Annotated in this window: 103 protein-coding genes, 2 tRNA genes and 1 pseudogene (2 of these 106 only partly in view); 67 read left to right on the top strand and 39 right to left on the bottom strand. The window is 72.5% G+C overall.

Going from position 1 to position 113384, the window contains the following annotated elements:
- The 4 genes from ABID81_RS04125 to ABID81_RS04110 form a co-directional block, all read left to right on the top strand.
- Positions 1-838, top strand: partial view of an ABC transporter permease gene (locus ABID81_RS04125; RefSeq protein WP_056262202.1) — the 3' portion only. 116 nt of this gene lie to the left of the window's left edge; the window shows 838 of its 954 coding nt (coding positions 117-954); its start codon lies beyond the left edge, outside the window; its stop codon occupies positions 836-838.
- Complete coding sequence (locus ABID81_RS04120) at positions 835-2592, top strand: dipeptide ABC transporter ATP-binding protein (RefSeq protein WP_354593547.1); 1758 nt, start codon at positions 835-837, stop codon at positions 2590-2592. Before ABID81_RS04125 ends, ABID81_RS04120 begins: the two co-directional genes overlap by 4 nt.
- Positions 2593-2738: 146 nt before the next feature.
- The gene (gene typA, locus ABID81_RS04115) at positions 2739-4649 is read left to right on the top strand and encodes a translational GTPase TypA (protein WP_354593546.1); all 1911 of its coding nucleotides are present in this window, start codon (positions 2739-2741) and stop codon (positions 4647-4649) included.
- A gap of 137 nt (positions 4650-4786) precedes the next feature.
- Positions 4787-5302 (top strand): hypothetical protein, encoded by a 516-nt coding sequence (locus ABID81_RS04110; RefSeq protein ID WP_354593545.1) that lies wholly within the window; start codon positions 4787-4789, stop codon positions 5300-5302.
- A gap of 28 nt (positions 5303-5330) precedes the next feature.
- Here the strand turns inward: ABID81_RS04110 and efeB are convergent, their stop codons facing one another.
- The 3 genes from efeB to efeU are packed head-to-tail and all read right to left on the bottom strand — an operon-like array spanning position 5331 to position 8748.
- Positions 5331-6620: an iron uptake transporter deferrochelatase/peroxidase subunit gene (gene efeB, locus ABID81_RS04105; RefSeq protein ID WP_502915179.1), complete on the bottom strand. Its 1290-nt coding sequence runs from the start codon at positions 6618-6620 to the stop codon at positions 5331-5333.
- Positions 6617-7813: an iron uptake system protein EfeO gene (gene efeO, locus ABID81_RS04100; RefSeq protein WP_354593543.1), complete on the bottom strand. Its 1197-nt coding sequence runs from the start codon at positions 7811-7813 to the stop codon at positions 6617-6619. Before efeO ends, efeB begins: the two co-directional genes overlap by 4 nt.
- On the bottom strand, positions 7810-8748 hold the full coding sequence (efeU, locus tag ABID81_RS04095; protein ID WP_354593542.1) for an iron uptake transporter permease EfeU: 939 nt from the start codon (positions 8746-8748) through the stop codon (positions 7810-7812). The genes efeO and efeU overlap by 4 nt, the downstream gene beginning before the upstream one ends.
- 179 nt (positions 8749-8927) lie before the next feature.
- Between efeU and ABID81_RS04090 the strand changes: the two genes are divergently transcribed.
- The 4 genes from ABID81_RS04090 to ABID81_RS04075 are packed head-to-tail and all read left to right on the top strand — an operon-like array spanning position 8928 to position 13020.
- Entirely contained in the window at positions 8928-10274 is a 1347-nt protein-coding gene (locus tag ABID81_RS04090; protein ID WP_354593541.1) for a PIG-L family deacetylase, read from the top strand.
- Positions 10271-10597: a ferredoxin gene (gene fdxA, locus ABID81_RS04085; protein ID WP_043595461.1), complete on the top strand. Its 327-nt coding sequence runs from the start codon at positions 10271-10273 to the stop codon at positions 10595-10597. Before ABID81_RS04090 ends, fdxA begins: the two co-directional genes overlap by 4 nt.
- Positions 10598-10607: 10 nt before the next feature.
- Entirely contained in the window at positions 10608-11708 is a 1101-nt protein-coding gene (gene dapC, locus ABID81_RS04080) for a succinyldiaminopimelate transaminase (RefSeq protein ID WP_354593540.1), read from the top strand.
- A 16-nt stretch (positions 11709-11724) separates the two neighbouring features.
- Positions 11725-13020 (top strand): citrate synthase, encoded by a 1296-nt coding sequence (locus ABID81_RS04075; protein ID WP_082486828.1) that lies wholly within the window; start codon positions 11725-11727, stop codon positions 13018-13020.
- 133 nt (positions 13021-13153) lie between these two features.
- Here ABID81_RS04075 and dapD read toward each other — a convergent pair whose 3' ends face one another.
- Positions 13154-14128, bottom strand: a complete 975-nt coding sequence (gene dapD, locus ABID81_RS04070; RefSeq protein WP_354593539.1) for a 2,3,4,5-tetrahydropyridine-2,6-dicarboxylate N-succinyltransferase — start codon at positions 14126-14128, stop codon at positions 13154-13156.
- Between the two features lie 75 nt (positions 14129-14203).
- Between dapD and dapE the strand changes: the two genes are divergently transcribed.
- The 3 genes from dapE to ABID81_RS04055 all read left to right on the top strand — a co-directional run bounded on the left by dapE (position 14204) and on the right by ABID81_RS04055 (position 16787).
- Positions 14204-15277: a succinyl-diaminopimelate desuccinylase gene (gene dapE / locus ABID81_RS04065; protein ID WP_354593538.1), complete on the top strand. Its 1074-nt coding sequence runs from the start codon at positions 14204-14206 to the stop codon at positions 15275-15277.
- Entirely contained in the window at positions 15262-16533 is a 1272-nt protein-coding gene (locus ABID81_RS04060; protein ID WP_354593537.1) for a hypothetical protein, read from the top strand. Before dapE ends, ABID81_RS04060 begins: the two co-directional genes overlap by 16 nt.
- Before the next feature lie 83 nt (positions 16534-16616).
- Positions 16617-16787, top strand: coding sequence for a DUF3117 domain-containing protein (locus tag ABID81_RS04055; protein WP_082486829.1), 171 nt, complete (start codon positions 16617-16619; stop codon positions 16785-16787).
- 131 nt (positions 16788-16918) lie between these two features.
- Here ABID81_RS04055 and ABID81_RS04050 read toward each other — a convergent pair whose 3' ends face one another.
- Entirely contained in the window at positions 16919-17545 is a 627-nt protein-coding gene (locus tag ABID81_RS04050; protein ID WP_354593536.1) for an O-methyltransferase, read from the bottom strand.
- 69 nt (positions 17546-17614) lie between these two features.
- Here ABID81_RS04050 and ABID81_RS04045 point away from each other — a divergent pair, with 69 nt between their 5' ends.
- On the top strand, positions 17615-18022 hold the full coding sequence (locus ABID81_RS04045; protein WP_354593819.1) for a twin-arginine translocase TatA/TatE family subunit: 408 nt from the start codon (positions 17615-17617) through the stop codon (positions 18020-18022).
- 102 nt (positions 18023-18124) lie between these two features.
- On the opposite strand, the gene ABID81_RS04040 is transcribed toward ABID81_RS04045, so the two are convergent.
- A complete protein-coding gene (locus tag ABID81_RS04040) occupies positions 18125-19039 on the bottom strand; it encodes a LysR family transcriptional regulator (RefSeq protein WP_354593535.1) in 915 nt (304 codons plus the stop codon).
- A gap of 189 nt (positions 19040-19228) precedes the next feature.
- On the opposite strand from ABID81_RS04040, the gene ABID81_RS04035 reads away from it, so the two are divergent.
- Positions 19229-19351, top strand: coding sequence for a hypothetical protein (locus tag ABID81_RS04035; protein WP_255349746.1), 123 nt, complete (start codon positions 19229-19231; stop codon positions 19349-19351).
- Positions 19352-19546: 195 nt separating this feature from the next.
- Here the strand turns inward: ABID81_RS04035 and ABID81_RS04030 are convergent, their stop codons facing one another.
- The 3 genes from ABID81_RS04030 to ABID81_RS04020 are packed head-to-tail and all read right to left on the bottom strand — an operon-like array spanning position 19547 to position 22602.
- Positions 19547-20719 (bottom strand): P-loop NTPase, encoded by a 1173-nt coding sequence (locus ABID81_RS04030; RefSeq protein ID WP_354593534.1) that lies wholly within the window; start codon positions 20717-20719, stop codon positions 19547-19549.
- Positions 20712-21293, bottom strand: a complete 582-nt coding sequence (locus tag ABID81_RS04025) for a DUF1003 domain-containing protein (protein ID WP_354593533.1) — start codon at positions 21291-21293, stop codon at positions 20712-20714. Before ABID81_RS04025 ends, ABID81_RS04030 begins: the two co-directional genes overlap by 8 nt.
- A complete protein-coding gene (locus tag ABID81_RS04020) occupies positions 21280-22602 on the bottom strand; it encodes a magnesium transporter MgtE N-terminal domain-containing protein (RefSeq protein WP_354593532.1) in 1323 nt (440 codons plus the stop codon). The genes ABID81_RS04025 and ABID81_RS04020 overlap by 14 nt, the downstream gene beginning before the upstream one ends.
- Before the next feature lie 71 nt (positions 22603-22673).
- Between ABID81_RS04020 and ABID81_RS04015 the strand changes: the two genes are divergently transcribed.
- The 4 genes from ABID81_RS04015 (at position 22674) to ABID81_RS04000 (ending at position 25581) form a co-directional block, all read left to right on the top strand.
- Positions 22674-23174 carry a YflT domain-containing protein gene (locus ABID81_RS04015; RefSeq protein WP_354593531.1) on the top strand — a complete coding sequence of 167 codons (501 nt, stop codon included), beginning with the start codon at positions 22674-22676 and terminating at the stop codon, positions 23172-23174.
- Positions 23175-23191: 17 nt separating this feature from the next.
- Entirely contained in the window at positions 23192-23830 is a 639-nt protein-coding gene (locus ABID81_RS04010; RefSeq protein ID WP_354593530.1) for a hypothetical protein, read from the top strand.
- Between the two features lie 114 nt (positions 23831-23944).
- Positions 23945-24766 carry a YcnI family copper-binding membrane protein gene (locus tag ABID81_RS04005; RefSeq protein WP_502915173.1) on the top strand — a complete coding sequence of 274 codons (822 nt, stop codon included), beginning with the start codon at positions 23945-23947 and terminating at the stop codon, positions 24764-24766.
- Positions 24763-25581 (top strand): copper resistance CopC family protein, encoded by an 819-nt coding sequence (locus tag ABID81_RS04000; RefSeq protein ID WP_354593529.1) that lies wholly within the window; start codon positions 24763-24765, stop codon positions 25579-25581. The genes ABID81_RS04005 and ABID81_RS04000 overlap by 4 nt, the downstream gene beginning before the upstream one ends.
- A 77-nt stretch (positions 25582-25658) precedes the next feature.
- On the opposite strand, the gene ABID81_RS03995 is transcribed toward ABID81_RS04000, so the two are convergent.
- Together ABID81_RS03995 and ABID81_RS03990 are read right to left on the bottom strand one after the other, a co-directional pair.
- Positions 25659-27179, bottom strand: coding sequence for an aminopeptidase P family protein (locus ABID81_RS03995; protein ID WP_354593528.1), 1521 nt, complete (start codon positions 27177-27179; stop codon positions 25659-25661).
- A gap of 44 nt (positions 27180-27223) precedes the next feature.
- Complete coding sequence (locus ABID81_RS03990; RefSeq protein WP_354593527.1) at positions 27224-28255, bottom strand: endonuclease/exonuclease/phosphatase family protein; 1032 nt, start codon at positions 28253-28255, stop codon at positions 27224-27226.
- Between the two features lie 81 nt (positions 28256-28336).
- Between ABID81_RS03990 and ABID81_RS03985 the strand changes: the two genes are divergently transcribed.
- Positions 28337-29191 carry a PHP domain-containing protein gene (locus ABID81_RS03985; RefSeq protein WP_354593526.1) on the top strand — a complete coding sequence of 285 codons (855 nt, stop codon included), beginning with the start codon at positions 28337-28339 and terminating at the stop codon, positions 29189-29191.
- A gap of 86 nt (positions 29192-29277) precedes the next feature.
- Here the strand turns inward: ABID81_RS03985 and ABID81_RS03980 are convergent, their stop codons facing one another.
- Entirely contained in the window at positions 29278-30729 is a 1452-nt protein-coding gene (locus tag ABID81_RS03980; RefSeq protein WP_354593525.1) for a DEAD/DEAH box helicase, read from the bottom strand.
- An 84-nt stretch (positions 30730-30813) separates the two neighbouring features.
- Here ABID81_RS03980 and ABID81_RS03975 point away from each other — a divergent pair, with 84 nt between their 5' ends.
- Complete coding sequence (locus tag ABID81_RS03975) at positions 30814-31533, top strand: ferritin-like fold-containing protein (RefSeq protein WP_354593524.1); 720 nt, start codon at positions 30814-30816, stop codon at positions 31531-31533.
- 53 nt (positions 31534-31586) lie between these two features.
- On the opposite strand, the gene ABID81_RS03970 is transcribed toward ABID81_RS03975, so the two are convergent.
- Complete coding sequence (locus ABID81_RS03970; protein WP_354593523.1) at positions 31587-31883, bottom strand: hypothetical protein; 297 nt, start codon at positions 31881-31883, stop codon at positions 31587-31589.
- A 2-nt stretch (positions 31884-31885) separates the two neighbouring features.
- Positions 31886-32110: a DUF3107 domain-containing protein gene (locus tag ABID81_RS03965; RefSeq protein ID WP_354593522.1), complete on the bottom strand. Its 225-nt coding sequence runs from the start codon at positions 32108-32110 to the stop codon at positions 31886-31888.
- Positions 32111-32239: 129 nt separating this feature from the next.
- Between ABID81_RS03965 and ABID81_RS03960 the strand changes: the two genes are divergently transcribed.
- Positions 32240-35461 carry a PD-(D/E)XK nuclease family protein gene (locus tag ABID81_RS03960; RefSeq protein WP_354593521.1) on the top strand — a complete coding sequence of 1074 codons (3222 nt, stop codon included), beginning with the start codon at positions 32240-32242 and terminating at the stop codon, positions 35459-35461.
- The gene (locus tag ABID81_RS03955; protein WP_502915172.1) at positions 35458-38865 is read left to right on the top strand and encodes an ATP-dependent helicase; all 3408 of its coding nucleotides are present in this window, start codon (positions 35458-35460) and stop codon (positions 38863-38865) included. The genes ABID81_RS03960 and ABID81_RS03955 overlap by 4 nt, the downstream gene beginning before the upstream one ends.
- A 46-nt stretch (positions 38866-38911) precedes the next feature.
- On the opposite strand, the gene ABID81_RS03950 is transcribed toward ABID81_RS03955, so the two are convergent.
- Entirely contained in the window at positions 38912-39913 is a 1002-nt protein-coding gene (locus tag ABID81_RS03950; RefSeq protein WP_354593520.1) for a phosphotransferase, read from the bottom strand.
- Positions 39914-39987: 74 nt separating this feature from the next.
- Here ABID81_RS03950 and nudC point away from each other — a divergent pair, with 74 nt between their 5' ends.
- Together nudC and ABID81_RS03940 are read left to right on the top strand one after the other, a co-directional pair.
- A complete protein-coding gene (gene nudC, locus ABID81_RS03945) occupies positions 39988-40920 on the top strand; it encodes an NAD(+) diphosphatase (RefSeq protein WP_354593519.1) in 933 nt (310 codons plus the stop codon).
- Positions 40917-42629 (top strand): ATP-dependent helicase, encoded by a 1713-nt coding sequence (locus ABID81_RS03940; RefSeq protein WP_354593518.1) that lies wholly within the window; start codon positions 40917-40919, stop codon positions 42627-42629. The genes nudC and ABID81_RS03940 overlap by 4 nt, the downstream gene beginning before the upstream one ends.
- On the opposite strand, the pseudogene ABID81_RS03935 reads toward ABID81_RS03940, so the two are convergent.
- Together ABID81_RS03935 and ABID81_RS03930 are read right to left on the bottom strand one after the other, a co-directional pair.
- Positions 42595-43365: pseudogene (locus ABID81_RS03935) on the bottom strand (TOMM precursor leader peptide-binding protein); the annotation flags it as partial. The gene ABID81_RS03940 and the pseudogene ABID81_RS03935 sit on opposite strands and share 35 nt — an antisense overlap.
- A 78-nt stretch (positions 43366-43443) precedes the next feature.
- Positions 43444-44838 carry a zinc-dependent metalloprotease gene (locus ABID81_RS03930; RefSeq protein ID WP_354593517.1) on the bottom strand — a complete coding sequence of 465 codons (1395 nt, stop codon included), beginning with the start codon at positions 44836-44838 and terminating at the stop codon, positions 43444-43446.
- Here ABID81_RS03930 and ABID81_RS03925 point away from each other — a divergent pair.
- From ABID81_RS03925 to ABID81_RS03905, 5 genes are all read left to right on the top strand, one after another.
- A complete protein-coding gene (locus ABID81_RS03925) occupies positions 44837-46072 on the top strand; it encodes a YlbL family protein (RefSeq protein ID WP_354593516.1) in 1236 nt (411 codons plus the stop codon). The two genes, ABID81_RS03930 and ABID81_RS03925, sit on opposite strands and share 2 nt — an antisense overlap.
- A gap of 100 nt (positions 46073-46172) precedes the next feature.
- Positions 46173-49127, top strand: a complete 2955-nt coding sequence (locus tag ABID81_RS03920; RefSeq protein ID WP_354593515.1) for a UPF0182 family membrane protein — start codon at positions 46173-46175, stop codon at positions 49125-49127.
- Between the two features lie 159 nt (positions 49128-49286).
- Positions 49287-49360 (top strand) — tRNA-Met (locus ABID81_RS03915).
- A gap of 80 nt (positions 49361-49440) precedes the next feature.
- Positions 49441-50535: a glycerate kinase gene (locus ABID81_RS03910; protein WP_354593514.1), complete on the top strand. Its 1095-nt coding sequence runs from the start codon at positions 49441-49443 to the stop codon at positions 50533-50535.
- Positions 50532-51413 (top strand): carbon-nitrogen hydrolase family protein, encoded by an 882-nt coding sequence (locus tag ABID81_RS03905; RefSeq protein ID WP_354593513.1) that lies wholly within the window; start codon positions 50532-50534, stop codon positions 51411-51413. The genes ABID81_RS03910 and ABID81_RS03905 overlap by 4 nt, the downstream gene beginning before the upstream one ends.
- On the opposite strand, the gene ABID81_RS03900 is transcribed toward ABID81_RS03905, so the two are convergent.
- Positions 51399-52598: an aminotransferase class I/II-fold pyridoxal phosphate-dependent enzyme gene (locus ABID81_RS03900; RefSeq protein ID WP_354593512.1), complete on the bottom strand. Its 1200-nt coding sequence runs from the start codon at positions 52596-52598 to the stop codon at positions 51399-51401. The two genes, ABID81_RS03905 and ABID81_RS03900, sit on opposite strands and share 15 nt — an antisense overlap.
- Positions 52599-52742: 144 nt before the next feature.
- Between ABID81_RS03900 and ABID81_RS03895 the strand changes: the two genes are divergently transcribed.
- From ABID81_RS03895 to ABID81_RS03870, 6 genes are all read left to right on the top strand, one after another.
- Positions 52743-54491, top strand: coding sequence for a trypsin-like peptidase domain-containing protein (locus tag ABID81_RS03895; protein WP_354593511.1), 1749 nt, complete (start codon positions 52743-52745; stop codon positions 54489-54491).
- A 150-nt stretch (positions 54492-54641) separates the two neighbouring features.
- Complete coding sequence (locus ABID81_RS03890; RefSeq protein WP_354593510.1) at positions 54642-55685, top strand: glycosyltransferase family 2 protein; 1044 nt, start codon at positions 54642-54644, stop codon at positions 55683-55685.
- Between the two features lie 6 nt (positions 55686-55691).
- Positions 55692-56498: a CDP-alcohol phosphatidyltransferase family protein gene (locus ABID81_RS03885; protein ID WP_354593509.1), complete on the top strand. Its 807-nt coding sequence runs from the start codon at positions 55692-55694 to the stop codon at positions 56496-56498.
- 8 nt (positions 56499-56506) lie between these two features.
- A complete protein-coding gene (locus tag ABID81_RS03880; protein ID WP_502915171.1) occupies positions 56507-57382 on the top strand; it encodes a glycosyltransferase family 2 protein in 876 nt (291 codons plus the stop codon).
- Positions 57383-57436: 54 nt separating this feature from the next.
- Positions 57437-58741: a CDP-glycerol glycerophosphotransferase family protein gene (locus ABID81_RS03875; protein ID WP_354593508.1), complete on the top strand. Its 1305-nt coding sequence runs from the start codon at positions 57437-57439 to the stop codon at positions 58739-58741.
- A 115-nt stretch (positions 58742-58856) separates the two neighbouring features.
- The gene (locus ABID81_RS03870) at positions 58857-59162 is read left to right on the top strand and encodes a helix-turn-helix domain-containing protein (RefSeq protein WP_354593507.1); all 306 of its coding nucleotides are present in this window, start codon (positions 58857-58859) and stop codon (positions 59160-59162) included.
- Positions 59163-59188: 26 nt separating this feature from the next.
- Here ABID81_RS03870 and ABID81_RS03865 read toward each other — a convergent pair whose 3' ends face one another.
- The 5 genes from ABID81_RS03865 to ABID81_RS03845 all read right to left on the bottom strand — a co-directional run bounded on the left by ABID81_RS03865 (position 59189) and on the right by ABID81_RS03845 (position 62774).
- Complete coding sequence (locus tag ABID81_RS03865; RefSeq protein WP_354593506.1) at positions 59189-59470, bottom strand: PilZ domain-containing protein; 282 nt, start codon at positions 59468-59470, stop codon at positions 59189-59191.
- Between the two features lie 149 nt (positions 59471-59619).
- On the bottom strand, positions 59620-60432 hold the full coding sequence (locus ABID81_RS03860) for a hypothetical protein (protein ID WP_354593505.1): 813 nt from the start codon (positions 60430-60432) through the stop codon (positions 59620-59622).
- Positions 60433-60441: 9 nt separating this feature from the next.
- On the bottom strand, positions 60442-61203 hold the full coding sequence (locus ABID81_RS03855; RefSeq protein ID WP_354593504.1) for an ABC transporter ATP-binding protein: 762 nt from the start codon (positions 61201-61203) through the stop codon (positions 60442-60444).
- Positions 61203-62000 carry an ABC transporter permease gene (locus ABID81_RS03850; protein WP_354593503.1) on the bottom strand — a complete coding sequence of 266 codons (798 nt, stop codon included), beginning with the start codon at positions 61998-62000 and terminating at the stop codon, positions 61203-61205. The genes ABID81_RS03855 and ABID81_RS03850 overlap by 1 nt, the downstream gene beginning before the upstream one ends.
- 60 nt (positions 62001-62060) lie before the next feature.
- Entirely contained in the window at positions 62061-62774 is a 714-nt protein-coding gene (locus ABID81_RS03845) for a phosphocholine cytidylyltransferase family protein (RefSeq protein ID WP_354593502.1), read from the bottom strand.
- 264 nt (positions 62775-63038) lie between these two features.
- On the opposite strand from ABID81_RS03845, the gene ABID81_RS03840 reads away from it, so the two are divergent.
- The 3 genes from ABID81_RS03840 to ABID81_RS03830 are packed head-to-tail and all read left to right on the top strand — an operon-like array spanning position 63039 to position 66311.
- Entirely contained in the window at positions 63039-64484 is a 1446-nt protein-coding gene (locus ABID81_RS03840; RefSeq protein WP_354593501.1) for an ABC transporter ATP-binding protein, read from the top strand.
- Positions 64460-66025, top strand: coding sequence for an ABC transporter permease (locus ABID81_RS03835; RefSeq protein WP_354593500.1), 1566 nt, complete (start codon positions 64460-64462; stop codon positions 66023-66025). The genes ABID81_RS03840 and ABID81_RS03835 overlap by 25 nt, the downstream gene beginning before the upstream one ends.
- Before the next feature lie 25 nt (positions 66026-66050).
- Positions 66051-66311 carry a DUF3039 domain-containing protein gene (locus ABID81_RS03830; protein ID WP_056262309.1) on the top strand — a complete coding sequence of 87 codons (261 nt, stop codon included), beginning with the start codon at positions 66051-66053 and terminating at the stop codon, positions 66309-66311.
- Positions 66312-66324: 13 nt separating this feature from the next.
- Here the strand turns inward: ABID81_RS03830 and ABID81_RS03825 are convergent, their stop codons facing one another.
- Positions 66325-67575 (bottom strand): nicotinate phosphoribosyltransferase, encoded by a 1251-nt coding sequence (locus tag ABID81_RS03825; RefSeq protein ID WP_502915178.1) that lies wholly within the window; start codon positions 67573-67575, stop codon positions 66325-66327.
- 105 nt (positions 67576-67680) lie between these two features.
- Here ABID81_RS03825 and murI point away from each other — a divergent pair, with 105 nt between their 5' ends.
- The 3 genes from murI (at position 67681) to ABID81_RS03810 (ending at position 69977) form a co-directional block, all read left to right on the top strand.
- Positions 67681-68535 (top strand): glutamate racemase, encoded by an 855-nt coding sequence (gene murI, locus ABID81_RS03820; RefSeq protein WP_354593498.1) that lies wholly within the window; start codon positions 67681-67683, stop codon positions 68533-68535.
- A gap of 72 nt (positions 68536-68607) precedes the next feature.
- Positions 68608-69354 (top strand): ribonuclease PH, encoded by a 747-nt coding sequence (gene rph, locus ABID81_RS03815; protein ID WP_354593497.1) that lies wholly within the window; start codon positions 68608-68610, stop codon positions 69352-69354.
- Positions 69351-69977 (top strand): non-canonical purine NTP pyrophosphatase, encoded by a 627-nt coding sequence (locus tag ABID81_RS03810; protein WP_354593496.1) that lies wholly within the window; start codon positions 69351-69353, stop codon positions 69975-69977. The genes rph and ABID81_RS03810 overlap by 4 nt, the downstream gene beginning before the upstream one ends.
- 63 nt (positions 69978-70040) lie before the next feature.
- On the opposite strand, the gene ABID81_RS03805 is transcribed toward ABID81_RS03810, so the two are convergent.
- The 3 genes from ABID81_RS03805 to ABID81_RS03795 all read right to left on the bottom strand — a co-directional run bounded on the left by ABID81_RS03805 (position 70041) and on the right by ABID81_RS03795 (position 72189).
- A complete protein-coding gene (locus ABID81_RS03805) occupies positions 70041-70748 on the bottom strand; it encodes a DedA family protein (protein WP_354593495.1) in 708 nt (235 codons plus the stop codon).
- A 52-nt stretch (positions 70749-70800) separates the two neighbouring features.
- A tRNA-Leu gene (locus tag ABID81_RS03800) sits at positions 70801-70882 on the bottom strand.
- A gap of 56 nt (positions 70883-70938) precedes the next feature.
- Entirely contained in the window at positions 70939-72189 is a 1251-nt protein-coding gene (locus ABID81_RS03795) for an MFS transporter (protein ID WP_354593494.1), read from the bottom strand.
- 39 nt (positions 72190-72228) lie between these two features.
- Between ABID81_RS03795 and mnmA the strand changes: the two genes are divergently transcribed.
- The 10 genes from mnmA (at position 72229) to ABID81_RS03745 (ending at position 83909) form a co-directional block, all read left to right on the top strand.
- Positions 72229-73374 carry a tRNA 2-thiouridine(34) synthase MnmA gene (gene mnmA, locus ABID81_RS03790; protein WP_354593493.1) on the top strand — a complete coding sequence of 382 codons (1146 nt, stop codon included), beginning with the start codon at positions 72229-72231 and terminating at the stop codon, positions 73372-73374.
- Positions 73375-73385: 11 nt separating this feature from the next.
- Positions 73386-75734: an NAD-dependent DNA ligase LigA gene (gene ligA, locus ABID81_RS03785; RefSeq protein ID WP_354593492.1), complete on the top strand. Its 2349-nt coding sequence runs from the start codon at positions 73386-73388 to the stop codon at positions 75732-75734.
- A 105-nt stretch (positions 75735-75839) separates the two neighbouring features.
- Positions 75840-77297, top strand: coding sequence for an alpha/beta hydrolase (locus ABID81_RS03780; RefSeq protein ID WP_354593491.1), 1458 nt, complete (start codon positions 75840-75842; stop codon positions 77295-77297).
- 122 nt (positions 77298-77419) lie between these two features.
- Complete coding sequence (gatC, locus tag ABID81_RS03775) at positions 77420-77719, top strand: Asp-tRNA(Asn)/Glu-tRNA(Gln) amidotransferase subunit GatC (RefSeq protein ID WP_354593490.1); 300 nt, start codon at positions 77420-77422, stop codon at positions 77717-77719.
- A gap of 2 nt (positions 77720-77721) precedes the next feature.
- On the top strand, positions 77722-79272 hold the full coding sequence (gene gatA, locus ABID81_RS03770) for an Asp-tRNA(Asn)/Glu-tRNA(Gln) amidotransferase subunit GatA (protein WP_354593489.1): 1551 nt from the start codon (positions 77722-77724) through the stop codon (positions 79270-79272).
- Positions 79272-80771, top strand: a complete 1500-nt coding sequence (gene gatB / locus ABID81_RS03765; RefSeq protein WP_354593488.1) for an Asp-tRNA(Asn)/Glu-tRNA(Gln) amidotransferase subunit GatB — start codon at positions 79272-79274, stop codon at positions 80769-80771. The genes gatA and gatB overlap by 1 nt, the downstream gene beginning before the upstream one ends.
- A gap of 37 nt (positions 80772-80808) precedes the next feature.
- Positions 80809-81582 (top strand): hypothetical protein, encoded by a 774-nt coding sequence (locus tag ABID81_RS03760; RefSeq protein ID WP_354593487.1) that lies wholly within the window; start codon positions 80809-80811, stop codon positions 81580-81582.
- Positions 81575-82411: a DUF3097 domain-containing protein gene (locus ABID81_RS03755; RefSeq protein WP_354593486.1), complete on the top strand. Its 837-nt coding sequence runs from the start codon at positions 81575-81577 to the stop codon at positions 82409-82411. The genes ABID81_RS03760 and ABID81_RS03755 overlap by 8 nt, the downstream gene beginning before the upstream one ends.
- Before the next feature lie 132 nt (positions 82412-82543).
- Complete coding sequence (locus ABID81_RS03750; RefSeq protein ID WP_354593485.1) at positions 82544-83431, top strand: hypothetical protein; 888 nt, start codon at positions 82544-82546, stop codon at positions 83429-83431.
- Between the two features lie 52 nt (positions 83432-83483).
- Positions 83484-83909, top strand: coding sequence for a DUF3054 domain-containing protein (locus tag ABID81_RS03745; protein ID WP_354593484.1), 426 nt, complete (start codon positions 83484-83486; stop codon positions 83907-83909).
- Between the two features lie 22 nt (positions 83910-83931).
- Here ABID81_RS03745 and ABID81_RS03740 read toward each other — a convergent pair whose 3' ends face one another.
- From ABID81_RS03740 to ABID81_RS03710, 7 genes are all read right to left on the bottom strand, one after another.
- Positions 83932-84255, bottom strand: coding sequence for a DUF7882 family protein (locus tag ABID81_RS03740; protein ID WP_354593483.1), 324 nt, complete (start codon positions 84253-84255; stop codon positions 83932-83934).
- Between the two features lie 68 nt (positions 84256-84323).
- Positions 84324-85826: an AMP-binding protein gene (locus ABID81_RS03735; protein ID WP_354593482.1), complete on the bottom strand. Its 1503-nt coding sequence runs from the start codon at positions 85824-85826 to the stop codon at positions 84324-84326.
- Positions 85783-86931, bottom strand: coding sequence for an MSMEG_0565 family glycosyltransferase (locus ABID81_RS03730; protein ID WP_354593481.1), 1149 nt, complete (start codon positions 86929-86931; stop codon positions 85783-85785). The genes ABID81_RS03735 and ABID81_RS03730 overlap by 44 nt, the downstream gene beginning before the upstream one ends.
- A 26-nt stretch (positions 86932-86957) precedes the next feature.
- The gene (locus ABID81_RS03725; protein WP_354593480.1) at positions 86958-87806 is read right to left on the bottom strand and encodes a carbon-nitrogen hydrolase family protein; all 849 of its coding nucleotides are present in this window, start codon (positions 87804-87806) and stop codon (positions 86958-86960) included.
- A 28-nt stretch (positions 87807-87834) separates the two neighbouring features.
- Positions 87835-89100: an MSMEG_0569 family flavin-dependent oxidoreductase gene (locus tag ABID81_RS03720; RefSeq protein WP_354593479.1), complete on the bottom strand. Its 1266-nt coding sequence runs from the start codon at positions 89098-89100 to the stop codon at positions 87835-87837.
- Between the two features lie 32 nt (positions 89101-89132).
- Positions 89133-89468 carry an MSMEG_0570 family nitrogen starvation response protein gene (locus ABID81_RS03715; RefSeq protein ID WP_354593815.1) on the bottom strand — a complete coding sequence of 112 codons (336 nt, stop codon included), beginning with the start codon at positions 89466-89468 and terminating at the stop codon, positions 89133-89135.
- A 1-nt stretch (position 89469) separates the two neighbouring features.
- On the bottom strand, positions 89470-90360 hold the full coding sequence (locus tag ABID81_RS03710) for a carbon-nitrogen hydrolase family protein (RefSeq protein WP_354593478.1): 891 nt from the start codon (positions 90358-90360) through the stop codon (positions 89470-89472).
- 258 nt (positions 90361-90618) lie between these two features.
- Between ABID81_RS03710 and ABID81_RS03705 the strand changes: the two genes are divergently transcribed.
- The 8 genes from ABID81_RS03705 to ABID81_RS03670 all read left to right on the top strand — a co-directional run bounded on the left by ABID81_RS03705 (position 90619) and on the right by ABID81_RS03670 (position 98659).
- Complete coding sequence (locus ABID81_RS03705; protein WP_354593477.1) at positions 90619-91149, top strand: MSMEG_0572/Sll0783 family nitrogen starvation response protein; 531 nt, start codon at positions 90619-90621, stop codon at positions 91147-91149.
- A gap of 12 nt (positions 91150-91161) precedes the next feature.
- The gene (locus ABID81_RS03700) at positions 91162-92235 is read left to right on the top strand and encodes an MSMEG_0568 family radical SAM protein (protein ID WP_354593476.1); all 1074 of its coding nucleotides are present in this window, start codon (positions 91162-91164) and stop codon (positions 92233-92235) included.
- Between the two features lies 1 nt (position 92236).
- On the top strand, positions 92237-93691 hold the full coding sequence (locus ABID81_RS03695; RefSeq protein WP_354593475.1) for an MSMEG_0567/sll0787 family protein: 1455 nt from the start codon (positions 92237-92239) through the stop codon (positions 93689-93691).
- A gap of 142 nt (positions 93692-93833) precedes the next feature.
- On the top strand, positions 93834-94550 hold the full coding sequence (locus ABID81_RS03690; RefSeq protein WP_354593474.1) for a DedA family protein: 717 nt from the start codon (positions 93834-93836) through the stop codon (positions 94548-94550).
- A 109-nt stretch (positions 94551-94659) separates the two neighbouring features.
- The gene (locus ABID81_RS03685; RefSeq protein ID WP_354593473.1) at positions 94660-95556 is read left to right on the top strand and encodes a hypothetical protein; all 897 of its coding nucleotides are present in this window, start codon (positions 94660-94662) and stop codon (positions 95554-95556) included.
- 124 nt (positions 95557-95680) lie between these two features.
- Complete coding sequence (locus tag ABID81_RS03680; protein WP_354593472.1) at positions 95681-96691, top strand: SDR family oxidoreductase; 1011 nt, start codon at positions 95681-95683, stop codon at positions 96689-96691.
- Positions 96688-98151 carry a phytoene desaturase family protein gene (locus ABID81_RS03675; protein ID WP_354593471.1) on the top strand — a complete coding sequence of 488 codons (1464 nt, stop codon included), beginning with the start codon at positions 96688-96690 and terminating at the stop codon, positions 98149-98151. The genes ABID81_RS03680 and ABID81_RS03675 overlap by 4 nt, the downstream gene beginning before the upstream one ends.
- Positions 98152-98203: 52 nt before the next feature.
- Entirely contained in the window at positions 98204-98659 is a 456-nt protein-coding gene (locus tag ABID81_RS03670) for an SRPBCC family protein (protein ID WP_354593470.1), read from the top strand.
- Between the two features lie 77 nt (positions 98660-98736).
- On the opposite strand, the gene ABID81_RS03665 is transcribed toward ABID81_RS03670, so the two are convergent.
- On the bottom strand, positions 98737-100419 hold the full coding sequence (locus tag ABID81_RS03665) for a long-chain-fatty-acid--CoA ligase (RefSeq protein WP_354593469.1): 1683 nt from the start codon (positions 100417-100419) through the stop codon (positions 98737-98739).
- Positions 100420-100542: 123 nt separating this feature from the next.
- Here ABID81_RS03665 and ABID81_RS03660 point away from each other — a divergent pair, with 123 nt between their 5' ends.
- The 3 genes from ABID81_RS03660 to lepB all read left to right on the top strand — a co-directional run bounded on the left by ABID81_RS03660 (position 100543) and on the right by lepB (position 103161).
- Complete coding sequence (locus tag ABID81_RS03660; protein ID WP_354593468.1) at positions 100543-101361, top strand: SDR family oxidoreductase; 819 nt, start codon at positions 100543-100545, stop codon at positions 101359-101361.
- Between the two features lie 130 nt (positions 101362-101491).
- Positions 101492-102409 (top strand): oxygenase MpaB family protein, encoded by a 918-nt coding sequence (locus tag ABID81_RS03655; protein WP_354593467.1) that lies wholly within the window; start codon positions 101492-101494, stop codon positions 102407-102409.
- A 116-nt stretch (positions 102410-102525) separates the two neighbouring features.
- Entirely contained in the window at positions 102526-103161 is a 636-nt protein-coding gene (gene lepB / locus ABID81_RS03650) for a signal peptidase I (RefSeq protein ID WP_354593466.1), read from the top strand.
- 79 nt (positions 103162-103240) lie between these two features.
- Here lepB and ABID81_RS03645 read toward each other — a convergent pair whose 3' ends face one another.
- Both ABID81_RS03645 and ABID81_RS03640 read right to left on the bottom strand, forming a co-directional pair.
- On the bottom strand, positions 103241-104935 hold the full coding sequence (locus ABID81_RS03645; protein WP_354593465.1) for a long-chain-fatty-acid--CoA ligase: 1695 nt from the start codon (positions 104933-104935) through the stop codon (positions 103241-103243).
- An 87-nt stretch (positions 104936-105022) separates the two neighbouring features.
- A complete protein-coding gene (locus ABID81_RS03640; protein WP_354593464.1) occupies positions 105023-105580 on the bottom strand; it encodes a TIGR03086 family metal-binding protein in 558 nt (185 codons plus the stop codon).
- Between the two features lie 147 nt (positions 105581-105727).
- Between ABID81_RS03640 and ABID81_RS03635 the strand changes: the two genes are divergently transcribed.
- Entirely contained in the window at positions 105728-106024 is a 297-nt protein-coding gene (locus ABID81_RS03635; RefSeq protein ID WP_354593463.1) for a DUF6412 domain-containing protein, read from the top strand.
- A gap of 77 nt (positions 106025-106101) precedes the next feature.
- The gene (gene yidC, locus ABID81_RS03630) at positions 106102-106854 is read left to right on the top strand and encodes a membrane protein insertase YidC (protein ID WP_354593462.1); all 753 of its coding nucleotides are present in this window, start codon (positions 106102-106104) and stop codon (positions 106852-106854) included.
- A 90-nt stretch (positions 106855-106944) separates the two neighbouring features.
- Here the strand turns inward: yidC and ABID81_RS03625 are convergent, their stop codons facing one another.
- On the bottom strand, positions 106945-107496 hold the full coding sequence (locus ABID81_RS03625; RefSeq protein ID WP_354593461.1) for a YceI family protein: 552 nt from the start codon (positions 107494-107496) through the stop codon (positions 106945-106947).
- Between the two features lie 135 nt (positions 107497-107631).
- Positions 107632-108636: an aldo/keto reductase family protein gene (locus ABID81_RS03620; protein ID WP_354593460.1), complete on the bottom strand. Its 1005-nt coding sequence runs from the start codon at positions 108634-108636 to the stop codon at positions 107632-107634.
- A gap of 184 nt (positions 108637-108820) precedes the next feature.
- Here ABID81_RS03620 and ABID81_RS03615 point away from each other — a divergent pair, with 184 nt between their 5' ends.
- The 4 genes from ABID81_RS03615 to ABID81_RS03600 all read left to right on the top strand — a co-directional run.
- The gene (locus ABID81_RS03615; RefSeq protein WP_354593459.1) at positions 108821-110314 is read left to right on the top strand and encodes a glycosyltransferase; all 1494 of its coding nucleotides are present in this window, start codon (positions 108821-108823) and stop codon (positions 110312-110314) included.
- 85 nt (positions 110315-110399) lie between these two features.
- Entirely contained in the window at positions 110400-111011 is a 612-nt protein-coding gene (locus tag ABID81_RS03610; RefSeq protein WP_354593458.1) for a GtrA family protein, read from the top strand.
- A gap of 15 nt (positions 111012-111026) precedes the next feature.
- On the top strand, positions 111027-112517 hold the full coding sequence (locus tag ABID81_RS03605) for a glycosyltransferase (protein WP_235491532.1): 1491 nt from the start codon (positions 111027-111029) through the stop codon (positions 112515-112517).
- A protein-coding gene (locus ABID81_RS03600) for an ArnT family glycosyltransferase (RefSeq protein WP_354593457.1) crosses the window boundary here: on the top strand, positions 112514-113384 show its start. Its footprint extends 1136 nt past the window's final position; the window shows 871 of its 2007 coding nt (coding positions 1-871); its start codon is at positions 112514-112516; its stop codon lies beyond the right edge, outside the window. Before ABID81_RS03605 ends, ABID81_RS03600 begins: the two co-directional genes overlap by 4 nt.

The following is a 113384-nucleotide window of genomic DNA, read 5'->3' as shown; positions in this document are numbered from 1 at the left end:
GAACGACGCCTGGGACTCGATGAAGACCCGGCCGCTGTTCTGGATCTCGGCAGCGCTCATCGTCCTGGTCATCGTCGTCGCACTCGCGCCCGGGCTCTTCACGAGCGTCGTGCCCACGGCCGCCGACCTCTCGAAGAGCAACCAGGGGTCGCAGAGCGGCCACATCATGGGCTTCACGCGGCAGGGCACCGACGTGTTCTCGCGCGTCGTCTACGGCACCCGCGCCTCCTTGACCGTCGGCCTGCTGGCGACGGTGCTGGTCACGCTGATCGGTTTGATCATCGGTTCGCTCGCCGGCTTCTACGGCGGCTGGCTCGACGCCGTCGTCTCGCGCATCGGCGACATCTTCTTCGCCATCCCCACCGTGCTCGGCGCGATCGTGCTGATGTCCGTGCTGCCCTCGCGCACGCCGCTGACCGTGGCCCTCGTGCTCTCGCTCTTCGCCTGGCCGCAGATCGCGCGCATCATGCGCGGTTCGGTGCTCGGCGCGAAGAACAGCGACTACGTCACGGCGAGCCTCGCGCTCGGCGTCTCGCGGTTCCGCATCCTCATCCGTCACGTCGTCCCCAACGCGATCACCCCGGTCATCGTGGTCGCCACCGTCTCGCTGGGCACGTTCATCGTCGCCGAGGCGACCCTGTCGTTCCTCGGCATCGGCCTGCCGAGCGGCACGATGTCGTGGGGCAACGACATCAGCCAGGCGAGCGTGTCGATCCGCACCGCGCCGATGACCCTGTTCTGGCCCGCGGCCGCGCTGTCGATCACGGTGCTGTCGTTCCTCATGATGGGCGACGTCGTGCGCGACGCCCTCGACCCGAAGGCGAGGGCCCGTCGATGACGTCCACCTCCACGCGTCCCGAGCAGGCGAGCCGCGCCTCCTCGGCCGTCCCCCTCCTGCAGATCAAGAACCTGCAGATCGGCTTCAAGACCCAGGCCGGCTACGTCGACGCCGTCCGTGGCGTCGACATCACGATGAACCAGGGCGAGACCCTGGCCATCGTCGGCGAGTCCGGCTCGGGCAAGTCCACGTCGGCCACGTCGATCATCGACCTGCTGCCGGGCACCGGCCGGGTGACCGGCGGTGAGATCCTGTTCGAGGGTCGCGACCTCGTCAAGGCCAGCGCCGCCGAGATGCAGTCGATCCGCGGCCGCGAGATCGGCTACGTCCCGCAGGACCCCATGTCGAACCTCAACCCGGTCTGGAGCATCGGCTTCCAGGTCGAGGAGGCGATCCGCGCCAACGGCATCGCCACCGGCAAGCGCGAGATCCGCGAACGCGCGATCGAGGTGCTGAAAGAGGCCGGGTTGTCCGACGCGGGCGACCGTCTCAAGCAGTTCCCGCACCAGTTCTCCGGGGGCATGCGGCAGCGCGTGCTGATCGGCATCGGCCTCTCGTCGAGGCCGAAGCTGCTGATCGCCGACGAGCCGACCTCGGCCCTCGACGTCACGGTCCAGCGCCGCATCCTCGACCACCTCGAGACCCTGACCCGCGACTACGGCACCTCGGTGCTCTTCATCACGCACGACCTCGGCCTCGCCGCCGAGCGGGCCGAGAAGCTCGTGGTCATGTACAAGGGCCAGGTCGTCGAGTCGGGCCCCTCGAAGGAGATCCTGGCCAACCCGCGGCACCCGTACACGCAGCGACTCGTCGCCGCGGCCCCGAGCCTGGCCAGCCAGCGCATCCAGTCGAGCATCGCCCCGACCCACGCGCACGCCGTCGCCATCTCGGACGAGGGCGCGGACGACGCCGAGCTCATCGCCCGAGCTCGTCAGCGCGAGGAGGCGGGCAAGAAGAACGCCGAGTACATCAAGGTCGACAACCTGTCGAAGGTCTACAAGATCCGCCAGGGCGGCTTCAAGACCACCGAGCTGCGGGCCGTGGACGACGTGTCGTTCGCCATCCCGCGGGGGACGACGATGGCCCTGGTCGGCGAGTCCGGTTCGGGCAAGTCGACCGTGGCCAAGCTCGTCCTGCAGCTCGAGTCGATCACCTCGGGCACCGTGGCGATCGACGGCCAGAGCATCGGCGCCCTGACGGGCAAGGACCTCTTCGACTTCCGTCGTCGGGTGCAGCCGGTCTTCCAGGACCCCTACGGGTCGCTCGACCCGATGTACAGCGTCGGCAACACCATCGCCGAGCCGCTCGTCACGCACGGCATCGGCGACCGGGCGAGCCGCCAGGCCCGCGTGCGCGAGCTGCTCGACCAGGTGTCGTTGCCCGCGTCGACGGTCAACCGCTACCCGAACGAGTTGTCGGGTGGTCAGCGTCAACGCATCGCCGTGGCGCGGGCGCTCGCGCTCAAGCCCGACGTGATCGTGCTCGACGAGGCCGTCTCGGCGCTCGACGTGCTCGTCCAGGGCCAGGTGCTCGACCTGCTGACCGACCTGCAGACCGAACTCGGCCTGACCTACCTCTTCATCACGCACGACCTGGCGGTGGTCCGGCTGATCGCCGACAACGTCAGCGTCATGCAGAAGGGGCGCGTCGTCGAGGCGGGCACGACCGACGAGATCTTCGCCAACCCGACGCAGCAGTACACGCGTGAGCTGCTCGAGGCGATCCCCGGCGCGAACTTCGAGTTCGGCCGGTAGTCGACCCGCGCCTCCTGGCGTCCGAGGGGCCCCTGCGCCGTGCCGCGAGCACGGCGGAGGGGCCCCTTTACCACGTGCCGTAGACTGTCCTGGCCGGGCTCTGACCCGACCACTTCCCCCTCTCTCTTCTCGTAAGGAACACATCCATGGCGACTGCCATCCGCAGCGACCTGCGCAACGTGGCGATCGTGGCCCACGTCGACCACGGCAAGACGACCCTCGTCGACGCCATGCTCAAGCAGACCAACTCCTTCGACGCGCACTTCGACACCGAAGACCGCATGATGGACTCGAACGAGCTCGAGCGCGAAAAGGGCATCACGATCCTCGCGAAGAACACCGCGGTGCTCTACAACGGCGCGCACGCGACCGACGGCCCGATCACCATCAACGTGATCGACACCCCCGGCCACGCCGACTTCGGTGGCGAGGTCGAGCGCGGCCTCTCGATGGTCGACGGCGTCGTGCTGCTCGTCGACGCGTCCGAGGGCCCCCTGCCCCAGACGCGCTTCGTGCTGCGCAAGGCCCTCGCGGCCAAGCTGCCCGTCATCCTGCTGGTCAACAAGACCGACCGCCCCGACGCGCGCATCGACGAGGTCGTCGCCGAGTCCCAAGACCTCCTGCTCGGCCTCGCCAGCGACCTGAGCGAAGAGGTCGACGACCTCGACCTCGACGCCATCCTCAACGTGCCCGTCGTCTACGCCTCGGGCCGAAACGGCGCCGCGTCGACGAACAAGCCCGCCGACGGCTCGCTGCCCGACAACGACAACCTCGAGCCGTTGTTCGACGCGATCCTCACGCACGTGCCCGCGCCGACCTACGACGACGAGCACCCCCTGCAGGCGCACGTCACCAACCTCGACGCCTCGCCGTTCCTCGGTCGCCTCGCCCTGCTGCGCGTCTTCCACGGCACGCTGAAGAAGGGCCAGACGGTCGCCTGGGTCAAGGCCGACGGCTCCGTCGTCAACGCCCGCATCACCGAGCTGCTGATCACGAAGGCGCTCGACCGCTACCCGGCCGAGAGCGCGGGCCCCGGCGACATCGTCGCCGTCGCCGGCTTCGACACCATCACCATCGGCGAGACGCTGTCCGACCCCGAGGACGTCCGGCCGCTGCCGACCATCACGGTCGACGACCCCGCGATCTCGATGACCATCGGCACCAACACCTCGCCGCTCATCGGCAAGGTCAAGGGCCACAAGCTCACCGCCCGCATGGTGAAGGACCGCCTCGACCGCGAACTGATCGGCAACGTCAGCCTCAAGGTCGTCGACATCGGACGCCCCGACGCGTGGGAGGTCCAGGGTCGTGGCGAGCTCGCGCTGGCCATCCTCGTCGAGCAGATGCGTCGCGAGGGCTTCGAGCTCACCGTCGGCAAGCCGCAGGTCGTCACCCGTCGTGACGAGAACGGCAAGCTGCAAGAGCCTTTCGAGCACATGACCATCGACGTGCCCGACGAGTACCTCGGGGCCATCACGCAGCTCATGGCCGCCCGCAAGGGCCGCATGGAGAACATGGCCAACCACGGCTCGGGCTGGGTGCGCATGGAGTTCATCGTCCCCTCGCGCGGCCTGATCGGGTTCCGCACGCAGTTCCTCACCGACACGCGCGGCACCGGCATCGCCAACGGCATCAGCCACGGCTACGGCCCGTGGGCCGGCGAGATCTCGACCCGCACGAACGGTTCGATCATCGCCGACCGCTCGGGTGTCGTCACCCCCTTCGCGATCATCAACCTGCAAGAGCGCATGTCGTTCTTCGTGCAGCCGACCGAAGAGGTCTACGAGGGCATGGTCGTGGGCGAGAACTCGCGCGCCGACGACATGGACGTCAACATCACCAAAGAGAAGAAGCTGACCAACATGCGTCAGTCGACGGCCGACAACTTCGAGTCGATGACGCCCTCCAAGGTGCTGTCGCTCGAGGAGTCCCTCGAGTTCGCCGGTGACGACGAGTGCGTCGAGGTCACCCCCGACGCCATCCGCATCCGCAAGGTCGAGCTCGACGCGTCGGCCCGCCAGCGCAGCACGGCCCGCCTGAAGAAGCAGAACGCGTAGGCACCGCAGCACCACAGCACCACAGCACCACAGCACCACACGCCGAGGAGGCGGTCCGCACCACCGCGGGCCGCCTCCTTCGTGCACCGCCCGCACGTTCTGCGCCTGCCCCCAGCGTGCGCGGCTAACCTCGCGAGGTGCCGACCCAGAAGAACACCCTGACCCGCTCCGCCGCCACCCTCGCGCTGGCCGTCGGCCTCGTCGCGGGGCTCACCGCCTGCGGCGAGGGCTCGCCCGTCGACAACATCGTCGGCGGTGCGGTCGACAGCGGCGTCGAGAGCCTGAAGGGCACGGCCCAGAAGGCCGTCGAGGACGCCGCGGGCGAGGCGCTGAACGGCGCGGGCATCACGACCGACGGCACCCTGCCGGCGAGCTTCCCGGCCGACGTGCCGCTCGTCGAGGGCACCACCCGCGGCGGGGGAGCAGGCCCCGACGGCACCGGCTGGGTCGCCCAGATCGCCGTCTCGGGTGCGGACCGGTTCGCGGTCGCCCAGCAGCAGCTCGAGGCCGCGGGCTACACCTCGTCAGGCGTCGACACGGACGCCGACAGCGGCTTCGGCACCTTCGCCGGCGACACGTACCGCGTGGTGCTCACCGTGTCGACCGACAGCGACGGCCAGGTGCTCGCCACCTACGTCGTGACGCCCGTCTGACGCCGCTCCGTCCGGCGAGGTCCGCGGCTCACGCGAAGAGCATCTCGCCCACCCAGCCGCCCTGCGAGGCCCCCGGCGGCACGGCGAAGATCGCCGAGCCGACGTGCGTGACGTACTCGTTCATCCGGTCGTTCCGTGACAGCGCCTGCTGGATCGGCACGTACTGCCGCCGCGGGTCGCGGTTGAACGCGATGAAGAACAGCCCGGCGGCCAGTCGGCCGAATTCGTCGTTGCCGTCGACGAAGTTGTAGCCCCGGCGCAACAGGGTCGCCCCGTCGTTGTTCTGCGGGTGGGCGAGGGCGACGTGCGAGTCGGGCGCGATCGCCGGCCCCGTGCCGGTCGCGGCGGCTGCGGTGAAGTCCGGGGCCGTGAACTCGGTGCCGCCCGACAGCGGGGCCCCCTCGCCCTTGTCGCGGCCGACGACCGTCTGCTGCTCGCCGAGCGAGGCACGGTCCCACGTCTCGATGGTCATGCGGATCTTCCGCGCGACGAGGTACGAGCCGCCGTCCATCCACCCGGCGCCGTCCGACGCGGTCGCCCAGACGCCGTCCGCCACCGCGGCGACGTCCTCGGCCTTGACGTTGGCCGTGCCGTCCTTGAACCCGAAGAGGTTGCGCGGCGTCGTCTGACCGCGGGTCGTCGACGAGGTGCGGCCGAAGCCCAGCTGCGACCACCGCAGGGAGGCGCGGCCGAAGGCGATCCGCGAGAGGTTCCGGATCGCGTGCACCGCGACCTGCGGGTCGTCGCTGCAGGCCTGGACGCAGAGGTCGCCTCCGCTCGCGGCCGCCACGAGCTGGTCGCCCGGGAAGTGGGGCAGGTCGACGAGGGCCGGCGGCCGCTTCGAGGCGAGCCCGAAGCGGTCGGTGCCGTCGGCTGTCGTGAACAGGGTCGGCCCGAAGCCGATCGTGATCGTCAGCCCGGCCGCGGGCAGGCCCGAGGCCTCGCCCGTGTCGTCGGGTGGGGCCAGCAACTCGCCGCCCGTCGCGCCGGTGGGGCTCACGTCGAGCCCGGCGGTCAGGCGAGAGGCCGCGTGGCTCCAGTCCTGCAGCAGCTCGACGAGCTCGGCACGCGTGATGCCGTCCCCGACGTCGAACGACGCGAAGTGCAGGCGGTCCTGGGCGGCGGTCACGATGCCCGACTGGTGGCCGCCGAAGAACGGGTACGAGGCGGACGCGCCCGACGACCCCTCGGCGTGCGCCTGCACGGCGCGGTCGGTGCCGACCCCGACGCCGAGTCCGAGCACCCCCGCCCCGACGCCCGTGCCGACGAGCCCCAGCAGACCGCGGCGCGAGAGGCCGCCTCCGTCCGTCACGGTCAGGCGACCAGCGCCGAGGTCAGCCTGCTCAGCGGCTCGCTGAGGGCGTTGACGGCGTCCGACAGCTTCCTCTTGTCGGAGTCGGTCAGCTCGGTGTACGAGGGGTAGCCCGCGTCGAGGCTGCCGTGGCCCGCGAGCAGCGTCTCGACCTTCGTCAGTTGGGTGTCGATCTCGGTCGCCAGCTCGGGGTCCTTCCGGTCGACCACGTCGCGCACCCCGTCGAACGCCACCCGCGCGCCCTCGAGGTTGCCCTGGAAGTCGTAGAGGTCGGTGTGCGACCAGATCTCCTCCTCGCCGGTGATCTTGCCGGTGGCGACCTCGTCCATCAGGCCGACCGCGCCGTTGGCGATCGTGTCGATGCCGAGGGTGAAGTCGCTCGCCGTGACCTCGTCGTACAGGTCCTTCGTGTCGCTGGTGAGCAGACCGGCGTAGTGCGCGCGCTCGTCGGCCGTCAGGGGGACGTACGCCGCGCCTCCGTTCTCGGCCGCCGTGGGTTGCCAGAGGTCCTTCTCGATGCGGTGCCAGCCCGTCCACTCGGTGCCGGGTTCGACGTCGGCCTCGCGGAAGTCGATCTTCGGGTCGAGGTCGCCGAACGACTCGGCCACGGGCTCGATGCGCTCGTAGTGCGCCCGAGCCGACGGGTAGAGCGACCGGGCCCTCTCGTCGTCGCCGGCGGTGTACGCGGCGAGGAACTCGTCGGTGGCCGTGACGAGCTGCCCGGTCTGGTCCTCGACGTAGCCCAGGTAGGCGGTCGCCGCCGCGTCGACCTGCTGCTTCTCGCTGCCGGTCGGCTCGACGGCGGTGCCCGAGTCGGTCACCGTGAAGGAGGCGCGCACGCCTTCGCCCACGAGCCCCGGCACGCAGGCGGTGTAGTAGTCGCCGGCCGGGACCGAGACGGTCATCGAGCCCGACGTGCCGGGGCCGATGTTCTCCTTCTCGCTGACGATGCGCAGGCCGTCCTCGGCGAGCAGCTCGAACTCGCTGTTGTCGCTGCCCGTGTTGGTCATGGTGAAGGTCACCGGGCCGCTCGGCACCGTCGTCGTCGAGAGCCGACACGTGTCGTCGGACCCCTCCACGGTCACGGCGGTGGCCGCGGACGACCCCGCGGGGGCGTTCGCGACGCAGCCGGTCAGGGCCAGCACGAGGGCGGCGGCACCCGAGGCGGCGGCGAGGGGGCGGAGGGGGCTGGCGGTCATCGAGGTGCTCCTGTGCTGCGGGGGGACGGGGTGGTCGAGAGGGCGGGCGCGCGGTGGTCCGGCGTCGCCGGGGCGACCGTCGAGGACTCGCCCGACGCGTCCGACGCACCCGCCACGTCGGCGGGGCCGGGTCGGCGTCTCCGGGTCGAGCGCACGAAGAGCGGCACGACGACGGCGAGGTACGCGAGCCAGACGACGACCTGCAGTCGGCTCGGCGTCGGCGTGAAGTTGACGAGGCCCTGCAGCAGCGTGCCGTACCAGCTGGTCGGCGGCACGGCCGCGCTGACGTCGAAGGCCAGGGAGGCGCGGCCCGGCAGCACGGACGCCTCCTGCAGGTCGCCGACCCCGTAGGCGAGGACGCCGGCGGCCACGACGACGAGGAAGCACCCGGTGACCCGGAAGAACCGCGCGACGTCGAGGCGCACGACGCCGTGGTAGATCGCGAGCTGGATCGCCACCGCGGTCAGGATGCCCAGCACGGCCCCGACCAGGGGCGCGGCGCCGCCGCCGGTGGACTGCACCGTCGCCCAGACGAAGAGGGCGGTCTCGATCCCCTCGCGCCCGACTGAGAGGAACGCCAGGGCCACGACGGCCCAGGCCCCGCCGACGAGGGCGCGCTCGAGGCCCGTTTCGAGCTCGCCCCGCAGGCCCCGCGCGGTGCGGGCCATCCAGAAGACCATCCAGGTGACGAACCCGACGGCGACGATCGAGAGTCCGCCGCCGATGACCTCCTGTGCCTGGAAGGTCAGGCCGTACGTGCCGAAGGTCAGGACGGCACCGATGCCGAGCGACAGCACGACGGCGGCGCCCACGCCCAGCCAGAGGCGGGGGAGCACGTCGCGACGGCCGACCCGGACGACGTAGGCGACGAGGATGCCGACCACGAGGGCGGCCTCGAGGCCCTCTCGGAGTCCGATGAGGTAGTTCGCGAGCACGGTGACGGCTTTCTCGGAAGGGGAGCGGAGCTCGTCGTCGAGCAGGAACGGGAGGCGCGGGGCGGCCCCGACGCGGAGGCACCGAACCCACCGAACGCGTCGGTATGGTTAGGCTAACCTCACTTAGGGCACCCTGAGCCAGGACGACAGTAGTGCGGCTCGGCATATCCTGTCCAGTGATGAACTCCTCCGCCTCGCCGACGTCCGCGTCGCCCTCGACCGCCGGCGACCCGCGGCTCGAGCGCGTGCTCTTCGTCCACGCCCACCCCGACGACGAGACCATCACCACGGGTGGCACGATCGCCGCCCTGGTCGAGGCGGGGGCGGGCGTGACGGTCGTGACCTGCACGCGCGGCGAGCTGGGCGAGGTGATCCCCGACGACCTCGCGGCCCTTCGAGACGACCAGGCAGCCCTCGCCGTGCACCGCGAGGGCGAGATCGCCGCCGCGATGCGCGACCTCGGCGTCGACGACCACCGGTTCCTGGGTTCGGCGGGCGCGCGCACGGCCGGCCTGCCCGAACGCGCCTACCGCGACAGCGGCATGGTGTGGCGCTCCGACGGCGTCGCCGGGCCCACTCCCGACCTGCACCCCGCGGCGTTCTGCGCCGCCGAGTTCGGCGAGGTCGTCAGCGACCTGTCCGCCGTCGTGCAGTCCGTCCGCCCCACGGCGATCGTCGGCTACGACGAGGACGGCGGCTACCACCACCCCGACCACGTGCGGGCCAACCGGGTCGCCGTCCGGGCCGCCCGACTCGTCGGCGTGCCCTACTTCGCGATCGTGGCCGGCGCCGAGGCGGCCGAGGGAGTCGAGGCCGAGGCCCTGGCCGACGACGACACCGTGGTCACGATGGACGCGCGTCACGTCGCGCCGCGCAAGCTCGCCGCGTTGCGCGACCACCGCAGCCAGGTCGAGGTGGTCGACCTGCCGGGGGGGCGGGCCGGCATCCGGTTCCCCCACGGTGCCGTCGAGCCCGTGACGCTCCGCGAGTCGTTCCGCTTCGTGCCCGAGCCGGTCGTCGACGAGGGTGCCTCCGAGATGGCGCGCATGACGACGGGCGGCCGCGTCGCGGCCCTCGTGCTGGCCCTCGCCGCGGGGGCGGTGTTCGGCGCGATCGGCACCGTCATGCACCAGTCGACGATCACCGTCGGCGGCGTGCCCCTCTGGTCGGGGCTCGTGCTCGCGCTCCTGATGAGCCTGGCGCTGCTCGCCGGGCTCCGCTCCCTGTTCGGCTCGCGCGCGGTGGCGGGCGTGGCCGCCGTCGGGCTCGTCGGCACGCTCGTCGTGCTCTGGCAGGCCAGCCCGGGGGGATCGGTGCTGCTGCCCGCCAACACGCCCGCCTACGTCTGGCTCGTGGGGGTCGTCGTGGCCGTCACGCTCGTGCTCGGATGGCCGCGCCTGCGGGGCGGCGGCGGAGGGGGCGTGACGCCTCCCGGCGACGCGACCCGCGCCTCCTCGGTCGGGGCGCAGCCGGCAGGCGATAGGCTGGACGCCCTGCCCGACGCGAAGGGAACACCCCAGACGTGACGTACGTGATCGCACTGCCCTGTGTCGATGTCAAAGACCGTGCCTGCATCGACGAATGCCCCGTCGACTGCATCTACGAGGGCGAACGCTCGCTCTACATCCACCCCGACGAATGCGTCGACTGCGGTGCGTGCGAGCCCGTGTGCCCGGTCGAGGCCATCTACTACGAAGACGACCTGCCCGACAAGTGGGCCGAGTACTACAAGGCCAACGTCGAGTTCTTCGACGAGATCGGCTCGCCCGGCGGCGCGGCCAAGGTCGGTGTCATCGCGAAGGACCACCCCGTGATCTCGGCGCTGCCCCCTCAGGGCGCCGGCGCCTAGGTCGACTTCCGTGGCGCTCGACCTGCCCGAGTTCCCCTGGGACGCCCTCGTGCCGTACGCGGCGACCGCCCGGCGTCACCCCGGTGGCATCGTCGACCTCAGCGTCGGCTCGCCGGTCGACCCGACGCCCGACGTGGTCCGCGAGGCCCTGGCCGTCGCGACGGATGCGCACTCGTACCCCCAGGTCGCCGGCACGCCGGCGCTCCGCTCGGCGATCGCCGAGTGGTACGCGCGCCGTCGGGGCGTCGCGGGCCTCGGTGACGAGAACGTCCTGCCGACCATCGGTTCGAAAGAGCTCATCGCGGGCATGGCGCTCTGGCTCGGCATCGGCCCGGGCGACACGGTGGTCTACCCGACGAACGCGTACCCGACCTACGCCCTCGGGGCGGCTCTCGTCGGCGCGACCGCCCTCGCGTCCGACGACCCGGCCGAGTGGCCCGCCTCGACGAAGCTGGTCTGGCTGAACAGCCCGGGCAACCCCGACGGGGCCGTGCTCGGCGTCGAGGCCCTGCGGGCCGCCGTCGCCCGGGCGCGCGAACTCGGCGCCGTGATCGCCGGCGACGAGTGCTACGCCGAACTCGGGTGGACGGGCGACTGGGCCGACCGGCCCACGCCCTGCATCCTCGACCGGCGCGTGGTCGGCGACGACCTCCGGGGCGTCGTCTCGGTCTACTCGCTCAGCAAGCAGTCCAACCTCGCCGGGTACCGCGCGGGCTTCGTGGCCGGCTGCGACCACGTCCTCGGCCAGTTGCTCGCCGTGCGGAAGCACGCGGGCCTCATGCCGCCCGCGCCGGTCCAGCAGGCGATGGTCGTCGCCCTGGCCGACGAGGCGCACGTGGCCGAGCAGAAGCAGCGCTACGCGGTCCGGCGGACGCGCCTCCTGACCGCCCTCGAGGGGGCCGGGTTCCGCATCGACCGCAGCGAGGCCGGGCTCTACCTCTGGGCCACCCGCGACGAGGACGCCTGGTCGACCGTGGCGTGGCTCGCCGACCGCGGGGTGCTCGTCGCTCCGGGGTCGTTCTACGGGCCGGCCGGCGACCGCCACGTGCGCGTCGCCCTCACGACGACCGACGAGCGCGTCGACGCCGCCGTGGAGCGTCTCGGCAGCTGACCGCTAGGCTGATCGGGTGACTGACACTGCCAACGACGCCCAGAAGGCCACGCTGCAGTTCCCGGGGGGAACAGCCGAGTTCCCGATCGTCGCGAGCACCGAGGGTGCCTCGTCGATCGACATCTCGACGTTCACCAAGCAGACCGGTTACACGACCCTCGACACGGGTTTCGTGAACACCTCCAACGCCCGCAGCACGATCACCTACATCGATGGTGACCAGGGCATCCTGCGCTACCGGGGCTACCCGATCGAACAAGTCGCCGCGAACTCGACCTACCTCGAGACCGCCTGGCTGTTGATCTACGGCGAACTGCCCACCCCCGACCAGCTCGCCGACTTCGACGCGCGCATCCGGCGGCACACGCTGCTGCACGAAGACCTGCGACGCTTCTTCGACGCCCTGCCGCACAACGCGCACCCGATGTCGGTGCTCTCGAGCGCGGTCGGCGCCCTGTCGACGTTCTACGAAGACAGCATGAGCGTCCACGACCCCGAGCAGGTCGAGCTGCAGACGGTGCGACTGCTGGCGAAGCTGCCGGTCATCGCCGCCTACGCGCACAAGAAGAGCCTCGGCCAGGCCTTCCTCTACCCGGACAACTCGCTCAGCTTCGTCGACAACTTCCTCAAGCTGAACTTCGGCACGATGGCCGAACCGTACGAGGTGAACCCGGTGCTGTCGAAGGCGCTCGAGCGCCTCCTGATCTTGCACGAGGACCACGAGCAGAACGCCTCGACCTCGACCGTGCGCCTGGTCGGCTCGACCCAGGCCAACATGTTCTCGTCGATCTCGGCCGGCATCAGCGCCCTGTACGGGCCGTTGCACGGCGGGGCCAACGAGGCGGTGCTGAAGATGCTCGCCGAGATCCGCGACAGCGGTCAGGGCGTCGAGCGCTTCGTCGAGCGCGTCAAGAACAAAGAAGCGGGCGTCAAGCTGATGGGCTTCGGTCACCGCGTCTACAAGAACTACGATCCGCGCGCCAAGCTGGTCAAGGAGAGCGCCACCGAGGTGCTCGAGTCGCTCGGCGTGAAGGACGACCTGCTCGACATCGCGATGGAGCTCGAGGGCATCGCCCTCGCCGACGACTACTTCGTCGAGCGCAAGCTCTACCCGAACGTCGACTTCTACACCGGGGTCATCTACAAGGCGATGGGGTTCCCGCCGCGCATGTTCACGGTGCTCTTCGCCATCGGGCGGCTGCCCGGGTGGATCGCCCACTGGCGCGAGATGAACACCGACCCCACGACCAAGATCGGCCGCCCGCAGCAGTTGTACCTGGGCGCCACCGAGCGCGACTGGCCGCAGCGCTAGGCCGTCGGCCCGCCGGGCCATCCGGCTACGACGCCAGGAGACGGGCACGGCGCCAGGATCACTCCTGGAGTCGTGCCCGTCTTCTGTCGTTCGGGCACCGAGCGGCCTCGGCCTCGGCCGACGGGAGCCGGGCCTAGGCGTGCAGCTGCGAGTTCAGGGTGATGCCGTGGCCCTTGCGGGGGAGCACCTCGACGGCACCGGTCAGCGAGTTGCGGCGGAAGAGCAGACCGGGCTGACCGGAGAGCTCGACCGCCTTGACGGTCTGGGGCGAGCCGTCGTTGGTCGGGGTGCCGCCGACGACGACGACCTTGGTGCCGGCCGTGACGTAGAGGCCGGCCTCGACGACGGTGTCGTCGCCGATCGAGATGCCGATGCCGGCGTTCGCGCCGAGCAGGGCGCGGGCACCGATGGTGACGCGCTGGGTGCCGCCGCCGGACAGGGTGCCCATGATCGACGCGCCGCCGCCGATGTCGGACCCGTCACCCACGACGACGCCCTGCGAGATGCGCCCTTCGACCATCGACGAGCCCACCGTGCCCGCGTTGAAGTTGACGAACCCCTCGTGCATGACCGTGGTGCCCGGTGCCAGGTGCGCGCCCAGGCGCACGCGCGACGCGTCGGCGATGCGGACGCGGTCGGGCGACACGTAGTCGAGCATGCGCGGGAACTTGTCGATGCCGGTCGCGACGATGCCCGCACGCTGAAGCGACGGACGCAGCCGCGCGAAGTCGTCGGGGTGCACGGGCCCGGCGTTCGTCCACGTGACGATCGGCAGGTGTCCGAAGAGGCCGTCGAGGTTGATCGAGTTGGGCTTCACGAGCAGGTGGCTGAGCAGGTGCAGGCGCAGGTACGCGTCGGGGGTGGACGCAGGAGGCGCGCTCAGGTCGACCTCGACGGTCACCGGGACGAGCTCGACGGCACGGCGCTCGTCGGGGCCGGCCGCGTCGGCCAGCTCGGCCGGGGCGATCTCGGGGTCGCGGTCGGCGGGCAGCGTGCCGAGCCGGGGGGAGGGGAACCAGGCGTCGAGGGTGGTGCCGTCGTGCGAGACGGTCGCGAGGCCGTACCCGTAGGCGTGGGTCGGGGCGGTGGCGGTGGCGTCGGAGGTCATGGACCGAGCGTATCGGCAGCCGCCGACGACCCGGCTCGGAGGCGACCCGGGCCGTCGGCCCGTAAACTCGCCCGCATGGCACCGATCGACCTCTCCGTCTCGCCCGTCGACGTCACGAGGCAGCTCTGCGACATCCGTTCCGAGTCGGGCGACGAGCGCACGATCGCCGACGAGATCTGGGCCACCCTCGAGGGGTGCGACCACCTCGACCTCTTCCGCGACGGGGACGCGATCGTCGCCCGGACGCAGCTGGGTCGGGCCTCGCGGGTCGTCGTCGCCGGCCACGTCGACACGGTGCCGATCAACGACAACGTGCCCACCCGCCACGAGACCGACGGCGGCGTCGAGTACCTCTGGGGTCGGGGGACCGTCGACATGAAGGCCGGCTGCGCCGTGCACCTGCGGCTCGCGGTCGAGCTGACCGAGCCGAACGTCGACGTGACGTGGGTCTGGTACGACCACGAGGAGGTCTCCGACGCGCTGAACGGCCTGGGGCGGCTCGCCCGCCTGCGGCCCGACCTGCTGGCGGGTGACTTCGCCGTGTTGGGCGAGCCGAGCAACAGCGGGGTCGAGGGCGGTTGCAACGGCAACCTCCGTGCCGAGATCCGCACCTTCGGCGCCCGGTCGCACAGCGCCCGGTCGTGGGTGGGCGACAACGCCATCCACCGGGCCGCACCGATCCTCGACGTCCTGGCCGCCTACGAGGCGCGCGAGGTCGAGGTCGACGGCCTCGTCTACCGCGAGGGCCTCAACGCCGTCGGGATCACCGGCGGCGTGGCCGGCAACGTCATACCCGACGAGTGCATGGTCCACGTGAACTACCGGTTCGCGCCGAGCCGCAGCGCCGACGAGGCGGTCGCGCACGTGCGCGAGCTCTTCGAGGGCTTCGACGTCACGATCGTCGACCTCGCGCCGGGCGCCCGGCCCGGCCTCGACGCGCCCCTGGCGCAGCAGTTCCTGAAGGCGGTCGGCGGCGAGGCGAAGCCCAAGTACGGCTGGACGGACGTCGCCCGCTTCTCGGCGCTGGGTGTCCCGGCCGTCAACTACGGACCCGGCGACCCGATGCTCGCCCACCACGACGACGAGCGGGTGCCCGTGCAGCAGATCCTCGAGAACGAGCGCGGACTGCGGGCGTGGCTGACGGCCTGACCGTCGACGAGGTGGGTCGCGCCTCCTCGTCCCCGCCGCCTCGTCGCGACCCACGACGCCCGACGTCGTGGTCGTGGCGGCTGATGCTGCGCTACCGGCTGACACCCTGGTGGGCCAGGGTGCTGGTCGTCTTCGCGCTGTCGCGGGTGTTCAGCACGGTGGCGCTGCTGACCTTCGCGGGTGCGCAGCAGGCGAACGCCTGGACGCTCGCCGGCCCCGACTACGGCAGCTTCGCCACCATCTGGGACGGCCACTGGTACTACATCATCGCCGTGGTCGGGTACCCGAGCGACCTGCCGGTGACGGCCGACGGCCACGTGGGCGAGAACGCCTGGGCGTTCATGCCCGCCTACCCGTTCGTCGTCCGCGGTCTCATGGCCCTGACGGGGCTGCCGTTCGCCACCCTGGCGGTCGTCGTGTCGGTCGCCTGCGCGGCCGCCACCGCGCTGGTCTTCTACCGTCTGATGCGCCACTCGCTGTCGGAGTCGACCTCGCTCTTCGCCGTCGTGCTGTTCTGCGTCGCCCCGCTCTCGCCCCTGCTGCAGGTGGCCTACGCCGAGTCCATGTTCCTGCTGCTGCTGTGCGCGAGCCTGCTGATGCTCGTCCGACGGCAGTACCTGGCGATGCTGCCCGTCGTGCTCGTGATGTCGTTCACCCGACCCGGGGCGCTGCCCCTGGCCCTGGCGATCGGACTGCACGGACTGCTGCGCTGGTGGCACCGGTACGACGACCCCTTCCCGACGCGCGAGCGCGTGCGGGTGGCGGTCTCGGCCGGCGCCACGGCCGTCCTCGGCGTCGCCTGGCTCGTGGTCGCCGGGGCCGTGACGGGCGTGCCGGGGGCCTACACCGAGACCGAGCTCGCCTGGCGGGCGCCGTACATCGGCTACGGGCCGCTCGTGCCCTTCACCCCGTGGGTCGACGGGGCGAACTGGTGGTTTCCGGGTGGTTCCGGCATCGCCCTGCTCGCCGTGGCCGTGCTCGCCTTCGCCGCCCTGATCCTCTCGCCCTGGGCACGTCGGACCAGCGTCGACCTGCGGCTGTGGGGGGTCGCCTACGCGCTCTACCTGCTCGCCGTGTTCTTCCCGCAGTCCAGCACCTGGCGGCTCCTGATGCCGTTGTTCCCCCTGCTGGGCGTGCTCGCGGTGCCGCGGTCGAAGGTCTACCGGGCCCTGGTCGTGGCGGCCTTCCTGGCGGGCCAGTGGGTGTGGCTCTACTACTGCTGGTGGGTGAACGGGTACGACTGGACGCCACCGTGATCGGCGGTCGGGGGCGGTCGTTTAGGTCGAGGGCAAGAAATCACGGATAATAGGACCAGCAACTCGCGAAAGGGGACTATCTGATGGCAGCCATGAAGCCGAGGACCGGCGACGGGCCTATGGAGGCCGTTAAGGAGGGTCGTCTCATCATCGTGCGTGTCCCGCTCGAGGGTGGGGGGCGCCTCGTGGTGTCGGTCAACGACGACGAAGCCAAAGAGTTGCACGACGCCCTCGCCGGCGTCGTGAACGCCTAGTCGGCCACCTCCTTAACAACCCCGGACGCCCCGCCCGTCGCACCTGCGACGGGCGGGGCGTCCGTGCGTCCGGGCCTGCGAGGGGCGTCCGGGCCTGCGAGGGGCGTCCGGCGCAGACGCCGGAACGGCGCTCAGCGCTTGACGAGCGAGAGCAGGCCGTCGCCGGCGGTCGAGAGCGAACTGATCACGGCGGGTGACGTCGAGACCTCGGTGAGCAACGTCCGGAACCCCGTCGTCGTGGGGTCGCGGACGGCCGGGTTGGCCACCTTGCCGTGCCAGAGCGCATGGGCGACGAGCACGATGCCCCCGGGGCGGGCCAGCCTCAGGCCGTGTTCGACGTACTCGATGACCGACCCGGGGTCGGCGTCCACGAAGACGATGTCGTACGAGTTCTCGTTCATCCGCGGCAGCACGTCGGTGGCGTGGCCGGCGATGAGGCGGAACCGACCGGCCGGCACGCCCGCCCGCAGGTAGGCGTCGCGAGCGGCCTGCTGGTGCTCGATCTCACGGTCGATGGTCGTCAGGACGGCCCCGGGTGCGCCGGACAGCAGCCAGAGGCCGCTGACGCCCAGGCCCGTGCCGACCTCGATGATCGACGTCGCGTTCGAGGCGGCCGCCACGACGGCCAGCTGGGCACCGACCGCCGACGAGACGGCCTCGACCCCGACCTCGAGCGAGTGCTGTCGAGCTTCGGCGATGGCGTCGCTCTCGGTGACGAGTTCTTCCGCGAACTTCCAACTTGACTCTATCTGCGACACACCCACTCCTCGAAAGGCCAACTCTAGGGGGTTCCCCGAGTCGTCACCGGTTAGTCTGCATGCGTGTCCATGTTCGGTCTGACGTTCGACAAGCTGCTCATCATCGGTGTGCTCGCGGTCTTCCTGCTCGGGCCCGAACGCCTGCCCGGTTACGCCTCGAAGCTCGCCCAGCTCGTCCGCACGGTGCGCGACATGGCCGACGGGGCGAAGACCCGCATGCGCGACGAGATGGGCCCCGAGTTCGACGACGTCGAGTGGCAGAAGCTCGACCCCCGCCAGTACGACCCGCGTCGCATCATCCGTGACGCGTTGCTCGACGGGCCCGACGGTGCTCCGAAGCCCTCGGCTCCGAGCATGGCGACCGCCGGTGCCGCGGCCGCGGCGGTGTCCGCGGGGTTGCCCGGCGGCCGGTCGTCGGGGTCGGTCGTGCCCCTCGCCGTGGGCGAGGTGCCGCCGTACGACTCCGAGGCGACCTGACCCGGTAGAGGGACGACACGACCCGGTGACGGGGCGACCCGACCCGGTCGCGTGGGCGCGCCTCCTGACGGTGGCGGGAACGCGCGGCGAGGTGGCGTCCGCTCAGACGCCGCCGTGGACGGCCGCGACGCGTGAGGCCTCGGCTCGCAGGGCGTCGACCACCCGGCGGACCGACGGGCGCTCGGCCCGGTCGCGTCGCAGCAGGGCCGACACCCACCGCACGGCCCGGATGCTCTCGAGGGGGATGAGCACCATGTCGTCGCGGGCGTCCCTGGCCGTGAAGCGGGGCAGCACGGCGATGCCGAGACCGGCCCCGACGAGCGACTCCGTCACCTTGGTGTCGCTGAAGCGCTGGGCGACCCGCACGGGGCTGCCGGTCACGCGCTCGATCTCGCGGTAGACCCACTCGAACGGGAAGTCGTGCGGCACGCCGATCCAGTTCTCGCCCTCGAGATCGCCGGGCGCGAGCGAGGCGCGTCCGGCGAGGCGGTGGTCGGCCGGCAGCGCGATGTCGAGGGGCTCGGTGAGCAGCGGCACCGTGACTAGGCCTCGACCCGGCCAGGGCTTGTCGTCGGACGAGTGCGCGATCACGACGTCGTGGTCGGCGGCCAGTTCGGGGAACTCGCGGATCGACGGGTCGTGGTCGCTCGCGACGACGACGAGGCCCGGCGTCTCGGCCACCGTCCGCAGCAGGCCGGGCAGCAGCATCTGCCCGCCGGTGGGGAAGGTCGCGAGGGTGACCTCGCCCTGGGGGGTCGCCACGAAGTCGTCCCAGACGGCCTGGGCGCGCTCGAGGGCCACCGCCACGTCGGTCGCCGTCTGCGCGAGCACGCGTCCCGAACCCGTGAGCACGATGCCGCGGCCGACGCGTTCGGTGAGGGCGACCCCGGCCTCGCGCTCGAGCACCTTCAACTGCTGCGAGACGGCGCTCGGGGTGCGGTGCGTGGCCCGCGCGACGGCGGCCACGCTGCCGCGTTCGGCGAGCTCCCTGAGCAGTTCGAGGCGCTTGACATCCATGTAGCAAAACTACTCTGTTTCGGTAGAAACGTGAGATTGATCTAACGCTTCGTCGGGCGCATCATTGAAGAGTCCCCGGAGCGCGCCGTAGCGCTCCCGAGCTCCGGTCGACCTGGTCCCGGGCTCGGTGGCGAATCCCATCACACCACGCAGAACCGCGCGTCCACCCGCGCCAGAAAAGAGTGCATCATGCTCACCGGAATCATCGTCCTCGTCATCGCCGCCGTCGTCGGCATCGCCGGCTCGCTCGTCTCGGTCGCCCGTGACGGCTTCCGGGCCATCCCGACCAAGACCTACAACCGCTGGTCGTAGTCGACTCCGCGTCGGCCGGCTCGTCTCCCTCCTGAGCGAGCCACCGTCGCGTGTGCCGCCCCTGTGCTGGGGTGCGGCACGAGCACGTCAGGGCCCTCCGGGCCGGACGCTGTGACGAAAGGGCACCTCGCCGCGCGAGGTGCCCTTTCTGCACGTCCGGACCCGGCGCCCACGGTCAGGCGGCAGCGAGCCGGGTCAGCTGACGCTGAGCCCCAGCTTGCGGCCGGCCAGGCCCCGGGCCCGGACGGCCAGGCTGCCCGCCAGCGCGTCGATCGCGGCCGCCGCGGGGTCGCCGGGGGACGCGACGACGACGGGCACGCCGTCGTCTCCGCCCTGCCGCAGGCCCAGGCTGAGCGGCAGGCTCGCGAGCAGCGGCACCTCGGCCTCCTGCCCCGCCGACAGGCGTCGAGCCGTCTCGGCACCGCCACCCGAGCCGAAGAGCTCGAGGACGCTGCCGTCCGCCTGCGGCAGTCCCGCCATGTTCTCGACGACGCCGAGCAGGCGCTGGCCGGTCTGACGGGCCACGAGGCCGCTGCGTTCGGCGACGTCGGCGGCGGCGGGCTGGGGCGTCGTGACCACGAGCACCTCGGCGTGCGGCAGCAGCTGCCCCACCGAGATGGCGACGTCGCCCGTGCCGGGCGGCAGGTCGAGCAGCAGCACGTCGAGGTCGCCGAAGTACACGTCGGTCAAGAACTGCTGGATCGTCCGGTGCAGCATCGGCCCCCGCCAGGCGACGGCCGTCGAGGCGTCCTCGACGAACATGCCGATCGAGATGACCTTCACGCCGTGCGCGACCGGGGGCAGGATCATGTCGTCGACCCGCGTCGGCTTGACCGAGGCGCCGTCGGGGCCGACGAGACCGAGCAGCCCGGGGATGCTGAAGCCGTAGACGTCGGCGTCGACGATGCCGACGGCGAGGCCGCGGGCCGCCAGCGCGACGGCGAGGTTCGCGGTGACGGTGGACTTGCCGACACCCCCCTTGCCGCTGGTCACGGCGTAGACCCGGGTCAACGTCTCGGGGCCGAACTGCATGCCCCGGGCGGCCCGCCCGGCCCGCAGCTTCTCGGTGAGGGCGTGCCGCTCGTCCTTGGTCATCACCGTCACGTCGACGGTGACGTCCGTGACGCCCGGCACCGAGGCGGTCGCCTCGCGGACGTCGCGCTCGATGGTGTCGGCGGCGGGGCAGCCCACGATCGTGAGCTTGACGCCCACCGTGGCCGCGCCTCCCGGGCCGACGACGACGTCGCCGATCATGTCGAGCTCGGTGACGGGCTTGCGGATCTCGGGGTCGAGCACGCGACCGAGCGCGCGACGCACGTCGTCGGGCGTCGGGGCGGACGGGCGGTCGGGCGTGACCGGCTCAGCCACGGTGGCCGTCGTGCCGGGCGTCACGCCGTGCGGACGACGAGGAGGCGCGGGCCGGCTCGGCGGCGGAGCCGTCGCCGTCGTCGCGTCGGTCGAGCTCGTCGAGCAGCGACCGCAGTTCGGCTCGGATGAAGTCCTTGCTGGCCATGTCGCGGATGGCGATGCGGAGGGCGACGACCTCACGGGCGAGGTACTCGGTGTCGGCGAGGTTGCGCTCGGCGCGTTGGCGGTCCTGTTCGAACTGCACGCGGTCGCGGTCGTCCTGACGGTTCTGTGCGAGCAGGATGAGCGGGGCGGCGTAGGACGCCTGCAGCGACAGGATCAGCGTCAGCGCGGTGAAGCCGATGGCGGCGCTGTCGAACCGGATGCCCTCGGGGGCGACCGTGTTGTAGATCATCCAGACGACGCAGAAGAGGGTCAACGCGATCAGGAAGTACGGGGTGCCCATGCCGCGGGCGATCGACTCGGTGGCGCGGCCGAACCGGTCGCTGCTCACGCGCTTGCGTCCGGGCAGCACCCGGGTGCGCAGGCCCTTCGGGGCGTCGAGGCGGACGTCGTTGCGGTTATCGCGTGCCATCGTCGCTCCTCGTGGCCTGGCCGATCGCGGGGCGGCGGACGCGACCACGCGATCGGGTGGCGGTCAGCGGCTGGTCGGGGTCTTGACTGCGCCAGTCGTCCGGCAGCACGTGGTCGAGGACGTCGTCGATCGTGACCACCCCGACCAGTCGGTGGGCGGAGTCGACCACGGGCACCGAGACGAGGTTGTAGGTGGCCATGACCCGGGTCACCTCGAGGGCCGTCGCGTCGACGCGCACCGGTTCGGTCGTCTGGTCGAGGATCGTGCCGAGGCGTTCGTTGGGCGGGTAGCGGAGCATCCGCTGGAAGTGCACCATGCCGAGGAACCTGCCGGTGGGGGGTTCGTAGGGCGGCAGGACGACGCAGACGGCGGCACCGAGGGCCGGGGCCAGCTCGTGGCGGCGGATCAACGCGAGCCCCTCGGCCACGGTCGCGTCGGCCGACACGATGACCGGCTCGGTCGTCATCAGGCCGCCGGCCGTGTCGGAGTCGTAGCTGAGCAGCATGCGCACGTCGTCGGCCTCGTCGGGCTCCATCAGCGTCAGCAGCTGTTCGGTGCGCTCGTCGGGCAGCTGGGCGATGAGGTCGGCGGCGTCGTCGGGCTGCATCTGGTCGAGGACGCTCGCGGCCCGGTGGTCGTCGAGGCCGGTGAAGATCTCGACCTGCTCGGCCTCGGGCAGTTCTTCGAGCACGTCGGCGAGGCGGTCGTCCGACAGCTCGCCGGCCACCTCGAGCCGTCGCTCGGGCGTCAGGTCGAGCAGCGTGTTCGCGAGGTCGGCGGGCACCAGGTCGGAGTACGCCGCGATGAGGTGCTCGGCGCTCTGCGACTCGCCCGGGCCCGACTCTTCGACGACGTCGTCCCACGCGGCGAACGCCGTCGGTGCCTTGACGAACGGTGACGGTGACGCCTTCGGCTTGCGCAGGAAGAGCTGGCCGACCTCCCAGTCGCCCTCGCTCACCTCGTCGATCGCGACGTCCTCGATGGTCGCGTGACCGCCGCCGTGCCGGAACGACACCCGGCGGCCGAGCAGGTCGGCGATGACCCTGGTCTCGCCGCCCCGTTGTTCGAAGCGACGCAACGTGATGACCCCGTTGGTGATGATCTGACCCGAGCCGATGCTCGTCACGCGGCCGATGCCGACGAAGACGCGTCGCTTGCCGGGGACCTCGACGACGAGGCCCACCACGCGGGGTGCGCCCGAGCGGCGGTAGACCACGAGCACGTCGCGGACCTTGCCGACCTTGTCGCCGGCGGGGTCGAAGACGGAGCAACCGGCCAGCCGGGCGACGAAGACTCTGGTTGCACTCACGCGTCCAATTTAGTCGCTCGCGCCGCCGCCGCCGTCGGGGGCTCGGCGGGGGCACCGTGTTTAATGGCCTGATGACGAACCCGGGCCCCGTGGGGCGACGTCCGCCGCTGGTGCCCACCCTGCCGCGGGGCGACGTCCTCGGCACCTACGACACGTATCCCGACGCCCAGCGCGTGGTCGACCGTCTGTCGCAGGCCGAGTTCCCGATCAAGCGCCTGGCCATCATCGGCAACGACCTCAAGACCGTCGAGCGGGTCACCGGACGGCTGAGCTACGGCCGTGCCGCGCTGGCGGGCGCCGTCACGGGCCTGTGGCTCGGCGTCTTCTTCGGACTCGTCATGCTCGTCTTCGCGACCGAGACCGCCACCGCGGCGACGGTCGGCGCGGCCGCCCTGCTCGGTGCGGGCTTCGGCATGCTCTACGGCATCGTCAGCTTCGCGATCACCCGACGTCGTCGGGACTTCACCTCGACCCACCAGGTCCTCGCCTCGAACTACCAGATCGTGGTCGACCCCGAGGTCTCCGGGCAGGCGCGCGAGATCCTCGCCCGTCCCGAGACCTCGCGCCGCTGACGTACCCTGGTGTCGACATGGCACGCCACGACCCCACCACGACGGCCACCCGCGCCGAGCGCTTCGCGCGGGGCTGGCTGACGGCCGGGGCGTCCACGGTCGTCGCGGCCTTCTCGCACGTGGCCGGTGGCGGCATGCAGCCGGGCCTGCTGGGGGTCGTCCTCGCGCTCGCCGTGGCAGTGCCGGTCTCGATCGCCCTGGCGGGCGTGCACCTCTCGACCGTGCGGCTCGCGGTCGCGGTCGCCCTCAGCCAGGTCGCGTTCCACCTGCTCTTCTCCCTCGGGGCGTCGGACGTCGGCGGGGCCTCGGCCTCGGGCGGCCACCACACCGCACTCGTAGTCTCGGCCGCCGCCGACGGGGCGGCGTCGGGCGGCGTCGCGCCGGGCATGGTGATGGGCGGTCCGGCGATGTGGCTGGCCCACGCCCTGGCCGCGGTCGTCACGATCGTCGCGCTGCGGCGGGGTGAAGGCGCCGCGTGGGGCCTCGTCCGACTGGCCGTCCGCGGGCTGACCGTGGCGCGCCTCCTGATCACCGGGCAGCGCCCGGACTCCACGGTCGTCCGCCGCGCGCCCCGCCCCACGGGCGTCCTCGCGCGCCCACCGGGGCGACGACACCTCACGGCCCTGCCCCGTCGCGGCCCGCCCTGCCCTGCCTGACACCCACCCCGTCGACTTCCGTCGACGTCCCACCCGTCGAGCGCACGTCGCGCCGTCGGGCCCCTCGTCATGCACCGCAGACCGATCGCCTCGGCGATCCGAAGGACCAGAACCGTGAACCACCGCATCCCTTCCGCATCCACCACCACCCGACGACCGACCGCCGTCGTCGCCCGGTCGGCCGCCGCCCTCGGGGCCGCCGCGCTCCTCGCCCTGGCCGCGCCCCTCGCGGCGTCGGCCCACGTCCACGTCGAGCCCGGCCAGGCCGACGCCGGCTCGTACGCCACGCTCACCTTCAAGGTGCCGAACGAGTCGGCGACCGCCGGCACCGTCGGCGTCGTCGTCGACCTGCCCACCGACACCCCGTTCACGTCGGTGTCGTACCAGCCGACGCCGGGCTGGACGACCGAGGTGACCACGAGCACGCTGCCCGAGCCGGTCGACCTCGACGGCACGACGATCACCGAGGCGCCCACGCAGGTGACCTGGACGGCCGAGGGCGACACGCAGATCGCTCCCGGGCAGTTCCAGCAGTTCGTCGTGTCGGCCGGAGCCGTGCCCGACACCGGGTCGATCGCGCTGCCCACCCACCAGCGGTACTCGGACGGCACCGTCGTCGACTGGGCCGACGCGACGCCGGCCTCCGGCGAGGAGCCGGAGCACCCCGCGCCCACGCTGTACGTGAACGACGCCCCGCCGACCGACGAGCACGCCGGCCACTCCTCGGACGACGACGCGACGACCGCCGGGGTCGGCACGTCGGACGACTCGGCGTCCGGTGCGGGCGACGGCACCGTCGGTCCGCTCTCGATCGGCCTCGGCATCGGCGGTCTCGCCCTCGGCGCCCTCGCCCTCGTGGTCTCGGTCGTGGCGCTGACCCGTCGGCCCCGGGCGACGGCGACCGGCGGCACGAGCCGTGGCGGGGTGGACGCGTGACGCCCGCGCGCCGGCGGGCACCGCGCCTCCTCGGGGTCCTCGCGGTGGTCGGGCTCGGCGCGGCGACCGCGGCACTCGCCCTGGCGCCCGCGGGGTCGGCCTCGGCCCACGACTACGTGGTGAGCAGCAGCCCCTCCGCCGGGTCGACCGTCGACGCGGCACCGGCGACGGTGTCCATCACCTTCAACGACGTCATCCTCGACCTCTCGGGCACCGGCAGCTCGAACGTGCTCGAGGTGACCGACGCCTCGGGTCTGCACTACGAGGACGGCTGCTCGACCACGTCGGGTCCGACCCTGACGACCGGCGTCGCGCTCGGTGCCGCCGGCGACTACACGATGACCTACCAGGCGGTCTCGGCCGACGGTCACACCGTGTCGGACGCCGTCCCGTTCACCTACGCCCCCGCGGCGGGCGCGACCGAGGCATCCGGTTCAGCGACCCGCCCCGCGTGCGACGGCACGGCAGGCTCGGGAGGCGCGGGTGGCGCCACCGAGGCACCCACCGCCGACGGGACCGACGCGGCCTCGCCGTCGGCGTCGCCCGAGCCCGAGATGACGACCCTGGCCACCCCGGGTGACGACTCCGGGGCGACGTCCGCCGCCGCGCCCGAGTCGGGCTCGGTGAACGCCGGTCTCGTCATCGGCATCGCCGTCGCCATCGTCGTGCTGGCCGCGGCCGGCGTCGCGATCGCGATCGTCACGGGACGCCGACGGGACGCCTCGCCCGCCGAGGACGAGTCCGACGCCGACGCCGACGCCGACACCGACACCGACGAGGCGTCACGGTCGGGCGGCTCGACCGGCCGACCGTGACGCCGGTCGGCTGATCACGTCGGACACGGACCGAGGGCCCCGGGTGCGTCGCACCCGGGGCCCTCGCTCGTCTCGGGTCAGTCGCGCGAGATCCACGCCTCGACGTCGGCGACCGAGCGCGGGATGCCGACCGAGAGGTTCTCGGCCCCGTCGGCGGTGACCAGGATGTCGTCCTCGATGCGGACGCCGATGCCCCGGAACTCCTCGGGCACGGTCAGGTCGTCGGGCTGGAAGTACAGGCCCGGTTCGATCGTGAACACCATGCCGGGCTCGAGCACCCCGTCGAGGTAGAGGTCGCGGCGGGCGGCGGCGCAGTCGTGCACGTCGATGCCGAGGTGGTGGCTCGTGCCGTGGACCATGTAGCGACGGTGGTACTGGTGGTCGGGCTGCAGCGACTCGTCGGCCGAGACCGGCAGGAAGCCCCACTCGGCCGTGCGCTCGGCGATGACCTTCATGGCCGTCGCGTGGATCTCGCGGAAGGCGATGCCCGGGCGGACGATCGCGAACGCGGCGTCGGCCGCCTCGAGCACGGCCTCGTAGACGAGGCGCTGCACGTCGGTGAACCGCCCCGACACCGGGAGCGTGCGCGTGATGTCGGCCGTGTACAGGCTGTCGAGCTCGATGCCCGCGTCGATCAGGATGAGGTCGCCGTCACGGACGACGCCGTCGTTGCGCGTCCAGTGCAGGACGCAGGCGTGCTCGCCCGAGGCCGCGATGGTGTCGTAGCCGACCGTGTTGCCGTCGGCCCGGGCACGGCGGTTGAACGTGCCCTCGACGAGGCGTTCGCCGCGCGGGTGGGCGACGATGTCGTCGAAGTCGGCGATCACGTCGGTGAAGCCCTTGCCGGTGACCGTGACGGCCTCGCGCATCTGGGCGACCTCGTAGGCGTCCTTGACGAGTCGGAGCTCGCTCAGGTCGCGGGCGAGGTCGGCCGACGTCGCGCGCGCGGGGGAGCCCTCGGCGTCGGCACCCTCGGCGTCGCCGGTGGACGCGGTGACGGGGGACCGTTCGGCGGCGGCCTCGACCACGGCGTCGAGGCGGCGGGTCAGGTCGGGGTCGGCGTCACGGACGACGAGGGTCTCGGCGTCGGTCGTGCTGACGACGGCCTCGAAGTCGGCGAGGTCGCGGGTCGCGAGGCCCAGGTCGGCGGCGACCTGGGTGAGCGAGGGGCGGGCACCGATCCAGAACTCGCCGATCTCGGGGTTGGCGTAGAACTCGTCGGAGTCACGCCCGGCGCTCGCGCGCAGGTAGAGGGTGGCCTCGTGACCGTCGGCGGTGGGCTCGAGCACGAGCACCGAGCCGGGCACCGTGTCGGAGCCCCAGCCGGTCAGGTGCGAGAAGGCCGAGTGGGCGCGGAAGGGGTAGTCGCAGTCGTTCGAGCGGACCTTCGCCGAACCGGCCGGCACGACGAGACGGGTGCCGGGGTGCAGCGCCGACAGGCGGGCGCGACGGTCGGCGGCGAAGGGCGCCTGTTCGCGCGGCTCGGGCAGCACGTCGGGGCGGTCGGCCCACTGCGACGAGATGTAGTCCTTGAACGTGTCCGACCCGGGGGTGGTGGAGCGGTTGGTGGTCGCGCGCGGCGCCTTCTGATCAGCCATGCCCCCATTGTCCCGCTGAACGGGCGTCACGCCCAGTCGGAGGGTCAGGCTCCGGTGCGGCTGAGCTGTGCGACGACGGGCCGGTGGTCGCTGCCGGCGTCGTCGAGGTCGGTCACCACGCGGAAACCCGTGGTCAGCCACTGGTCGGTGGCCATGACGTGGTCGATCGGTGCGCCGAGCAGCGGGGGCACGTCGGTCGGCCAGGTGCCGACCCCGGCGTTGGCCGTCGCCGCGGCCGCGTCGCGGCAGGCGCCGAGGTCGCCGCCGTCGGAGCCGAGGCCGGCGAGGTGGTCGAGCGTGGCGTTGAAGTCGCCGGCCATGACGACGTCACCCGAGCGGCAGACGTCCGCCAGGTAGCCGAGCCCGGCCCGCCACTGGTCCATGTGGTCGGGGGTGGGCGAGACGGGGTGGGCGGCGACGATCGTCGGCCCCTCGCCCGAGACGGGGGTCGCGACCACCGTCGGCAGCACCGGGGTCGTCCGGTCGTCGGTCACGCCGTCGCCGCCGATCTCGACCTGGTAGTCGCCGAGCGCCGCGCTGATGAGCAGGGTCGTCGACCGGCCGCTCGCGACCTCGTCGTACGCGACCGTGTGGACCCACATCGGCTTGCCGGCCGCACCCATCGCCTCGGCCACGGCGACGCCGACCTCCTGTCGGGTCTCGGGCAGGGCGATGACGTCGGCGCCGACCTCGGTGGCGAGGGCGACGACGGCGTCGGCCCCGGTGGCCGCGCCGAGCGTGTTCCACGACAGGACCGTGAGGTCGGTCGGGGTCTTCTCCACGAAGTCGGTGCGACCGAGCCCCCGCGCCGTCACGACGCCTGCCGAGAGGGCGCCGAAGACCAGCAGCAGCACGGCCGCGCTGGCCGTCAGCGACCGGATCGGGCGCGCGACGAGACCGAGCACGAGCAACAGCACCATCAGGACGACGGCCACGGCGGCGGCCACGAGTCGGAAGGACACCACCTGGCTGACCGGCAACGTGCGCTGCAGGCCGACGGCCTGGGGCCAGAGGGCGACCAGCAGTGCGGCGGCGACCGCGAGGACGATGACGAGGGCGACGAGACGACGGATCATGGCCCTTGGAGCCTAAGGGACGGCTGGCGCCGGTCGGCCACCGCACGGTCGGCTCGGATGCGCGCCGCCTACGATGGGAGGATGCCCACGCGCCTGGTCGACCTGCACACTCACTCGAGCGTGTCGGACGGCACCGAGACCCCGGCCGACCTCGTCGCCTCGGCGGTCCGGGCGGGACTCGACACGGTCGCCCTGACCGACCACGACAGCACGGCGGGCTGGGCCGAGGCGTCGGCCGCCGCGGTGGGCACGGGTCTGACGCTCGTGCCCGGCATGGAGCTCAGCACCCGCCTCGGGCTGAACAGCGTGCACATGCTCGGCTACCTCTTCGACCCGACGCACCCCGGACTCGTGGCCGAGACGGCCCGCCTGCGCGACAGCCGGCTGCACCGGGCCGAACGCATCGTCGAGCGCATCGCCGCCGACTACGACCTCACCTGGGGCGACGTGCTCGCGCAGGCCAGCTCGGGCGCGACCCTCGGCAGGCCGCACATCGCCGACGCCCTCGTCGCCAAGGGCTACGCCCCCGACCGCAGCGCCGCCTTCGCGGGCATCCTGCACTGGCGGTCCGGGTACTACGAGCCGCACGAGGCACCGAGCCCGTTGATCGGGGTCCGCTTGATCCGCGAGGCCGGGGGAGTCCCCGTGATCGCCCACCCGGCCACCCGGGGCCGCGAGCCCAACGTGTCGAGCGAGGGCTTCGAGGCGCTCGTCGACGCCGGCCTGCTCGGCGTCGAGGTCGACCACCGCGAGAACACGCCCGCCGGTCGGGCCCGCCTCCTCGAACTCGCCGAACGGCACGACCTCATCGTGACCGGGTCGAGCGACTACCACGGCGACGGCAAGCCGAACCGGCTGGGCGAGAACACCACCGACCCCGGGCAACTCGAGCGGATCGTCGACGCGGCGACCGGGTGGGTGCCCGTCCGCGGCTGACGCGACCGGCGCCTCCTCGGCCCCGGGGCGTGACGTACGAGACCCCCTCGACGCGGACGTCGAGGGGGTCTCGTGGTGGCTCGGACTCAGCCCTGGGGCTGCGACGACGAGTCGCCCGCGGGCCGGCGGCGGCGGTTGCGGCTGCGCTTGCGCGGTGCCTCGCCCGCCCCCTCGGCGGCCGGGGCCGCGGTGTCGGACGCCTGCGCGGCGCCGCGGCCCGTGGCCGACGGCTCGCCCGACGTGCGGACGGGGGCGTCGCCACGACCACGGCCACGACCGCGGCCCTGGTCTCCTTGGGGGCCGCCGGTGCGCTCGCGCGAGCCGGTCGAACCCGACTTGACCGCCGACAGCGAGGTCGCACGCAGGCGCCCCTTGGTGCCGGCGGGGATGTCGAGGTCGGTGAAGAGGTGGGGGCTCGACGAGTAGGTCTCGACGGGCTCGGGCTGACCCATGTCGAGGGCCCGGTTGATGAGGGCCCACTTGTGCAGGTCGTCCCAGTCGACGAAGGTGACCGCGATGCCGGTCTTGCCCGCACGGCCCGTACGACCGGCGCGGTGCAGGTAGGTGTCGTGGTCGTCGGGCACGGTGTGGTTGATCACGTGCGTGACGTCGTTCACGTCGATGCCTCGCGCCGCGACGTCCGTCGCGATGAGGATGTCCTTCTTGCCGGCCTTGAAGGCGGCCATGGCGCGCTCGCGCTGCTCCTGGTTGAGGTCGCCGTGCACGGCGGCCGCGTTGAAGCCGCGGTCGTTCAGCTCTTCGACGAGCTTGGCGGCGGCACGCTTGGTGCGCGTGAAGACGACGGTCTTGCCGCGACCCTCGGCCTGCAGGATGCGGGCGATGACCTCGTCCTTGTCGAGCGAGTGCGCCCGGTAGACGACGTGCTTGATGTTCGCCTGGGTCAGGCCCTCGTCGGGGTCGGTCGCCCGGATGTGGATCGGCTTCGACATGAAGCGACGGGCCAGCGCCACGATCGGGCCGGGCATCGTCGCAGAGAACAGCATGGTGTGACGCGTGGCGGGCACCTGCTGGAAGATCTTCTCGATGTCGCTCAGGAACCCCAGGTCGAGCATCTTGTCGGCCTCGTCGAGGACGACCTCTTGCACCTCTTTGAGGTTCAGGAGGCGCTGACCGGCCAGGTCGAGGAGGCGCCCGGGAGTGCCGACCACGATCTGCGCGCCGGCCTTGAGCTGTTCGACCTGGCCCTCGTAGGCCTTGCCGCCGTAGATGCTGACGATCTTCGTCGCGCGGTTCGACGTGGCGAGCTCGAGGTCGTCGGCCACCTGGACGCAGAGCTCGCGGGTGGGGACCACGACGAGCACCTTGACGCCGGGTGCCGGGTCGAGGCCGATGCGCTGGATGATCGGGAGGCCGAAGCCGAAGGTCTTGCCGGTGCCCGTCTTGGCCTGGCCGATGATGTCTTGGCCGGCGAGGGCGAGGGGGATGGTCTGGGTCTGGATGGGGAAAGGTTCGAGGATCCCCTTCGACGCCAGAGCGTCGACCATGTCGGGGTCGATCGCGAGGTCAGTGAATGTCAAAGTGTTGCCCTGTCTCATATAGGGGGATGCGTCGAGTTTAGCCCGTCGCGACGGGCGGCCTCTCGGACCCCGTAAGATGTGGGCGTGGTGTCCTGGCCCGGTCGAGGTGCGAAGCGCGGCGTCCCGTCCCTGCAGTGGCCGCGGCCCGCCGCGAAGCCGACCCCCGTGGCCCGCGTCGAACTCGACCAGTTCACGCCCGACCTCCTGGTCTTCCTGGGCCACGCGGCCTACCTCGAACTCGCCCTGTTCGAGACCCTCGGGCGGTCGTCGGCGTTCGCCCCCGACGTGCGGGCCAAAGAGACGACCGGCCGCATCGCCGAGACCACCCTGGCCCGCCATCGCGGGCTGGTGGCCGAGATCGAACGCTCGGGGCACGACGCCACCGAGTCGATGGAGCCCCACATCGCCGCGATCGACGAGTTCCGGGCCCGCACCGAGGGCACCGACTGGTACGAGGCCATCGTCGCCGACTACGTCGCGGCGGGACTGCTCAACGACGTCTTCGTGCGGCTGGCGGCGGGGCTCTCGTCCGACCACCACAAACGCATCGTCTCGGTGCTCGAGGCACACGACGACGCCCCCCTCGTGGTGCGGGAGCTGTCGGCGGCCATCGAGGCCGATCCGCGCCTCGCCTCGCGACTGGCCCTCTGGGGTCGACGCCTGGTGGGCGACACGCTCCTCGTCGCCCGGGCCGCCGTCGCCGCGTCGCACGTCTCGGCCGACGACGAACGCCTCGAGCCGGTGTTCACCGAACTGATCGCCGCCCACACCCGCCGCATGGACGCGCTCGGCCTGACCGCCTGAGGCCCGGCCGGTGGCGCGGGCACCCGCCGGCCTGGCCGACCGGGAGGTCCGGGTCAGGCCGTGGTGCGCAGCAGTCGGGCGAACTGCTCGGTGTCGCGAGCACGACGGCGGGTCGCCGCGGCGCGGCACGCGACGATCGCCGCGACGCCGGGCACCACGAGAGCGACCACCCAGATCCAGCCACCGTCGGCGGGCCACCCGGCCCAGGTCAGAGCCTCCCACACGATCGCCGCCACGACGGCGCCGACGGCCGGAGCGAGCAGGACCCCGCGCGTGTCGGCTGCGGGGAGGGCGTAGTGCAGGACGAACCCGAGGATCGCACCCCCGAGGACGATGAAGAGGAGTTCCACGATCAGCTCACGAAGCCGACCTTGCGGCTCTCCTCGCTGCCGACCTCGACGTAGGCGAGCGACGCCGTGGGCACGAGGTACGTCTTGCCCTTCGAGTCCGCGAGCGTGACGAACGACTTGCCGCCGTCGAGGGCGTCGCCGACGACCTTCTCGACCTCGGCCGCGGTCTGCGACGTCTCGAAGCTGATCTCACGGGGGCTGTTGGTGATGCCGATGCGAATGTCCACGACGTAAAGATATCCGACGGGCCGGTCGCCACGGCCCCGCGTTCACTGACGGCGCACAACCCGCCCCCGGTCGGCCCTCCGCTCCCGGGTCCGCCGTCGATGTCGGTCGGAGCCGATAGCGTCGAGCACATGGCCCCGACCGTCCCACCGCCCGCCTCGGGCCCGGTGCGCGCCGTGGCGCCCCCGGCGCTCGACGACTCGCAGCGGGCGGTGCTCGACCTGCCCGACGGGCGGTCGGCCGCGGTCGTCGGCGCACCGGGGTCGGGCAAGACCCGCACCCTGGTCGAGTTCGTGGTCGACCGGGTCGAGGGTCGCGGCTGGGGTCCGACGGCCGTCCTGGCCCTCGCTCCCACCCGGTCGACGGCCACGACGCTCCGCGACGTCATCGCCTCGAGGCTCACGGTCCCCACCCCGGGGCCCCTCGCGCGGACGGTCTCGTCCGTGGCGTTCGACGTCGTGGGTCATGCGGCGCGGCTCGCGGGCCAGCCGGTGCCCACCCTGCTGACCGGCGGCGACCAAGACACCGTCGTCCGGTCGTTGCTCGAGGGGCACGAGGCCGACGGCACCGGTCCGACCTGGCCCGACGACCTGGGCCCCACGGTGCGCCGGCTCCGCGGGTTCCGCACCGAGCTGCGCGAGGTCCTCATGCGGTCGACGGAACACCGCATCGGCTCGGACGGCCTGCGCCTCGCCGCCGAGCGGGCCGGTCGGCCCGAGTGGGCCGCCGTCGCCGACTTCCGTGACGAGTACCTCGCCGTGCTCGACGCGTCCCGTGGCCGCCACCTCGACTCGGCCGAGCTGGTCGACTACGCCGTCGCCGCCCTCGACCGGGGCGAGACCGCCCCCGTCGTCGACGGCCTGCGGGTCGTCCTCGTCGACGACGCGCACGAGGCGACCGAGTCCACGCTCGCGCTGCTGCGTGCCCTGGTCCGACGGGGCGTCGCGGTCGTCGCCTTCGGCGACCCCGACCTCTCGACGAGCGCGTTCCGGGGCGGCACCCCCGACGTCCTCGGTCGTCTCGGCCCGCGCCTCCGGCTGTCGGACGTCGAGACCCTCTACCTGTCGACGGCCCACCGCCACGGGCCGCCGCTCCGAGACCTCGTGCGACGGGTGACCGCCCGCATCGGCACGGCCGGGGCCGGTCGCCAACACGCCGCGGCTCCCGCCGACGTCGGGCGCGAGCCCGGTGCCGACGTCGGCCACGACGCCGCGGCACCCGCCGTCGTCACGGTGCGGGCCGACAGCCCGACGCACGAGGTCGCCTCGGTGGCGCGCCTGCTGCGCGAGCACCACCTCGTCCGGCGGGTGCCCTGGTCGCGCATGATGGTCGTGGTGCGCAGCGGCGGCCAGGTCGCCGGCGTCGCCCGCGGCCTGCAACTCGCCGAGGTGCCCACCCGCACGTCGGTCGCCGGCCGGGCCGTTCGCGACGAGCACGCGGCACGCCACCTGTTGCTCGCCGCCTCGGTGGCGGTCGGACGTGACGACCTCACGGTCGAGCTGGCCACCGAGCTGCTGCTGGGGCCGCTCGCCGGTTTCGACCCGCTCTCGCTGCGGCGCCTCCGGCTCGCGCTGCGCGCGGACGAACTCGCCTCGGGCGGCGTGCGTCCGGCCGACGACCTCCTCGTCGAGGCGCTGGACGGTCCGGGGCGGTTCGTCACGATCGACTCGCGGTTCGCGGCCCGCGCCGGGCGTTTCTCGTCGAGCCTCGACGCGGCGCGCCGGGCCGCGGCCGCGGGCGGCAGCATCGAAGAGGTCCTCTGGGGGTTGTGGGAGCGCAGCGGCCTCGCGGCCGAGTGGTCGGCCCAGAGCGCGGGTCGGGGCATCGTCGCCGCCGAGGCCGACCGCCACCTCGACGGGGTCGTCGCGCTCTTCACCGCCGCGAAGCGCTTCGTCGAACGGACGCCCGAGGCCGCGCCCGGGGCGTTCCTCGACGCGCTCCTCGGCGCCGAGGTCCCCGAAGACACGCTCTCGCCCCAGGCGACGACCGACACCGTGCTGGTCTGCACCCCGTCCGCCGCCGTGGGCGTCGAGGTCGACGTCGTCGTGGCCGCCCGCCTCCAGGACGGCGTGTGGCCGAACCTCCGCGTCCGCGGGGGACTGCTCGGCCCCGACGACCTGGTCTCCCTGGCCGAGCGGGGTCTGCTCGAGCGCGGCCCGTTCGACGGCGTGCCGGGCGGTCCCGGCGCGGTCGACGAGCGCGACGACGAGCCGGCCGCCCCGTCCGACGCCCGAGCCGCGGTGTTGTCCGACGAGCTGCGGATGTTCGCCCTCACGGTGTCGCGGGCCACCCGACAGGTCGTGCTCTCGTGCACCTCGAACGACGACGAGGGGCCCTCGCCGTTCTTCCGCCTGCTGCCCGACGACTGCCCCGAGGCCCCCGCGGGCCACCCGCTGTCGCTGCGGGGCCTCGTCGGACACCTTCGGCACGTGCTCGTCTCGGCGCCGCAGGGCCCACGCGCCGACGAGGCGACCGAGGCCCTGGCCCGCCTCGCCACCGAGGGAGTCGCGGGTGCCTCGCCCGCCGACTGGTACGGGCTCCTCGCGCCGAGCACGACCGAGCCGCTGATCGACCTCGACGACCCCGAGGCCCACGTGCCCGTCTCCCCCTCCCAGCTCGGCTCGTTCGAAGAATGCCCCCTGCACTGGTTCGTCGACCGCTTCGGCGGGTCGGCACCCAACGCCGCGATGGGTCTCGGCACGGTCCTGCACGACGTCATGGAACACGCCGAGGGCACCGACGTCGACTCGCTGTGGCAGGCGGTCGAAGGACGCTGGCCCGAACTCGAGTTCGAGTCGGCGTGGATCGCCGAGTCCGAGAAGCGCCGTGCCCGAGCCATGACCGAGAGCCTGTCCGCCTACCTGCGCGACTTCGAGGCGTCGGGGGGCAGCCTGCTCGGAGCCGAGTCCACCTTCACGCTCGACGTCGGGCCGGCCCGGCTCCGTGGCTCGATCGACCGGGTCGAGCGCACCCGTGACGGTGCGGCGGTCATCGTCGACCTCAAGACGGGCCGGTCGGCCCCGACGTCGGCGCAGGCCGTGGCCGAGCACCCGCAGCTGGGCAGCTACCAGGTCGCCCTGGCCGACGGTGCGGTGGACGCCGTGCCCGAGGGCACGCCACCCGGCGGGGCGAAGCTCGTCATCGTGTCGTCCGGCGTCCGGGGCAAGCTCTACCGCGAGCCGGCCCAGGTGGCCTTCGACGACGAGCAACTGGCGGCGTTCCGGGCGCGGGTCGTCGACGCGGCCGAGCACATGGCCGGTCGGGTGTTCGTGGCCCGACTCGACGACCACTGCGAGGGGCGCCACGGCGGCTCGTGCCGCATCCACGTGGTCGGAGAGGTGAGCGGCTCGTGACCGACCCGATCCGGCACGACGGCCCGGCGGGGGGTCTCGGTCCGACCGACGTGCGAGGCGACGGGGACGCGACCCGCGCCTCCTCGTCCCTGCTCGGCGCCGCCGAGATCGCCGAGGCACTGGGTCTGCCGACCCCGACCCCCGAGCAGCAGGCGGTCATCGAGGCCCCGCTCGAACCCGCGCTCGTCGTGGCGGGCGCCGGCAGCGGCAAGACCGAGACGATGGCCAACCGCGTGGTGTGGTTGCTCGCGAACCGGCTCGTCGGCGTCTCGCAGGTGCTCGGGCTGACCTTCACGCGGAAGGCCGCAGGCGAGCTCGGTGAACGCATCGAGCGACGCGTCGCCCAGCTCGCCACCGTCGGTCTGCTCGGCGACGAGGTCGATCCCTTCGACGTCCCGACGGTCTCGACCTACAACGCCTTCGCCAACGCGATCTTCCGCGACAACGCCCTGCGGGTCGGTCGCGAGAGCGAGTCGCAGGTGCTCGGCGACGCCTCGGCCTGGCAACTGGCGCGCTCGCTGGTCGTCGCCAGCCACGACGAGCGTCTCGCCGGGCTCGGGCGGAGCGTCGACGGCATCACCGAGGCCGTCCTCCGCCTCAGCCACGCGTTGAGCGAGAACGTGACCGGCCCCGAGCCGGTGGCGCGCCTGGCCGACCGGTTCCTCGACCTGGCGGGTCTGCCGTCGACGAAGGGCAGCGCCTACAAGTCGGTCGTCGACGCCGTCGGCGCGGTCTCGGCCCTGCCTCCGCTGCTCGAGCTCGCGACGGCCTTCGCCGACGAGAAGGCCCGCCGCGGACTGGTCGAGTACTCCGACCAGGTGGCCCTGGCACTCGAGGTGTGCGACACCGCTCCCGGCGTCGTGGCCGAGCTGCGCGACCGGTACCGCATCGTCCTGCTCGACGAGTACCAAGACACCAGCGTCGTGCAGACCACCCTGCTCTCACGCCTCTTCGAGGGCACCGGCGTCATGGCGGTCGGCGACCCGCACCAGTCGATCTACGGCTTCCGGGGTGCCAGTGCCGCCAACCTCGGTCGCTTCCCCGTCGACTTCGGGGCCCGACCCGACGCGGTGTTCAGCCTCTCGACCAGTTGGCGCAACGCTTCGCGCGTGCTCGACGCCGCCAACACCGTCGTCGCCGAGCTCGCCCGGTCGTCGGAGGCGGTGGTGGGCGAACTCCGTGCTCGGCCCGGTGCCCCCGAGGGGCGGGTCGAGCTGCTCTTCGACCAGACGCTGCCGGGCGAGGCCGACCAGGTGGCCGCCTGGCTGCACGACGAGCTGGCCGTGCCGACGGTCGTCGACGGCGAGCCGGCCCGCCGCACAGCCGCGTTGCTCTTCCGGTCGAAGAAGACCATGCCGGTGTTCGTCGAGGCCCTCGCCGCGCGCGGGGTCCGATACCACGTGCTCGGCGTCGGCGGGCTGCTGCAACGACCCGAGGTGGTCGACCTCGTGGCGTGTCTGCGGGTGCTGCACGACCCGTCGGCGGGCTCCGAGGCGATCAGGCTGATGGCCGGGGCGCGGTGGCGCGTGGGGGTGCGCGACATCGCCCGGTTGCGCGAGGTCGCCTCGTGGCTGTTCTCCCACGACCACGCCCAGCAGCGTCTCGACGACGAGGTCGCCGCTGGGTTCCGGGCGTCGGTCGCGGTCGGCGAGCACGGCTCGATCGTCGACGCCCTCGACTTCGTCGCCACGGCGCCCCTCACCCACCGGCAGCTCTCGGGCTTCAGCGACGAGGGTCTGGGACGTCTGCGGCGGCTGGGTTCGCATCTCGCGTTCCTGCGGGGGCGCACCGGCCTCGACCTGGTCGACCTCGTCACCCTGGTCGAGCACGAGATGCTGCTCGACGTCGAGGTCGCGGCGGCCACCGGGGCGCCGTCGGGCGGGGCCTGGCTGCAGGCGTTCGAAGACGAGCTGGCCGGCTACGTGGCCACCGACGAGAACGCGGGCCTCGGCGGCTTCCTGTCGTGGCTCGAGGCCGCCGAACGCCGTGACGACATGGGGCCCCGGTCCGAGCAGGCCGAGCGGGGGACGGTCCAGCTGTTGACCATCCACGGGTCGAAGGGGCTCGAGTGGGACGTCGTCGCGGTGCCGCGACTGGTCGAGGGCGAGCTGCCCGGCACCTCCCGCGAGGGGGTGGGGTGGCTCGGTTTCGGCGAACTTCCGTACGAGTTCCGGGGCGACGCGGCCGAACTGCCGGTGCTCGGCTGGCGCGGGGTGGCCGACCAGAAGGAGTTCGACCAGGCGCTGAAGGCCTTCAAGGACGAGCTCGTCCTGCGTCACCAGGCCGAAGAACGACGACTGGCGTACGTCGCCCTCACCCGGGCTCGGGACGCCCTCCTCGTCAGCGGATCGTTCTGGACGGGCGCCGTCCGGCCGCGCCCGGCGAGTCGGTTCGTCGTCGAGCTCGCCGAGCGGGGGTTCGTGCCGCCAGGCGACCTCCCCGAGCGGCCCGACGACGACGAGAACCCGCTGGCCGCGGCGTCGCGAGAGCTGACGTGGCCCCTCGACCCGCTGGGCTCGCGACGGGCCACCGTCGAGTACGCCGCCGCCCGGGTCGACGAGGCCGTCGACCGCCGGACGCGGGCCCTGAGCGCGCGGCTCGACGTCGGGGAGGCCACCCCGGGCCCGGATGCGGGCGAGCGTCCCGAGACGGGCGACCCGACGCGGTCGGCGAGGTCGAGGTGGTCGTCCGACATCGACCTGCTGTTGCTCGAACGCGACGCCGCTCGGGCGGGTGCCGGTGCGACGCCGCTGCCCCAGCGCATCCCGGCCTCACGCTTCAAGGACTACGTCGACGACCCTGCTGCGGTCGCCGCCGCGTTGCGACGGCCCCTGCCCGAACGCCCCTACCGGGCCACCCGCCTCGGCACGCTGTTCCACGAGTGGGTCGAGGAGCGGTTCCGGCCGACGGGGCGCTCCGAGACGCTGGACGCCTGGGGCGACGAGAGCGACCTCGACGACGAGCGCGTCGGCTCGCCGGGGTCCGGTCCGGTCGACCCCGACGACGCGCGACGGTTCGAGCAGCTGATCGCGACCTTCGAACGCTCCGCCTGGGCCACGCTCGAACCGACCGACGTCGAGCTCGAGATCCACCTCCCGCTCGGCAGCCGCACCGTCATCTGCAAGATCGACGCGGTCTTCGAGCGCGACGGGCGGTTCGAGGTCGTCGACTGGAAGACCGGCAAGGCACCGACCGACGACGCCGACCTCGAGCTCAAACAGCTGCAGCTCGCCCTGTACCGCGAGGCCTACGCGCAGTTCAGGGGCGTGCCGGCCGACGACATCGACGCGGTCTTCTACTTCGTGGCCGACGACGTCGTGCTGCGGCCCCGGCACGTCGCCGACCGCGGCGAGCTGGTCGAGCTGTGGCGTCGGGTCGAGCACGAGGCGTCGCCCGGGACGTGACGGCCCGGACGTCACGACCCGGGCGCCACGAGCCGGACGTGGTGGCTCAGACGTGTCGGCGTTCGGTGGCCTCGAGCAGGTCCTCGACCCCGTCGACGTCGAGGGCGGCGGTCGAGCCCGAGCCGATGCCCGCGCGACGGTCGCCCGGCAGCGAGTCGACGAGCTTCGTCATCATCTCGACGGCGTCGTCGACGACCGAGGTGTTCTTGGTCGCCGTGCCGTGCAGCAGCCACTTGGCCAGGTCGAGTTCGCGGTACAGGGTCGCGCGGTGTCGCAGCTGGTGGTCGCTCGTTCCCCGGGCGGTGTTGTAGGCCTCGAAGGCGTCGTCGACGGCCCTCGGCGTCGGGGCGCCCAGCAACCAGGCCAGGTCGCGGGCCGGGTCGCCGACCTGCAGGTCGTGCCACCCGAGGACGCCGCTGACGGTGTCGCCGACGACGAGCACGGAACCCGCGTCGAGCGAGCCGTTCACGACGGTCGGCTGGAACTGCCAGAGCACCGAGTCCTGGATGGCGGCCTCCCACCGTTCGAGGAGGGCGGCAGGCAGGAGGCGCGTGGACGCGGCACGGTCGACCAGGGCCGCCGACGAGCGCATGGCCTCGAACGGGGTGTGGCTCGTCAGGCCGGCGTCGGTGACGAAGCTCGTGGGCAGGGAGTGGATGGCGGCGACGGCGCGGCCCAGTGCCGTCGGCAGGTCGCCGGTCTCGGTGACGCGGGAGATCGACAGGTGCTCGCCCGGGACGACGTCGTAGACGATGCCGCGCGTCCGGCCGAGGGGCGCCTGGCCGCGGTACAGCGGCACGTCGAACGAGAGCCGACCTCGCACGCCGGCGCTCAGGGCCCGCAGGGCGACCAGGTCGGCGGACTGCTCCGCCTCGGCCCGCTGCGACCGCGGCACGCGCACGATGCAGTGCTCGCCCGCCCGTCCGACGACGAGCGCCGAGTCGAAGTCGCCACCCGTCTCGCTGCCGTGTCGGGACGCGCGCGTGACGTCCAGGTCCGCGACGGCGGCCGTGGCCAGCGCGGCTAGAGTGAGATGAGATCTGGCCATGCCCTCAGGGTAGGCCGCCGCACGCGGTGCCCTGCCGTGCGCCACGCTGTCAACTCGCGATGATTGGTCGTCCGATGTCCTCGCCGCTCACGTCCCGCCTCCCGCTCGCCCGCCACCAGGTCGACCGGGACTACCTCACCCGAGAGCGTGACGGCGTCGTCGACGAGCTGCTCGCCTCGACGGCCACGCGGGTCCTGCCGGTCTGGCGGGGGCGCACGCTGATGGCCTCGACCGGTGCGCTGGCGTTGCTGCCGGCCGCGTCGGTCCCCACCGCCGACGACTACGTCTACCTGGGGGTCTCGAAAGACCCGTCGGCCGTCGAACCGGTCGGCACGCCGGTGCTGGCCGCCCTGCTCGACGACGAGCGTGCCCGGTCGATCGCCCCCGACGACGCGGCCTGGGGCAGCCCGCGGGTGTCAGGCTCTGAGCTCAGCGCCCGTGACGCCGGCCTCGCGGTCGAGGCCGTCGCCGTGGCGAACTGGCACGACTCCCACCGGTTCTCGCCCCGCACCGGGCGTCCTCTGGTGACCGACAAGGCGGGCTGGGTCCGGCGCGACCCCGACGACGGCCACGAGGTCTTCCCGCGGACCGACCCCGCGATCATCGTCGGCGTCACGGATGCCGACGACCGCCTCCTGCTGGGCTCGAACGCCCTGTGGGAGAAGAACCGTTACTCGTTGCTGGCGGGCTTCGTCGAGCCCGGTGAATCGCTCGAACACGCCGTGCAGCGCGAGATCTTCGAAGAATCCGGCATCAACGTGGTCTCCCCGCGCTACGTCGGTTCGCAGCCCTGGCCGTTCCCGGCCAGCCTGATGGTGGGGTTCCGGGCCGAGGTCGACGCCGACGACCCCGGCACGCTGACCCCCGACGGCGCCGAGATCCTCGAGTTGCGGTGGTTCAGCCGCGACGACCTGGTCGCCGGCCTCGGCGAGATCGTCCTGCCGGGGCGCACGTCCATCGCGCGAGCCATCATCGAGGACTGGTTCGGCGGCGAGATCGACCAGTGACCGAGGCCGCCGATCTGATCGCGGGCCTCGACGAGCAGCAGCGCCGGGCGGCGTCGAAGCTGCTAGGGCCCGTGTGCCTGCTCGCAGGTGCGGGCACGGGCAAGACGCGAGCCATCACGCACCGCATCGCCTACGGGGTCGCGACGGGCGTGTACGCGCCGAACCGCGTCATGGCGCTCACCTTCACCTCGCGCGCGGCGGCCGAGCTGCGGGGGCGCCTCCGTCACCTGGGTGCCGGGGGAGTCTCGGCCCGGACCTTCCACGCCTCGGCCCTGTCGCAGCTCTCGTACTTCTGGCCCCAGACGATGGGCGGCCAGATGCCGCGTCTGCTCGACAGCAAGGCCAAGGCCCTCGCCCACGCCGCCGAGTCGCTGAGGCTCAAGATCGACACGGCGGCCCTTCGCGACCTCGCCGCCGAGATCGAGTGGCGGAAGGTCTCGCGACTGACGCTCGAGGAGTACGCGAAGGCCCTGCCCAGCCGGACGCTGCCGCCGTCCATCGGCGTCGAGAAGGCCGTCGACCTGCACCGTGCCTACGAGGCCGTCAAGGACGAGCGACGCCAGCTCGACTTCGAGGACGTCCTGCTCGCGACGGTCGGCATGCTCGAGCTCGAGCCCCGCGTCGCGCAGCAGGTGCACGAGCAGTACCGTTTCTTCGTCGTGGACGAGTACCAGGACGTCTCGCCGCTTCAGCAGGACCTCCTCGACCTGTGGCTCGGCGGTCGCAACGACCTGTGCGTCGTCGGTGACGCCAGCCAGACCATCTACTCGTTCGCGGGTGCGTCCTCGGACTACCTGCTCGGCTTCGGGTCGCGCTACGACGACGCCACGGTCGTCCGTCTCGAGCAGAACTACCGCTCGTCGAGGCAGATCGTCGACACGGCCAACCAGCTCATGAGGGGTCGGCCGGGTGCCCTGCACCTCCATCCCGCGGTCGAGACGACGGGCCCCGTGCCACCGGTCACCGAGTACCCGAGCGACTCGGCCGAGGCCAGGGGCATCGCCGAGACGATCGCCGACGAGATCCGCTCCGGCATCGCGCCCGAGGAGATCGCGGTGCTCTACCGGGTCAACGTCCAGGCCGCGGCGATCGAGCGCGCCCTCGCCGACGTCGGCGTCTCGACCCGCATCCACGGTGCCACGCGCTTCTTCGAGCTGCGGGAGGTCAAGGAGGCGCTGATGATGATGAAGGGCGCTGCGGTGAGCATCGTCGGTGAACCGCTCTTCAAGACCGTGAGCGACGTGTTGCGCTCGCTCGGCTGGACGCAGGAGGCCCCCGAGCAGCGCGGGGCCGTCCGGGACCGGTGGGAGTCCCTCAACACGATCATGGGCCTGGCCGAGTCCTCGGCACCCGGCACGACGCTCCGCCAGTTCGTCGACGAGCTCTTCGCGAGACAGGCCGGGCAGCACGAGCCGACCATGTCCGCGGTCACGCTGGCCACGATGCACTCGGCCAAGGGGCTCGAGTGGCGGAGCGTCTACCTCGTGGGCCTCAGCGAGGGGCTGGTGCCGATCAGCTACGCGAAGGACGACGCGGCGATCGACGAAGAGCGCAGGCTGCTGTACGTCGGCGTCACGAGGGCCCGCGAACGGCTGCGGCTGTCGTGGAGCCGGTCCGGTCAGGGGCGGGGCGGCGAGCGACGGGCGAGTCGCTTCGTGGAAGAGCTGCGCACCCGCACTCCGGGTGCGGCCGGACGCTCGCGCGGGTGACGAGCCCGTCGGCGATCGAGATCGACTCGACCTCGTCGTCCGGTGCGACGCCGGCACCGTCGAGGCGTGACCACAGGCGGCGGGCGGCCCGCGACGCGATCTCGTGGACCGAGAGCGACGGAGGCGCGGTGAGGGCCCGGCGGCTCAGCTGACCGGCGATGGCAGGCCAGGCGCGATCGGCCTCACCCGCGTGGAGGTCGAGGCATCGCGCACAGGCGGTGGCCCCCGGCACCGTCACGGGGCCGACCAGGGCCCGACGGTCCCCGACGCGCACGAGCAGGTGGGTGACGTCGCTCCGGACCCACTCGCGCCGCAGCCCGGGGTCGACGACGTGCCCGCCGACGAGGACTCCCGTGGCCCCTCGCGGCGGACGGGCGTCGGGTGCGGGGCGCCGCACGTCGACCCCGCACGAGCCGAGGAGGTGCGCCACGGCGTCGGCCACCGGGCCCGGCCCCGCGACGAGGACGACGTCCGACGGGGCGATCGACGACGGCTCGGCCACCAGCGCCGGCCGCAACCGCCCGACCGAGGCCGCCACCGCGGCCGGGTCGGCGCCGAGGTGTGCCACGAGCGTGGGCAGGCCACCCGCGCCGTGGCCCGCGGCGACGGCGGCGACGACCCGCTCGTCGAGCCTGCTGACGGGACTCAGGACCAGGGACGGGCGGTCGACGCCGAACTGGAGGGTGTCCGTGTCGCGCCAGACGACGGGTGCACGCGGATCGAGGACGAGGCTCATCGTCCGATCATGCCGGGGCGGTCGAGCCGACGAGTGGTTGTCCACAGGGGGTCGGTCGACCGCCCGTCGACGGACGGATCAGGAGCGGGGTGCGTCCGTGTCGGGGCCCGGGTCGCCCGGCTCGGTCGCCGAACCGTCCTCGGCCTCGCGGGGTCGGTCGTCGGTCGTGTCGTCCAACAGGTCGCGGATGGCCTGGTCGACGTCGTCGAACGCGGGCTCGTTCGACGTGAGGCGGGTGACGAGCCCCTGGGGGTCGTCGATGTCGGCACTGGTGGGCACGATGTCGGGGTGGGACCAGAGGTCGTCGCGGCGCTCCGCACCGACGGCGTCGGACACCGTCTGCCAGAGGACGGCCGCCTCGCGCAGCCGTCGGGGACGCAGCTCGAGGCCCACGAGGGTCGAGAACGCCGACTCGGCGGGGCCGCCCGCGGCACGGCGGCGCCGGACGGTCTCGGCGATGGCGGCGGACTTCGGGAGGCGCGCGGTGGCCTGGGCGGTCACGACGTCGACCCAGCCCTCGATGAGCGCCAGGGTCGTCTCGAGGCGGGCCAGGGCGGCGAGTTGCTCGTCGGTCTTCGGCGGGATGAGTGCCCCGCTCTTCATGGCCTCTTGCAGTTCGCCGGGGTTCGAGGGGTCGAAGTCGCCGGCGAGCTCTTCGAGGCGGGACGTGTCGATGCGGATGCCCTGCGCGAACTCGCGGATGGACGAGATGAGGTGCAGTCGCAGCCAGCGGGCGTGACGGAAGAGGCGGGCGTGCGCCAGCTCGCGGACCGCGAGGTAGAGCTGCACCTGGTCGGCCTCGATGTCGAGGCCCTCGCCGAAGGCGGCGACGTTCTGGGGCACGAGTGCCGCCTGCTGGTCGTCGAGCAGCGGGATGCCCACGTCGCCGCCGGACACCACCTCGGTCGAGAGCTGGCCCACCACCTGCCCGAGCTGCATCGCGAAGAGCGTGCCGCCGACGCTGCGCATGACCTCGCTCGCACCGGCCAGCATCGACCGCATCTCTTCGGGGGCCTGCTCACCGAGCACCCCCGTGAGCGAATCGGCGATCGAGGTGGCGACGGGCTCGGCGAGCTGGCTCCAGACCGGCATGGTGAGGCGGGCCCACTCGGCCCGGGTGACCAGGCGGGGCGTGACGGTCAGCTCGGCCACGTAGGTGACGTCGTCGAGCCAGAGGGCGGCGACGTGGAAGGCCTGCTCGAGCGCGGCGGTCTCGGCAGCCGTCGCGGCGACGGCCGTCTGCGAACCGACCGCGACGGCCTGGTCGGTCGCCACCGTCCAGTCGATGCCCTGGCCGCTGCGGGCGACCGCGTTCTGCAGCTGGCTCATGAGGCGGGCGACGAACGCGGGGTCGTCGGGGAGCCCCGCGGCCCCGGCGAGCTGCGACGGATCGATCTCGGACCCGCCGGACAGGAACTGCCGCAGCATGTCGCGGAACTCGTCCTCAGGCCCGCGCGGGGAATCATCGGTCATGCTGACTACGCTAGCTGCTGGCCGCACGAAGATCCTGGGATTCGGCCACCGCCCCCGGGCCGCCGCTCCGCTCGTGGCGAACGCGACCCGCGCCTCCCCGGCCGATCCCGAAAGGACCGCAGTGGCCTTCTTCTCGCCCCCGCGCACCGCCCCCTCGTCCGAACGCCGTGCAGGCCGCTGGGGCTGGCCGCTGCTGGGAGCGGCCGCCGTCTCGGCGGTCGCCCTGAGCCTCCTGCCGTCGCCGTACCTCATCGAGCAGCCGGGGCCCGTGTTCGACACCCTCGGGAGCGCCGACTACGAGGGGAAGTCGCAGCCCCTCATCACGGTGTCGGGCCACGAGACGTATCCCACCTCGGGCACCCTCGACCTCCTGACCGTGAGCGTCCAGGGCAACCAGGACGTCCGCCCCGGGTGGGTCGACGTCGTCGGGGCCTGGGCGGACCGCAGTCGCTCGGTGATCCCCGTCGAGGCCGTCTACCCGTCGGGGGTGTCGAACGACCAGGTCGACGAGCAGAACGCCGTCGACATGCAGAACTCGCAGAAGTCGGCCGTCGCCGCGGCGCTCATCCACGAGGGGTACTCCGTCCCGAGCGCCGTGACCGTGAGCCAGGTGTCCGAGGGCAGCCCGGCCGAGGGCGTGCTGCGCGAGGGCGACGTGCTGGTCAGCGTGAACGGCACGAGCCTGGCGACCGACGCCGACGTGGACGTTCTGCGCGGTCTCGTCGCGGCGAACGGGGCGTCCTCGCCGGCCGAGGTCGTCGTCGACCGGGCGGGCACGACGGTGACCGAGCAGGTCACCCCGGAGGAGGTGTCCGGCACGCCCCTGCTCGGGGTGGGCGTGAGCGTCGACTACACCTACCCGTTCGACGTCACGTTGAAGCTCGACCAGGTCGGCGGCCCGAGCGCGGGCATGATGTTCGCCCTCGGCATCATCGACAAGACGACGCCCGGTGAGCTCAACGGCGGTGAGGCCGTGGCGGGCACCGGGACGATCACGGCCTCGGGCGAGGTCGGTGCCATCGGCGGCATCCGCCAGAAGCTCTACGGCGCCCGCGACGCCGGCGCGACGGTCTTCCTCGCACCGGCCTCGAACTGCTCCGAGGTGGTGGGCAACGTGCCGGCCGGCCTCGACGTCTACTCGGTCGCGACGCTGGACGACGCCGTCACCGCGCTCGAGACGATCGCGGACGGCGGCGACACCGGGTCGCTGCCCACCTGCACGGCTGCTCGATAGCGTTCGTGCAGCCCGCGCAAAGCTGGGAAGGGGACGCTGGGTCGGCCAGGCTCGACCCGTAGGATGGCGGTCCACGTCCCCGTCAGCCAGGAGCCCACCCTTGACGTCACCCGCATCGTCGCGAACCGCACGACGCTCGCCCCGACTGCCCGTCCTCGTCACGGTGGCCGTCCTCGCCGCCCTGGTCATCGCCTTCTTCATCTTCTCGTCGCTGCTGACCGACTACCTCTGGTACCAGCAGCTCGGCTTCACCGGCGTCCTGACCACCCAGTGGATCTCGCGTCTGGTCATGTTCGCGGTCGGCTTCGTCGCGATGGCCGTGCCGGTCTACGTCAGCATCGAGGTCGCGTTCCGGTTCCGACCCGTCTACGCCAAGTTGAACTCGCAGCTCGACCGGTACCAGCAGGTCATCGAGCCCCTGCGCCGTGCCGTCGTCATCGGCGTTCCCGTCGTGCTCGGACTCTTCGCGGGCCTCGCGACCTCGACGCAGTGGCAGACGGTCCTCGAGTGGATCAACCGCACGCCCTTCGGGCAGACCGACGCGCAGTTCGGGCTCGACATCGGCTTCTACGTCTTCGAGTTGCCGCTGTACCAGGCCGCCGTCGGCTTCGCCTCCGCCGTCGTGCTCATCGCGGGCATCGCCGCGGTCGCGACCAGCTACCTCTACGGCGCGCTGCGCTTCACCGGTCGCGAGGTGCGCATCTCGAAGGTGGCGCGCATCCAGCTGGCGGTCACCGCCGCCGTCTACCTCCTGCTGCAGGGCGTCAGCCTGTGGCTCGACCAGTACGCGACCCTGTCCGACGGGACGAACAAGCTGCTGACCGGTGCCACGTACACCGACGTCAACGCCGGCATCCCCGGCAAGCAGATCCTCGCGGGCATCGCGGTCGTCGTCGCGATCCTCTTCGTCGTGACCGCCGTCGTCGGTCGGTGGCGGCTGCCGGTGATCGGCACGGCCGCGCTCATCATCATCAGCATCATCGTCGGCGGCATATACCCCTGGATCGTGCAGCGCTTCACGGTCGAGCCCAGCGAGCGGACGGTCGAGTCGCCGTACATCGAACGCAACATCCAGGCCACGCGCGAGGCCTACGGCGTGGCCGACGTCCAGGAGCAGACCTACGACGCGAAGTCGGACGCCGAGGCGGGTGCCCTGGCAGGCGACGCCGTGACCACCGCCAACATCCGCATCATCGACCCGGCGCTCGTCACCGACGCGTTCGCGCAGCTGCAGCAGTACCGCCAGTACTACAGCTTCCCCGAGCAGCTCGCGGTCGACCGCTACACGATCGACGGCAACGTGCAAGACACCGTGATCGCGGTCCGCGAGCTGAACACCTCGCAGCTCGGCAACTCGGCCACCCCCTACAACACGACGTTCGTCTACACGCACGGCTACGGGGTCGTCGCGGCCTACGGCAACCAGCGCTCGGCGGACGGTCAGCCCGTCTTCCTCGAGTCGGGCATCCCGGTGACGGGCGCGCTCGGCGACGCCGGCGACTACGAACCGCGGATCTACTTCGGCCAGGAGTCGCCGACCTACTCGATCGTCGGCGGCACCGGTCAGAACGACATCGAGCTCGACTACCCGTCGGGCAGCAACGACAACGGCACGAACGAGACGACGACCTTCGAGGGCGACGGTGGGCCGAAGCTCGACAACGTCTTCAAGAAGCTCATCTACGCGATCAAGTTCCAGTCCGAGCAGATCGTCCTGTCGGACGCGGTGAACGACCAGTCGCAGATCCTCTACGACCGCGACCCCACCGAGCGCGTCCAGAAGGTGGCCCCGTACCTCACCATCGACAGCGCGCCGTACCCCTCGGTGGTCGACGGCAGGGTCGTCTGGATCGTGGACGGCTACACGACGACGAACGAGTACCCGTACTCGAAGCCGCAGGCCCTGTCCGACGCCATCGCGGACACGTACAACGACCGGCCCGTCTACGCGTCGAACAACATCAACTACATCCGCAACTCGGTGAAGGCCACGGTCGACGCCTACGACGGTTCGGTCAAGCTCTACGCGTGGGACACCAGCGACCCGATCCTGAAGACCTACCAGAAGATCTTCCCGTCGACGCTGTCGCCGCTGAGCGACATGTCGTCCGAGCTGCTGCAGCACGTGCGCTACCCGCAGGACATGTTCAAGGTCCAGAGGGCCATCCTCGGCACGTACCACGTGACCGACGCCGACTCGTTCTACTCGAGCGACGACGCCTGGGTCACGCCCAACGAGCCGACGAGCAACGCGCAGAACCCGCCGTTGCAGCCGCCGTACTACCTGACGCTGCAGCTTCCCGACCAGGACCCCGCCTTCTCGATCTACTCGACGTACATCCCGCAGCAGTCGGGCGAGAACGCCCGGAACGTCCTGACGGGCTACCTGGCGGCGAACGCGGACGCGGGGTCGACGCCGGGCGAGATCTCGTCTGACTACGGCAAGTTGACCTTGCTGGCCTTGCCACGGACCGACACGCTGCCCGGCCCCGGACAGGTGCAGAACAACTTCAACACCGACACGGCCGTGGCGAACCAGCTGGCGCTCCTCACCCGCGGTGACACGAGCGTCGTCCGGGGCAACCTGCTGACCCTGCCGGTCGGTGGCGGTCTGCTCTACGTCCAGCCGATCTACGTCAAGTCGAACTCCGAGACGTCGTACCCGGTCCTCCAGCGCATCCTGGTCTCGTTCGGTGACAAGATCGCCTTCGAGGACACCCTCGACGGCGCGCTCGACTCGCTGTTCGGCGGCAACTCGGGAGCGACGGCCGGCGACAACGGAGTGCCCACGACGGGCGACGGCAGCACCGACGGCGGGGCCGACTCCGACGCGACCGACGGGGGTGCCACCGACGGCGGCACGTCGACCCCCGACACCGGCGGCACGGGGACGGGCACCGACAACGCGGCCCTCGACCAGGCGCTCGCCGACGCGCAGCAGGCGTTGAACGACCGTGCGGCGGCCTATGCCGACAACGACCTGGTCCAGGCGGCAGAAGCCGACGCGCGCCTCCAGACCGCCCTCGAGGACGCCGTGGCGGCCAGCGGACAGTAGACGCCGGCATCGTGCTCACGAGACCCCCTCCCCGCTCGCGGGGAGGGGGTCTCGTGGTTCCCCCGTGAAGTGATGCGACGGGCCCCGAGGTGGGGCGCGACCGGGTCGCGGGCCCGATTGGACGGTGCGCTCTCGGCGTGCTAGAGTCATCTCTTGTGCCGCGGGGTGGAGCAGTTCGGTAGCTCGCTGGGCTCATAACCCAGAGGTCGTAGGTTCAAATCCTGCCCCCGCAACAAAGAAGACGAAGGCCCCGGTCGAAAGACCGGGGCCTTCGTCGTGTCGCCGGAGGCGCCGGGCGTGCCAAGGTTGAGGCATGTCGAGACTCCGGGTGGTCGTCGCGCCCGATTCGTTCAAGGGCAGCCTGGCGGCGTCCCGCGTCGCCGAGGTGATCGCCGCGGGCTGGTCGCGCTCCCGGCCGGGCGACGAGATCGTCCTGCTCCCCCTCGCCGACGGTGGCGAGGGCACCCTCGACGCCTTCGAGCGGGCCGTCCCCCGGAGCATCCGGCACGAGGTCGCCGTCGAGGGCCCCGACGGCCGTTCCGTCGACGCCCCGTGGCTCGCCCTGCCCGACGGCACGGCCGTCGTCGAACTGGCCTCGTCGTGTGGACTCGGCCTCCTCGCCGTCCCCGCCCCGCACGATGCACACACGCGCGGGCTCGGCGGGGTCATCCGGGCGGCCGTCGAGTCCGGTGCCGAACGTCTGCTCGTCGGCCTCGGCGGCAGTGCCTCGACCGACGGGGGAGCGGGGGCGCTCACGGGCCTCGGCGCCCGCGTCGTCGACTCGCTCGGCGAGCCCGTGATCGACGGCAACCACGGTCTGACCACGGCGGTCCGGGTCGACCTCACGACCGCCGTGCCGCTGCCACGCGGCGGCGTGACCCTGCTGGTCGACGTCGACAGTCCGTTGCTCGGACCACGCGGTGCGGCCGCGGTCTTCGGGCCGCAGAAGGGGGCGACGGCCGACGACGTCCTGGCGCTGGACCGGGGCCTCGCATGCTTCGCCGACCTCGTCGACGTGGACCCCGCGACCCCCGGTGCCGGCGCGGCCGGCGGGACGGCGTTCGGCCTCCTCGCCTGGGGTGCCCGACTGGTGCCCGGCGCGGACGCCGTCGCGCGGGCCGTCGGCCTGCCCGAGGCCCTGGCCTCGGCCGACCTCGTCGTCACGGGCGAGGGTCGCTTCGACGACCAGACCGCCGCGGGCAAGACGGTGTCCCTGGTGACGCGACTGGCCGGCGAGCACGGCGTCCCGGTGATCCTGGTCGCGGGTGACGTGGTCGCTCCCGTCGACGGGTTCGCCGACGTGGTGTCGACCCTGCAGCTGGCCGGTGGCGTCGACGAGTCGACGACCCGCGCCTCCTTCTGGCTCGACGAGGCGGCCGCCCTGGTGGCCGCGAGGTGGGCACGATGACGGACGGCACCGGCGTCGGCACGGGCGCGGGCGACGTCGTCGTCGCGGTGGCGCAGACGGCGCCCGGTGACGACCCGGCGCGCAACCGGCGGACCGTCGAACGCCTGGCCGTGGAGGCCGCCCGTCGCGGGGCGCAGGTGGTGGTCTTCCCCGAGTACTCGTCGTACTTCACCGCGGAGCTCGGCCCCGCCTACCTCGAGGCCGCCGAGCCGGTCGACGGGCCCTTCGTGGAACACCTGCGGCGCGTGGCCGACCGCCTGGACGTCGTGCTCGTGGCCGGACTGGTCGCCGTCTCGCCGGACCCGTCGCGCTTCGAGAACCTGCTGGTGGCGGTCGCGCCCGGTCGCGGGGTCGTGGCGACCTACTCGAAACAGCACCTCTACGACGCGTTCGGCGGACAGGAGTCCCGGTGGATCGTCCCGGGCCCCCTCGCCGTCGCCGCGACCTTCGAGGCCCACGGGCTCGTCTTCGGGTTGCAGACCTGTTACGACCTGAGGTTCCCCGAGGTCACCCGCACGCTCGTCGACGCCGGTGCGGACGTCGTCCTCCTGCCCGCCGAGTGGGTTCGCGGGCCCCTGAAGCAGCACCACTGGACGACGCTCGTGACGGCCAGGGCGCTCGAGAACACGATCTACGTCGCCGCGGCGGACCACGCCCCACCGGTCGGCGTGGGCTGCAGCACCGTCGTCGACCCGACGGGGGTGGCCCTGGCGTCCGTCGGCGACGAGGTCGACGTCCTCGCGCTCGCGCGGGTGTCGGCCGCGCGGATCGCCGACGTGCGCCGGACGAACCCCTCGCTGGCCCTGCGGCGGTACGACGTCGTCCCGCGCCGCGGCGGTGGAGCGGCGTCGGGCGGGCCGGGGTCAGACCGAGAGTGACGCGAGCTGGTCCGAGGCCCGTTCGAGCACCTCGAGGCGCTTGCAGAAGGCGAAGCGCACGAGCGAGGACTGTTCGGCGGCGAAGGCGGGGTGGCAGAAGGCGCTGATCGGGACCCCGACGACTCCGGCGAGCCCGGGCAGGCGACGGCACAGGTCGGCGGCGTCGTCGAAGCCGAGGGGCGCCGCGTCGGCGACGACGAAGTACGTGCCGACGCTCGGCCGGACGGCGAACCCCGCTCGTCGCAGGCCGGCCGAGAGCACGTCCCTCTTGTGGCCGAGCGCGCGGGCGATGCCGTCGAAGTAGGCGTCCGGCAGCCCGAGGCCGACGGCGACGGCGGGTTGGAAGACCGAGCCGTTCACGAACGTCAGGTACTGCTTGACCGCGACTACGCGGTCGACGAGCTCGGCCGGCCCGGTCAGCCACCCGATCTTCCACCCGGTGGTGTTGAAGGTCTTGCCGCCCGACGAGATCGAGAGGGTGCGGTCGGCCGCGCCGGGCAGCGTGGCGAACGGCACGTGGGTTCTTCCGTCGAAGAGCAGGTGCTCGTAGACCTCGTCGGTGACGACGAGGGCGTCGTGCTCCACGGCCAGGTCGAGCAGGAGGCGCCTGGTGGCGTCGTCGAGGACGCTGCCGGTCGGGTTGTGGGGGTCGTTGAGCACCACGAGACGGGTGCGGGGCCCGAAGGCCCGGCGGAGTTCGTCGGGGTCGACGACCGAGTCGGGACCCCGGAGCGGCACGGTGACGTGCACGCCGCCCGCGAGCCCGACGAGGGCACCGTACGCGTCGTAGAACGGCTCGAGGGTCACCACCTCGTCTCCCCGGTCGACGAAGGCCAGGATGGTCGCGGCCAGGGCCTCGGTCGCTCCCGCCGTCACCAGGACCTCGCGCCGTGGGTCGAGGTCGATCCCGTAGAAGCGTCGCTGGTGGGCGGCGACGGCGTCGAGCAGCACGGGCATGCCGCGGCCCGGCGGGTACTGGTTGAGTCCGGACCGCATCGCCTCGTGGGCGGCGGCCAGGACCTCGTCCGGACCGTCCTCGTCGGGGAACCCCTGGCCGAGGTTGATGCTGTCGGTCGCGGTCGCGAGGGCCGACATCTCGGCGAAGATCGTGGGGGCGAGCCGACCGTCGTGGTCGAGGAGCATGGCGCCGCTCGCGGCGCGTTGCCAGGGTGCCTGGTGGGTCATGATCCCGTCACCGTACCGCCGCGGGACGGATGCCGGGGTCGGTTCGTCCAGGGGCCGCATAAGGTGGGCGCAGTCCGCTCACAGGCTCGCCTTATGATCCGCCCAGCTTGGGCGACCAGGCTGTCAGGGCTTGGAAGGAGCACCATGACCGACACCCCCCGCCGCGACGACGACACCGACGACGGCGCGCCCCGCGCGTCCGACGGCAGCGCCGACGGTTCGCAGGGCACCCCTGGCGATCACCGGGTCGGACCCGACGACGCCCGGCCCACGACACCGGACCCGGCGGACCAGGGGGTCACGTACGGTGCCCCGCCCCTCCCCGGCAGCACGCCGCAGGCCGGGGCGTTCGGGGCGCGCCCCGACGACTCGGTGCAGCACCCCTCGCCGGACGGCCAGCACGACCAGGCCCGACCGCACGACGGGTCGTACCAACAGCCGGGCTCGTACCAGCAGCCGGGTTCGTACCAGCAGCCCGGGTCGTACCAGCAGCCGGGTTCGTACCAGCAGCCCGGGTCGTACCAGCAGTCGGGTCCGTACCAGCAGCCCGGTTCGTACCAGCAACCGGGCTCGTACCAGCAGCCCGGGTCGTACCAGCAGCCCTCCGCCGATGCCCACCAGCAGCCCACGTCGGGATCGTCGGCGTTCGCCTACGACACCACGAACTCGTACGCCGCGGCGGGGTGGCAGGCTCCCACGCCGCAGCCCAAGAAGAACAGACGGGGCGTGGGCACCCTCGCCGCGGCCCTGCTCGTCGGGGTCCTCGTGGGTGGTGCGGCCGGTGGTGGCGTGGCGGCGGTGCTCTCTCGTGACTCCGGGGCCGGCGTCTCGGCGACGGGTCAGTCGCGCGACCTCACGGTGAACGACTACGACGACGCCACGGTCGTGACCGCGGTGGCCGCCAAGGCGACCGAGTCGGTCGTCACGATCAACGTGACGGCGGGGGAGTCCGGTGGCACGGGCTCCGGCGTCATCCTGAGCGCCGACGGCTACATCGTCACCAACACGCACGTCGTCACGCTCGACGGCGCGAGCGCGTCGGGCACCATCACCGTGACCCTCAGCGACGGCAGCATCCTGCCGGCCGAGGTGGTCGGCCTCGACCCCACGGTCGACCTCGCCGTGCTGAAGATCGACGCGAGCGGCCTCACGCCCATCGACTTCGCCGACTCGTCGAAGCTCAACGTCGGCGACACGGCCGTGGCGATCGGCGCCCCGCTCGGGCTCTCGAACACGGTCACCGACGGCATCGTGTCGACGCTCAACCGCAGCATCACCGTGCAGTCCTCGGCCGCGCCGAGCGACGGCAGCGACCAGGGTCAGCAGAACGACAACAACGGTCAGGGCCCCTTCTCGTTCAACAACGGTGACGGCAACACGCAGAACCAGGCCAGCTCGGTCATCTCGCTCCCGGTCATCCAGACCGACGCGTCGATCAACCCGGGCAACTCGGGCGGTGCGTTGCTCAACTCGCAGGGCGAGCTCATCGGGCTCAACGTCGCCATCGCCAGCTCGGGTAACTCGTCGGGCAGCATCGGCGTCGGCTTCTCGGTGCCGTCGAACCTCGTCCAACGCGTCGCGAAAGAGATCATGGCGAACGGTTCGGCCAGCCACGGCCTCCTCGGGGCCAGCGTCAACGACGCCACGAGCGACGCGAACGCGAGCCGGGTCGGTGCCCTGATCGTCCAGCTCAGCCCCGGAGGCGCGGCGCAGAACGCCGGGCTGCGGCAGGGCGACGTCGTGACCGAGTTCAACGGCGTGCCGATCAGCGACCGCACCGACCTCACCGCGCAGGTCCGGTTCCTCGCCGGCGGCGCGACCGCGAAGCTGACCTACGTCCGAGACGGGCAGACGGCGACGACGGACGTGACGCTCGACACGCTGACCAGCTGATCACACGCCCCGGTCGACGCGACGGGGGTCGGGACGCGAGGGCGTCCCGGCCCCCGTCGTCGTGTTGCTAAGCTCGCCACGATCCCTGCGGTCGTCCCGCAGCACCGACCCGCGCCTCCCCGGCGCTCACGAGCCCGAGGAACGCGATCCATGCCAGCAGGCGACAGCACCCGACCCGGTGTCTCGTACGTCATGCCCGTCCTGAACGAAGAGCGCGAGATCCGGGCGGCGGTCGAGAGCCTGCTCGGCCAGGACTACGAGGGCCCCTTCGAGGTGATCCTGGCACTCGGCCCGAGCGTCGACCGCACGAACGAGGTCGTCGCCGAGATGTCGGCCGCCGACCCGCGCGTCCGCAGCATCCCCAACCCCGTGGGGTCGACCCCCGCCGGGCTCAACGTGGCCATCCGGGCCTCCGTGCACCCGATCACCGTCCGCGTCGACGCGCACTCGGTGCTGCCGAGCGACTACACCCGCGTCGCGGTCGAGACCCTCGAGCGCAGCGGGGCCGACAACGTCGGCGGCATCATGGCCGCCGTCGGCCGCACCCCCTTCGAGAAGGCCGTCGCCCGCGCCTACGGCAGCCGGGTCGGTCTCGGGGGGACGCCGCACCACGTGGGCGGTGCCGAAGGCCCCACCGACACGGCCTACCTCGGGGTCTTCCTGCGGCACCGCCTGATCGAGGTCGGCCTCTTCGACGAGGGCGTCAAGCGAGGCCAGGACTGGGAGCTCAACCGCAGGCTCCGGGCCACGGGCGGAACGGTCTGGTTCACCCCCCGACTCGTCGTCACGTACCGTCCTCGACCGAGCCTGCGGAAGCTCGCCCGGCAGTTCGTCGCCACGGGGCTGTGGCGCGGCGAACTCGCGAGGCGGTTCCCCAAGGCCAACACGCTGCGGTACCTCGTGCCGCCGGCCATGGTGCTGGCCGTCGCCCTCGGCCTCGTCGTGGGGCTCGCGGGGGCGGTCGGCCTCGTGCTCGGCGGACCGCTCGGCTGGGCGACCCTCGCCCTCGTCGTGCCCGGCGTCTACGTCGTCTTCGTGCTCGCCGCCGCGGTCGTCGCCGCCCGGGGCGACGACCTCCGCACCCGTGCCTGGTTTCTCGTAGTCTTGCCTTCCATCCACTTCGGGTGGGGCGTCGGCTTCGTGCTCGGCTTCCTCGACCTCACGAAGAACATCACCGCCCAGACCGGAAGGTAGCCGCCGATGACCGCGCTGCCCACGAGACCGAGCTCGATCGCCGAGTTGCGACGCGTCGCCCAGCCCCCCGAGGTCCGCAGCCGGGCAAACGCCGAGCACTGGACGGCGTCGTTGTACCTGCGCGACGTCTCGCCCTACCTGACCTGGTGGCTGCTCAAGACGAGCGTCTCGGCGAACGGCGTCACCGGGCTGATGATCCTGGTCGGTTGGTGCACGGCCCTGTCGCTCCTCGTGCCGGGCATCACGGGCGCCCTGCTCGCACTCGTCCTCGGCCAGCTGCAGATGCTCGTCGACTGCTGCGACGGCGAGGTCGCCCGGTGGCGGGGCACGAGTTCGCCCGCCGGGGTGTTCCTCGACAAGGTCGGCCACTACTCGACCGAGGCCCTCATCCCGATCGTCCTGGGCATCCGGGCCGCCGGCTTCCCGTTCGAGACCCCGGCCGACTTCGCCTGGACGACCGCCGGCTTCGCCCTCGCCCTCGTCATCGTGCTGAACAAGGCCCTCAACGACATGGTCCACGTCGCGCGTGCCAACGCCGGTCTCGACCGGCTCGAAGACAAACGAGGAGGCGCGACGCAACCGAGCGGGCGCCTCCTGTCCCGACTGCGCAGCGCCGCGAGGTTCGTGCCGTTCCATCGGCTGTACCACTCGGTCGAACTGACCATGCTGGTCTTCGCCGCCGCGATCGTCGGCCTCGTGGTCGGCGGGGCCACCGCCGACCGGGTGCTGCTCGTCGCCCTGCTGCCCTTGTCGGTGCTGGCGCTCGTCGGTCACTTCGTCGCGATCATGGCCTCGAAGCGGGTGCGCTCCTGAGCGAGGGCGTGGCTCGCGTCGGCGTCGTCAGCCTGACGCAGGGGCGCCGGCCCGACGACCTGCGTCGCGGACTCGCGTCGCTGCTGGCCCAACGCGACGTCGAGCTCGACGTCGTCTGCGTCGTCAACGGGCGTGACGAGGCGACCCCGCCCGTCGAGGTGCCCGCCGGCGTCCGCCTGCTCGAGCTCGACGAGAACGTGGGCATCCCCGCCGGTCGGAACCGCGGCGCCGAGACGGTCTCGGGCGACTGGATCTTCTTCCTCGACGACGACGCCGGCCTGCCCTCCGAGCGGTTCCTCGCCGATGCCGTCGCGGTCATGCGGGCCCGACCCGAGATCGGCCTGCTGCAACCTCGCGTGGTGGACCCCGACGGCGCCGCCAACCCCCGTCGCTGGACGCCACGGTTGCGCAAGGGAGACCCCCGTCGGTCGAGCGACGTCTTCTCGGTGTGGGAAGGAGCGACGCTGCTGCCGCGGGACGTCTTCGACGCCTGCGCCGGGTGGGGCGAACCGTACTTCTACGCGCACGAGGGCATCGAGCTGGCCTGGCGGGTGTGGGCCCAGGGCCGCCGTGTCCGGTACGAGGGTTCCCTCGTGGCGAACCACCCGGCCGTCGACCCGACCCGGCACGCCGAGTACTACCGTCTCAACGCCCGCAACCGCGTCTGGCTGGCCAAGCGCAACCTGCCCTGGCCGCTGGTGCCCGTGTACGTCGGGTCGTGGACGGCGGTCCAGGTGCTGCGATGGGCGCGGACGCCCGCCCGCCTGCGTCCGTGGTTCTCCGGGTGGGTCGAGGGCTGGCGCGAGGCACCGGGGGGTCGACGGTCCATCGGTTGGGTAACGGTCCTGAGGATGTCCGGGGCCGGCCGACCTCCGGTCCTCTAGGCTTTCCGGGGTCCGGCGCCGATCGGGGTGACGGACCAGATCCGAGGAGTCCGTGTGCCGCTGACCCGTGACCTGGGGCTCGCCTGGAGCCTCGCCCGCCGAGCCGTCCGCTCGCGGAGCAGCCGCCGCCGACTCGAGCGCGACCCCAGGGCCGCTCGGACCCCGGAACCGGGCACCGTCCGGGTGGCGGTCTACTTCGCCGACACGACCGTCAACATGTACCAGATCAGGCAGTGGTACGCGCCGTTGGCCCACCTGGCCGAGACGTACCCCGTCGCCGTGGTCGTCCGCTCGCCCGGCACGATGGTGACGATGCTCGACGAGTGCCCGGTGCCGCTCGTCTACGCCCGCAAGGTGGCCGACCTCGAGGACTTCGTCGCGGCCCAGCCCCTCGCGCTCACGTTGTACGTCAACCAGAACGCCAAGAACTTCCAGATGATGCGGTACGGCCGCATGTGGCACGTCTTCGTCAACCACGGCGAGAGCGACAAGATGTACATGACGACCAACCAGTTCAAGGCGTACGACTACGCCTTCGTCGCCGGTGACGCCGCCCGGGGCCGTCTGGCGGCCAAGCTCTGGGACTACGACCTCGACAAGCGTGCCCTGCCCGTCGGCCGGCCCCAGGCCGACCACTTCGCCGGGGACGTGCCGTACCCGGACGACGACCGCCTCGTCGTGCTCTACGCCCCGACCTGGGAGGGCGATCGGCCCGCGGCCGCCTACGGGTCGATCGCCACGCACGGGCTCGCCCTCGTCGAGGCGCTCCTCGCCACCGGGCGTCACCGGGTCGTCTACCGGGCCCATCCGCGCAGCGGCGTGCTCGACGCCGACTACAAGCGAGCACACGAGGCCGTCATCCGCGCCATCGCCGAGGCGAACACCCGTGATCCGGCCGCGCACCACGTCCACGACACGGGGCCCGAGCTGGGCTGGCAACTGGCGTCGGCCGACGTCGCCGTGACCGACATCTCGGCGATGGTCTACGACCGGCTCGCGACGGGGCGACCGCTCGTCGTGACGAGACCGGTGGCGGCCGAGGCCGACGTCGACGAGTCGGGCTACCTCGGCGACGCCGAGTGGCTGACGGCCGAAGGGGCCGGTGACATCGTCGGGCTCGTCGACCGGGTCGTGGGCGACCCGGAGGCGCGGGGCCGTCTCGACCACTGGGTCCGGCACCACTTCGGTGACACGTCGCCCGGTGCCGCCACGCGGCGCTTCGAGACTGCGGTGGGCGACCTCGTCCGACTGCGTGACGAGTACGCCGCCCGTCACCCCGCGGCGGACGAGCGTCGCGCGGCCGGAGCGACGGGAGGCGCGGACCCCGAGGCCGGCGACCCGGAGGTGGCCGACCTCTGAGCCGGTGGCACCAGCCGTCCAGGCGAGCACGCGTCGAGGCATTCGTGCACAGGGCATCGATGTCCCGGTGCCGTGGACTCTGGATCTCAGACGCTGAGCCGCGTATCCATGAGGCATGCCTGAACCGACGTCAGCCGCCGCACGACTCTTCGGTGAGCGCATCCGTGACCAGCGCCTCCGACTCGGGCTGAGCCAGGACGAGGTCGCACACCTGGCCGGGATGAACGTCTCGAACTACGGCAAGATCGAGCGGGGCATCGGCAACCCCGTGCTGCACACGATCGTGCGGCTGGCCGTGGTGCTCGGGGTCGACCCGGCGACGCTCGTCGGCGGTCTCGGCGTCGAACACCTGCCGCCCCTGGTCGAGGCTTTCACGGCCGCCGACTACGTGGCCGAGCGGCGGGCCCGCCGCTCGAGCTGACGGGGTCGCGGCGATCGGCCGGCTGCTCAGAAGCTGAACCGCCAGAGGTACTCGGTGCCGTCGGGGCGGAACCACCGGACGACGGCGATCGCGCTGCGGGCGAGTTCGACGCCGAGCACGCAGAGGTCGACCGACGCGCCCGGATCGAGGCGGGTGGTCGCCACCGGGACCAGGAGCCCCGTGCCCACGAGGGTGACGCGGACGCCGGAGACGGTCTCGGGGGAGTCGTTGACGAGTCGGTACACCCGGGGGGCACGACGGCGGTCGAGGGTGAACGGGACGGTGTAGGCGGGGGTCGTCGTGGTCATGGGCCCGACGATAGGTGCGGCCACCGCTGCCCGTCCCGCGGCCCTGTGGACGGCGGGTGATCGGGGACGAGGCGTCCATGCACCCTGCCCCGGCCGGCCGGCGCCTCGCGCAGCCGCCCGGTCGTTCGGCCGTTCAGCCGTTCAGCCGTTCAGGACGTCAGCGTCTCGGGGAACTCGGCGGGGGGCGCGCCGAAGGCCGTCCGGGCGGTCGTGACCACCTTGCGTCCGAGCAGGTGGTTGCCCGTGCCGCCCACGACCGCTCCGATGCCGAACGGGATGGCCCGGCCGAGGACGGAGGCGCCCTGGGAAGCGGCGAACCGCCTCACGAACTGCTTGCGGATGGTGTCGGTCAGGCCGCTCATGGCCGCCTTGGGGAGCTTGTCCGTCACCAATTCGCCCCAGAACGCGGTGCGGGCCGGGGCGGTGCCCATGGCCTCGCCGGCGAACTGGCGGACCAGGCTGGCCCCCGGGCCTCCGAGCAGCATGGCCATGACCAGCGCACGCGCCCGGTCGGGGTCCGAGACGGCGATGCCGTGGACCTCGGTCACCGACTGGGCGAAGAGGGCGCTCGCCTCGAGGAAGCCGGCGGTCTCGACGCCGGACAGGGCGAGCGAGACGCCCCAGCCGACACCGGGGATGACCGCGCTGGCCCCGACGGCCGCGCCGCCCGTGGTCACGGCAGCGAGGTACTCGCGCTCGAGGACGGCGATCAGCTTCTGCGGCGTGGCCTTCTTGTGGCGACGGCGCAGCATGGCGACGTGCTTGACGACGACCGGTCGCTGGACGGCGAGGAGCTTGTCGAGGCGTCGGACCCACGCGGCGTCGTCCGACCGCTCGGGCGTCGAGGTGGTCTCGTAGTGGTACTCGGGCGACGCGTCCTCGTCGCGCGGGGTCAGCGCGCTGCCCGACGGGGAGGGTTCGCGGTCGTGGTCGGGGCTCTGGGGGTGACGACGGAAGGGCACCCGTCGACCCTACGCCGAGGGCCGGGGAGGGTGGTCGGAGGCGTATCGGGCGAGCGCCTCGTCGAGCGGCCCGTCGAAGGCCAGCCGCCCTCCGTCGAGGTACAGGCCCCGGCGGCAGAAACGCCTCAGGTCGCGTTCGTTGTGCGAGACCAGGAAGAGCGTGCGACCGTCGGCCAGCATCTCGCCGATCCGGGCGTAGCACTTCTCGCGGAACGCCTTGTCGCCGACCGCCAGCACCTCGTCGACGAGGACGACGGGTTCTTCGAGTCGGGAGATGACGGCGAAGGCGATGCGGACCTTCATGCCGCTGGAGAGGTGTTTGTAGGGCGTGTCGACGAAGTCGGCGATCTCGGCGAACTCGATGATCTCGTCGAAGCGTTCGTCGATCTCGGTGCGGTGCATGCCGTGCAGGCCGGCCGTCAGGTAGACGTTCTCGCGGACCGTCAGGTCGGCGACGAAGCCACCCGTGATCTCGATCAGGGGTGCGACGCCACCCGAGACCACCACGCTGCCCGTGTCGGGCAGGATCACCTCGGCCACCAGCTTGAGGAGCGTGGACTTGCCCTGGCCGTTGCGCCCCACCACGCCGATGGCCTCGCCCGGGTGGACCTCGAAGCTCACGTCGCGCAGGGCCCAGAACTCGCCGGGACGCGAACGGCGACCGCTGTCGGCGAAGAGGTCCTTGAACGACCGGCGTCCGCGGCGGTTGCGGCGGAACCGGATGCCGACGCCGTCGACCCGGATGACGGGGCCCTGCACGGTGGGGGTCATCAGATCTCCTTCAGCACGGCGCGCTCGCTCGCGCGGAAGACCAGCAGCCCGACGGCCAGGACCACGAGGCACACGCCTCCGCCGACGAGGACCTCGGTGAGGTCGAACTGCTCGGGGAAGAACGCCGACCGGTACAGGCCGAAGATGCCGCTGAGGGGGTTGAACGCCGCCAGCAGGTGCAGGTCGTCGGGGAGGTCCTGGGTGCCGTAGATGACGGGGGAGGCGTAGAACGTGAAGCGGAGCGCGAGCTTGGTGGCGCGCTCGAGGTCGCGGAAGAACACGACGAGCGGGGCGACGACGAGCCCGACTCCGGCGACGAGCAGCGTCTGCATGACCATGGCCAGGGGGAAGAACACGACCTGCCAGTGCAGGTGGGCTCCGCCGGCGATCGCGAAGACGGCCAGGACGGGCAGGCTGAGGGCGAACTCGATGCCCTTGGACCCGACCAACCGGAAGACCCAGATCGTGCGCGGGATCTTCGTCGACCGCACGAGCTTGGCCTCGCGGATGAAGGCCCGCGTGCTGTCCGACACGGCACCGTTGAACCACATCCAGGGCAGGAGGCCCGACAGCAGGAAGACGATGTAGGGCTCGTCACCGACCGAGCGCTTGAAGACGACCGAGAAGACGAAGAAGTAGATGCCCGACATGACGAGCGGATCGAGGATCGACCAGACGTAGCCGAGCTTCGACGTCGAGTAGCGGACCTTGAGGTCGCGACTCGTCAGCAGCCAGAGCGTCTGACGGTATCGGGCGGCACCGCTGCGACGGGGCCGTTCGGCCAGGTCAGTGCTCACGGACGTCCTTCACGGTCAGGACATCAGGCCCGACCGCGCGACCGTCGATGACGGCCCGGTTCAGACGAACAGGTTCGCGCGCTCGAGGTCTTCGGCGAAGTCGACCTCGACGGCGTAGAGGTCGGAGATGTCCACGGGCTCAAAGCGTAGCCCGTCCTGACCGATGGCCAGTTCGATGCCGCGTTCGAAGTAGTCCTGGTTGTCGACCTTGGACAGGTGGTGGACGAGGGTGGCCTTGTCGGCCTTCGATACGTAGTTGATGCCGACGGCCTCGCCGAGGCCGCCCTTGACCTGCTTGGAGAGTTCGGCGATGTAGCCCTCGGCGTCGGTCGTGTACTTGACCTCTTCGTCGGACACCTTGGACGTGTTGACCGTGACGAACGACTGGTCGTCGCGCACCAGGCGAGCCGCGCGGGTGAGGGCGGTCGGGTCGAAGACGACGTCGCCGTTCATCCAGAGGACCCCCCCGGAGGCGCTGGCCCGGAGGGCGCGGAGCAGGCTCTTCGAGGTGTTGGTCTGGTCGTACATCTCGTTGTAGACGAACGACGCCGACGGGAAGGCCTCGACGATGTGCTCGAACTTGTAGCCGACCACGACGGTGACCCGGGCGTCGGGGCCGAAGGCCTCGCGGATGTTGTCGAACTGCTGCTGCATGATGGTGCGGCCGTCGTTCAGTTCGGTCAGCGCCTTCGGCAGCGAGCGGCCGAGACGGCTGCCGAGCCCGGCGGCCAGGATGACGATCTGCTGGCGGTGGTTCGTGTCGTTCTTGCTCACGGGGGTCTCCTCACAAGGGGCGAGCTCGTGCGGGACGGGCTCTGCGGCGGCCCCGGCGGTGCGGACCGGACCCGTCTCTGGGTGCGATTCGCCTCGTGTTCGAGCGGCGTTCACCGCGGAGCATCGATCTGGACACGTCGTCGTGCTCTCGCAGACTACCCGACGAGGCCTCCGGCGGCCAGGGAAGGCGCCCGAAGCGTGTCCGTTTCGTGATATGCGACTCCCGTCGTCCGAGGCGTGTCGAGGCCTTGGTACGGTGGGGCGATGGCTGGACGGCGCGAGGACGACGTGGGTGACGACGCCCCCGACTCGACGGCGGGTGACGACACGGTCCGAGCGGTGGGCACCGCCGACCAGGGGGAGAACACAGTGGACGACGACGCGACGACCGCGGGGGACGTGGCAGGCGAGGCGACCGTGACGACCGGGGAGGGCACGCCTCCGACGGCGGCGGCCGCTCCGGCGAAGGCCCCGGCGGCCCGCAAGCCCACGTCCCCCCGCAAGCCCGCGACGCCCCGCAAGCCCTCCCAGCGCACCGCGGCCGACCGGTCCGCCGCAGCCAAGAAGGCCGCGGCCACCCGGGCGGCGAACGCCCGGGCCCGGGCCGAGGCGGCCGCCAGGGCCGCCGAGGAGGAACTGGTCGTCGAGCTCGCCGACGCGGGCGTCACGACCGACGGCACCGTCGTCGTTCCGGTCTCCGCCGACGACTACTTCGGCGACGCCCTGAACGCCGAGGAGGCGTCCGCGGCGGCCCTCGAGGACGCCCTGACCGACGACGACCGGGCCGCCGAGGCCCCCGAGGTCGGTGGGGCCGGCGACGGCGCGACCGACGACGACGACGCGACCGGCGTCGTCGCGACCGGCGAGGCCGAGGTGTCGTCCGACGACGCCGAGACCGCCGTCCCCACGTCGGTCGCCGGGCGGAGCGCGCGCGAGGTCGACGCCGAGGCGCCGGTCGTGCTGGCGATCTCCGGCCTCATGAAGCGCTACGGCGGCACCGTCGCCGTCGAGAACGTCGACCTCGAGGTGCGGGCCGGCTCGTTCTACGGCATCGTCGGACCGAACGGCGCCGGCAAGACGACGACCCTCTCGATCGTCACGGGTCTGCTCCGACCCGACGCCGGCACGGTCACCGTCCTGGGTGCCGACGTGTGGCGCGACCCGGCGGCGGCGAAGCGGTCGCTCGGCGTCCTGCCCGACCGTCTGCGACTGTTCGACCGCCTGACCGGGGCCCAGCTGCTCTACTACTCCGCGACCCTCCGCGGCCTGGACGGCGTGACGGCGCGCAAGCGGTCGTCCGACCTGGCCACGGCCTTCGGCCTGCACGACGCCCTGGGGCGCCTCGTGAGCGACTACTCGGTCGGCATGACCAAGAAGATCGCGCTGGCGGCCGCCATCATCCACTCGCCGAGGGTCCTCGTGCTCGACGAACCGTTCGAGTCGGTCGACCCCGTCTCGGCCGCCACGGTCACCGACGTCCTGCAGCGCTACGTGGCCGGAGGCGGCACCGTGCTGCTGTCGAGCCACAGCATGGACCTCGTCGAGCGCATCTGCGACAGCGTCGCGGTGATCGTCGACGGGCACGTCCTCGCCAGCGGCACGGTCGACGAGGTCCGCGCCGGGCGCTCCCTCGAACAGCGGTTCGTCGAGCTCGCCGGCGGGCGCGCGGTCACGGAGGGCATGGAATGGTTGCAGAACTTCTCCGACTGAGGCTGCAGACGATCGGCAACACGGTCCGCTTCGGGCCCCGCCGCCTCACGATCGCGGTCGGCTCGGTCCTCGCCGTCCTGGTCGTCACCATCGCCGTCGCGAGCCTCGTCAGCGGGCTGCGCGACGCCCCGCTCGACGACGTCCGTGCCGTGGTGGTGGGAGGCGGCGCCCTGTTGCTGGTGGGCTTCGCCGTCGTCCCCTTCGCGACCGTGCGTCCCGCCTGGAGCGATCCCCGCCGGCTCGCCGTCCTGGGCGTCCCCGAAGGGCGCGCGTCCGTGGGGCTGGCCCTCGGTTCGCTCGTCGGCCTGCCCACGCTCGCCCTGCTCGTGCTCTCGACGGGGTACGTCCGGGCCTGGGCCGAGGGATCGGGCGTCGCGGCCGTCGCCGTGTTCGCCGCCCTGGTCGCCGGGCTCACGGCCCTGCTGCTGGCCCTCGTGGCGTCGACGCTCAACAGCGTCGTCCTCACCTCTCGGCGCGGGCGTGAGCTCGCCCTCGTCGGGGCCGTCCTCGTGGTCCTGCTGGCCGTCCCCGTGATCGTCGACCTCGTCCGGCTGTCGCTGCCCGGCCGCTCGGGCACGGGCGTCGTCGCGGACGCGCTCGCCTGGACGCCGTTCGGCGCCGCCCTCGCCCTGCCCGGTCACGTCGCCGCCGGCGAGACGGGCCGTGTCGCGTCCGACGTCGTCATCGCCGCGATCACGGTGGCGGCCCTCTGGTACGCGTGGCGGGCGCTCGTGGCGCGCGCGTTCGTCGACCGACCCGAGCCGGAAGAGGTCGACGAGGGCGACGGGCTCGGCTGGTTCGAGTACGTCCGCGCGTCGCCGACCGGGGCCGTCGCGGGCCGCAGCCTCACCTACTGGATGCGCGACGCGCGGTACCGCATGTCGCTCGTCATCATCCCGTTCCTGCCGCTGCTCGTCGTCCCGCTGGGCATCGCCGGCGTGAGCTGGAACTGGCTGGCACTCGTCCCGGTGCCGATCATGTGCCTGATCCTCGGCTTCCTGCCGCACAACGACGTGGCCTACGACAGCACCGCGCTGTGGATGCACGTGGCCTCCGACACGCGTGGTCTGGCCGACCGCGTGGGGCGACTGGCGCCTCCTCTGCTGATCGGGGTGCCGCTGGTCGCCCTCGGGTCGGTGGTCGCCACCTGGTTGTTCGGCGACTGGCAGGCGCTGCCGTCCGAACTCGGCGTGAGCGCCGGGTTCCTGCTCAGCGGCCTCGGGCTGTCGAGCGTCGTCTCGGCCCTCCTGCCCTACGCCACGGTCCGACCGCACGACGACCCCTTCCAGCAGCCCCAGTCGAACGGCGCGACCGCGGCCTGGGCCCAGAGCGTGATGATCGGCGGGGCCGTGCTGGCGACCGCCCCGGCCCTGTGGTTCGCGGGGCGTGGGCTCATCACGGGGTACCCCTCCGGCGGCACCTGGGCCCTCGTGTCGGGCGTCGGCGTGGGGGTCGTGGTCCTGGTCGCGGGGGTCGCCCTGGGTGCCCGCGTGTTCTCGCGCCGGGCCCCCGAGCTGCTGGCGTTCGCCCTGCGCAGCTGACCCGAGGTCGACGTACGATGTCGGCATGACTGACACGCAGACGGGCGGCGGCCTCGACGTCCTGGACCGCGAGCTCGAGAAGCTCCTGAACGACGAGGCGATCGACCCCGGCGACCACGAGCGCTTCTCGCACTACGTCAAGAAGGACAAGATCATGGAGTCCGCGCTGAGCGGCAAGCCGGTCAAGGCGCTCTGCGGCAAGAAGTGGACCCCGGGCCGCGACCCCGAGAAGTTCCCGGTGTGCCCGACCTGCAAAGAGATCTACGAGAAGATGACCTCGGAGTGACCCGGGCCGGGCGTCACGCGTAGACGGTCGGCACGACCGGCTCGCCGCGACCGAGCCGCAGCGCCTGGTCGGGCAGTTCGGCCACAGCCGCGGCCCGGTGGAGGCGCGCCCTGGCCACGCCCTCGGCGCCCGTGTGCCGGGCGTCGATCTCGCCCGCCGTCACGAGCGGGACGTGCAGCGGGCGCTCCCCGGCCGCGTGCCCGTCCGAGCCGACGCGGATGAGCTCTCGCGTGGCGACCCCGTCGACGACCACCCGGACCGGTGACTTGCGGCCGCCGATCGTGGCCTTGTCGGCCGATTTCTTGGCCACCGAGACCCAGGCGCCGTCGTCGCCCCGACGGGCCACGAGCTTGAACACCATGCCCGCGGCCGGGTGCCCCGAGCCGGAGACGACCGAGGTCCCGACGCCGAAGGAGTCGACCGGGGCGGCCCGCAGGGCGGCGATCGTGTACTCGTCGAGGTCGTTCGTGACCGTGATCTTCGCCCCGGTCGCACCGAGGTCGTCGAGCTGCGCACGGACCTGGGCCACGAGCGACGGCAGGTCGCCGCTGTCGATGCGCACGGCCCCGAGCCCGGGGCCGGCGACCCGGACGGCGGTGGCCACGGCCTCGGGGACGTCGTAGGTGTCGACGAGCAACGTCGTGCCGGGGCCGAGGGTGTCGACCTGGGCGCGGAAGGCGGCCTCCTCGCTGTCGTGCAACAGCGTGAAGGCGTGCGCGGCGGTGCCCATGGTGGGCACGCCCCACGAACGGCCGGCCTCGAGGTTGCTCGTCGCGCCGAATCCGGCGATGTAGGCGGCGCGGGCGGCCGCGACGGCGCTGCGCTCGCCCGTCCGGCGCGAACCCATCTCCGCGAGGGGGCGGCCGTCGGCGGCGGACACCATGCGGGCGGCGGCGCTGGCCACCGCCGAGTCGTAGTTGAAGACGCTGAGCGCCAGGGTCTCGAGCAGGACCGCCTCGGCGAAGGTCGACTCGATGACGAGCAGCGGCGAGCCGGGCAGGTAGACCTCGCCCTCGGCGTAACCCCAGATGTCGCCCGAGAACCGGTAGTCGGCCAGCCAGTCCGCCGTGGTCCGGTCGACGACGCCGGCCTCGCGGAGCCACCGCAGCTCGTCGTCGCCGAACCGGAAGTCGGCGAGCAGCTCGAGGAACCGCCCGGTGCCCGCGACGATGCCGTAGCGCCGCCCCTCGGGCAGGCGTCGGGCGAACACCTCGAACACGCTGTCGCGGTGGGCCGTCCCCGCCTTGAGGGCGGCCTCCACCATGGTGAGCTCGTACCGGTCGGTCAACAGTGCGCTGGTCACCCCTGCAGCCTAGGCTCGCCGGATCGTCCCGGGGGTCGCGGCTCGCGACGGGTAGGCTTCGTGGTCGTGACGGACGCACCCATCGGAGTCTTCGACAGCGGCGTCGGCGGTCTCACCGTGTCGCGGGCGATCATCGACCAGCTGCCCCACGAGTCGATCCGCTACGTGGGCGACACCGCCCACTCGCCCTACGGGCCGAAGCCCATCGCCCTCGTCCGCGAGTACGCGCTCGCCGTCATGGACGACCTCGTCGCGCAGGGCGTCAAGCTGCTGGTCATCGCCTGCAACACGGCCTCGTCCGCGGTGTTGCGCGACGCCCGCGAGCGGTACACGATCGGCGCGGGCATCCCCGTCGTCGAGGTGATCCAGCCGGCCGTGCGCGCGGCGGTCCAGCAGACGCGCAACGGCCGCATCGGTGTCATCGGCACCGAGGGCACCATCAACTCGCGCGCCTACGAGGACGCCTTCGCGGCGGCGGCGGGTCTCGAGCTGTTCACCCGGGCCTGCCCGCGCTTCGTCGAGTTCGTCGAGGCGGGCGACACGTCGAGCCCCGAGCTGCGGGCCGTCGCCGAGGGGTACCTCGCGCCGCTCCGCGAGGCCGGCATCGACACGCTGGTCCTCGGCTGCACCCACTACCCGCTCATGTCGGCCGCGGTGCAGTACGTCGTGGGGCCCGACGTGCGGCTCGTGTCCAGCGCCGAGGAGACCGCGGCCGACGTCTACCGGACGCTCGTCCAGCACGGGCTCGAGCGGACCGACCGCGGCGCCCCGCACCACGAGTTCGAGGCCACGGGACCCGACGAGAAGTCGTTCCTGCGCCTTGCCCGTCGCTTCCTGGGGCCCGAGGTCTCGCGCGTCGGCCACCTCGAGACGGGCGCCATCGAGCTGCCCACGGGCCTCCGCCCCGCCGAACGGACCTGACCCGCGCCTCCTCGGCCCCTCGGGGTCGTCGACCCGTCCGCCCATCGCCCCCCACCGCCGAGAGAAGGCACCATGACCGACACCACGAGCACGACCGTCCGCGCCGACGGGCGCAGCACCACCGACCTGCGACCCGTCATCATCGAGACGGGCTGGAGCGCCCACGCCGAGGGCAGCGCCCTCATCACGTTCGGCGGCACGAAGGTGCTCTGCACCGCCTCGTTCACGAACGGCGTGCCCCGCTGGCTGACCGGCAAGGGCAAGGGCTGGGTCACGGCCGAGTACGCGATGCTGCCCCGGGCCACGAACTCGCGCAACGACCGTGAGAGCGTCAAGGGCAAGATCGGCGGTCGCACGCACGAGATCTCGCGCCTGATCGGGCGCAGCCTGCGGGCCGTGGTCGACACGAAGGCCCTCGGCGAGAACACGATCGTGCTCGACTGCGACGTCCTGCAGGCCGACGGCGGGACCCGCACCGCCGCCATCACGGGTGCCTACGTCGCCCTGGCCCAGGCGATCGAGTGGGGTCGCGAGAAGAAGTTCGTGGGGCAGAAGGCCACGCCGCTGACCGACAGCGTCTCGGCCGTGTCGGTCGGCATCATCGACGGCGAGCCGATGCTCGACCTGGCCTACGTCGAGGACGTCCGTGCCGAGACCGACATGAACGTCGTCGTCACCGGCAGCGGCTCGTTCGTCGAGGTGCAGGGCACCGCCGAGGGGGCGCCGTTCGACCGCCGTGAGCTCGACTCGCTGCTCGACCTCGCCGTGGCCGGTGCCGTCGACCTGAGCCGCTTCCAGCGCGAGGCCCTCGGCCGATGACCCGGGTCGTCATCGCGACGCACAACCAGGGCAAGGTCGCCGAGCTGCGGCTGCTGCTCGCCGAGACGGCCCCGGGCGTCGAGCTCGTCGCCTACGACGGCCCCGAGCCGGTCGAGGACGGCGAGACGTTCGCGGCCAACGCGCTGATCAAGGCCCGCGCGGCCGCACGGCACACGGGCCTGCCGGCGCTGGCGGACGACAGCGGCATCTCGGCGGCGGCCCTCGGCGGGGCCCCGGGCATCCACTCGGCCCGTTACGCCGGCACGCGCGACGCGGACGACAACATCGACAAGCTGCTCGCCGAACTCGACGGGGCCGACGACCGGTCGGCCTGGTTCTCGTGCGTCGCGGCCCTCGTCGTGCCCCCGCCCGCCGGCGCCGAGGGCCCCGACGGTCGGCCCGAGGCGAGCGGGTGGGACGAACACGTCGAGCACGGCGAATGGCACGGCGAGATCCTGGAGGCGCGGGTCGGCTCGAACGGTCACGGGTACGACCCCGTGTTCCGGCCCGAGGGCGAGCGCCGCAGCGCGGCCGAGCTCACGACCGACGAGAAGAACGCGGTCAGCCACCGTTCGCAGGCGTTCCGGGCGATCGCGCCCCGGGTGGCCGCGCTCGCGGACTGAGGCGACCCGCGCCTCCTGCGGGCCGTGGCGTCGGGTCGACGGGGCGGCGACGGGGCGGGAGGGTCAGGCGTCGTGGGGGGCGGACGAGACGTGCGGCGTCTCGACCTCGCCCGACTGCTCGGCCTTCTTGGCCTGGTGCACCCCGTGGAGGTAGTGGATCGCGATCGGGATCACCGTCGCCAGGACGGCACCGAGCAGGATGAGGTCGATGTACGAGCTGACGAAGTCGGCGACGGGCGGGATGTGCCCGATGCCGAAGCCCGCCAGGGTGATGCCCATGCCCCAGACGACGGCACCGACCGCGTTGAAGAGCGAGTACCGCCGGTAGCTCATGTGCCCGACCCCGGCCATGATCGGGGCGAAGGTGCGGACGACGGGCACGAAGCGGGCGATGATGACCGCCATCGGGCCGAAGCGCTCGAAGAACGCGTTCGTGCGGTTGACGTTGGCGACGCTGAAGAGCCCGCTCTGCTTCCGCTCGAAGATGCGGGGCCCGACCTTGTGGCCGATCAGGTAGCCGAGCTCGCCACCGGCGAACGCGGCGATGCTGATGAGGATCGCGATCAGCCAGATCGGCATGCCGAGGGCACCGGGGTTCGTCGCCGCGAGGATGCCCGTGATGATCAGCAGCGTGTCGCCCGGGAACAGGAAGCCGACGAGCAGACCCGTCTCGGCGAACACGAGCAGGCAGACGCCGAGGACGGCCCAGGGGCCGAAGGCCGAGAGCAGGTACTCGGGGTTCAGCCAGGGGATGGAGACGAGGGGCAGCATCGGGTGTTCTCCGGTCGTGGTCGCCGGCGTGCCGGGGCCCTCTGATGGGTCGTGCGGGAGAAGGGACTTGAACCCTCACGCTCGAAAGCACAGGAACCTAAATCCTGCGTGTCTGCCAATTCCACCACTCCCGCGGCAGGACCGAGTGTACCGACGCCGGCCCCGGGCCGGAACGACGGACGAGGAGGCGCTAGCGCTTCGCGCGGGGGACGTGCGGTGAGTACCGCGGCACGTAGCGCACGAGGATCGCGGCACCGACGAGGCCGAGGACGCCCATCACCCCGCTGGCGATCGAGATCGACACGAGCGCCGTCACGCCCGAGATGAGCAGGGGCGCCGCCGCGCTGCCCGCGTCACCCGTGAACCGCCAGGCGCCGAGGAAGGGGGCGGGGTCGCCCTCGTCGGCCAGGTCGGCGCCGAGCGTCATGAGGATGCCGCTGCCGACCCCGTTCGCGAGCGACATGAGGATCGCCACCGCGACGAACCAGCCGACGTTCGCGTCGAGGTCGTGCGTGACCGACAGGGCGAGGTACGACAGGCCCAGCCCGACCATGCAGGGCACGGCGCTCCAGAGGCGTCCGAAGCGGTCCATGATCTGGCCGCTCGTGTAGAACAGCGCGAAGTCGACCGCCCCCGCGATGCCGATGATGATCGCGGTCTCGGAGGCGCCGAGGCCGATGCTGACGGCCCAGAGCGGCAGCATCACCTGGCGACCGGACCGCATGGCGCCGATCAGGGCCGCGCCGCTGCCGAGCTTGACCAGGACGCCGCGGTGACGCCAGAGGGTGCCGAAGAGCCCCTGCGCCTCCTTCGCGACGAGCTCGGCGCCGTCGTCGGTGCCCCGGCCCGGTCGGACGCCGAACGCGGCCGACGGGTCGCGCAGCACCAGCAGGGCGATCGCGGCGCCGAGGCAGCCGACGATGTGGACGACGAAGGCCGACTGGACCGACCCCGTCAGCTCGATGACCCCCGCCGACAGGAACGGGCCGATGAAGTAGCCGAGCCGGAACACGCCGCCGAGGCTCGACAGGGCCCTGGCGCGGATCTCGATCGGGACGAAGCTCGTCATGAAGGCGTGCCGCGCCAGGGCGAACACGGCCGTCGCGAGGCCGATGACGAGGACGCCGACCGCGAGGACGATCTCGTTCGGCGCCAGCAGGCAGGTGACGAGGCCGCCGATGCTGACCAGCGAGGCGCCGATCATCGCGGTGCGCTCGCCGATGCGGCTGACCAGCCAGCCGCTCGGGATGTCGCCGATCAGCTCGCCGACCAGGATGAGCGCGGCGACGAAGCCGGCGAACGGCAACGACGCCCCGAGCTCGCTCGCCACGACGGGGATGATCGGGATGATCGCGCCCTCGCCGATGGCGAACAGGGCGGCGGGCAGGAACGCCGCGAGGGCCACCGACCGCATGCTGAAGGCGGGGGAGGAAGAAGACATGTCGCTCGCCACCCTAGGCCCGCTGCGTACACTTGTCGGATGAAGGTCTTGGCAGCGATGAGTGGTGGCGTCGACTCGGCGGTCGCCGCAGCGAGGGCGGTCGAGGCCGGCCACGACGTGGTGGGGGTCCACCTGGCCCTCAGCCGGATGCCCGGCACGCTCCGCACGGGCAGCCGTGGCTGCTGCACCGTCGAGGACTCGATGGACGCCCAGCGCGCGGCCAACAAGATCGGCATCCCGTACTACGTGTGGGACTTCTCCGAGCGCTTCAAGCTCGACGTCGTCGACGACTTCGTCGCCGAGTACAGCGCCGGTCGCACGCCCAACCCGTGCATGCGCTGCAACGAGCGCATCAAGTTCGCGGCACTGCTCGAGAAGGCCCTCGCGCTCGGCTTCGACGCGGTGTGCACCGGGCACTACGCGACCATCGTCACGGACGACCAGGGCCACCGTGAGCTGCACCGCGCCTCCGCGTGGGCCAAGGACCAGTCGTACGTGCTGGGCGTGCTCACCGCCGAGCAGCTCGCCCACTCGATGTTCCCCCTCGGGGCGACGCCGTCCAAGGCCGAGGTGCGGGCCGAGGCGGCCGAGCGCGGCTTCAGCGTGGCGTCGAAGCCCGACAGCCACGACATCTGCTTCATCCCGGACGGCGACACCCGGGGCTGGCTGGCCGAGCGCGTCGGCGCCGAGACGGGCGAGATCCTCGACCGCAGCGGCACCGTCGTCGGATCGCACGAGGGCGCCCACGCGTTCACCGTCGGCCAGCGCAAGGGGTTGAACATCGGGTTCCCGTCGGACGACGGCAAGCCGCGCTTCGTGCTCGAGGTGCGACCCGTCGACAACACCGTCGTCGTCGGGCCGAAGGAGGCCCTCGACGTCGCCGAGATCGCCGGCGCTTCGTACACCTGGGCGGGGCGGGCACCCGCCGATCCCACGACGGCGTTCGACTGCGACGTGCAGATCCGTGCCCACGCCGACCCGGTGCCCGCCGTCGCGCGGGTGTCGGTGGTCGAGGGTAGGAAAGAACTCGTGATCACACCTCGCGAACCCCTCAACGGCGTGGCCCCCGGGCAGACCGCCGTCGTCTACGTCGGCACCCGGGTGCTCGGCCAGTGCACCATCGACCGCACGGTCTCGGCCGTGCCGGTCCCCGCCGCTCCGGTTCGTGCCGGCGCGTCCGTCTGAGCCGACCGACGATGAGCGACACCGGAACCGAGGGCGCACCCGAGGCGGCGGTCGAGGTCGACGGCGTGCCCGTCGACCTGGCCGAGGCCCGCGACGAGGCCGAACGGCTGACCACCCGAATCCTCGAGCTGCGCGACCAGTACTACGAGGGCAACGGCTCGACCGTCGCCGACGCGGACTACGACGCCCTCGTCCGGCGCCTCGACGCCCTCGAGCGCACCCACCCCGAGCTGCAGAAGCCCGACAGCCCGACGCAGACCGTCGGCGGGCGGGCCGAGACGACGCAGTTCGCACCGGTCGAGCACGCCGAGCGCATGCTCAGCCTCGACAACGTGTTCAGCGACGACGAGCTCGCCGAGTGGGCGGGCAAGGTGCAGCGCGACGCGGGGGCCGAACGCGTGCGGTTCCTCACCGAGCTCAAGATCGACGGCCTGGCGATCAACCTCCGCTACGAAGACGGGGTGCTCGTCACGGCCGCCACCCGCGGCGACGGCGTCGTCGGCGAGGACGTCACCGGCAACGTGCTCGCCATGGGCACGATCCCCGAGCGGCTCGAGGGCACGGGCCACCCGCCGCTGGTCGAGGTCCGCGGTGAGATCTTCTTCCCGGTGAGCGAGTTCGACGAGCTCAACGCGCAGCAGCGCGAGGCAGGCGAACGCGTCTTCGCGAACCCCCGCAACGCCGCGGCCGGCTCGCTCCGTCAGAAGGAAGAGGGCAAGACGCCCGCCAAGCGTGACCTGATGCACGCGCGCCTCCGGCGGTTGCGCATGCTCGTGCACGGCATCGGCGCCTGGCCGGTGCGCGAGCTCGAGCGCGCCACCGAGGTGCGCTCGCAGTCCGAGGTCTACGACCTGCTGGGCCGGTGGGGCCTGCCGATCTCGACCCACCACCGCGTCTTCGACACGATCGGCGAGGTCGAGGCGTTCATCCACGACTACGGCGTCCGACGCTCGTCCGTCGAGCACCAGATCGACGGCATCGTGGTCAAGGTCGACGACCTGGCCCTGCACGAAGAACTCGGGGCCACGAGTCGGGCCCCGCGGTGGGCGACGGCGTTCAAGTACCCGCCGGAAGAGGTCAACACGACGCTGCTCGACATCGTCGTCAGCGTCGGTCGCACCGGGCGCGCCACGCCGTTCGCGGTGATGGAGAAGGTCGAGGTCGCCGGCAGCGAGGTGCGTCAGGCGACCCTGCACAACCAGCAGGTGGTCAAGGCCAAGGGCGTGCTGATCGGTGACACCGTCGTGCTGCGGAAGGCCGGCGACGTCATCCCCGAGGTCCTCGGCCCGGTCATCGAGCTGCGCGACGGCACCGAGCGCGAGTTCGTGATGCCCTCCGACTGCCCCGAGTGCGGCACTCCGCTGAAGCCCGCGAAAGAGGGCGACGTCGACCTGCGCTGCCCGAACGCCGAGAGCTGCCCCGCCCAGGTGCGCGGCCGCGTCGAACACATCGCCTCGCGAGGCTCGCTCGACGTCGAGGGGTTGGGCGAGGTCGCCGCGGCGGCCCTGACGCAACCCGTCGAGCCGGCCACGCCGCCCCTCCGCACCGAGGCCGGCCTCTTCGGCCTCACCATGGCCGACATCATCCCCGTGCGCGTCGTCGTGCGTGACGCCGAGACGGGCATGCAGAAGCTCGAGGCCGACGGCCGGCCCAAGCTCGTGACGCCCTTCCGCCGGAAGCGTGCGAAGCGCGACGGCGACTTCGACCCGTCCTCGCCGGAGTTCTCGGGCGACGAGACCTCGGTGCCCTCGAAGACGGCGATCGAGATGCTCGCCAACCTCGAGAAGGCGAAGACCAGCCCGCTCTGGCGCATCCTCGTCGGGCTGAGCATCCGGCACGTCGGTCCGGTGGCCGCCCGGGCGCTCGCGAACCACTTCGGTTCGATCGACGCCATGCGGGCCGCCTCGCGGGACGACCTCGCGGCGGTCGACGGCGTGGGCGGCATCATCGCCGACGCCCTGCTCGCCTGGTTCGACGTCGACTGGCACGTCGAGATCATCGACCGCTGGGCGGCGGCGGGGGTCCAGTTCACGACCCCCGGCCACCCCGGCCCGGGTGCGGCCGAGGCCGCCGGCGGCGTGCTCTCGGGCGTGACCGTCGTCGCGACCGGCAGCCTCGAGGGCTTCACCCGAGAGGGCGCGCTCGAGGCGATCGTCGAGGCCGGCGGCAAGGCCGCGAGCAGCGTCAGCAAGAAGACCGACTTCGTGGCGGCCGGACCGGGCGCGGGGTCGAAGCTGACGAAAGCCGAACAACTCGGGGTACGGATCATCGACGCGGGTCAGTTCGCTGTCCTCCTTAAGGAGGGCCCGGCTGCTCTGGCTGACCCCCAGATGGGGGACGCCGACTCGTCGGATTCGTGATTTCCCTGGTCAGAGGGCACTTCTCCTTCCTAAGATGTGAGGACGTGTCGTTCTCGGGCTGTAGGGGGCCGGGGTACAGGCACGTGACGAGGGGGAAGACCCGACGTGCTGTTGCTCGCCGCAGCCATGCTCTCTGCCTCGGTGCACCTCGCCGGGGTGGCCGAGGCTCCGACCGTGCCCGCCGCACCGGTCTCGACGGACGTCCGTGTCGCGTCGGCGGCGCTCGTCGAGGCGCCCGTGCGGCTCGTCCCCGGGCCGGCGCCGGTGCGGGACGCGCCGGCCGAGCCCGAACCCGACGGGTGCCGGGCGCCCGAGGCGACCACCTTCTCGGCCGCGGCCTGCCTCGACCAGCTGGCCGGCGCCTCCTCGGCCGGGGTCGAACGGTACGCGTCGTCCCTCGACGACGACGGTGACGACGCGGCGTCGCTCGTGGCGGCCGTCGGCCGGCAGGTCTCGGCCCGGACCACGGCGACCTGGTGGGCCGGTCTCGACGACGGGCGGCGGACGCTGCTCGCGCAGGCCGCTCCCGGCGTCGTCGGCAACCTCGAGGGCGTGCCCTACGCGGTTCGCGACACCGCCAACCGCCAGTTCTTGCGCTACGCGACCGTCGCCGTCACGGCACGCCTCGGTTCCGACGTCGAGGAGCCGGACGACGCGCGCCGCCTCGCGATGCTGCAGCAGGTGCGGGCGACGCTCGACGGCGCCACGCACGACGTGCCCTTCGCCGGGACGTCCGACCGGCACCTGGTGGCCCTCGACACGGCGCTGCCGGGACGGGCGGCCGTCACCGTCGGCGACCTCGACACCGCCGACGACGTGAGCGTCCTCGTCCCGGGCATGCTCTTCACCGTGTCGGACCAGCTCGTGGACTGGACCAACACGGCGGGGGCCCTGCACGACGAGCAGGCCACCTGGGCGACGTTGCTCGGGCGCGACGGCCCCGGGCCGGTGCCGACCGTGGCGGTCGTGGCGTGGATGGGCTACCAGACGCCCGACCTGACGAACTTCTACGACCTGCGCCTCGCCCAGCGGGGCGCGGCGCACCTCGAGGACGCCCTCGCCGGCTTGGACGCGACGCGTGCGGGCCATGCGCCGCGCGTGTCGGTGATGGCGCACTCGTACGGCTCGACGACGGCGACGATCGCCCTGTCGTCGGGACGGGTCTCGGTCGACTCGCTCGTGCTGCTGGGCTCGCCCGGCAGCGTCGTGCCCGACGCGGGGGGCCTCGCGGTGCGCGGCGACGACGTGTACGCCGCGGCCGGCAGCTTCGACCCCGTGGCCGGCAGCGGCTTCTTCGGCGCCGACCCGGCGACCGCGGCCTTCGGGGCGGTGGTGCTGCACCTGGGCGGCGGGGCCGACACCGTGACGGGACGCGCCCTCGCCGCGGCTCTCGGCCACAACGACTACTTCCGCGCCGGGACCGAGTCGATGCGCAGCCTCGCCCTGATCGGGTTGGGGCACGGCGACCTCGTCGACGGCCGTGCGGGCGACCCCGGCCAGGGTGGCCCCGAGGCGCCGACCCTGGCGTTGGTCCGGCCGCAGGACGTCTACTTCAGGGACTGACGGACCACGGGGCCGACGGCGCCGACGAGCGGTGCGCGCTGGCCCCGGGCACCGGTGCCGCCCCGTAGAATCGTCCGGTACCCCCGCCGCGGCACCCCCGCACGAGCACGTGAGAGAGAAGCATGTCCGAAATCACGCGTGAGCAGGTGCAGCACCTCGCCGGTCTCGCCCGCATCGCCCTCACCGAGGCCGAGATCGACACGATGACGAGCGAGCTCGGCCACATCGTCGACAGCGTCGCGAAGGTCCGAGAGGTCGCGACCGACGACGTCCCGGCGACCAGCCACCCGATCCCGCTCGTGAACGTGTTCCGGCCCGACGTCGTGGGCGAGACGCTCACGGCCGAACAGGCGCTGTCCGGCGCCCCCGACCACGACGGCTCGCGCTTCCGGGTGAGCGCGATCCTGGGAGAAGAGCAGTAGCCATGACCGACACCACCTCGCTCGTCCACCTGTCCGCCGCCGACCTGTCGACGCGCCTCGCGGCCGGCGACGTGTCGTCGGTCGACGTCACGCGCGCCCACCTCGACCGCATCGAGGCGGTCGACGGCGACGTCCACGCCTTCCTCCACGTCAGCGCCGCCGCCCTCGACACCGCCGCCGACGTCGACCGTCGACGCGCCGCGGGCGAGCCGCTGGGGCCGCTCGCCGGCGTCCCGATCGCCATCAAGGACGTCCTGTGCACGATCGACATGCCGTCGACCTCGGGCAGCAAGATCCTCGAGGGGTGGGTGCCGCCCTACGACGCTACCGTCGTCGCGAAGCTGCGCGCGGCCGATCTCGTGCCGCTCGGCAAGACCAACATGGACGAGTTCGCGATGGGCTCGTCGACCGAGTTCTCGGCGTACGGGCCGACGCACAACCCGTGGTCGCTCGACCGCATCCCCGGCGGGTCGGGCGGTGGGTCCGCGGCCGCCGTCGCCGCCTTCGAGGCACCCCTAGCGCTCGGCAGCGACACCGGTGGCTCGATCCGGCAGCCGGGTGCGGTCACGGGCACGGTGGGGGTCAAGCCGACCTACGGCTCGGTCAGCCGCTACGGCGCGATCGCGCTGGCGAGCTCGCTCGACCAGGTCGGCCCGGTCAGCCGCACCGTGCTCGACAGCGCGATGCTGCACGACGTCATCACGGGGCACGACCCCCGCGACTCGACCTCGCTGCGCGACGCCTGGCCGTCGTTCACCGAGGCGGCTCGGACGGGCCTGGCCGGCGGTGCCCTGCAGGGCGTCCGGGTGGGCGTCGTCCGCGAACTGAACGGCGAGGGCTTCCAGGCCGGCGTCAAGACCCGCTTCGCCGAGGCGCTCGAGCTGATGAGCGCCGCCGGCGCCGAGATCGTCGACATCTCGGCCCCGAGCTTCGAGCACGCGATCAGCGCCTACTACCTGATCCTCCCGGCCGAGGCCTCGAGCAACCTCGCCAAGTTCGACTCGGTGCGCTTCGGCCTGCGGGTCGTCCCCGAGGGCGGCGGCACCGTCGAGGACGTCATGGCCGCGACGCGCGAGGCCGGCTTCGGCCCCGAGGTCAAGCGCCGCATCATCCTCGGCACCTACGCCCTCAGCGCGGGGTACTACGACGCCTACTACGGCAGCGCCCAGAAGGTGCGGACCCTCGTGCAGCGCGACTTCGCGGCCGCCTTCGAGCAGGTCGACGTGCTGGTCTCGCCGTCCGCCCCCACGACGGCGTTCCCGCTCGGCGAGAAGATCGACGACCCGCTCGCGATGTACCTCAACGACATCACGACGATCCCCGCCAACCTCGCCGGCATCCCCGGCATCACCGTGCCGATGGGCCTCGCCGACGAAGACGGCCTGCCGACGGGCCTGCAGTTCATGGCGCCCGCCCGCGGCGACGCCCGCCTGTACACCTACGGCGCCGCCCTCGAGCAGCTGCTCGAGCAGGGCTGGGGCCACACGCTCATCTCGCGGGCGCCCGACCTGAGCGCCTCCGAGCAGACCGCCGCCACCGAGGGAGTCATCTGATGGCCAAGGCAGACCTGATGGACTACGACGAGGCCCTCGAGAAGTACGAGGTCGTCCTCGGCTTCGAGGTGCACGTCGAACTCGCGACCAAGACCAAGATGTTCTCGGACGCCCCGAACTTCTTCGGCGGCGAGCCCAACACCAACGTCACGCCGGTCGACCTGGGCCTGCCCGGCTCCCTGCCGGTGGTCAACGAACAGGCCGTGCGCTACTCGATCAGCCTCGGGCTGGCCCTGGGCTGCTCGATCGCCGAGAGCTCGCGGTTCGCACGCAAGAACTACTTCTACCCCGACAACCCCAAGAACTACCAGGTCAGCCAGTTCGACGAGCCGATCGCGTTCGAGGGCGAGGTCGAGGTCGAACTGCCGGACGGGACGATCTTCGCGATCCCGATCGAGCGTGCCCACATGGAAGAGGACGCGGGCAAGCTGACGCACGTCGGCGGGTCGACCGGGCGCATCCAGGGCGCCGACCACTCGCTCGTCGACTACAACCGTGCGGGCATCCCGCTCGTCGAGATCGTCACCAAGCCGATCATCGGCGCCGGCGCCAAGGGCCCCGAGCTCGGCGCGGCCTACGTGTCGACCATCCGCGACATCGTGCGGGCCCTGGGCGTCAGCGAGGCCCGCATGGAGCGCGGCAACCTGCGTTGCGACGCGAACGTCTCCCTGCGCCCGCACGGGCAGGAGGAGCTCGGCACCCGCACCGAGACCAAGAACGTCAACTCGTTCCGCTCGGTCGAGCGGGCGGTCCGCCACGAGATCCAGCGTCAGGCCGCCATCCTCGCGGCGGGCGGCACCATCACGCAAGAGACGCGCCACTGGCACGAGGACACCGGCCGGACCTCGGCGGGTCGGCCCAAGAGCGACGCGGACGACTACCGGTACTTCCCCGAGCCCGACCTGCTGCCCGTCGTCCCGCCCCGCGAGCTCGTCGAAGAACTGCGCCTGGCCCTGCCCGAGGCGCCGGTCGCCCAGCGCCGCCGGCTCAAGGCCGAGTGGGGCTTCGCCGACCTCGAGTTCCAGGACGTCGTCAACTCGGGGCTGCTGACCGAACTCGTCGAGACCGTCGGCGCCGGTGCCTCACCCCAGGCGGCGCGCAAGTGGTGGACCGGCGAGATCGCTCGCCTCGCCAACGCGCAGGGCGTCGAGGCGTCCAGCCTCGTGTCTCCGCTGCACGTCAGCGAGCTCATCGCCCTGGTCGAGGGCGGCGAGCTGACCGACCGGCTGGCCCGTCAGGTGCTCGAGGGCGTCGTCGCGGGCGAGGGCAGCCCGTCCGAGGTCGTCGAGGCCCGCGGCCTGAAGGTCGTCTCCGACGACGGTGCGCTGATCGCCGCCATCGACGAGGCCCTGGCCGGCCAACCCGACGTGCTCGCGAAGATCCGTGACGGCAAGGTGCAGGCCGCCGGTGCCGTCATCGGTGCCGTGATGAAGGCCATGAAGGGCCAGGCGGACGCCGCACGCGTCCGCGAGCTGGTCCTCGAGCGGGCGCAGGCCTGACCGAGGTGACCACGGCCGCGGTGGGGCGTGGCGCACGATGAACCTCGTCGCGCGCCTCCGCCCCGCCCTGCGCGTGGCCGTCGCCCTGGCGGGCGTCCTCGCGGCCCTCGCCGTCGCCTCGCGCCTGCTGCCGCGCCGGGTGGTCCTGGTCCACCTCAGCGAGACGGGTGGGACGGCGTTCGCCGCGAGTCGCAGCGACCTCGGCCTGCTGGGACTGCTGCTCGTGGTCGGCATCGTGCTCGTCTGGCTCGTCGCGGCGGCCTTCCTCGCCGTGACGCCGGCCCGCCACCTGCTCGTGCCGCACGCCGCCTTCTGGAAGCAGCCCGCGAACCGGGCCGAGATGAGGCGCCGGTACGCGCGGTACCTCGCCGTGGCGACCAGCGCCTCCTTGTGGTTCGTGGCGGTGCTGTTCGTGCTGGCGATCGTGTCCCAAGAGGGCCCGCTCGCCGTGTGGTGGCTGCCCGCGGCGATCTCGACGGCCTACGTGCTGTTCGTCCTGGTCGGCCTGGTCTGGGTCCCCACGGCCGGGTTCACGCCGTCGTCGTCGGCGCGGGCCACCGCGCAGGCGCCTGCTCGCACGTCGGGCGGGATCACCCTGACGCCCGGCTCGCGCTCGAGGCCCGGCCCGGGGACGACGCCCGGTGCTCGTCCGGCGTCCGGTGCCTCACGACCGGCAGCCGTGCCCCCGGTGGCGAGCTCCACTCCGCGTCGAGGGCCCGGCGGGCCGACCGCGCCGTCCGGCGACGGTCCCCGCCAGGGTCCGCCCCGCCCCTACCAACCCCGACCCCGCTCAGGAGGCCCCCGTGGATGACGACCGGTACGGTGCCGACGTGCTCGCCGGTGACTGGAAGCGCTCGTCCAAGCCGGCTCCGACGCCGACCGACGCCGTGCGCGACCTCGTGGTCGAGGAGGCGCGGTCGGGCTTCACGGGCGCCATCGTGCGGGTCGAGGCCGGCACGGTCGAGCTCGAGGACTGGAAGGGCCGCGTCCGGGCCTTCCCGCTGACCGGTTCGTTCCTGATCGACGGTGCCGCCGTCGCCCTGCGGGTGCCGAGGGCGGCGCCGCAGGGGCGGGCGCGGACCGCGTCGGGGTCGTTCGCCGTCGAGGGTGCGAAGGCCCGGGTCGCCCGACAGAGCCGCATCTTCGTCGAGGGCCGTCACGACGCCGAGCTCGTCGAGAAGGTCTGGGGCTCCGACCTGCGCGTCGAGGGCGTCGTCGTCGAGTACCTCGAGGGCGTCGACCACCTGGCCGACGTGCTGCGCGACTTCCGGCCGGGGCCCGAGCGGCGCGTCGGCGTGCTCGTCGACCACCTCGTGCCGGGCTCGAAGGAGAGCCGCGTGGCGGAGGGCATCGCCCGCAGTCCGCTCGGGCGTCACGTGCTCGTGGTCGGGCACCCGTTCGTCGACGTCTGGCAGGCCGTCAAGCCGGCCCGTCTCGGCGTCGACGCCTGGCCCGTCGTGCCCCGCACGGTCGAGTGGAAGCACGGCGTCTGCGAGGCGATGGGCTGGCCGCACGACGACCAGGCCGACATCGCGCGGGCCTGGCAGCACATCCTGTCGCGGGTGCGCAGCTACGCCGACCTCGAGCCGTCGGTGCTCGGGCGGGTCGAAGAACTGATCGACTTCGTCACGTCGGGCTGACCCGGGTCTCGCCGGGGCGTCGTCCGCGGCGAGGACGACCCGTGCGCCCTCGGGTCCCGAGAACGCCTCCGTCGCCGCGAATCGCCCGGGCGTGTCGGCACGGCGGCCCGGTTTCGCCCTAGATTCGACCTCATGGCCGAGCAGATCGAAGGACGCGTCAGCTCGGCCGTGGACGCGTGGCTGCGGTGGCTGCCGCGGTGGCACGTCGGCACCGCCCGCGGGCGGACCCGACCGTGCCGGGTGTGCCTCGGCTCGCCCGTCGCCACCGCCGCCGGCTTCGACCACGACGTGCCGCACGCGGTCCAGCACGCGCTGCTGAACCGCCTGCGGCAGATCGTCGACGACGACGTCGACGAGTACACGGCCCGCAACCTGCCGCTGGTCACCCGCGAGCTGCGGCTCGTTGAGGCCCAGGAGGCGCGGGGCTACCGACCCGACCAGGGTCTCGATCCCGAGTTCCAGGGTCTCGACCTCGACCCCGAGCCCGAACCGGGCCAGCCGTTCCTCTTCACGCTCGCCGGCCTCGCGGGGGCACCCTCGGACGACGGCGTGGTCCCGCCCGACCCGATCGTCGCCGGCGCGGAGGGCCCTCGGGCGACGTCCCGGTCCGACCACGCCGACGCCGAGGCGCCGTTCGACCCGGACGACCTGGACGGCTGGCTCCTGCCCCCGGACTCTCCGGCGTCGCCCGTGACGCCCGAGTCGGGCTCGATCGCACCCGGACCGGCCGCCGACGAGCCCTCGGGGCGTCCGGGGGAGCGGGCCGACGCCGGGTCCGACGCACGGCCGGAGGCCGAGCCCGCGGCCGAGACCGAGTACTCGGACGAGGCCAAGGCCGCCCTGCGACGCGAGCTGACCCTGGCCGGCGACCACGCCGAAGCCGTCGGCACCAGTCTGTGCCTGGCCCTCGTCGAGCACCGTCCGCGCATCGCCGAGGCCATCGACCGTCTGGTGGTCCCACAGGTCGACGAACTCCTGGCAGAGTTGTCGCGCGCACTCGAGCAGCCGCGGTCCCGCTGAGGCGGGCGTCCGCCGGGCGGCCCCGGGTGCCGACGCCCCGAGAGGACCCGACATGACCCGCCAGACCCCGAGCCCCGCTCCGAGCCCTGGTCCGGCCCGCCGAGCGCCGGCCGCCCCGGCCTGGTGGCCGGTCGTCGTCGACCTCGTCGTCGTGCTGGCCTTCGTCGTGATCGGGCGGCGCAGTCACGCGGAGGGGCTCGACCTGCCCGGCCTGCTCGGCACGCTGTGGCCGTTCGTCGTCGGCGCGGTCGTCGGCTGGGCGAGCGTGACCGGCGTCCGCTGGCCGCTGGCCGACCTGCGCTCGGGTGCGGTCGTCTGGGTGTCGACCGCGGTGATCGGGGTGCTGCTGCGGGTGGTCGCAGGTCAGGGCGTGCAGCTCAGCTTCGTGATCGTCACGATCGTGGTGCTCGGAGTCTTCGTCGTGGGCTGGCGGGCCGTCGTCGCCCTGGTGCGACGGACGCGGGCACGTCGGGGCTGAGCCCGCCCCGGACCCGGGCGGATCAGCGGCGCTTGGCGCTGTTGTCGAGGCTGGGTTCGTCGGTCAGCACGAGGCCGGACGAGCTGTTCGACGAGGCCGTCAGCTCGGTGAGCCAGTCCCGGTTGATCGAGGGCACGCGTCCGCCCGAGTACTTGAAGTAGAGCGGGATGCCCGCGTCGAGCCAGATGCTGCTGCGGCCGTCACCGACCTTCTGCGTGTCGCGCCACGAGAAGAAGAACGACTCACGACGACGCAGCTTGGTGGCGATGACGATCTGGAGGTGTTCGAGCACGCGGTCCTCGAACTCGACCTCGATGCCCGACGTGCCGTAGATGAGCGATCCCATGGGGGTCCTGTTTCGTGTGGGTGTCCGATGCCGACGACGAGGCCGACTCAGGTCAATGTACCGTGCGATCAGGCATTCCCCGACCCGGGGTGTGGCGACGGGTCCTCGCCGGGTGGGACGGCCGTCGCCAGGGCGGCCCACGCCCGGCGTCGAGTCTTGCCGGTGTCGCCGCGCACGGGGTCGTGGACCACCCGCACCGAGGCCGGCCGTCGCGACGCGTCGAGTCGGTCGCGGGCCCAGGCCACGACGTCGTCGGGGTCGACGACGGCCCCGTCGACGTCGACCACGGCCTCGATGCGCTGTCCGAGGTCGTCGTCCGCGACCCCGAACGCGACGGCGCTGCGGACGGCCGGATGCGACTCCAGCACCCGCTCCACCTCGGCCGGGTGCACGTTGACGCCTCCGCGGAGGATGACGTCGTCGGCCCGGTCCACGACGACGAGGTACCCGTCGGCGTCCAGGTGGCCGAGGTCGCCGAGGGTGTCCCACCCGTCCGCCGTGCGCGCCGAGCGCCCCCCGAGGTAGCGGTAGGTGGGGTCGCCCCCGCGGTGCAGCCAGACGTGGCCGACCTCACCCGGCGGCAGGTCGACGCCCGCGGGCGACCGCACGGCCACCCGCGTGCCGTCGGTCGGCCGACCGACGCTGCCCGGGTGCTCGAGCCAGTCGTCGCCGCGGATGGTCAGCACGCCGTTCGACTCGCTGCCGGCGTAGACCTCGACCACCCGTTCGGGCCCGACCCACCCGAGGAAGCGCCGCTTGAGCCCGGGGGCGCACGGGGCGCCGAGGTGGACGACGGTCTCGAGGGACGACAGGTCTGCCGCGGACCGTTCCGCCTCGGGCAGGCGAAGCAGTCGGTGCATCATGGTCGGCACGAGCATCGTCCAGGTGACGCGGTGGTCGGCGATCGCCCGCAGCACGCGCCGCTCGTCGAAGCGGGGCAGCAGCACGAGCTCGTGACCCGTCAGCAGGCCGCGGAAGGCGTACGTGAAGACGGCCGAATGGGTCAGGGGCCCGGTGACGAGCTGCACCTGCTCGCGGGGCAGGAACGACGTCACGGGCAGGTCGGGATCGAGCAGGGCCGGCGCGGTGGCCAGGACGATCTTGGGGCGGCCGGTCGAGCCCGACGAGGCCGGCGCCTTCCAGCTCGTGGCCCAGGCGTCGGGCAGGGGCGCCGCCGGGTCGGCGTCGACGACCGGCGGGGGCGTCCAGGCCTCCGGCAGCCAAGGGACGTCGGCCGACGCCGACCGGACGCCGACCACGAGGGCCGGGCGTGCCAGCGACTCCAGCTCGGCCCGTTCGTCGTCGTCGAGCCCGCCGGGGACAGGGTGCGGCGTGGCGCCGCACTTCCAGACGGCCGCGCAGACGACGATCATCTCGAGCGTGTTCGGCAACGAGACCGTCACGAGCGAGTCCCGTCGCACGCCGAGGTCCAGGTAGGCGCGGGCCAGGACCCGGGAGGCGCGGTCCAGTTCGCCCGCCGTCAGCGTCCCCGTGTCGTCGCGGGCCACCACGCGGTCCGGGTCGGCCTCAGCGAGACCCGTGACGATGCGCGAGATCGACTGCCTGACCATGGTCGCCCTCCTCTCCGACGGCGGCGTAGAAGCGTTCGTGCAGCCGGGCCACGTCGTCCCAGTCGTGCGACGCGGCGAGGGCACGACCGGTACCGGCCGGGGGACCGGAGCCGTCCAGGGCCGCGACCAGCGCCTCCTCGATCGACGGGACGTCGGTCGCGTAGGCGACCGTGCCGCCGAAGACCTCGCGCAGGACGGGCAGGTCGCGGGCGACGACGGGCACGCCCGCCGCGAGGGCCTCCATCGCGGCGAGTCCGAAGCCCTCCTTCGTCGACACGAAGGCGAGCGCCCCGGCCGCCGCGACGAGCGAGGGCAGCTCGTCGTCGTCGACCACCCCGAGCAGCACCGGGTCGAGGCCGAGCTCGGCGACGCGGGCGTCGACGGCGGCCCGGTACTCCCGGTAGTCGAACAGGGTCTCGCCGCCACCGAAGACGAGGCGGACGTCGGGCCGGCCACGTCGCAACCGGGCGTACGCCTCGACGAGGTCGAGGCTGCCCTTGCGGGGTTCGATGCCCCCGAGGGCCAGCACGTACCGGCCGAGTCGTCCGTGCCACCGTTCGCGGGCGGCTGCTCCCGCGGGCCCCGAGGCGGCGGCGAAGCGGGCCGAGTCGACGCCGTTGGGGATCACCGTGGGAGTCAGCCCCCACCCGGCCTCGACGTCGGCGGCGACGGCGGTCGAGACGCAGAGGCGGGCGAGGGGCCGGCGGACGGCCTCGTCGTGGCAACGCACGAGCTGGGGTGTCGTGAACTCGTCGAGGTGGTGGATCGTCCGGACGCACGGGCCGACGGCGTTCGCCGAGATGCAGTCCTGGGCGTGCACCACGTCGTACGGCTCGTCCTCGCGAGCGCGGGCGAAGGCGGCACGCATGGTCTCGATCGACCGCTGGATGCGGTCGCCGACCGACTCGTCGTCGCGTGCCTCGAACGGCACGACCCTGATCGAGACCGCGGCGTCGACCCGGCGGAAGAACGCCTGGTCACCGCCTCGCCCGAGGGTCCACACCGTCACGTCGTGGCCCCGTCGGGCGAGGGCCTCGGACAGCGCGAGCGCGTGCACGACGCCGCCCCGCGGTTTCGTCGAGTAGGTGACCTGGGCGATGCGCACGGAGCTCCTCGGGGTCGTGGGCCGGATCAGCGGGGGTCGACGGCGTACGTGCTCGGTGCGCGCTGCCGCAGGTGGTCCATCGTCCGGCGGGCCCGGGAGACGTCGCCGGTCACGTCGGCCGTGGCGACGGCGAGCCCGCCCTTCGCCCACGTCTTGGCGACGATCTCGCCGGCCGGGTCGACGACCTTGGCCTGGCCGAGGAACCGCAGGCCGCCCAGCACCCCCGTCTGGTTCGACGAGACGAGGTAGAGCTGGTTCTCGGCTGCCCGGGCGCAGTCGTACAGGTCGAACAGGTGGGCCTGCCGGTCGTTGCGCAGGCGGTCGGAGCGATCGGTGACGCTGGCCGGCCACGCGCTGAGGCAGGCGAGGATCTCGGCACCGCCGAGGGCGAGGGTCCGCGACGACTCGGGGAAGGTCTTGTCGAAGTCGATCATCATGCCCAGCCGACCGACGGGGGTGTCGAAGGGCTCGAAGGAGGATCCCGCGCGGTAGGCCTCCGACTCGCCGAGCGGCAGGTGCACCTTGCGGTGCGTGCCGAGGACGCGGCCACCCTGGACGCACACGGCGCTGTTGTAGCGCACCTCCGCGCCGTCGGCGAGCTCCCGTTCCGCGACGCCGAAGCAGACGGTCATGTCCCCGGCCAGTTCGGCCACGGCACGGACCTCGGGCCCGTCCATCTCGACCGCGGGCGGCAACGCCTCGGGCCCGGGGTGCACGAGGTCGAGCAGGTACCCGCCGACGGTCGCGTCGGGCAGCACGAGCAGGTCGACGCCGCGCTCGCGGGCCTGTCCGATCATGCCGGGCAGCTTCGCGAGGGTGCGCTCGACGTCGCGACCGAAGTGGGCGGCGACGGCACCCATCGTGATCTCGGCCATGGGCACAGGCTAGCCCGGCACCGCCGGGTCACCGGACGACGGCGTCCTCGGGCACCGCACCGTCGAGCACGGGTGGGTGTCCCGCCCGTGCGGCGATGCCGTCGGCCACGTGCTCGGCGTCCCGGGCGATCGCCTCGAACCGGCCGGAGCCCCAGGTGTGGAGCCAGGGCAGCCCGAGGAAGTACAACCCCGGCGACGTGGTCGTCCCCCGCTGATGGGTGGGGTGACCGGCTCCGTCGAAGACCCCGACCTGCACCCACGAGTAGTCGCTGCGGAACCCTGCCGACCACACGATGCTCGTGATGCCCGACCCGCGCAGGTCGAGTTCGGTGACCTCGGCCTCGGGCCGCCAGACGGGCACGTACCGCGGCTCCGTCGGGGCGTCGACGCCGGTCCGGTCGATGTGGCGGTCGATGTCGTCCTTGATGGACTCCATCACCGAGTCGGCGTGGTCGAGCGAGGCCTCGGCCGTGGGGCTGAAGGTCAGGCTCGTGCCGTCCGCCCCGGTGAGCCGGCCGTAGAGCCGCATGCCCTCGAGGGCGAACGCGCGCAGGTCGATGTCGCGCCCGCCGTCACGGCCGGTCATGTAGTGGTTCGTCGACTCGCGCTTCGTCAGCCCGCCGACCTGGGCGTGCACGGGCACGTCGTAGACGCCCATGTCGCTCAGCCAGGCGATGCAGTCGCGGCCGCGGTAGGACCGGGCGCAGCGCGGGGCCGAGCCCAGGGCGAGGTGGACGCGACGGCCGGCGAGGTGCAGGTCCTCGGCGATCTGGGCGCCCGACTGGCCGGAGCCCACCACGAGCACGTCGCCGTCGGGCAGGGCGTCGGGTGACCGGTAGTCGGCGGAGTGCAGCTGGACGACGTCCGCCGAGACCCCGGCGGCCACGGCGGGCAGCACGGGGCGGTGGTACCCGCCGGTGGCGACGACGACCTGGTCGGCGAACAGGGTGCCCTGGTCGGTCACCACCTCGTAGCCACCCGAGACCGCGTCGCGCAACCGCGTCACGAGCACGCCCTCGACGACGGGGGCGTCGGACTCGTCGGCGTACCGACGGAGCCAGGCGTGCACCTCGTCGCGGCGCATGAACCCGTGCGGGTCGTCGCCGTCGTACGCCTGGCCGGGCAGCACGCACTGCCAGTTCGGCGTCACCAGGGTGAAGGCGTCCCAGCGGCGGTCGAGCCAGTCGTGCGCGACCGTGTCGCGCTCGAGCACGACGTGGTCGACGCCCCGCCGGGTGAGGTGCCAGCTGACCGACAGGCCCGCCTGGCCGCCGCCGACGACGGCCACGGACACGTGCGTCCCGTCGACGACGCGGCGCGGCGCCGTCACGAGGCGGCCCCCGTCGAGGCGTCGGACGCAGGAGGCGCGGGCGCGGTCGCGAGCGCCGGCAGCGGTGGGTGCATCTCGAGGACCCGCACCGCGCCTCCTCGGTGCGTCGCCGCCGTGGCGACGATCTCGGCCTCCTGCTGCATCGCGGACGTGCAGGCGAAGCCGTAGGCGGCGGAGACCCGCTCGCTCGCGAGCCGGAGGGCCGTCGTCGAGCGGTCGACGAACTCGGCGAGCGGGTACTCGGCACCGGTGACGAGGTGGTCGTGCACCACGAGGCTGGGCGAGTAGCACGAGGTCTCGCTGCCGTCGGGCCAGCGCACCCGGAACGTCATCTCAGGCACGGGTCAGGCTCCTCTCGGGTGCGGCTTCGGCCTCGCCGGTGCGGTAGGCGTCGGGGCGGCGGTCGCGCAGGTGGAACATGCCGCCCCGCATCGCCCGGAAGGTGCCCTCGACGTCGATCTCGGCGACGGCGAGGCCCGCGTCGAGCAGGGTCGTCGCGAGCACGTTGCCCCCGGGGTCGACGACCTTGGCGTTGCCGACGTAGCGGAGCGAGCCGAAGGTGCCGGCCTGGTTCGAGGCGATCCAGAAGACCTGGTTGTCGAGGGCGCGGGCCTGGTCGAACAGGTTGAACCGGTACGTCCAGCGGTCGTCCTGGAGGTTCTCGGCGGTGGCCGTGCGCGCGACCGGCCAGGCCGACATGCTGACGATGATCTCGGCGCCGTCCATCGCCGACGAACGCGCTGCCTCGGGGAAGGCCTTGTCGTAGCAGATCTGCAGGCCGAGCCGGCCGACCGGGGTGTCGAAGGCCTCGTAGACGTCACCCGCCGAGTACGACATGGCCTCGCCCAGCGGCTGGTGCACCTTGCGGTACGAGCCGTAGATGCGTGAGCCGTCGAGGCAGACGGCGGCGTTGTAGCGCGTCTCGCCGTCGTCGGCCAGCTCGCAGAAGCCGATGCAGACGACCATGTCGCCGACGATCTGCTGCACGCGGCGCAGCTCGGGGCCGTCGAGGGCGATCGCCGGGGGCAGCGACCGCGAGGTGGTCTTCAGGGTGTCGCCGTGGTTGCCGAGCGACGAGAGGTACCCGCCGATCGCGGCCTCGGGGAAGGCGAGCAGCTGGACGCCGGCCTCACGGGCCTCGCGGACGAGGCTCTCGATGAGCGCGAAGTTCTGGTCGAGGTCTCGGGTGAAGTTCGCCGAGACGGCCGCGACGGTCGTTGCCATCGTGTCTCCTTGCGGTGCGTCGGTGGGACGGGGTGCGCAGGGGCCTGCGGTGCATCAAGTGAACGTCAGGACGTGTTTCGGATTGGTTACCGCCGGAATAAGAGATCGTTTCGCCGACCGGGGTCGCAATAGAGAGGTGCGCCGAGCCGCGCCGAAACAAAACGACGATCTTTCGTAATCCATCGGCAACACGACGACCGAAGACTCGTGCCAGATCGACCGGCAGTTCCTCATCCGACCCCGCAAGGAGCCCGCACCATGAGCGACATCGACTTCGACCAACAGATCCTCGACAACATCGAGACCAGCCGCGACGAGATCGCGCACCCGTCGCTGCCGAAGGGCAGCACCCTCTACGGATCGACGAAGATCTTCCCCGACTACACCGCCACGAAGGACGAGTACTACTTCCAGCTCGTCCACGGCATCGCCCACGAGTCGTCGGTGAGCTTCGTCGCCGTGCTCCAGGCGACCAGGGCCCTGCGGAAGGGCTTCACGAGCGTGCTGTACTTCTACGGCCCCGGCTCGATGAACTGCATCGCGAACCGGGGGTTCCCCACGACCGGCGCGGACGGGTTCCCCGGCGAGAACAACATCAACAACGCCCTCGAGACCTTCATCGCCGAGGGGGGCACCGTCTTCTGCTGCCGCTTCGGCCTGGCCCTGCACGGCAACCGCGAAGAGGACCTCATCGCCGGCGTGATCCCCTGTCACCCGCTCGACGTGCAGGACGCCGTGATCCACTACGCCCGCAAGGGCGCCATCATCAACAGCACCTACATGGTCTGAGCCGGTGCGCCCGTGACCATCACCAACGCCGGCGCCCTCTCGACCCGGGTCGACGTCGCCATCCGCGGCATCCGCGTCGCCGCGCCGGTGAACCGACAGGGAGGCGCGGGGCCGAGCGACGACGGACACGTCCTGTTCCAGGGGCTGCAGTCCGCGATCCCGCAGAACCAGGACAGCCCGTACCTCGTCGACGACGGCAGGCTGCTGCTGGACGGCGAGGACACCGGCATCGAGGTGTCCCCGGTCGACCGACCGCGGTTCTACGACCTCGCGACCGCCGACGGGGTGTCGTACGAGAAGATCGCGCGCCTCCACGGGGCCAAGGTGCTGGCGACCACCGTGGTGCAGACCTGCGTGCGCTACGACGAGGCCGAGCGCTGCCGCTTCTGCTCGATCGAGGAGTCGCTGAACTCGGGGTCGACCGTCGCCGTCAAGACCCCGGCGATGATCGCCGAGGTGGCCGAGGCCGCCTGGCGGCTCGACGGCGTCGAGCAGATGGTGATGACCACGGGCACGTCGAAGGGTCGCGACCGGGGGGCCACGCACCTCGCCCGCTGCGTCCGGGCGATCAAGGCCGCCGTGCCCGGGCTCGAGATCCAGGTGCAGTGCGAACCGCCCGGGAACCTCTCGACGATCACCGACCTGTACGAGGCCGGTGCCCGCTCGATCGGCATCCACGTCGAGTCGATGGACGACGCGGTGCGGCAGCGCTGGATGCCCGGCAAGTCGCGGGTGTCGCTCGACGAGTACCGTGCCGCCTGGCGCGAGGCCGTCCGCGTGTTCGGACGCAACCAGGTGTCGACGTACCTGCTCGTCGGCCTCGGCGAGGACCCCGACGAGATGGTCGCCGGGGCGCAGGAGCTGATCGAGATGGGCGTCTACCCGTTCGTCGTGCCGTTCCGCCCGTTGCGCGGCACGCTCGCGACCGACGTCGACGGGGCCACGGCACCGCACGGCTCCGTGCTGCACGACGTCACGTTCCGCGTCTCGCAGGCCCTCATCGCCGCCGGCATGAAGGGTTCGGACCAGACCGCCGGCTGCGCGGCGTGCGGAGCCTGCTCGGCGTTGCAGACGGCGGGCGGCTGACGTGGCGCTGCTCGACGTGCCCGCCCTGATGGGACCCCGGGTCGTGGCCCCGGCCGCGGAGTTCCTCGTGGTGCAGGCCGACGTGCGCGACCTCGACGCCTACCGGGCGCTGCGCCGCGCCGCGTTCGTCGACGAACAGGGCCTCTTCTCCGGCACCGACCGCGACGACCTCGACGACGATCCGCGAACCGTCGTGCTCGTCGCCCGGGCGGGCACCGAGGTCGTCGGCGGCGTCCGCCTGGCGCCGGTGGGCGCCCGTGACATCGGATGGTGGACGGGTTCGCGACTCGTCGTGGCGCCGGCGGCCCGCAGCGGACCCGGCGTCGGGTCGGCCCTCGTCCGGGCCGCGTCGGCACTCGCCGAGCAGCTCGGCGTCATCCGCTTCGACGCCACCGTCCAGGAGCGGTCGTCGGTGCTGTTCCGCCGACTCGGGTGGCAGGTGACGGGTCGGTGCGTGACGGGCGGGGTCGACCACCTGCGCATGCGCTGGCCGATCGACCGGTACCGACGCCTCGTCGACGCGACGAAGTCGATGCTCGAGACGGTGCTCGAACCGCAGACCGCCTGGGCCTCGTCACCCACCGGTGCCCTCGGGGGGAGCGGCTGGGTCGGCGACGACGGGGCACCCGTCCCCGGCACCGACGTCATCGCCGCCTGCGACGCGATCCTCCCGTCGATGGTCGAACGCGATCCCGAGTGGGCCGGCTGGTGTGGCGTGCTCGTCAACGTCAACGACCTCAGCGCGATGGGCGCGACCCCCGTCGGCCTGCTGGACGCGGTCGGCGGCCGTGACGCGGCGTTCGTCCGTCGCGTGCTGGCCGGACTGCGCCGCGGGGCCGAGGCCTGGGGCGTCCCGCTGCTCGGCGGCCACACGCAGGTGGGGGTGCCGGCCGCGCTCGGCGTGACCGCGCTCGGGCGGACCGACCACCCCGTGCCGGGTGGCGGGGGCCGCTACGGCGACGCCCTGAGCCTCACGGTCGACGTGTCCGGTTCGTGGCGCGACGGGCACCACGGCACCCAGTGGAATTCCACCGAGGGGCGTCGTGGCCCCGAGCTCCGCGACCTCGCCGGCACCGTCGCCCGGGCGAGGCCCGCCGCGGCCAAGGACGTCAGCATGGCGGGCATCGTGGGCACGGTCGGCATGCTCGCCGAGGCGAGCGGCTACGGGGCGGTCGTCGACGTCGCCTCGGTGCCGACACCGGGAGGCGCGGGTGGGGAGGCCGCCGACGTCACCATGGGTGACTGGCTGGGTTGCTTCCCGGGGTTCGGCATGCTCACCGCCGACCGGCCGGGCACCTCGCGGATGCACTCGCCGCACGCGGTGACGGCGGAGGTCGGCTCCCTCTCGCTCGAACGCGGAGTCCGGCTGCGCTGGCCCGACGGGGTCACCACGACCGCCGTGGGAGGTGCGGTCACGGGGCTCGGTCCGGCCGGTCCCGCCGTCCCCGCCGACTGACGTCGGGCCGACCCGTCCCGGCTGCGGGGGAGGAGTGTCCGGCGCCGACGGGGCGTTGTGGGCGGACGTGCAGGCTGCCCGGCCATACTCGGCACTGCCGATCCGCTGCGCCCCCGAGCGCCCGACCGACCACCTGGGACCCATGACCTCGACAGCCCCCGTCCTCCGCGCCTCCTCGTCCTCGAGTCAGGGCGTCGTCGCCGACCTCGACGGCCTCGTCGGGTTCGCCGCCCGCGTCATCGACGCCCTGGGCGAGTGGGGCGTCGCCCTGCTGACGTTCGTCGAGACGGTGTTCCCCCCGATCCCGAGCGAGGTCATCCTGCCGTTGGCCGGGTTCCTCGCGGGGGCCGGGTCGATGGACATCGTGCTGCTCGTCGCGCTCAGCACCCTCGGCGCGTACCTCGGCGCCCTCGTGCTCTACGGCCTCGGCGCGGGGCTCGGCCTCGACCGCAGCATCCGATGGCTGGCCAAGCTGCCGCTCGTCGACCGTCACGACTTCGAGAAGGCGGCCGGCTGGTTCGAGCGGCACGGGCGGTCGGCGGTGTTCTTCGGCCGGTTCATCCCGGGGGTGCGCAGCCTCATCTCGCTGCCCGCGGGCGCCGAGCGCATGCCCCTGCTCGTCTTCTCCCTGTTCACGATCATCGGCAGCGGCATCTGGAACGGCCTGCTGATCGGCCTGGGTGCGGCACTCGGCACCCAGTACGAGCTCATCGATCAGTACGCGAAGTACCTCGACTACGCGGTCTACGCGGCGATCGCGGGCGTCGTGGTGTTCCTCGTCGTGCGGTCGGTGCGTCGCCGACGGGCCGGCGTCGACGACGCGTCCCGTGACGCGGTCGATCAGGACGTTCGCGGCTGACGCCCCGGCCGCGTCCAGGCGGCGGGTCGGGTCGGTCCGTAGCGTGGGCCCCAGACCGACGTCGCACCACGCGTGCGTCCCCGAGCACACGAACCGACAGGACACCGCCATGGGATTCCTCGACCGACTCCTCGGCCGCGAGCCGAAGCAGGGCCAGCCGCAGCAAGGCCAGCAGCAGGCCTACCCGCAGGGCTACCAGTACGGGCAGCAGAGCTACGAGCAGCCCGCCGCCCCGCAGCAGGGTCAGGCACCGCAGGGCTACGCCCAGCAGCAGGGCTACGGCCAGGCCCAGGGCTACGGCCAGCAACAGGGCTACGGCCAGGCCCAGGGCTACGGCCAGCAACAGGGCTACGGCCAGCAGCCCACGGGAGCGCCCGCCGGCGGGCCCGCTCGCAGCGACGACGAGATCGCCGTCGAGCGCTACCGCTACCTGCTCAAGACCGCCCCGCCCGAGACGATCGAGCAGGTGCACGCCGAGGCGTTCGCGAAGCTCAGCCCCGAGCAACGCCGCCTCGTCTTCGACCAGCTGACGGCCGAGTCGAGCCCCGGCGAGGCGCCACGCGGCGACGACGCCGGCTCGCTCGCCCAGGCCGCGACCCGGTCCGAGCTGCGCCGACCGGGCAGCCTCGAGCGCACCCTCGGCGGAGGCCCGAACGGCCAGCAGCAGGCGGGCCAGAACGGTCAGCCGATGCGTCAGGGCCCCGGCATGGGGTCGATCATCGGCGGGTCGATCCTCGGCACCGTCGCCGGCTACGTCATCGGGTCCACCCTGATGAGCGCGTTCCTGCCCGACGCCGGCGCGACGGCCGACGGAGGCGCGGGTGACGACGCCGGCGCCGACCAGGGTGCCGACGGCGACGGGGGAGCGGACGGCGGTGCCGACGCCGGCACCGAGACGGCGAGCGACGGCGGCGGCGACGTCGGCGCCGACACCGGCGACGACTTCGGCGGCGGCGACTTCGGTGGGGGCTTCGGCGACTTCGGCGGCGGCGACTTCGACATCTGAGACCCACCGTCCCCCGCGGTGACGGCGGCGTCCCCGACCTGGACGTCGGCCCGGGCCGGGCCCCTCGTCGCGGACTAGCGTCGAGGGTCCGCCCACCACCTGCCGTCAGGCCCCAGGGAGCACCATGACCAGCACCAGAGTCGCCGTCGTCACCGGAGGATCGGCCGGCCTCGGCCGGGCCACCGTCCGAGAGCTCGCCTCGCGGGGTTGGGACGTCGCGGTCCTGGCGCGGGGCCAGGACGGCCTCGACGGTGCCGTCCGCGACGTCGAGGCCGCCGGGCGCCGTGCCCTGGGCATCTCGACCGACGTGGCCGACCGGGCACAGGTCGAGTCGGCCGCCGACCGGGTCGAGGCCGAGCTCGGCCCCATCGACCTCTGGGTCAACGACGCCATGGTCGGCGTGTTCGGGGAGTTCCTCGAGACCGACCCCGACGACTTCGAGCGCGCCACGGCCGTCAACTACTTCGGTTTCGTCAACGGCACGCGCGCGGCCCTCTCGCGCATGGTGCCCCGCGACCGCGGCCACGTGATCCAGGTCGGCTCGGCCCTCGCGCACCGTGGCATCCCGCTGCAGGCGTCGTACTGCGGGGCGAAGCACGCCGTGCAGGGCTTCACCGAGTCGGTGACCACCGAGCTGATCCACGCGAAGAGCGCGGTGCGCATCAGCACGGTGGACATGCCGGCCCTCAACACGATCCAGTTCAACTGGGTGCGGTCGCGTCTGCCCGAGCACCCCCAGCCCGTCCCGCCGATCTTCGAGCCCGAGGTCGGGGCGCACGCCATCGCCGACGTCGCCGACAAGCCGCGTCGTCGCACCTGGCTCGGCGAGCCCACCGTCATGACGGTGCTCGGCAACCGGTTCGTCGCGAACGTCCTCGACGTCTACCTCGCGAAGAGCGGGTACTCGGGTCAGCAGGCGCCCGACAAGACCGAGCCCATGCTGCCCGACAACCTCTACGAACCCACGGCCGGCGACCAGGGGGCCCGCGGCATCTTCAGCGACCGCGCCCGCAGCATGAGCCCCCAGGTCTGGTACACCCGTCACCGTGCCCTCACCGTGGGCGCCGGGCTCGGGGCCGCCGTGGCCGCCACCGCCGCCGTCGTGGGCCGGGTGACGCGGGGCGGTCGCGCATGAGCGCCGCGCCCGAGGTCGACGCCGTCGTCGTCGGCGCGGGCCCGAACGGGCTCGCGGCGGCCGTCGTGCTCGCCCGGGCGGGCCTGCGCGTCGAGGTCGTCGAGCGGGCCGACACCATCGGCGGCGGCGCCCGCACCCAGGAGGCCACGCTGCCGGGCTTCCGTCACGACATCTGCTCGGCGGTGCACCCCATGGCGCTCGCGTCGGGCTTCTTCCAGCGCTTCCAGCTCGACCGGCGCATCGAGCTGAGGGTGCCCGAGATCTCGTACGCGCACCCGCTCGACGGCGGTCGGGCCGGCATCGCCTACCGTGACCTCGAGCGGACGGCCGACGGGCTCGGCGCCGACGGGGCCGCGTGGACGCGCCTCCTGAGGGGGCTCGTCGAGCGTGAGCCGCGCATGGCGAAGTTCACGATGCGCGAGCTCGTCCGCGTGCCCGACGACCCGGTGACCCTCGCCCGCTTCGGGCTCGCCGCGCTGTCGCAGAGCGGGCCGTGGTGGAACGCGGACTTCTCGGGCGACGAGGCCCCCGCCATGCTCGCCGGGGTCATGGCCCACGCCATCCGCCCGATGCCCAGCCTGTCGACCGCGGCCGCCGGGCTCGTCCTGGCCGTGCACGCCCACGCACGCGGCTGGCCGGTGCCCACGGGTGGCAGCCAGGCGATCGTCGACGCGATGGCGGACGACGTCCGAGCCCACGGAGGCACGATCACGACGGGCGTGGACGTCACGTCGATCGACCAGTTGCCCCGTGCCCGCGCCACGATCTTCGACACGAGCGCCCGGGCCCTGGCCGACATCGCCGGCAGCCGCCTGCCCGCCCGGTACGAACGGGCGCTGCGGCGCTTCCGGTACGGCAACGCCGCGGCCAAGGTCGACTTCGCCCTGTCGGGTCCCGTGCCCTGGGCGAACGACGAGGCCCGCCGCAGCCCCACCCTGCACCTCGGGGGCTCGAGGTCCGAGATCGCCTCGGGCGAGCACGACGTCGCGTCGGGCCGTCACGCCCGCACGCCCTACGTCCTGGTGGCCCAGGCCGGCGTGGTCGACGGCACGAGGGCACCCGAGGGGCAGCAGGCCCTCTGGGCCTACACCCACGTGCCCCGTGGTTCGACGGTCGACCAGACCGAGACCGTCATCGCGGGCATCGAGCGCTTCGCCCCGGGGTTCCGCGACACCATCCTCGCGACGCACAGCCGGACGGCCGTCGAGCTCGAACGGCACGACCCGAACTACGTCGGCGGCGACATCGCCTCGGGGGCGCCGAGCGTGTGGCAGCTCGCCGCCCGGCCGACGCTGTCACGCGAGCCGTGGCGGACGCCCACCCCCGGCATCTACCTGTGCTCGTCGTCGACGCCCCCCGGTCCGTCGGTGCACGGCCTCGGCGGGGCCTACGCCGCGCGCAGTGCGCTGAAGCACGAGTTCGGCATCGACCGTCTGCCCCACCTGGGCGTCGACGCCTGACGGTGGGCGCGCGCTGCGCGCGGACCGACCCGTTCACTGCCAGGATCGACGGATGAGCACGACGCACCGATTCATCGAGGCTTCTCCCCACGACGTCTTCGACGTGCTGAGCGACGGTTGGCTGTTCCCGAGCTGGGTCGTCGGTTCCGCGCGCATCCGCGAGGTCGACCTGACCTGGCCGAGCGTCGAGGCGACCATCCACCACTCGTTCGGCGTCTGGCCGCTCGTCATCGACGACGTGACGACGATCCTCGAGTGGGACCCTCCGGTCCGGGCCGTGTTCCACGCGAAGGGCTGGCCGATGGGCGAGGCCCGGGTCGAGATCGACGTCCGCAACCGCATGGGCGGGTGCTTCGTCACGATGGTCGAGTACGCCGTCGCCGGCCCCGGCCGCCTGGTGCCGAAACCCCTGATGGACCCTCCGTTGCACTGGCGCAACAAGGAGGCACTGCAACGCCTGGCCTGGCTGGCCGAGGGGCGCGTGACCGACCGCGTCTCGCCCAGCTGACCCGCGCCTCCCGGACCTTCGTCCGCCGGCCGCACCCGCGCCTCGGCCCGCACGGCGGGGGAGGCGCGGGTGCGGTGTCAGCGCTCGGCGAGCGAGTCGCGCACCTTGCGCCGCAGCACCTTGCCGATCAGCGACTTGGGCAGGTCGTCGACCACGACGATGCGGCGCGGCACCTTGTAGGGCGTGAGGTGCCCGCGCGCGAAGGTGCGGAGGGCCGCGACGTCGACGTGGGCGCCGGGCTTGGTGACGATCGCGGCGGCCACCTGCTCGCCGCCCGGGGTCGGCAGCCCGACGACGGCCGCCTCGGCGACGCCCTCGAACCGGGTCAGCACCTCTTCGACCTCGGAGGGCGAGACGTTGAACCCGCCGGTGATGATGAGCTCCTTGATGCGGTCGACGATGCGCACGAAGCCGTCGTCGTCGATCGTCACGATGTCGCCGGTGCGGAACCAGTCGCCGTCGACGAAGACCTCGCCCGACTCCTTCGGCTTGCGGTAGTAGCCGCTGAAGACCTGCGGGCCCCGCACGATCAGCTCACCGCGGTCGCCCGCGGGCACGTCGACCGTGGGGTTCTCGGGGTCGACGACGCGGACCTCGGTGCCCGGCAGGGGCAGGCCGACCGTGCCGGCGCGTCGCGTGGGCCCCACGGGGTTGGCCATCAGCACGGGCGAGCACTCGGAGAGCCCGTAGCCCTCGACGAGCCACCCACCGGACTCGGCTTCCCACGGCTCGACGACGTCGGCCGAGAGCGGCATCGCGCCCGAGATCGCGACGTCGACGCCCTTCAGCGAGACGCCGGCGTCGTCCGCGGCCTTCTGGAGGCGGGCGTAGATCGGCGGCACGGCGGGCAGGAAGGTCGGGGGGTGCTTCTTCATCACCTTGAGCACGAGGGCCGGATCGAAGGCCGGGAACAGCACGAGGCGCGCGCCCATGCTCATCGCGAAGGTCAGACAGAGCGTCAGGCCGTAGGCGTGGAACATCGGCAGCACCGCGTAGACCACGCAGGTGCCGCGCTCGATGGTGGGCACCCAGGCCTGTGCCTGGGCGGCGTTGGCGAGCAGGTTGTGGTGCGTCAGCTGGGCGCCCTTCGGCGTGCCGGTCGTGCCGCTCGTGTACTGGATGACCGCGAGGTCGTCGGTGGTCGGTCGCGGGTGCTTCGCCTTGATGCGGGACGAGCCCACGACCTTCTCCCACGGGGTGGTGCCCGACACCGTGGTCGTCAGGCGCTCGCGCGACTCGCGGGCCTTCTTGACCGGCAGGGCGAGGGCGACCCGCGTGGTGAGGGGCATGGCCCGGGTGACGTCGACCGAGACGAGGTGCTCGACGGCGACGTCGGCCGGGAACGCCTGGATCGTCTCGACCACCTTGTTCCAGGCGATGGCGACCTTCGCGCCGTGGTCCTCGAACTGGTGGCGCAGCTCGCGGGGCGTGTAGAGCGGGTTGTGCTCGACGACGATCGCGCCGAGACGGAGCACCGCGTAGAAGGCGACGACGTGCTGCGGGCCGTTCGGCAGCACGATGGCGACGGTGTCGCCGTGCCCGACGCCGAGCTTGCGCAGGCCCTCGGCGGCCCGGGCGATCTGGTCCACGAGCTCGGAGTAGGTCGTGGTCGACCCGAAGAACTCGAGCGCCACCGCCTTCGGGTAGCGCGCCGCCGAGGCCTCGACCAGGTCGAGCAGCGAGCCGTCGACCGGTTCGAGGTCGTGCGGCACGCCGGGTGCGTAGGAGTCGAGCCAGGGACGAGCGCTGTCGGTGGTCACCGGGCCACTCTATCGACCCGCCGGGCGTACCCCGTCGGCTCGGTGCGCGCTGGCAACCTGACCCAGGCCGGGAGGCGCGGCGCAGCATGGTCATCGACATCACGAAGAGAGGAACGACACATCGTGAGCAAGGTCTGGTTCATCACCGGTGCATCCAAGGGCTTCGGCCGCGAGTGGGCCGAGGCGGCCCTCGAACGCGGCGACAAGGTCGCGGGCACCGCACGCAAGATCGACGACGTCACCCCGCTGGTGGAGGCGTACGGCGACGCCTTCCTGCCCGTCCAGCTCGACGTGAACGACCGCGAGGCCGACGTCGCGGCCGTCCAGCAGGCTGCCGAGCACTTCGGTCGCCTCGACGTCGTCGTCAACAACGCGGGCTTCGGCCACTTCGGCATGATCGAGGAGATCACCGAGGACGAGGCCCGCGCCCAGCTCGAGACGAACCTGTTCGGCGCCCTCTGGGTGTCGCAGGCCGCGCTGCCGATCATGCGCGAGCAGGGTTCGGGGCACATCGTCCAGGTCTCGAGCATCGGCGGCATCAGCGCCTTCCCGACGGTCGGCATCTACCACGCGTCGAAGTGGGCCCTCGAGGGCTTCAGCCAGTCGATGGCGCAAGAGGTCGCCGGCTTCGGCATCAAGGTGACCCTGGTCGAGCCCGGTGGGTTCTCGACCGACTGGTCGGGGCCGTCCGCCTCGCGCAGCGACGAGCTCGAGGCTTACGCCGAGGTGCGCGAGGCCGCGTCGAAGCGTCCGTCGGCCGCCGACCCGGGAGACCCGAAGGCCACCCGCGCAGCGATCCTCAAGGTCGTCGACGCCGACGAGCCGCCGTTGCGCATCTTCTTCGGCAAGGCTCCGCTCGAGATCGCGACGAAGGACTACGAGTCGCGTCTGAAGACGTGGAACGAGTGGCAGCCCGTCTCGGTCGAGGCGCACGGGAACTGACGCCCGTCGTCGCCACGCACGCCGCGCCTCCTGCCCCCGCTCCGGGGTGCGGGAGGTGCGGCGTCCGTCTGCCGGGACGGCCCGCCCCGCCTGCCGCGAGCGTCCAGCTTCCGCGGCGCATGATCGAGGCATGCCCGCACTGACCGAACCGCTCCGCGCCCGCCTGCAGTACACCTTCAACGGGCAGTACACGGGCACGCCCGCGTGGGTCACCGACCTCGAGAAGGGCGACGACGAGGGGTTCTTCCTGCCCGGCTCGGCGGTCTGGGCCGTGCACGGCGCCATGTCGACGATCCCGGCCGGCGTCCGCGCCCTGCTCGTGCAGGCCCTGCACCCGGGGGCGCTCGCCGGCGTGCACGACCACTCGCGCTTCCGCGAGGACCCCCTCGGGCGCCTGGCCGGCACGATCCGCTGGATCTACACCGTCTCGTACGGCAGCCGTGAGGCCGCCACCCACGCGTCGAACTGGGTGTCGCGCCTGCACACGAAGGTGGTCGGCAGCTACGAGGACCGGAACGGCGTGAGCCACGACTACGCCGCGAACGACCCCGAGCTGCTCAGCTGGGTGCACATGGCGTTCGCCGACTCGTTCCTGGCCGCCTACCTCGAGTGGGGTCGCGAGCCCGTCCCCGGCGGGCCCGACGCGTACGTCCGCGAGTGGGCGACGGCGGGCGAGTTGATGGGCGTGCCGAACCCGCCGCGCACCGTCGCCGAGATGCAGCAGCAGCTGATGGACTTCGACCGCCGGGGCGTGCTCGAACGGACGGCCCGCACCGACGACGTCGTGAGGTTCATCAAGCGGCCGCCGCTCTTCCCCGCCCTGAAGGTCGGCTACCCGGTGCTGTTCAACGGCGCGGTCGGCACGCTGCAGCCGCGATTCCGCAAGCTGCTCGGCCTGCGGGCACCGCACGTCGGGCCGGTCGACCTGCCGACCCGGGCGCCCGCCCAGGCCATGCTCGCGGGCGTCGGGGGAGTCCTGGGCAAGCGCCCTGTCGCCGAGGAGCACGCCCTGGCCCGACTCGAGCGCATCGGCTGGTCGGCCTCCTGAGCCCGGCCCGGCGGGCCGTGCGCCCCTGGGCGCCGACCGGCGGGGTCGCGTGGCGGTGTCGCACGGCCCCCTGACCGGGGAGGGCGGGGGCGGACGGCCGCTGGCAGGATGAGCCGGTGACCGGAGCCCACCCCCTCGCCGACGCGACCGACGCCGGTGACTCGACCCCCGCCTCCTCGGCCCGCGCGACGAGACGGTGGCTGCTCGAGCTGCTGGCGATCGTGCTCGTGGGGCTGCTGCTGTCGTGGGGCGTCCGGTCGTTCCTGGTGCGCAGCTTCTCGATCCCCTCGGGGTCGATGGAACGGACGCTGATGATCGGCGACCGCATCCTCGTGAACGAGCTCGCCCCGCGCTTCCTGCCGCTGCACCGGGGCGACGTGGTCGTCTTCGAGGACCCGGGCGGGTGGCTCGGCTACGGCGACGCCGCCGGGCAGGACCTCGTCAAGCGCGTCGTCGGGCTGCCGGGCGACCACGTCAGCTGCTGCGACGCCGACGGCCACGTGCTGGTGAACGGCGAACCGCTCGACGAGCCCTACCTCACGCTCGTCGACGGCGGCCCGCGGGCCTCGGCCACCGACTTCGACGTGACCGTGCCCGAGGGGGCGCTGTGGGTGCTCGGCGACAACCGCGACCGGTCGGCCGACTCGCGTGCGCACCAGACCGGGCCCTACGAGGGGTTCGTCCCCGTGGCCGACGTCATCGGCCGCGCCTTCGTCGTCGCGTGGCCGGTCGACCGGTGGCAGCGGCTCTGACGCGGCCGACCCACCCGCCCCGCCGAGCAGCCCGCCCGACCAGCCCGCACCGCCGACCGTCCGGCCCGCCGGAGCGGGCTCAGCCGGCAGCGATGAGACGGTCGCGCACCTCGCGGCGCAGCACCTTGCCGATCAGCGACTTCGGCAACTCGTCGAGCCGCACGACCCGACGCGGCACCTTGTAGGCGGCGAGCTGGCCGCGGGAGGCGTCGCGGATCGCCTCGGCGTCGAACGCCGCCCCCGGTTCGAGGACGACGGCCGCCACGACGTCCTCGCCACCGCCCGGGCGGGGCAGGCCGACCACGGCGACCTCGGCCACGCCGGGTGCGTTCCGGACGGCCTCCTCGACCTCGGACGGTGCGACGTTGAAGCCTCCGGTGACGATGAGCTCCTTGATGCGGTCGACGATCGTGACGTAGCCGTCGGTGCTCATGGTGACGATGTCGCCGGTGCGGAACCAGCCCCCCTCGAGGAAGGCCTCGGCGGTCTCGTCGGGTCGGTTCCAGTAGCCGCGGAAGACCTGGGGCCCCCGCAGCAGGAGCTCGCCCGCGGCTCCGGCGACGACCGGGCGGCTCGGGTCGGGGTCGTCGCGGTCGACGACCATCGCCTCGGTCGAGGGGAACGGCACGCCCACCGTGCCGACGCGTCGGGTCGGGCCGATCGGGTTGCCGAGGGCGACGGGCGAGGTCTCGGTCAGCCCGAAGCCCTCGACGAGCAGACCGCCCGTGACGCCCTCCCAGGCCTGGACGACCGCGGTGGGCAGGTTCATGGCACCCGAGATGGCGAACCGGGCGCTCGACAGGTCGACGCCGCGCTCGCGCGCCGCGTCGGCCAGGCGCTGGTAGATGGGCGGCACGGCCGGCAGGAAGGTCGGCGGGTGCTTCTTCGCCGCCTTGAGCACGAGGTCGACGTCGAACTTCGGGAACAGCACCAGGCGCGCCCCGATGCTCATCGCGAAGGTGAGGCAGAGGGTCAGGCCGTAGGCGTGGAAGAACGGCAGGACGCCGTAGACGGTCTCGTCGCCGTCCACCAGGCCGGGCACCCAGGCCCGCCCCTGGGCGGCGTTGCTGCGCAGGTTGCGGTGCGTCAGGATCGCCCCCTTGGGCGAGCCGGTCGTCCCGCTCGTGTACTGCAGCAGGGCGATGTCGTCGATGTCGGGCCGGGGGTGCTTCTTGCGCAACGGACGGTTCGACAGCAGGCCCTGCCACGTGACGTCGCCCTCGGCGCCGTCGGTGAGGGCGGCCCGGCTCTTCTTCGCCGCGGGCACCGGCAGCTTGAGGGCCAGGCGCGTGCCGAGCGGCATGCCCTTCGTCACGTCGACCGACACGACGGTCGAGAACCCGATGTCGGCGGGCAGGGCGCGCAGGCGGTCGACCAGCTTGTCCCACGCGATGGCGATCGTGGCGCCGTGGTCCTCGAAGAGGTGCCGCAGCTCACGGTCGGTGTAGAGCGGGTTGTGCTCGACCACGACGGCGCCGAGGCGCAGCACCGCGTAGAACGCCACGACGTGCTGCGGGCTGTTGGGCAGGATCAAGGCGACCCGGTCGCCGCGACCCACGCCGAGCCTCCTGAGGCCCTCGGCCGCCCGGGCGACCTGGTCGCCCAGGTCGCGGTAGCTGGTCTCGCGTCCGAAGAACTCGAGCGCCGGCTTCTGCCGGTACGTCGACACGGCGTCGTCGATCAGGTCGACGAGGCTGCCCGTGACGGGCTCGATGTCGGCGGGGACGTCAGGGGCGTAGCTGTGCAGCCACGGGCGGGCGATCGGGTCGGTCATGGCACCACTGTGGCAGGGCCGGGTGATGAACCCCCGGGAGGCGCGGGTGGCGTGGTCGACGGGACGCGCGCCGGGGTGCCGGTCGGCTCAGCGGGCGTCGCGCCCGGTGAGCGCGAGCAACCGGACGCGCAGCGGGGCGTCGTCGTCGACGGGGACCGGCGACGCGAACAGCCCGGAGGCCTCGAGGGCGTCCTTCTGCGGTGCGAAGACGCCCCAGACGGCCTCGACGAGGTCGTCGTCGAGCTCTTCGTCGGTGCCGACGGCGCGCGCGAGGTCCCACGTGTGGATGGTCACGTCGGCGACCTGCTCGGCGAGGTACTCGTGGGCCGGCACGACGTCGGCGCTCAGCCGGACCTCGGCGTCGGGGTCGGCCCCACGCCAGGCGGCGGTGGCGGCACCCGACCAGCGGTGCCACGCCTCGACGAGGTCGTCGCCGAGCGGCTCGATCGAGTTCTCGGCCTCGGCGGGGTCGCCGCCCTCGAGCAGCAGGGGCACCCACTGCTGACCGCGCGTGACGTGGCGCACGAGGTCGCGCACCGTCCACTCGGTGTCGGGCGTGGGGGCGTCCCAGTCGGCCACGGCCTCGACCCGGCGGGCGAACTCGTCGTGGGCGGTCTTCTGCAGGGTGATCCAGTCGACGGTCATCGGGGGTCCTCTCGGGTGGGGCGGTGTCACCGGGCGACAACCACGGGCCGCGCCGGGTTGTTCCTCGGGCCGGTGTGCGCGCCGTGGTCGTCCCGAGGCTGCCCCGCCGCCCTCGTGGAGGGGGGTGGCGCGGGGTAGTGTCGGGGCATGACCCCCGGCCTCTCGATGCTCGCACCGCTCGTGGCGTTCGTCGAGGCCGTCCTGTCGTCCGGCGGGGCCCCGCTGTCCGCGGTCGTGCTCGTCGGCCTGCTCGGCGCCGCGACGGCCGTGGTCGCGCTGGGCGTCGCCCGTGTCGTGTCGACCCTCTGCGGGCTGGCGGCGGCGGTGCCCGAGGTGACGCTCCGCGAAGGGGCCGACACGCGCCTCCTCGTCTGGCGCCGCGACCCCGACGCCCGCGGGCACGTGCGGTCACGAGCGCCGGGGCGGGCCGTCCCGGCCGCCTGAGCGCCTCCGCGCCCGCGTCGTCCCGACGCCCTCGGCGGCCAGAAGACACCCACCGTCTCTCTGACCGAGGAGTCCGCATGGACCTGTCCACCCTCCACCCGATCGCCGTCGTCCTCGACGGCCTGCAATCGCTCGTCACCACCCTCGGCGTTCTCGTCGAGCCCGTCGCGGGGGCGTCCGCCGCCGCCCTCGGCGTGGTGCTGTTCACCCTGCTCGTGCGTCTCGTGCTCGTGCCGGTCGGCGTCTCGCAGGTGCGCGCCGAGATCGCCCGACGCCGCCTGGCCCCGGCGATCGCCGACCTGAACCGGCGCATCGCCGACCCCGAGGCGCGGTCCAAGGCGCTCACGGCGCTCTACGCCTCCGAGAAGGTCTCGCCGTTGGCCGGGTGCCTGCCGACGCTCGCGCAGGCGCCCGTCCTCACCGCGGTGTACTCGCTCTTCGCGCACTCCGAGATCGCCGGTCACGCGAACGCCCTGCTGTCGCACACCCTCGGGGGCGCGGCCCTCGGCGCCAACCTCGTCGTCACCCTCGGGACGGGCCTCACAGCCATCTGGCCGTACCTCGTCCTGCTCGTCCTGCTCGCGATCGTCGTCGAGCTGAGCCGGCGCGCCACCCTGCGCTTCACGGGCGCCGGGGCGAGCCCGTCGGCGGGTCGGGGGCGAGGGCAGGAGGCGCCGGTCGGCACGGCGGGCATGGTGCGCTGGTTGCCGTTCGTCAGCGTGGCCTTCGCCGCGTTCGCGCCGCTGGCCGCCGGCCTCTACCTCGTGACGAGCGCGGCGTGGACGCTGGGGGAGCGGGCCGTGCTGCGCCGGGTGCTCGCGACGGACTGATCGGCGGGCGGGCCCGGCCCGTGACCCGCCGCACGCGGAAGGGCCCGCCCTCGCCGTGCGAGAGCGGGCCCTTCCCGGTGCCGTGGCTGCCTACGCGGCGAGCGTGAACTGGATCTCGAGCGTGACGGTGACGTCGTTGCCGAGGGTGAACCCGCCGGCCTCGAGGGCGGCGTTCCAGGTGACGCCGAACTCGGTGCGGTCGATCTTGGTGGTGGCCGAGAAGCCGAGCTTGGTCTGGCCGTAGCCGTCGACGACGAGGCCGCCGAACTCGCTCTTCAGGGTGACGGGCTTGGTGACGCCGCGGAGGGTCAGGTCGCCGTGCACGAGGAACGAGTCGTCGCCCTTCTCCTCGATGCTGGTCGACACGAAGGTCATCTTGGGGTGCTCTTCGGCGAGGAAGAAGTCGCCGGTCTGCAGGTGACCGTCGCGGTCCTTCTGGTTGGTGTTGACCGACGCCACGTCGATCGACGCGGTGACCTTCGAGGCGGTGTGGTCCTCGGCGGTGACGAGCGAGGCGTCGAACGACTCGAACGAGCCCTTGACCTTGCTGATGGCCAGGTGACGGACGCTGAACGAGACCTCGCTGTGGGTGGGGTCGAGGTTCCAGGTGCCGGCGGGGATCTTCTCTGCGGTGATGCTCATGGTGTTCTCCTGAGTGTGTGAGGTCGAGGTCGATGACGTGTCATCGAAGCTGGTACGAGTATATGCAAGCGCATCCAGTAGGACAACATTCCCGTCGTGTCGGGAGGTGTCCGACCGGGGTCGGAGGTGCCGTGCTCAGGCCGGGCGACGTTCGGGCGAGACGGTCTTCGAGGGGTCCTTCTCCGCCAGGTCGCCGAGGGCGTCGTCGATCCGGGCCATGACGTCGGCGGGCAGGGTGACGCCCGCCGCCTTGACGTTGTCGGCGACCTGCTCGGGGCGGGACGCCCCGATGATGGCCGAGGCCACGTTGTCGTTCTGCAGCACCCAGGCGATGGCGAGCTGCGCCATCGACAGCCCCAGGTCGGCCGCGACGGGTTCGAGCTTCGCGACCCCGGTGAGGACCTCGTCGGTGAGGAAGCGCTTGATCGAGTCCGCGCCTCCCTTGTCGTCGGTGGCCCGGCTACCCGCGGGCAGCTCGGCGCCCGGCTTGTACTTGCCGGTCAGGACGCCCTGCGCGACGGGCGACCAGACGATCTGCCCCACGCCGTGGCGCTTGCTCGCGGGCACGACGTCGGCTTCGATGACGCGCCAGAGCATCGAGTACTGCGGCTGGTTCGAGATGAGCTGGATGCCGTGCTGCACCGCGAGCTCGTGCCCGGCGCGGATCTGCTCGGCCGTCCACTCGCTGACCCCGACGTAGAGCGCCTTGCCGGCCCGGACCACGTCGGCGAACGCCTGCATGGTCTCTTCGAGCGGGGTCTCGTGGTCGTACCGGTGGGCCTGGTAGAGGTCGACGTAGTCGGTGCCGAGCCGACGGAGCGACCCGTCGATCGACTCGAGGACGTGCTTGCGGCTGAGGCCGACGTCGTTGTGGCCGCGGGGCCCGGTCGGCCAGTAGACCTTCGTGAAGATCTCGAGGCTCTCGCGACGCTCGCCCTTGAGCGCGTCGCCGAGCACCTGCTCCGCCGCCGTGTTCGCGTACGCGTCGGCGGTGTCGAAGGTCGAGATGCCGGCGTCGAGGGCGGCACGGACGCACTGCGTCGCCACGTCGTTCTCGACCTGGGACGCGTGCGTCAGCCAGTTGCCGTAGGTGATCTCCGAGATCTTGAGTCCGCTGTCGCCGAGGTGTCTGAATTCCATGGCCCCACGCTACGCGCCCCGGTGGTCGGGGTGAGGGGGTGTGCGGTCGACTCTCGTGGCGTACAGTGACGATTCATCAGGTCGTGTCCCCCGCCTGGGGGACATGACGTGTCGGACGCCGCCGTCCCACCCCGGGGCAGGCATCCGAGGCTCCTGCAGACCCGACCCCGACTGGAGCACCACCGTGACCTCCGACCCGACCCTGGCGGCGCCCGGCCCCGTGCTGACGCCGACGCTGCCGGCGACCCCGACGCCCTTCGCGCCGAACCGCGGCGGCTCGCCCACGGGCTCGGTCGACGGCGTGGCGGCGACCCTGCCGTGGGCGGACTGGTCGAGCGTGCAGTGGGTCGGCGTCGTCGTGCTCGCCGTCCTCGTCGCCCTCGCGGTCGTGCTGTCGCTCCGCCGCACGGCCCGACGGCTGTACCTCGTCCGCGAGCAGGAGGAGCTCGGCCACCGTGACCTCGACGGGCCCGTGCTGCCCGCCGCCCACTCGTTCACGGCCCTCGTGCCGGCGCTCGGGCCCGCCGGCCTGGCCGTGACCCTCGACCTGCTGGCGCGGCAGCAGCACCCCGACGTGCACGTCCTCGTGGCGGTCGACCCCGACGACCGCCTGACGTACGACGTCGCCACGTCGGCCGTCCGCCGTCACCCCGGACGGGTCCGGATCGTCGCCGCGCGACGCTCGGCCGGCCCGTCCCCGACCGTGGCGTCGTCGCTGGCCGACGCACTCGCCGCGGTGGGTGACGGGGTCGTGGGCGTCTTCTCGCCCGGGGACCGCCCGCACCCGCGGCTCTTCGCCCTCGTCGACTCGGTCCTGACCCGCACCGACGCCGACGCGGTGCAGCACGCCAGCCGCCCGGCCCTCGAACCGTCGCCGTGGTGGTCGCCCCGGTCGGCGGTCGACCGCTGGTGGTGGGCCCGGTCGGTCGTCCGCTCCCACGGACGCGCCGGTTTCGTCCCGTTGTCGGACAGCACGCTCTTCGTCCGCCACTCGTGGCTCGCCTGGGCGGGTGGGTGGGATGCGTCCTGCGTCGAGGCGGGGCTCGACCTCGGCGTCCGCATGACCGTCGCCGGAGCCCGCGTCGTCGTCGCCACGTCGCCCGGCACGACCACCGTCGAGCGGGCGCCCGGGGGTCTCGGCGACCTGTTCCGTGCCCGGACGAGAGCGGTCAGGGGGTGTCTGCAGGTGCTCGGCAAGGGTGACTGGCGACGGCTGCGGCCCAAGGCGAGGCGCCGGGCCCTCGGCGTGCTCACCGACCCCCTGCTGGACGCCGCCACGACCGTCGTGGGCGCGGCGGTCCTCGCGTCGACCGTCGCGGTCGGGGCGCCGGCCCTCGTCGTCGCCCTCGCCCTCGTGCCCGTGCTGCCGGCCGCCCTGGCCCAGCTGCTGGACGTGGGCGCGACCACCGAGGTGGCCGCCGAGCAGGGGAGGCGCGCGACGGCCCGGGAGCGCCTCCTCGTGGTCGTCGGCACCGTGCCCGGCCGACTGGTGACCCTGGCCGCCGTCGTCGCGGCGATCGCGGCCGAACTCGGGGGCACGGGTGCGCGGGCGACCGAGGCGGCACCCCTGCCGGCGCCCGGACCGGAGCCGGCGACGGCCCCGGCGACGGCCCCGGCGGCGACGGCCGCGGCGCTGAGCGTCCGGCCCGGCCGGGTCGACGAGCCCGTGACGAGATGAACGGCAGATGTCGCCCACCTGGCAGTTGACCCAGACGGGCGTACCCCGACCAAACCGATCTGCCGACGCCCCCCGAACCGGTGACATGCCCGAAACCGAGTACCCCGTCCGGGGGGCGCGTCCCGACCGTGCCGCCTCGACGAACCCGACACCACCCCTGCGCCTCGTCGCCCGGGTGAAGGAGCTCGCGACCTTCGGCGCCGTGGGCGGCATCGCCTTCGTCGTCGACGTCGGCGTCTACAACCTGTTGCGCTCGACCCTGCTCGACGACAAGCCGATCGGGGCCAAGGTCCTGTCGGTGGTCGTCGCGACGGTCGTCGCCTGGTTGGGCAACCGGTACCTCACCTTCCGCGGGGGCCGCAACCAGGCCGTCGTCCGCGAGGCGATCACCTTCGGCCTCGTCAACGTGGGCGGCCTGCTGGTCGCCTCGGCCTGCCTGTTCGTCTCGCACTACGTGCTGGGCTTCACGAGCCAGCTCGCGGACAACGTCGCGGCGAACGGCGTCGGGCTCGTGCTCGGCACCGTGTTCCGGTACCTCGCGTACCGCCATCTCGTCTTCCGCGGCTCGCCCGCGGTCGCCTCCTCGACCGACGCCCCCGAAGCGTCGGCCGCGCTCGCCACCGTCGTCGGCCCCGTGCCGATCGACGACCCCACCCGACAGAACACCCCGCAGGGCCACCTGCACCCGACCCACTGACTGGAGAGTGATCCTGTGTCGACTGACCCGACCCAGATCCCGACATCACATCTCGCAGCGGGCGAACCCGCCCCGTTGCTCACCCCGCAAGCCCCCTCCGACCCGTCGCAGTTCGTGCCGAACCGTGGCACGACCGGCGCGACCGAGTCGATGATCGGCTTCCAGCTGCCCGACTGGTCGCCGCTCGAATGGATCGGCTACTCGTCGCTCATCGTCGTCACGATCCTGCTGACCGCCGTCGCCGTGTCGACCCTGTGGTGGATGCTGCACGCCTGGCGCTCGAAGGACAACCTCGAGGACAGCCAGTTCAGCGCGAACCCCCTCGACCCCGCCCACTCGTTCACCCTCCTGGTGCCCGGGCGGCACGAGGAGGAGGTCATGGGCCAGACCCTCGACCGCCTCGCGATGCAGGACCACCCCGACTTCGAGATCATCGCGATCGTCGGCCACGACGACCCCGGCACCGAGCGGGTCGCCCGTGAGGCCGCCGCTCGTCACCCCGAGCTGATCCGCGTGATCGTCGACTCGAGCGTGCCGAAGAACAAGCCCAAGGCGCTCAACCTCGCCCTGCAGACCTCGCGCGGCGAGATCGTCGGCGTGTTCGACGCCGAGGACGAGGTGCACCCCCGTCTGCTGACCCTGGTCGACTCGCGGTTCACCGAGACCGACGCCGACGTGGTGCAGGGCGGCGTGCAGCTCATGAACTTCCAGTCGAGCTGGTGGAGCCTCCGCAACGTGCTCGAGTACTACTTCTGGTTCCGCTCGCGCCTGCACTTCCACGCCAAGGAGAAGTTCATCCCGCTCGGCGGCAACACGGTCTTCGTCCGCAAGGACTGGCTCGACTGGTCGCAGGGCTGGGACGCCGAGTGCCTCGCCGAGGACTGCGAGCTCGGGGTCCGCCTCTCGAGCGCCGGCGCCAAGGTCGTCGTGGCCTACAGCCCCGAGGTCGTCACCCGCGAGGAGACCCCCGGCACCTTCGTCTCGCTGCTCAAGCAGCGCACGCGCTGGAACCAGGGCTTCATGCAGGTCTACGGCAAGGGGGAGTGGAAGAAGCTGCCCCGCCTGCGTCAGCGCCTGATGGCCCGCTACCTGCTCACGATGCCGTTCATCCAGGCGGCCACGGGCCTGCTCATCCCCATCTCGGTGATCCTCATCCTGACCACCAAGGTGCCGACGGCCATCGCGCTCGTCTCGTTCGTGCCCCTGGCGCCGACCCTGGTGCTGCTGGCCGTCGAGTTCACGGGCCTCCGCGAGTTCGGCCGGGTCTACGGCCAGAAGGTCCGTGCCCGAGACTACTTCCGCCTCGTCTGGGGTCTGCTGCCCTACCAGATCTTCCTCGCGCTCGCCGCGGTCCGGGCGGTCTTCCGCCAGCTGCGCGGCCTCAACGCCTGGGAGAAGACCGAGCACACCGGTGCCCACCGCGACGAGGTCGCGACCGAACCGCAGGAGGCGCCCCGCGCCTCCCAGCAGGAGCCCGCCATGGCCATGACCGGAGGTGACCGATGACGTCGACGCTGAACCGCCCCCGCGCGGCCGACACCACCGTGTCGAACAGCCCGGGTGCCCCCGTGGTGCCCACGAAGGACCTCCGTGGCGCCAAGCCCGCCTCGTGGCTCCGGCGGCACGGCGCGAGCCTCGCCTGGCTGCTGCCCGTCCTCGCGATCGCCGCGGTCGTCCAGGCCTTCAACATGGACGGCTCGCCGCAGCGCATCGACGACGAGGGCACCTACACCGCCCAGGCGTGGGCCATCCAGAACCTCGGCGAGATCGCCCACTACACCTACTGGTACGACCACCCGCCCGTCGGCTGGCTGCAGATCTCGGCCTACACGGCCCTGACCGGAGCCTTCTCGCGGTACGACGTGGCCGTGCTGGCCGCCCGTGAGGCGATGCTGTTCTTCACGATCGTCTCGGTCGTCCTCGTCTGGCTGCTCGGACGCAAGCTCGGCCTGAGCCGCCCCGCGGCCGCCGTCGCGGGCCTCGTGTTCGCCGTGTCGCCTCTGGCCCTGCAGTTCCACCGCACGGTCTACCTCGACAACGTCGCCACCCCCTGGCTGCTCGCCGCGTTCGTCTTCGCCCTGAGCCGTCGCTACCAGCTCGCCGGCTTCGCCGCGGCCTCGCTGTCGTTCGGCATCGCGGTGCTCTCGAAGGAGACGTACCTGCTGGCGCTGCCCTTCCTGGCCTGGATGATGTGGCGCGGTGCCGACAAGGCGACGCGTCGCTACACCCTGTCGATCGCGGCCAGCCTGCTCGTGCTCGTCGGCCTCGGCTACGTCGCGCTCGCCGCGGTCAAGGGCGAGCTGCTGCCGGGTGCCGGCCGGGTGAGCCTGCTCGAGGGCATCCAGTTCCAGCTCGCGACCCGTGAGGCCAGCG

The organism is Frigoribacterium sp. PvP054 (assembly GCF_040547465.1).
In the GTDB taxonomy this organism is placed as follows: domain Bacteria; phylum Actinomycetota; class Actinomycetes; order Actinomycetales; family Microbacteriaceae; genus Frigoribacterium.
The sequence above is the reverse complement of the archived record's forward strand: the minus strand, read 5'-3'. Positions and strand labels throughout refer to the sequence as shown.

What these genes read in the sequence shown, in the direction of transcription:
- ABID81_RS03715 (WP_354593815.1), bottom strand. Translation starts at nt 89,468, where the DNA reads ATGACGTTCCGGGTGCGCTGGCCCGACGGCAGCGAGACCTCGTGCTAC.
- ABID81_RS03870 (WP_354593507.1), top strand. Translation starts at nt 58,857, where the DNA reads ATGCCTGAACCGACGTCAGCCGCCGCACGACTCTTCGGTGAGCGCATC.
- ABID81_RS03890 (WP_354593510.1), top strand. Translation starts at nt 54,642, where the DNA reads ATGCCAGCAGGCGACAGCACCCGACCCGGTGTCTCGTACGTCATGCCC.
- nudC (WP_354593519.1), top strand. Translation starts at nt 39,988, where the DNA reads ATGTCCTCGCCGCTCACGTCCCGCCTCCCGCTCGCCCGCCACCAGGTC.
- ABID81_RS03865 (WP_354593506.1), bottom strand. Translation starts at nt 59,470, where the DNA reads ATGACCACGACGACCCCCGCCTACACCGTCCCGTTCACCCTCGACCGC.
- ABID81_RS03925 (WP_354593516.1), top strand. Translation starts at nt 44,837, where the DNA reads ATGCTGACTACGCTAGCTGCTGGCCGCACGAAGATCCTGGGATTCGGC.
- ABID81_RS03620 (WP_354593460.1), bottom strand. Translation starts at nt 108,636, where the DNA reads ATGGAATTCAGACACCTCGGCGACAGCGGACTCAAGATCTCGGAGATC.
- rph (WP_354593497.1), top strand. Translation starts at nt 68,608, where the DNA reads ATGACCGACACCACGAGCACGACCGTCCGCGCCGACGGGCGCAGCACC.
- ABID81_RS03645 (WP_354593465.1), bottom strand. Translation starts at nt 104,935, where the DNA reads ATGACCGACCCGATCGCCCGCCCGTGGCTGCACAGCTACGCCCCTGAC.
- efeO (WP_354593543.1), bottom strand. Translation starts at nt 7,813, where the DNA reads ATGACCGCCAGCCCCCTCCGCCCCCTCGCCGCCGCCTCGGGTGCCGCC.
- ABID81_RS03990 (WP_354593527.1), bottom strand. Translation starts at nt 28,255, where the DNA reads ATGATCCGTCGTCTCGTCGCCCTCGTCATCGTCCTCGCGGTCGCCGCC.
- ABID81_RS03640 (WP_354593464.1), bottom strand. Translation starts at nt 105,580, where the DNA reads ATGACCGTCGACTGGATCACCCTGCAGAAGACCGCCCACGACGAGTTC.
- ABID81_RS04090 (WP_354593541.1), top strand. Translation starts at nt 8,928, where the DNA reads ATGAACTCCTCCGCCTCGCCGACGTCCGCGTCGCCCTCGACCGCCGGC.
- ABID81_RS03805 (WP_354593495.1), bottom strand. Translation starts at nt 70,748, where the DNA reads ATGCTGCCCCTCGTCTCCATCCCCTGGCTGAACCCCGAGTACCTGCTC.
- gatC (WP_354593490.1), top strand. Translation starts at nt 77,420, where the DNA reads ATGTCCGAAATCACGCGTGAGCAGGTGCAGCACCTCGCCGGTCTCGCC.
- ABID81_RS04120 (WP_354593547.1), top strand. Translation starts at nt 835, where the DNA reads ATGACGTCCACCTCCACGCGTCCCGAGCAGGCGAGCCGCGCCTCCTCG.
- ABID81_RS03840 (WP_354593501.1), top strand. Translation starts at nt 63,039, where the DNA reads ATGGCTGGACGGCGCGAGGACGACGTGGGTGACGACGCCCCCGACTCG.
- ABID81_RS04040 (WP_354593535.1), bottom strand. Translation starts at nt 19,039, where the DNA reads ATGGATGTCAAGCGCCTCGAACTGCTCAGGGAGCTCGCCGAACGCGGC.
- ABID81_RS03930 (WP_354593517.1), bottom strand. Translation starts at nt 44,838, where the DNA reads ATGACCGATGATTCCCCGCGCGGGCCTGAGGACGAGTTCCGCGACATG.
- ABID81_RS03745 (WP_354593484.1), top strand. Translation starts at nt 83,484, where the DNA reads ATGACCCGCCAGACCCCGAGCCCCGCTCCGAGCCCTGGTCCGGCCCGC.
- typA (WP_354593546.1), top strand. Translation starts at nt 2,739, where the DNA reads ATGGCGACTGCCATCCGCAGCGACCTGCGCAACGTGGCGATCGTGGCC.
- ABID81_RS03895 (WP_354593511.1), top strand. Translation starts at nt 52,743, where the DNA reads ATGACCGACACCCCCCGCCGCGACGACGACACCGACGACGGCGCGCCC.
- ABID81_RS04035 (WP_255349746.1), top strand. Translation starts at nt 19,229, where the DNA reads ATGCTCACCGGAATCATCGTCCTCGTCATCGCCGCCGTCGTCGGCATC.
- ABID81_RS04025 (WP_354593533.1), bottom strand. Translation starts at nt 21,293, where the DNA reads ATGGCACGCGATAACCGCAACGACGTCCGCCTCGACGCCCCGAAGGGC.
- ABID81_RS03740 (WP_354593483.1), bottom strand. Translation starts at nt 84,255, where the DNA reads ATGGGATCGCTCATCTACGGCACGTCGGGCATCGAGGTCGAGTTCGAG.
- ABID81_RS03725 (WP_354593480.1), bottom strand. Translation starts at nt 87,806, where the DNA reads ATGGCCGAGATCACGATGGGTGCCGTCGCCGCCCACTTCGGTCGCGAC.
- ABID81_RS03760 (WP_354593487.1), top strand. Translation starts at nt 80,809, where the DNA reads ATGAACCTCGTCGCGCGCCTCCGCCCCGCCCTGCGCGTGGCCGTCGCC.
- ABID81_RS03825 (WP_502915178.1), bottom strand. Translation starts at nt 67,575, where the DNA reads ATGGTGGAGGCCGCCCTCAAGGCGGGGACGGCCCACCGCGACAGCGTG.
- ABID81_RS03950 (WP_354593520.1), bottom strand. Translation starts at nt 39,913, where the DNA reads ATGGCCAGATCTCATCTCACTCTAGCCGCGCTGGCCACGGCCGCCGTC.
- ABID81_RS04045 (WP_354593819.1), top strand. Translation starts at nt 17,615, where the DNA reads ATGTTCGGTCTGACGTTCGACAAGCTGCTCATCATCGGTGTGCTCGCG.
- ABID81_RS03830 (WP_056262309.1), top strand. Translation starts at nt 66,051, where the DNA reads ATGACTGACACGCAGACGGGCGGCGGCCTCGACGTCCTGGACCGCGAG.
- ABID81_RS03690 (WP_354593474.1), top strand. Translation starts at nt 93,834, where the DNA reads ATGACCTCGACAGCCCCCGTCCTCCGCGCCTCCTCGTCCTCGAGTCAG.
- ABID81_RS03685 (WP_354593473.1), top strand. Translation starts at nt 94,660, where the DNA reads ATGGGATTCCTCGACCGACTCCTCGGCCGCGAGCCGAAGCAGGGCCAG.
- ABID81_RS03705 (WP_354593477.1), top strand. Translation starts at nt 90,619, where the DNA reads ATGAGCGACATCGACTTCGACCAACAGATCCTCGACAACATCGAGACC.
- dapE (WP_354593538.1), top strand. Translation starts at nt 14,204, where the DNA reads ATGGCACCGATCGACCTCTCCGTCTCGCCCGTCGACGTCACGAGGCAG.
- ABID81_RS03985 (WP_354593526.1), top strand. Translation starts at nt 28,337, where the DNA reads ATGCCCACGCGCCTGGTCGACCTGCACACTCACTCGAGCGTGTCGGAC.
- ABID81_RS03680 (WP_354593472.1), top strand. Translation starts at nt 95,681, where the DNA reads ATGACCAGCACCAGAGTCGCCGTCGTCACCGGAGGATCGGCCGGCCTC.
- ABID81_RS04010 (WP_354593530.1), top strand. Translation starts at nt 23,192, where the DNA reads ATGGCACGCCACGACCCCACCACGACGGCCACCCGCGCCGAGCGCTTC.
- ABID81_RS03735 (WP_354593482.1), bottom strand. Translation starts at nt 85,826, where the DNA reads ATGGTCAGGCAGTCGATCTCGCGCATCGTCACGGGTCTCGCTGAGGCC.
- yidC (WP_354593462.1), top strand. Translation starts at nt 106,102, where the DNA reads ATGGACCTGTCCACCCTCCACCCGATCGCCGTCGTCCTCGACGGCCTG.
- ABID81_RS03905 (WP_354593513.1), top strand. Translation starts at nt 50,532, where the DNA reads ATGACGGACGGCACCGGCGTCGGCACGGGCGCGGGCGACGTCGTCGTC.
- ABID81_RS03995 (WP_354593528.1), bottom strand. Translation starts at nt 27,179, where the DNA reads ATGGCTGATCAGAAGGCGCCGCGCGCGACCACCAACCGCTCCACCACC.
- ABID81_RS03855 (WP_354593504.1), bottom strand. Translation starts at nt 61,203, where the DNA reads ATGACCCCCACCGTGCAGGGCCCCGTCATCCGGGTCGACGGCGTCGGC.
- ABID81_RS03625 (WP_354593461.1), bottom strand. Translation starts at nt 107,496, where the DNA reads ATGAGCATCACCGCAGAGAAGATCCCCGCCGGCACCTGGAACCTCGAC.
- ABID81_RS03795 (WP_354593494.1), bottom strand. Translation starts at nt 72,189, where the DNA reads ATGTCTTCTTCCTCCCCCGCCTTCAGCATGCGGTCGGTGGCCCTCGCG.
- ABID81_RS04055 (WP_082486829.1), top strand. Translation starts at nt 16,617, where the DNA reads ATGGCAGCCATGAAGCCGAGGACCGGCGACGGGCCTATGGAGGCCGTT.
- ABID81_RS03710 (WP_354593478.1), bottom strand. Translation starts at nt 90,360, where the DNA reads ATGGCAACGACCGTCGCGGCCGTCTCGGCGAACTTCACCCGAGACCTC.
- ABID81_RS03885 (WP_354593509.1), top strand. Translation starts at nt 55,692, where the DNA reads ATGACCGCGCTGCCCACGAGACCGAGCTCGATCGCCGAGTTGCGACGC.
- ABID81_RS03675 (WP_354593471.1), top strand. Translation starts at nt 96,688, where the DNA reads ATGAGCGCCGCGCCCGAGGTCGACGCCGTCGTCGTCGGCGCGGGCCCG.
- gatA (WP_354593489.1), top strand. Translation starts at nt 77,722, where the DNA reads ATGACCGACACCACCTCGCTCGTCCACCTGTCCGCCGCCGACCTGTCG.
- ABID81_RS03900 (WP_354593512.1), bottom strand. Translation starts at nt 52,598, where the DNA reads ATGACCCACCAGGCACCCTGGCAACGCGCCGCGAGCGGCGCCATGCTC.
- mnmA (WP_354593493.1), top strand. Translation starts at nt 72,229, where the DNA reads ATGAAGGTCTTGGCAGCGATGAGTGGTGGCGTCGACTCGGCGGTCGCC.
- ABID81_RS03610 (WP_354593458.1), top strand. Translation starts at nt 110,400, where the DNA reads ATGCCCGAAACCGAGTACCCCGTCCGGGGGGCGCGTCCCGACCGTGCC.
- ABID81_RS03810 (WP_354593496.1), top strand. Translation starts at nt 69,351, where the DNA reads ATGACCCGGGTCGTCATCGCGACGCACAACCAGGGCAAGGTCGCCGAG.
- ABID81_RS03670 (WP_354593470.1), top strand. Translation starts at nt 98,204, where the DNA reads ATGAGCACGACGCACCGATTCATCGAGGCTTCTCCCCACGACGTCTTC.
- gatB (WP_354593488.1), top strand. Translation starts at nt 79,272, where the DNA reads ATGGCCAAGGCAGACCTGATGGACTACGACGAGGCCCTCGAGAAGTAC.
- ABID81_RS03655 (WP_354593467.1), top strand. Translation starts at nt 101,492, where the DNA reads ATGCCCGCACTGACCGAACCGCTCCGCGCCCGCCTGCAGTACACCTTC.
- ABID81_RS03835 (WP_354593500.1), top strand. Translation starts at nt 64,460, where the DNA reads ATGGTTGCAGAACTTCTCCGACTGAGGCTGCAGACGATCGGCAACACG.
- ABID81_RS03910 (WP_354593514.1), top strand. Translation starts at nt 49,441, where the DNA reads ATGTCGAGACTCCGGGTGGTCGTCGCGCCCGATTCGTTCAAGGGCAGC.
- ABID81_RS03750 (WP_354593485.1), top strand. Translation starts at nt 82,544, where the DNA reads ATGGCCGAGCAGATCGAAGGACGCGTCAGCTCGGCCGTGGACGCGTGG.
- ligA (WP_354593492.1), top strand. Translation starts at nt 73,386, where the DNA reads ATGAGCGACACCGGAACCGAGGGCGCACCCGAGGCGGCGGTCGAGGTC.
- dapD (WP_354593539.1), bottom strand. Translation starts at nt 14,128, where the DNA reads ATGACCTCCGACGCCACCGCCACCGCCCCGACCCACGCCTACGGGTAC.
- ABID81_RS03960 (WP_354593521.1), top strand. Translation starts at nt 32,240, where the DNA reads ATGGCCCCGACCGTCCCACCGCCCGCCTCGGGCCCGGTGCGCGCCGTG.
- ABID81_RS03635 (WP_354593463.1), top strand. Translation starts at nt 105,728, where the DNA reads ATGACCCCCGGCCTCTCGATGCTCGCACCGCTCGTGGCGTTCGTCGAG.
- ABID81_RS04015 (WP_354593531.1), top strand. Translation starts at nt 22,674, where the DNA reads ATGACGAACCCGGGCCCCGTGGGGCGACGTCCGCCGCTGGTGCCCACC.